The sequence below is a fragment of the Pseudomonas sp. No.117 genome, assembly GCF_054558395.1.
The window spans coordinates 506,678-618,996 of record NZ_BAAJNP010000002.1 but is presented as its reverse complement, the minus strand read 5'-3'; the positions used below and the strand labels follow the sequence as shown (position 1 = coordinate 618,996).

Annotated in this window: 99 protein-coding genes, 1 tRNA gene and 3 pseudogenes (2 of these 103 running past the window's edge); 47 read left to right on the top strand and 56 right to left on the bottom strand. The window is 67.6% G+C overall.

Translation table 11 applies throughout. The features are described from left to right. The 4 genes from ACYJP6_RS06295 to ACYJP6_RS06280 all read right to left on the bottom strand — a co-directional run. On the bottom strand, window positions 1–466 hold the beginning of the coding sequence (locus tag ACYJP6_RS06295) for a valine--tRNA ligase (protein WP_459474188.1). It extends 2,366 nt beyond the left edge of the window; the window shows 466 of its 2,832 coding nt (coding positions 1–466); the start codon lies at window positions 464–466; its stop codon lies beyond the left edge, outside the window. An 86-nt stretch (window positions 467–552) separates the two neighbouring features. Continuing rightward, window positions 553–915, bottom strand: a complete 363-nt coding sequence (locus ACYJP6_RS06290; protein WP_459474187.1) for a hypothetical protein — start codon at window positions 913–915, stop codon at window positions 553–555. Between the two features lie 5 nt (window positions 916–920). Further along, on the bottom strand, window positions 921–1,349 hold the full coding sequence (locus tag ACYJP6_RS06285; protein WP_459474186.1) for a DNA polymerase III subunit chi: 429 nt from the start codon (window positions 1,347–1,349) through the stop codon (window positions 921–923). Window positions 1,350–1,419: 70 nt separating this feature from the next. Beyond that, window positions 1,420–2,919 carry a leucyl aminopeptidase gene (locus ACYJP6_RS06280; RefSeq protein ID WP_459474185.1) on the bottom strand — a complete coding sequence of 500 codons (1,500 nt, stop codon included), beginning with the start codon at window positions 2,917–2,919 and terminating at the stop codon, window positions 1,420–1,422. Between the two features lie 171 nt (window positions 2,920–3,090). Here ACYJP6_RS06280 and lptF point away from each other — a divergent pair, with 171 nt between their 5' ends. Beyond that, window positions 3,091–4,203, top strand: a complete 1,113-nt coding sequence (gene lptF, locus ACYJP6_RS06275) for an LPS export ABC transporter permease LptF (protein ID WP_459474184.1) — start codon at window positions 3,091–3,093, stop codon at window positions 4,201–4,203. Continuing rightward, the gene (gene lptG / locus ACYJP6_RS06270) at window positions 4,200–5,261 is read left to right on the top strand and encodes an LPS export ABC transporter permease LptG (RefSeq protein ID WP_459474183.1); all 1,062 of its coding nucleotides are present in this window, start codon (window positions 4,200–4,202) and stop codon (window positions 5,259–5,261) included. Before lptF ends, lptG begins: the two co-directional genes overlap by 4 nt. A gap of 69 nt (window positions 5,262–5,330) precedes the next feature. On the opposite strand, the gene ACYJP6_RS06265 is transcribed toward lptG, so the two are convergent. The 3 genes from ACYJP6_RS06265 to ACYJP6_RS06255 all read right to left on the bottom strand — a co-directional run bounded on the left by ACYJP6_RS06265 (window position 5,331) and on the right by ACYJP6_RS06255 (window position 6,426). Then, window positions 5,331–5,651, bottom strand: a complete 321-nt coding sequence (locus ACYJP6_RS06265) for a hypothetical protein (RefSeq protein ID WP_459474182.1) — start codon at window positions 5,649–5,651, stop codon at window positions 5,331–5,333. A gap of 101 nt (window positions 5,652–5,752) precedes the next feature. After that, a complete protein-coding gene (locus ACYJP6_RS06260) occupies window positions 5,753–6,220 on the bottom strand; it encodes a hypothetical protein (protein WP_459474181.1) in 468 nt (155 codons plus the stop codon). A 35-nt stretch (window positions 6,221–6,255) separates the two neighbouring features. Beyond that, entirely contained in the window at window positions 6,256–6,426 is a 171-nt protein-coding gene (locus tag ACYJP6_RS06255; protein WP_459474180.1) for a hypothetical protein, read from the bottom strand. A gap of 261 nt (window positions 6,427–6,687) precedes the next feature. Between ACYJP6_RS06255 and ACYJP6_RS06250 the strand changes: the two genes are divergently transcribed. Continuing rightward, window positions 6,688–7,017 carry a DHCW motif cupin fold protein gene (locus ACYJP6_RS06250; protein WP_459474179.1) on the top strand — a complete coding sequence of 110 codons (330 nt, stop codon included), beginning with the start codon at window positions 6,688–6,690 and terminating at the stop codon, window positions 7,015–7,017. 139 nt (window positions 7,018–7,156) lie between these two features. On the opposite strand, the gene ACYJP6_RS06245 is transcribed toward ACYJP6_RS06250, so the two are convergent. Beyond that, window positions 7,157–7,486, bottom strand: a complete 330-nt coding sequence (locus tag ACYJP6_RS06245; protein ID WP_459474178.1) for a hypothetical protein — start codon at window positions 7,484–7,486, stop codon at window positions 7,157–7,159. Window positions 7,487–8,204: 718 nt separating this feature from the next. After that, window positions 8,205–8,289 (bottom strand) — tRNA-Leu (locus ACYJP6_RS06240). A gap of 106 nt (window positions 8,290–8,395) precedes the next feature. Between ACYJP6_RS06240 and queA the strand changes: the two genes are divergently transcribed. The 6 genes from queA (at window position 8,396) to ACYJP6_RS06210 (ending at window position 14,494) form a co-directional block, all read left to right on the top strand. Continuing rightward, window positions 8,396–9,439, top strand: a complete 1,044-nt coding sequence (queA, locus tag ACYJP6_RS06235) for a tRNA preQ1(34) S-adenosylmethionine ribosyltransferase-isomerase QueA (protein ID WP_459474177.1) — start codon at window positions 8,396–8,398, stop codon at window positions 9,437–9,439. Between the two features lie 10 nt (window positions 9,440–9,449). Then, window positions 9,450–10,568, top strand: a complete 1,119-nt coding sequence (tgt, locus tag ACYJP6_RS06230; protein ID WP_459474292.1) for a tRNA guanosine(34) transglycosylase Tgt — start codon at window positions 9,450–9,452, stop codon at window positions 10,566–10,568. Window positions 10,569–10,714: 146 nt separating this feature from the next. Then, window positions 10,715–11,059 (top strand): preprotein translocase subunit YajC, encoded by a 345-nt coding sequence (gene yajC, locus ACYJP6_RS06225; protein WP_058762149.1) that lies wholly within the window; start codon window positions 10,715–10,717, stop codon window positions 11,057–11,059. A gap of 64 nt (window positions 11,060–11,123) precedes the next feature. Beyond that, entirely contained in the window at window positions 11,124–12,992 is a 1,869-nt protein-coding gene (gene secD / locus ACYJP6_RS06220; RefSeq protein ID WP_459474176.1) for a protein translocase subunit SecD, read from the top strand. Between the two features lie 10 nt (window positions 12,993–13,002). Further along, window positions 13,003–13,908: a protein translocase subunit SecF gene (gene secF, locus ACYJP6_RS06215; protein ID WP_459474175.1), complete on the top strand. Its 906-nt coding sequence runs from the start codon at window positions 13,003–13,005 to the stop codon at window positions 13,906–13,908. Window positions 13,909–13,966: 58 nt separating this feature from the next. After that, window positions 13,967–14,494, top strand: a complete 528-nt coding sequence (locus ACYJP6_RS06210; RefSeq protein ID WP_459474174.1) for a glycine zipper 2TM domain-containing protein — start codon at window positions 13,967–13,969, stop codon at window positions 14,492–14,494. 145 nt (window positions 14,495–14,639) lie between these two features. Here ACYJP6_RS06210 and ACYJP6_RS06205 read toward each other — a convergent pair whose 3' ends face one another. From ACYJP6_RS06205 to ACYJP6_RS06190, 4 genes are all read right to left on the bottom strand, one after another. Then, on the bottom strand, window positions 14,640–15,680 hold the full coding sequence (locus ACYJP6_RS06205) for an acyltransferase family protein (protein ID WP_459474173.1): 1,041 nt from the start codon (window positions 15,678–15,680) through the stop codon (window positions 14,640–14,642). Between the two features lie 286 nt (window positions 15,681–15,966). Beyond that, window positions 15,967–16,512 carry a hypothetical protein gene (locus ACYJP6_RS06200; RefSeq protein ID WP_459474172.1) on the bottom strand — a complete coding sequence of 182 codons (546 nt, stop codon included), beginning with the start codon at window positions 16,510–16,512 and terminating at the stop codon, window positions 15,967–15,969. 120 nt (window positions 16,513–16,632) lie between these two features. Further along, the gene (locus tag ACYJP6_RS06195) at window positions 16,633–16,770 is read right to left on the bottom strand and encodes a hypothetical protein (protein ID WP_186309298.1); all 138 of its coding nucleotides are present in this window, start codon (window positions 16,768–16,770) and stop codon (window positions 16,633–16,635) included. A gap of 64 nt (window positions 16,771–16,834) precedes the next feature. Continuing rightward, window positions 16,835–18,187 carry an MATE family efflux transporter gene (locus ACYJP6_RS06190; protein WP_459474171.1) on the bottom strand — a complete coding sequence of 451 codons (1,353 nt, stop codon included), beginning with the start codon at window positions 18,185–18,187 and terminating at the stop codon, window positions 16,835–16,837. 185 nt (window positions 18,188–18,372) lie between these two features. Here ACYJP6_RS06190 and ACYJP6_RS06185 point away from each other — a divergent pair, with 185 nt between their 5' ends. The 5 genes from ACYJP6_RS06185 (at window position 18,373) to bfr (ending at window position 22,381) form a co-directional block, all read left to right on the top strand. Continuing rightward, window positions 18,373–19,119, top strand: coding sequence for a 5-oxoprolinase subunit PxpA (locus ACYJP6_RS06185; protein WP_459474170.1), 747 nt, complete (start codon window positions 18,373–18,375; stop codon window positions 19,117–19,119). Then, window positions 19,116–19,793: a 5-oxoprolinase subunit PxpB gene (pxpB, locus tag ACYJP6_RS06180; RefSeq protein ID WP_459474169.1), complete on the top strand. Its 678-nt coding sequence runs from the start codon at window positions 19,116–19,118 to the stop codon at window positions 19,791–19,793. Before ACYJP6_RS06185 ends, pxpB begins: the two co-directional genes overlap by 4 nt. After that, a complete protein-coding gene (locus ACYJP6_RS06175) occupies window positions 19,790–20,722 on the top strand; it encodes a 5-oxoprolinase subunit C family protein (protein ID WP_459474168.1) in 933 nt (310 codons plus the stop codon). Before pxpB ends, ACYJP6_RS06175 begins: the two co-directional genes overlap by 4 nt. A 150-nt stretch (window positions 20,723–20,872) precedes the next feature. Next, window positions 20,873–21,763, top strand: a complete 891-nt coding sequence (locus ACYJP6_RS06170) for a PA4780 family RIO1-like protein kinase (protein WP_459474167.1) — start codon at window positions 20,873–20,875, stop codon at window positions 21,761–21,763. A 120-nt stretch (window positions 21,764–21,883) separates the two neighbouring features. Continuing rightward, window positions 21,884–22,381, top strand: coding sequence for a bacterioferritin (gene bfr, locus ACYJP6_RS06165; RefSeq protein ID WP_145010649.1), 498 nt, complete (start codon window positions 21,884–21,886; stop codon window positions 22,379–22,381). A gap of 29 nt (window positions 22,382–22,410) precedes the next feature. Here the strand turns inward: bfr and ACYJP6_RS06160 are convergent, their stop codons facing one another. The 13 genes and pseudogenes from ACYJP6_RS06160 to ACYJP6_RS06100 form a co-directional block, all read right to left on the bottom strand. Further along, window positions 22,411–24,978, bottom strand: a complete 2,568-nt coding sequence (locus ACYJP6_RS06160) for an ATP-binding protein (protein ID WP_459474166.1) — start codon at window positions 24,976–24,978, stop codon at window positions 22,411–22,413. A 98-nt stretch (window positions 24,979–25,076) separates the two neighbouring features. Next, window positions 25,077–26,405: a bifunctional DedA family/phosphatase PAP2 family protein gene (locus tag ACYJP6_RS06155; protein WP_459474165.1), complete on the bottom strand. Its 1,329-nt coding sequence runs from the start codon at window positions 26,403–26,405 to the stop codon at window positions 25,077–25,079. Window positions 26,406–26,466: 61 nt separating this feature from the next. Further along, a complete protein-coding gene (locus ACYJP6_RS06150) occupies window positions 26,467–27,612 on the bottom strand; it encodes an alginate O-acetyltransferase AlgX-related protein (protein ID WP_459474164.1) in 1,146 nt (381 codons plus the stop codon). Window positions 27,613–27,622: 10 nt separating this feature from the next. Beyond that, window positions 27,623–29,038 carry an MBOAT family O-acyltransferase gene (locus ACYJP6_RS06145; RefSeq protein WP_459474163.1) on the bottom strand — a complete coding sequence of 472 codons (1,416 nt, stop codon included), beginning with the start codon at window positions 29,036–29,038 and terminating at the stop codon, window positions 27,623–27,625. 13 nt (window positions 29,039–29,051) lie between these two features. Further along, the gene (locus tag ACYJP6_RS06140) at window positions 29,052–29,708 is read right to left on the bottom strand and encodes an alginate O-acetyltransferase AlgF (RefSeq protein ID WP_459474162.1); all 657 of its coding nucleotides are present in this window, start codon (window positions 29,706–29,708) and stop codon (window positions 29,052–29,054) included. Further along, window positions 29,708–30,364 carry an SGNH/GDSL hydrolase family protein gene (locus tag ACYJP6_RS06135; protein WP_459474161.1) on the bottom strand — a complete coding sequence of 219 codons (657 nt, stop codon included), beginning with the start codon at window positions 30,362–30,364 and terminating at the stop codon, window positions 29,708–29,710. Before ACYJP6_RS06135 ends, ACYJP6_RS06140 begins: the two co-directional genes overlap by 1 nt. Before the next feature lie 15 nt (window positions 30,365–30,379). Further along, on the bottom strand, window positions 30,380–34,309 hold the full coding sequence (locus ACYJP6_RS06130) for a cellulose biosynthesis protein BcsC (protein ID WP_459474160.1): 3,930 nt from the start codon (window positions 34,307–34,309) through the stop codon (window positions 30,380–30,382). Continuing rightward, window positions 34,288–35,445 carry a cellulose synthase complex periplasmic endoglucanase BcsZ gene (gene bcsZ, locus ACYJP6_RS06125; RefSeq protein ID WP_459474159.1) on the bottom strand — a complete coding sequence of 386 codons (1,158 nt, stop codon included), beginning with the start codon at window positions 35,443–35,445 and terminating at the stop codon, window positions 34,288–34,290. Before bcsZ ends, ACYJP6_RS06130 begins: the two co-directional genes overlap by 22 nt. 9 nt (window positions 35,446–35,454) lie before the next feature. Next, complete coding sequence (gene bcsB, locus ACYJP6_RS06120; RefSeq protein WP_459474158.1) at window positions 35,455–37,731, bottom strand: cellulose biosynthesis cyclic di-GMP-binding regulatory protein BcsB; 2,277 nt, start codon at window positions 37,729–37,731, stop codon at window positions 35,455–35,457. Window positions 37,732–37,747: 16 nt separating this feature from the next. Continuing rightward, on the bottom strand, window positions 37,748–39,922 hold the full coding sequence (bcsA, locus tag ACYJP6_RS06115; RefSeq protein ID WP_459474157.1) for a UDP-forming cellulose synthase catalytic subunit: 2,175 nt from the start codon (window positions 39,920–39,922) through the stop codon (window positions 37,748–37,750). 2 nt (window positions 39,923–39,924) lie between these two features. Next, window positions 39,925–40,827 (bottom strand): cellulose synthase operon protein YhjQ/BcsQ, encoded by a 903-nt coding sequence (locus ACYJP6_RS06110; RefSeq protein ID WP_459474291.1) that lies wholly within the window; start codon window positions 40,825–40,827, stop codon window positions 39,925–39,927. Window positions 40,828–40,935: 108 nt separating this feature from the next. Next, window positions 40,936–41,007: pseudogene (bcsR, locus tag ACYJP6_RS06105) on the bottom strand (BcsR/BcsP family cellulose biosynthesis protein); the annotation flags it as partial. 387 nt (window positions 41,008–41,394) lie between these two features. Further along, entirely contained in the window at window positions 41,395–44,412 is a 3,018-nt protein-coding gene (locus ACYJP6_RS06100) for a cellulose biosynthesis protein BcsC (RefSeq protein WP_459474156.1), read from the bottom strand. Window positions 44,413–44,674: 262 nt separating this feature from the next. Here ACYJP6_RS06100 and ACYJP6_RS06095 point away from each other — a divergent pair, with 262 nt between their 5' ends. The 12 genes from ACYJP6_RS06095 to lipA all read left to right on the top strand — a co-directional run bounded on the left by ACYJP6_RS06095 (window position 44,675) and on the right by lipA (window position 55,822). Then, a complete protein-coding gene (locus tag ACYJP6_RS06095) occupies window positions 44,675–45,934 on the top strand; it encodes a glutamate-5-semialdehyde dehydrogenase (protein ID WP_459474155.1) in 1,260 nt (419 codons plus the stop codon). Next, on the top strand, window positions 45,934–46,587 hold the full coding sequence (gene nadD / locus ACYJP6_RS06090) for a nicotinate-nucleotide adenylyltransferase (RefSeq protein WP_459474154.1): 654 nt from the start codon (window positions 45,934–45,936) through the stop codon (window positions 46,585–46,587). The genes ACYJP6_RS06095 and nadD overlap by 1 nt, the downstream gene beginning before the upstream one ends. Window positions 46,588–46,607: 20 nt before the next feature. Next, window positions 46,608–46,958, top strand: coding sequence for a ribosome silencing factor (rsfS, locus tag ACYJP6_RS06085; RefSeq protein ID WP_145010693.1), 351 nt, complete (start codon window positions 46,608–46,610; stop codon window positions 46,956–46,958). A 4-nt stretch (window positions 46,959–46,962) separates the two neighbouring features. Then, the gene (gene rlmH, locus ACYJP6_RS06080; protein WP_459474153.1) at window positions 46,963–47,430 is read left to right on the top strand and encodes a 23S rRNA (pseudouridine(1915)-N(3))-methyltransferase RlmH; all 468 of its coding nucleotides are present in this window, start codon (window positions 46,963–46,965) and stop codon (window positions 47,428–47,430) included. Between the two features lie 12 nt (window positions 47,431–47,442). After that, entirely contained in the window at window positions 47,443–49,350 is a 1,908-nt protein-coding gene (gene mrdA / locus ACYJP6_RS06075; RefSeq protein WP_459474152.1) for a penicillin-binding protein 2, read from the top strand. Window positions 49,351–49,394: 44 nt separating this feature from the next. Then, window positions 49,395–50,498 (top strand): rod shape-determining protein RodA, encoded by a 1,104-nt coding sequence (rodA, locus tag ACYJP6_RS06070; RefSeq protein ID WP_145010761.1) that lies wholly within the window; start codon window positions 49,395–49,397, stop codon window positions 50,496–50,498. 21 nt (window positions 50,499–50,519) lie between these two features. After that, window positions 50,520–51,542 carry a lytic murein transglycosylase B gene (gene mltB, locus ACYJP6_RS06065; protein WP_145010700.1) on the top strand — a complete coding sequence of 341 codons (1,023 nt, stop codon included), beginning with the start codon at window positions 50,520–50,522 and terminating at the stop codon, window positions 51,540–51,542. Further along, complete coding sequence (locus tag ACYJP6_RS06060; protein WP_459474151.1) at window positions 51,542–52,531, top strand: septal ring lytic transglycosylase RlpA family protein; 990 nt, start codon at window positions 51,542–51,544, stop codon at window positions 52,529–52,531. The genes mltB and ACYJP6_RS06060 overlap by 1 nt, the downstream gene beginning before the upstream one ends. Before the next feature lie 126 nt (window positions 52,532–52,657). Continuing rightward, window positions 52,658–53,818, top strand: coding sequence for a D-alanyl-D-alanine carboxypeptidase family protein (locus ACYJP6_RS06055; RefSeq protein ID WP_145010703.1), 1,161 nt, complete (start codon window positions 52,658–52,660; stop codon window positions 53,816–53,818). A gap of 72 nt (window positions 53,819–53,890) precedes the next feature. After that, window positions 53,891–54,166 (top strand): DUF493 domain-containing protein, encoded by a 276-nt coding sequence (locus tag ACYJP6_RS06050; RefSeq protein ID WP_059313894.1) that lies wholly within the window; start codon window positions 53,891–53,893, stop codon window positions 54,164–54,166. Further along, window positions 54,166–54,822, top strand: a complete 657-nt coding sequence (lipB, locus tag ACYJP6_RS06045) for a lipoyl(octanoyl) transferase LipB (protein ID WP_459474150.1) — start codon at window positions 54,166–54,168, stop codon at window positions 54,820–54,822. The genes ACYJP6_RS06050 and lipB overlap by 1 nt, the downstream gene beginning before the upstream one ends. A 1-nt stretch (window position 54,823) precedes the next feature. Continuing rightward, window positions 54,824–55,822 carry a lipoyl synthase gene (gene lipA, locus ACYJP6_RS06040; RefSeq protein ID WP_017642509.1) on the top strand — a complete coding sequence of 333 codons (999 nt, stop codon included), beginning with the start codon at window positions 54,824–54,826 and terminating at the stop codon, window positions 55,820–55,822. A 125-nt stretch (window positions 55,823–55,947) separates the two neighbouring features. On the opposite strand, the gene pgm is transcribed toward lipA, so the two are convergent. The 6 genes from pgm to leuS all read right to left on the bottom strand — a co-directional run bounded on the left by pgm (window position 55,948) and on the right by leuS (window position 64,006). Beyond that, the gene (gene pgm, locus ACYJP6_RS06035; RefSeq protein WP_459474149.1) at window positions 55,948–57,612 is read right to left on the bottom strand and encodes a phosphoglucomutase (alpha-D-glucose-1,6-bisphosphate-dependent); all 1,665 of its coding nucleotides are present in this window, start codon (window positions 57,610–57,612) and stop codon (window positions 55,948–55,950) included. A 158-nt stretch (window positions 57,613–57,770) separates the two neighbouring features. After that, window positions 57,771–59,093: a lytic murein transglycosylase gene (locus ACYJP6_RS06030; RefSeq protein WP_459474148.1), complete on the bottom strand. Its 1,323-nt coding sequence runs from the start codon at window positions 59,091–59,093 to the stop codon at window positions 57,771–57,773. 272 nt (window positions 59,094–59,365) lie between these two features. Continuing rightward, complete coding sequence (arfA, locus tag ACYJP6_RS06025; RefSeq protein WP_145010719.1) at window positions 59,366–59,527, bottom strand: alternative ribosome rescue factor ArfA; 162 nt, start codon at window positions 59,525–59,527, stop codon at window positions 59,366–59,368. 83 nt (window positions 59,528–59,610) lie between these two features. Next, window positions 59,611–60,654 (bottom strand): DNA polymerase III subunit delta, encoded by a 1,044-nt coding sequence (gene holA, locus ACYJP6_RS06020; RefSeq protein WP_459474147.1) that lies wholly within the window; start codon window positions 60,652–60,654, stop codon window positions 59,611–59,613. Between the two features lie 48 nt (window positions 60,655–60,702). Beyond that, window positions 60,703–61,317, bottom strand: a complete 615-nt coding sequence (locus ACYJP6_RS06015) for an LPS-assembly lipoprotein LptE (protein WP_459474146.1) — start codon at window positions 61,315–61,317, stop codon at window positions 60,703–60,705. 25 nt (window positions 61,318–61,342) lie between these two features. Further along, window positions 61,343–64,006: a leucine--tRNA ligase gene (leuS, locus tag ACYJP6_RS06010; protein ID WP_459474145.1), complete on the bottom strand. Its 2,664-nt coding sequence runs from the start codon at window positions 64,004–64,006 to the stop codon at window positions 61,343–61,345. 177 nt (window positions 64,007–64,183) lie between these two features. On the opposite strand from leuS, the gene ACYJP6_RS06005 reads away from it, so the two are divergent. Beyond that, window positions 64,184–64,507 (top strand): hypothetical protein, encoded by a 324-nt coding sequence (locus ACYJP6_RS06005; RefSeq protein ID WP_459474144.1) that lies wholly within the window; start codon window positions 64,184–64,186, stop codon window positions 64,505–64,507. Window positions 64,508–64,547: 40 nt separating this feature from the next. Further along, entirely contained in the window at window positions 64,548–65,309 is a 762-nt protein-coding gene (locus ACYJP6_RS06000) for a YdcF family protein (RefSeq protein WP_459474143.1), read from the top strand. On the opposite strand, the gene lnt is transcribed toward ACYJP6_RS06000, so the two are convergent. The 6 genes from lnt to ACYJP6_RS05970 all read right to left on the bottom strand — a co-directional run bounded on the left by lnt (window position 65,300) and on the right by ACYJP6_RS05970 (window position 71,407). Further along, window positions 65,300–66,847 (bottom strand): apolipoprotein N-acyltransferase, encoded by a 1,548-nt coding sequence (gene lnt / locus ACYJP6_RS05995; RefSeq protein WP_459474142.1) that lies wholly within the window; start codon window positions 66,845–66,847, stop codon window positions 65,300–65,302. The two genes, ACYJP6_RS06000 and lnt, sit on opposite strands and share 10 nt — an antisense overlap. A 292-nt stretch (window positions 66,848–67,139) precedes the next feature. After that, window positions 67,140–67,976, bottom strand: a complete 837-nt coding sequence (locus tag ACYJP6_RS05990) for an HlyC/CorC family transporter (RefSeq protein WP_459474141.1) — start codon at window positions 67,974–67,976, stop codon at window positions 67,140–67,142. Between the two features lie 7 nt (window positions 67,977–67,983). Next, window positions 67,984–68,439 (bottom strand): rRNA maturation RNase YbeY, encoded by a 456-nt coding sequence (gene ybeY / locus ACYJP6_RS05985; RefSeq protein ID WP_459474140.1) that lies wholly within the window; start codon window positions 68,437–68,439, stop codon window positions 67,984–67,986. Beyond that, on the bottom strand, window positions 68,429–69,442 hold the full coding sequence (locus ACYJP6_RS05980; protein WP_459474139.1) for a PhoH family protein: 1,014 nt from the start codon (window positions 69,440–69,442) through the stop codon (window positions 68,429–68,431). Before ACYJP6_RS05980 ends, ybeY begins: the two co-directional genes overlap by 11 nt. A gap of 100 nt (window positions 69,443–69,542) precedes the next feature. Next, window positions 69,543–70,916 (bottom strand): tRNA (N6-isopentenyl adenosine(37)-C2)-methylthiotransferase MiaB, encoded by a 1,374-nt coding sequence (miaB, locus tag ACYJP6_RS05975; RefSeq protein WP_459474290.1) that lies wholly within the window; start codon window positions 70,914–70,916, stop codon window positions 69,543–69,545. A gap of 86 nt (window positions 70,917–71,002) precedes the next feature. Next, the gene (locus ACYJP6_RS05970; RefSeq protein ID WP_459474138.1) at window positions 71,003–71,407 is read right to left on the bottom strand and encodes a RidA family protein; all 405 of its coding nucleotides are present in this window, start codon (window positions 71,405–71,407) and stop codon (window positions 71,003–71,005) included. 121 nt (window positions 71,408–71,528) lie between these two features. Here ACYJP6_RS05970 and ACYJP6_RS05965 point away from each other — a divergent pair, with 121 nt between their 5' ends. Next, the gene (locus ACYJP6_RS05965) at window positions 71,529–72,452 is read left to right on the top strand and encodes a LysR family transcriptional regulator (RefSeq protein WP_459474137.1); all 924 of its coding nucleotides are present in this window, start codon (window positions 71,529–71,531) and stop codon (window positions 72,450–72,452) included. 63 nt (window positions 72,453–72,515) lie between these two features. Beyond that, window positions 72,516–72,851, top strand: coding sequence for a DUF1820 family protein (locus ACYJP6_RS05960; protein WP_007159644.1), 336 nt, complete (start codon window positions 72,516–72,518; stop codon window positions 72,849–72,851). A 12-nt stretch (window positions 72,852–72,863) separates the two neighbouring features. On the opposite strand, the gene ACYJP6_RS05955 is transcribed toward ACYJP6_RS05960, so the two are convergent. The 4 genes from ACYJP6_RS05955 to ACYJP6_RS05940 form a co-directional block, all read right to left on the bottom strand. Then, entirely contained in the window at window positions 72,864–73,409 is a 546-nt protein-coding gene (locus ACYJP6_RS05955) for a tetratricopeptide repeat protein (RefSeq protein ID WP_459474136.1), read from the bottom strand. Window positions 73,410–73,605: 196 nt separating this feature from the next. Continuing rightward, window positions 73,606–74,892, bottom strand: a complete 1,287-nt coding sequence (gene hemL / locus ACYJP6_RS05950; RefSeq protein ID WP_459474135.1) for a glutamate-1-semialdehyde 2,1-aminomutase — start codon at window positions 74,890–74,892, stop codon at window positions 73,606–73,608. Window positions 74,893–74,912: 20 nt separating this feature from the next. Continuing rightward, the gene (thiE, locus tag ACYJP6_RS05945) at window positions 74,913–75,542 is read right to left on the bottom strand and encodes a thiamine phosphate synthase (RefSeq protein ID WP_459474134.1); all 630 of its coding nucleotides are present in this window, start codon (window positions 75,540–75,542) and stop codon (window positions 74,913–74,915) included. Continuing rightward, window positions 75,539–76,336 carry a hydroxymethylpyrimidine/phosphomethylpyrimidine kinase gene (locus tag ACYJP6_RS05940; RefSeq protein ID WP_459474133.1) on the bottom strand — a complete coding sequence of 266 codons (798 nt, stop codon included), beginning with the start codon at window positions 76,334–76,336 and terminating at the stop codon, window positions 75,539–75,541. Before ACYJP6_RS05940 ends, thiE begins: the two co-directional genes overlap by 4 nt. 178 nt (window positions 76,337–76,514) lie before the next feature. On the opposite strand from ACYJP6_RS05940, the gene ACYJP6_RS05935 reads away from it, so the two are divergent. The 3 genes from ACYJP6_RS05935 to amn all read left to right on the top strand — a co-directional run bounded on the left by ACYJP6_RS05935 (window position 76,515) and on the right by amn (window position 81,535). Further along, window positions 76,515–78,248 (top strand): ABC transporter ATP-binding protein, encoded by a 1,734-nt coding sequence (locus tag ACYJP6_RS05935; protein WP_459474132.1) that lies wholly within the window; start codon window positions 76,515–76,517, stop codon window positions 78,246–78,248. Next, window positions 78,245–79,999, top strand: coding sequence for an ABC transporter ATP-binding protein (locus ACYJP6_RS05930; RefSeq protein ID WP_459474131.1), 1,755 nt, complete (start codon window positions 78,245–78,247; stop codon window positions 79,997–79,999). The genes ACYJP6_RS05935 and ACYJP6_RS05930 overlap by 4 nt, the downstream gene beginning before the upstream one ends. 63 nt (window positions 80,000–80,062) lie before the next feature. Next, window positions 80,063–81,535 (top strand): AMP nucleosidase, encoded by a 1,473-nt coding sequence (gene amn / locus ACYJP6_RS05925; protein WP_459474130.1) that lies wholly within the window; start codon window positions 80,063–80,065, stop codon window positions 81,533–81,535. Between the two features lie 324 nt (window positions 81,536–81,859). On the opposite strand, the gene ACYJP6_RS05920 is transcribed toward amn, so the two are convergent. Next, window positions 81,860–82,753 (bottom strand): DMT family transporter, encoded by an 894-nt coding sequence (locus ACYJP6_RS05920; protein ID WP_459474129.1) that lies wholly within the window; start codon window positions 82,751–82,753, stop codon window positions 81,860–81,862. Between the two features lie 459 nt (window positions 82,754–83,212). On the opposite strand from ACYJP6_RS05920, the gene ACYJP6_RS05915 reads away from it, so the two are divergent. From ACYJP6_RS05915 to ACYJP6_RS05900, 4 genes are all read left to right on the top strand, one after another. Beyond that, on the top strand, window positions 83,213–84,376 hold the full coding sequence (locus tag ACYJP6_RS05915) for a type III PLP-dependent enzyme (protein WP_145004277.1): 1,164 nt from the start codon (window positions 83,213–83,215) through the stop codon (window positions 84,374–84,376). A gap of 181 nt (window positions 84,377–84,557) precedes the next feature. Beyond that, the gene (locus tag ACYJP6_RS05910) at window positions 84,558–86,774 is read left to right on the top strand and encodes a TonB-dependent receptor (protein ID WP_459474128.1); all 2,217 of its coding nucleotides are present in this window, start codon (window positions 84,558–84,560) and stop codon (window positions 86,772–86,774) included. 64 nt (window positions 86,775–86,838) lie between these two features. Next, window positions 86,839–87,522 carry a Fe2+-dependent dioxygenase gene (locus ACYJP6_RS05905; RefSeq protein WP_459474127.1) on the top strand — a complete coding sequence of 228 codons (684 nt, stop codon included), beginning with the start codon at window positions 86,839–86,841 and terminating at the stop codon, window positions 87,520–87,522. Further along, entirely contained in the window at window positions 87,507–90,011 is a 2,505-nt protein-coding gene (locus ACYJP6_RS05900) for a PepSY domain-containing protein (protein ID WP_459474126.1), read from the top strand. Before ACYJP6_RS05905 ends, ACYJP6_RS05900 begins: the two co-directional genes overlap by 16 nt. Window position 90,012: 1 nt before the next feature. Here the strand turns inward: ACYJP6_RS05900 and ACYJP6_RS05895 are convergent, their stop codons facing one another. After that, the gene (locus tag ACYJP6_RS05895; RefSeq protein WP_459474289.1) at window positions 90,013–90,462 is read right to left on the bottom strand and encodes a DMT family transporter; all 450 of its coding nucleotides are present in this window, start codon (window positions 90,460–90,462) and stop codon (window positions 90,013–90,015) included. A 107-nt stretch (window positions 90,463–90,569) separates the two neighbouring features. Between ACYJP6_RS05895 and ACYJP6_RS05890 the strand changes: the two genes are divergently transcribed. Beyond that, complete coding sequence (locus ACYJP6_RS05890) at window positions 90,570–91,061, top strand: hypothetical protein (RefSeq protein ID WP_459474125.1); 492 nt, start codon at window positions 90,570–90,572, stop codon at window positions 91,059–91,061. Between the two features lie 9 nt (window positions 91,062–91,070). Further along, entirely contained in the window at window positions 91,071–91,517 is a 447-nt protein-coding gene (locus tag ACYJP6_RS05885) for a DUF421 domain-containing protein (protein WP_459474124.1), read from the top strand. Between the two features lie 94 nt (window positions 91,518–91,611). Here the strand turns inward: ACYJP6_RS05885 and ACYJP6_RS05880 are convergent, their stop codons facing one another. The 3 genes and pseudogenes from ACYJP6_RS05880 to ACYJP6_RS05870 all read right to left on the bottom strand — a co-directional run bounded on the left by ACYJP6_RS05880 (window position 91,612) and on the right by ACYJP6_RS05870 (window position 93,269). Beyond that, window positions 91,612–91,896 (bottom strand): con-10 family general stress protein, encoded by a 285-nt coding sequence (locus ACYJP6_RS05880; RefSeq protein WP_459474123.1) that lies wholly within the window; start codon window positions 91,894–91,896, stop codon window positions 91,612–91,614. Between the two features lie 75 nt (window positions 91,897–91,971). Then, a pseudogene (locus ACYJP6_RS05875) lies at window positions 91,972–92,103 on the bottom strand (con-10 family general stress protein); the annotation flags it as partial. Between the two features lie 302 nt (window positions 92,104–92,405). Next, on the bottom strand, window positions 92,406–93,269 hold the full coding sequence (locus ACYJP6_RS05870) for an MBL fold metallo-hydrolase (RefSeq protein WP_459474122.1): 864 nt from the start codon (window positions 93,267–93,269) through the stop codon (window positions 92,406–92,408). A gap of 198 nt (window positions 93,270–93,467) precedes the next feature. Here ACYJP6_RS05870 and ACYJP6_RS05865 point away from each other — a divergent pair, with 198 nt between their 5' ends. Further along, the gene (locus ACYJP6_RS05865; RefSeq protein WP_459474121.1) at window positions 93,468–93,848 is read left to right on the top strand and encodes a GtrA family protein; all 381 of its coding nucleotides are present in this window, start codon (window positions 93,468–93,470) and stop codon (window positions 93,846–93,848) included. Window positions 93,849–93,856: 8 nt separating this feature from the next. Further along, window positions 93,857–94,786: a glycosyltransferase family 2 protein gene (locus tag ACYJP6_RS05860; protein ID WP_459474288.1), complete on the top strand. Its 930-nt coding sequence runs from the start codon at window positions 93,857–93,859 to the stop codon at window positions 94,784–94,786. On the opposite strand, the gene zapE is transcribed toward ACYJP6_RS05860, so the two are convergent. Both zapE and ACYJP6_RS05850 read right to left on the bottom strand, forming a co-directional pair. Further along, window positions 94,783–95,883, bottom strand: a complete 1,101-nt coding sequence (gene zapE / locus ACYJP6_RS05855) for a cell division protein ZapE (RefSeq protein ID WP_459474120.1) — start codon at window positions 95,881–95,883, stop codon at window positions 94,783–94,785. The genes ACYJP6_RS05860 and zapE overlap by 4 nt on opposite strands. A gap of 169 nt (window positions 95,884–96,052) precedes the next feature. Beyond that, entirely contained in the window at window positions 96,053–96,775 is a 723-nt protein-coding gene (locus ACYJP6_RS05850; protein WP_459474119.1) for a GntR family transcriptional regulator, read from the bottom strand. A gap of 111 nt (window positions 96,776–96,886) precedes the next feature. Between ACYJP6_RS05850 and pcaB the strand changes: the two genes are divergently transcribed. The 3 genes from pcaB to ACYJP6_RS05835 all read left to right on the top strand — a co-directional run bounded on the left by pcaB (window position 96,887) and on the right by ACYJP6_RS05835 (window position 101,000). Beyond that, complete coding sequence (pcaB, locus tag ACYJP6_RS05845) at window positions 96,887–98,242, top strand: 3-carboxy-cis,cis-muconate cycloisomerase (RefSeq protein ID WP_459474118.1); 1,356 nt, start codon at window positions 96,887–96,889, stop codon at window positions 98,240–98,242. Between the two features lie 72 nt (window positions 98,243–98,314). Next, window positions 98,315–99,640, top strand: coding sequence for a cation:dicarboxylate symporter family transporter (locus ACYJP6_RS05840; protein WP_459474117.1), 1,326 nt, complete (start codon window positions 98,315–98,317; stop codon window positions 99,638–99,640). A 139-nt stretch (window positions 99,641–99,779) separates the two neighbouring features. Beyond that, window positions 99,780–101,000: a pyridoxal phosphate-dependent aminotransferase gene (locus tag ACYJP6_RS05835; protein WP_459474116.1), complete on the top strand. Its 1,221-nt coding sequence runs from the start codon at window positions 99,780–99,782 to the stop codon at window positions 100,998–101,000. Here ACYJP6_RS05835 and ACYJP6_RS05830 read toward each other — a convergent pair whose 3' ends face one another. The 6 genes from ACYJP6_RS05830 to ACYJP6_RS05805 form a co-directional block, all read right to left on the bottom strand. After that, entirely contained in the window at window positions 101,001–101,783 is a 783-nt protein-coding gene (locus ACYJP6_RS05830; protein WP_459474115.1) for a hypothetical protein, read from the bottom strand. Between the two features lie 153 nt (window positions 101,784–101,936). Beyond that, on the bottom strand, window positions 101,937–103,274 hold the full coding sequence (locus ACYJP6_RS05825; protein ID WP_459474114.1) for a sigma-54-dependent transcriptional regulator: 1,338 nt from the start codon (window positions 103,272–103,274) through the stop codon (window positions 101,937–101,939). Next, entirely contained in the window at window positions 103,259–104,704 is a 1,446-nt protein-coding gene (locus ACYJP6_RS05820; RefSeq protein WP_459474113.1) for a sensor histidine kinase, read from the bottom strand. The genes ACYJP6_RS05825 and ACYJP6_RS05820 overlap by 16 nt, the downstream gene beginning before the upstream one ends. Before the next feature lie 73 nt (window positions 104,705–104,777). After that, the gene (locus ACYJP6_RS05815; protein WP_459474112.1) at window positions 104,778–105,929 is read right to left on the bottom strand and encodes an L-talarate/galactarate dehydratase; all 1,152 of its coding nucleotides are present in this window, start codon (window positions 105,927–105,929) and stop codon (window positions 104,778–104,780) included. A gap of 24 nt (window positions 105,930–105,953) precedes the next feature. After that, window positions 105,954–107,312 (bottom strand): MFS transporter, encoded by a 1,359-nt coding sequence (locus tag ACYJP6_RS05810; protein WP_459474111.1) that lies wholly within the window; start codon window positions 107,310–107,312, stop codon window positions 105,954–105,956. Between the two features lie 87 nt (window positions 107,313–107,399). After that, window positions 107,400–108,434, bottom strand: a complete 1,035-nt coding sequence (locus ACYJP6_RS05805; RefSeq protein ID WP_459474110.1) for a LacI family DNA-binding transcriptional regulator — start codon at window positions 108,432–108,434, stop codon at window positions 107,400–107,402. 140 nt (window positions 108,435–108,574) lie between these two features. Between ACYJP6_RS05805 and ACYJP6_RS05800 the strand changes: the two genes are divergently transcribed. The 3 genes from ACYJP6_RS05800 to ACYJP6_RS05790 all read left to right on the top strand — a co-directional run bounded on the left by ACYJP6_RS05800 (window position 108,575) and on the right by ACYJP6_RS05790 (window position 112,148). After that, window positions 108,575–109,177: a LysE family translocator gene (locus ACYJP6_RS05800; RefSeq protein ID WP_459474109.1), complete on the top strand. Its 603-nt coding sequence runs from the start codon at window positions 108,575–108,577 to the stop codon at window positions 109,175–109,177. A gap of 18 nt (window positions 109,178–109,195) precedes the next feature. Next, window positions 109,196–110,053 (top strand): AraC family ligand binding domain-containing protein, encoded by an 858-nt coding sequence (locus tag ACYJP6_RS05795; protein ID WP_459474108.1) that lies wholly within the window; start codon window positions 109,196–109,198, stop codon window positions 110,051–110,053. A gap of 121 nt (window positions 110,054–110,174) precedes the next feature. Further along, window positions 110,175–112,148, top strand: coding sequence for a BCCT family transporter (locus ACYJP6_RS05790; RefSeq protein ID WP_459474107.1), 1,974 nt, complete (start codon window positions 110,175–110,177; stop codon window positions 112,146–112,148). A 50-nt stretch (window positions 112,149–112,198) separates the two neighbouring features. On the opposite strand, the pseudogene ACYJP6_RS05785 reads toward ACYJP6_RS05790, so the two are convergent. Then, window positions 112,199–112,319, bottom strand: a pseudogene (locus tag ACYJP6_RS05785) (methyl-accepting chemotaxis protein) (its annotated part continues 452 nt past the right edge of the window); the annotation flags it as partial.

The following is a 112,319-nucleotide window of genomic DNA, read 5'->3' as shown; positions in this document are numbered from 1 at the left end:
GCACGAAGGCTTCCTTGACCGCCTCGGAGAGGCCGTCGTCCATGGTGAAGCGCTCGCGCGACCAGTCCACCGAGGAGCCCAGGCGGCGGATCTGCCGGCTGATGTTGCCACCGGATTCGTTCTTCCATTCCCAGACCTTCTCCAGGAACTTCTCCCGGCCCAGGTCGTGGCGCGACAGGCCCTCGGCGCCGATGCGGCGCTCCACCAGCATCTGGGTGGCGATGCCGGCGTGGTCGGTGCCCGGCTGCCAGAGGGTGTTGCGGCCCTGCATGCGGCGGAAGCGGATCAGGGCGTCCATGATGGCGTTGTTGAAGCCATGGCCCATGTGCAGGCTGCCGGTCACGTTCGGCGGCGGGATCATGATGGTGTAGGGCTCGCCCGACCCCTGGGGCGCGAAGTAGCCCTGGCGTTCCCAGGTCTGGTACCAGGAGGTTTCGATGGCGTGCGGCTGGTAGGTCTTGTCCATGGAGGGGGCTTTTGTCGCTGGAAGAGGAAAGCCTCCGAGTATAGCGACTCCAGCCCGCCGACGGCAGGGCGCCTTGGCGCCCCGGGTCAGGGATGCTGCAGCAGCTCTTCCAGACGTTGCGCCAGCCGGCGCTGCAGCTCGGCTTCCAGCTGGGGCAGCTGCTCGTCGAGCAGCTCCTGGAGGATGGCCGGCGCTTCCTGGCGCAGGCGGACGTGGACCAGGTCTTCGTGGGGCGCGCTGGGCGTCACGTCCTCGATGGCGTCCGGCACGATCTGGTCGAGCAGCGGCGGGATGGCCTTGAGGCGTTCGGCGCTGGGGGCGATGACGTCGGAGAGGATGGGAATGCCATCGGCGCTGCTCGGCTGGACAGCGTTACGGCTCTTGTCGAGCACCTGGCGGATGGCTTCGAGGTCTTGCAGGACGTGGGCGGGAGGCTTGGCGCTGGTCATGGGTATCACACGCGTGACAACTGATGATCCTGTAGAGCATAGCCAAGCTTGCGGTAGAAACGAAAACTCTCGCGCATCGCCTGGCGTACCTCCGGGGCCTCGACGACCACTTCGGCGACCCGGGCGAAACCCGCATGGCAGGGCGGCGGGGCGAGGCTGAGATTGATCAGCAGCTCGCCGCGCTGGTCGGCGGGCGTGGTCAATCCCAGCACGACCGGGCTGTCGGTGGCGGTTTCCGCCAGGTCGTGGGGGATGAAGCTGTCGGGGCGGAAGGCCCACAGCTGCTCGTCCAGGCGTTGGCGCTGCTCGGCGTCGGCGCAGTGCACATAGACCGGCATGCCCTGCTTCCAGGCCTTGTCCACCAGCCGACAGGCGAACGCCAGCCGCGCCGCGGGATCGGTGGAGGGCAGGACATAGAAATCGACACGGGTCATGGCGGATCACGAAGAGGGGAGGGAAGCGGCAAGGCCGCGACGTGAGGGCGTCGCGGCCTTGGGTAGAGGCTTAGGCCTCGGTACTGCGGTCGAGCAGGTACTGCACCAGCAGCGGCACCGGACGACCAGTGGCGGCCTTGTCCTTGCCACCGCTGATCCAGGCGGTACCGGCCACGTCCAGGTGGACCCAGGGGTAGGCCTTGGCATAGCGCGACAGGAAGCAGCCGGCGGTGATGGTGCCCGCCTTGGGGCCGCCGATGTTGGCCATGTCGGCGAAGGGGCTGTCCAGTTGCTCCTGGTACTCGTCGTGCAGCGGCAGTTGCCAGACGCGGTCGTCGGCCCGGTCGCCGGCCTGCTTGACCTGGTCGATCAGGGCGTCGTCGTTGCCCATCAGGCCGGAGACCAGCGAACCCAGGGCGGTGATGCAGGCACCGGTGAGGGTGGCGATGTCGATCACCGCCTTGGGCTGGAAGCGCTCGGCGTAGGTGAGGGTGTCGCACAGCACCAGGCGGCCTTCGGCGTCGGTGTTGAGGATCTCGATGGTCTGGCCACTCATGCTGGTGACGATGTCACCCGGACGGGTGGCGGTGCCACTCGGCATGTTCTCGGCTAGGGCCAGCAGGCCGACCACGTTGATCGCCGGCTTGAGCTCTACCAGGGCGCGGAAGGTGCCCAGGACGCTGGCGGCGCCGCACATGTCGTACTTCATCTCGTCCATGCCGGCGGAGGGCTTGATGCTGATGCCGCCGGTGTCGAAGGTGATGCCCTTGCCCACCAGGGTATAGGGCTGGGCGTTCTTGGCGCCGCCCTTGTACTGCAGCACCACCAGGCGCGGCGGCTGGGCGCTGCCCTGGGCCACGGCAAGGAAGGAGCCCATGCCCAGTTCACGCATTTTCTTTTCGTCGAGCACCTCGACGGACAGACCGGCTTCCTTGAACTGCTTGCCCAGGGCCTTGGCCTGGTCGGCCACGTAGATCGGATTGCAGATGTTCGGCGGCAGGTTGCCGAAGTCCTTGGCGTAGGCGGTGCCATGGGTGATCGCCAGGGCATGGGCCAGGGCGCGCTCGGCGTCCGGTTGGGAGGCCTTGGTGGTGACCAGGGTCAGCTTCTTCAGCGGGCGCGGATCGGCCTTCTTGCTCTTGAAGCGGTCGAACACGTAGTCGCCATCGGCCAGGGTCTCGGCCAGCAGGCGCAGGCGGGCATAGCCGTCACGGTTCTTGATTGGTACATCGCCGAGGGCGATGGCGGCGTCGCTGCCGCCCAGGCTCTTGAGCACGCCCAGGGCGCCACTGGCCAGCTTGCGGTACTGGCGATCGGAGAGGCCTTCGGCGGCACCGCTACCCACCAGCAGCACGCGCTCGGCCTTGATGCCGGGCAGGTTGGTCAGCAGCAGGGTCTGCCCGGCCTTGCCGGCGATGTCGCCGCGCTTGACCGCCGCGCTCAGGGCGCCGGCGGTGGCGACGTCGACGGCGCCGGCCGCCGCGTCGAGCGCGCCGCCTTCACCGACGGCCACGACCAGGGTGGCGGTTTTCAGGGTTTCCGGACGAGCGTTTTTGACGACGAATTCCATTAGGAGAAGCTCCCCAAGACAAACACATGAGTTCGCAGGATATAATGCGGGGCTTTCGCCAGGGCCTTTCCCGGCGATCGGCCTTCAACGGGTGGGCCTTGCGACGCAAGCCATGCAGCCGAGCTAGTGTGAGCGTTCGCGCCAGAGCCTGACAACCCTGGAGAATCCTGTTTGATCGTCTTCCGCTATCTGTCTCGAGAAGTTCTCACCACCCTCGGCGCGGTCAGTGCCGTGCTGCTGGTGATCATCATGAGCGGCCGCTTCATCAAGTACCTGGCCCAGGCGGCCCAGGGCCTGCTGGATCCGGGCGTGCTGCTGCTGATCATGGCCTACCGGATTCCCGGCTTCCTGCAGCTGATCCTGCCGCTGGGCCTCTTCCTCGGTTTCCTGCTGGCCTACGGGCGCCTCTACCTGGACAGCGAGATGACCGTGCTCACCGCTACCGGCCTGAGCCCGCGCCGCCTGCTGGCCTACAGCATGGCGCCGGCGGCGGTGGTCGCCGTGGTGGTGGCCTGGCTGAGCCTGTCGCTGGCGCCCCTGGGCGTGCAGAAGGTCACCGCCATCCTCAACCAGCAGGACGCCATGACCGAATTCGACACCCTCGAACCCGGCCGCTTCCAGTCGCTGCGGGACAACTCGCGGGTCACCTACACCGAGCGCCTCTCGGCGGATCGCAGCCAGCTGGGCGGCGTCTTCATTTCCGAGCGCAACACCTCCACCGTGGGCGGCAAGGATCGCGGCGTGGGCGTGCTGGTGGCCGATACCGGGCGCCAGGAAATCCATCCCGATGGCAGTCGCTACCTGATCCTGCAGAACGGCTTCCGCTACGACGGCGTACCTGGGCAGGCCGACTACCGGGCCGTGCAGTACGACACCTACGGCGTCCTGCTGCCCAAGCCCGAGGTCAGCGAGGACATCAGCGAGCGTGATGCCGTGACCACCGGCGAGCTGATGCGCAGCAACGACCTGCAGTACCGCGGGGAGCTGCAGTGGCGGCTGTCGCTGCCAATCCTGGTCTTCATCGTCACCCTCATCGCCGTGCCCCTGGCCAAGGTCAATCCGCGCCAGGGCCGCTTCCTCAAGCTGCTGCCGGCGATCCTGCTGTACATGGCCTACCTGTCGCTGCTGATCGCCGCCCGGGGTGCCCTGGACAAGGGTCGCCTGCCGCCGGCCATCGGCCTCTGGGGCGTGCACCTGCTGTTCCTGGTGCTCGGCCTGCTGCTGGCCTTCTGGGAGCCGCTCAAGGCGCGTCTGCGCGGTCGCAAGCCGGAGGTGGCGGCATGAACAAGCTCGACTGGTATATAGGTCGCACCGTTTTCGTCAGCATCCTCGCGGTGCTGGGGGTGATCGTCGGCCTGGCCCTGCTGTTCGCCTTCATCGACCAGCTCGGCGATTTCGACGACAACTATGGCGTCGCCGAAGCGCTCAAGTTCGTCCTGCTCACCACCCCGCGCCGCGCCTACGAGATGCTGCCCATGGCCGCGCTCATCGGCTGCCTGATCGGCCTGGGCACCCTGGCCAGCAGCAGCGAACTGATCGTGATGCGTGCGGCCGGCGTCTCCCTCGGGCGCATCGTCTGGGCGGTGATGAAGCCGATGTTCGTGCTGCTCATCGCCGGCATCCTGGTCGGCGAATACGTCGCGCCCTGGTCGGAGAACCTGGCCCAGAGCGGGCGCGCCCTGGCGCAGAGCGCCGGCAAGGCGCAGAGCTCCCGCCATGGCCTCTGGCACCGCCAGGGGCATGAGTACACCCACGTCAACGCCGTGCAACCCAACGGCCTGCTGCTGGGCGTGACGCGCTACGAATTCGATGACCAGCGGCACCTGCTGCAATCCAGCTTCGCCCAGCGCGGCATCTATCGTGGCGACCACTGGGAGCTGGAGAACGTCAGCATCACCGACTTCGGCGATCGGCAGACCAGTGTCCGCCAGGAGCCCAAGGTGATCTGGAACGTCGAACTCACCCCGCAGGTGCTCGACACCGTGATCATGGAGCCGGATGCGCTTTCCATCTCCGGGCTGTGGTGGTACATCCACTACCTGGCCGACCAGGGGCTGAGCAACAAGAGCTACTGGCTGGCCTTCTGGTCGAAGATCTTCCAGCCGCTGGTGACCGCTGCCCTGGTGCTGATGGCGATCTCCTTCATCTTCGGGCCGCTGCGTTCGGTGACCCTGGGCCAGCGCATCTTCACCGGCGTGATCATCGGCTTCGCCCTGCGGATCTTCCAGGACCTGCTTGGCCCCTCCAGCCTGGTGTTCGGCTTCTCGCCGCTGCTGGCGGTGCTGGCACCGGCACTGCTCTGCGCCGTGGCAGGGGTGCTATTGCTGCGACGGGCCGGTTAGGGCCCGTCGGCGCCCACCGCTGGATGCTGTCCGGGAAGTCGCCGCACACCGGCGCTTCTCGTTCAGCCGCTAGGCGGCGCCCTTGCTCGCCGCCAGCGGCAGCTGCAACCAGTCGGCGTGCGCCTCGCAGAAGCTGAGGATCCGCTGCACCCGGCGGATCTGATCGCGATGACGGCATTCGCCCACCACCGTCCGCACCAGCAGGTCGACGTTCTGCATGTGGATCAGCCGTAGATCCGGACTCATGTCGGGACACTCCTCCATCTCGCCGATGCGCGTCTCGCATCGGGAGAGCAGGCGGTCGATGAAGTCGGGGGAAAAGCGAGCTGCGGTCTGGGCCGTTTCCAGGTCCTTGACCGCCACCTGGGAGAGGGGAGAGAGCGTTTCCATGCGCAAGGTCTCGCGTCCGTATCGGAGTCTTACTATTGCACGCTTTGCCCCAGGGATTCAGCTGCCGACTGTCAGCTGGCTGTGCGGTCGTGACCCAGGCCTCAAGGCCGACGCCCTGGCGCTCTGGTAGCCGTTTCCAGTAGTGCCGCGCGCGCCTCAAGGTAAGACTGCTTGCGCTGCAGGTCGGCGGGATGCTCGATGCTGAGGCTGCCGAGATAATCCCGCCAGGCCACGAGGTAAAGCTGCTGGGCATTGCGCAGATCAGCGTCTTGCCCGGCCGGTAGCTGCCCCGTGGCGCTGGCTGCCGTGGTCAGGGCCTGCGCCTGGCAGGCGTCCAGTTGCTGGTGGAACGCTGGCAGCCGCCCCTGTTCGCCGGCCAGCCGCGCGTTGTTGCCGTTGAGCACCAGCAGTTCGCAGCCATAGAGGGCGCTGTGCAACCGCGCCTGCAGCGTCCAGCTGGGCGAGCGGCCCCACTCGCCACCTTGATCGGCCAGGTCGACCGGTCGCTGCACGGCGCAGCCACCCAGGGTCAGCAGCAGTGCAATTAGCAGGCGAGGGCATAGGCGCATCTTTTGGTCTCGGCAAATCTCGGGCAGGCGCCAGCCTACTGGTAACGCTGCCATTCCCGATATTTATCCATCAGGTAGTTGCCGACCGGCTGACGCTTCTTGCAGTCCTCGCCGCTCAGCGGACTGGGCTCGCAGAGCGGGCCGGCATCGCTGTAATGGTTGCAGCCGGTCAGCAGCAGGGCGAGGCCCAGAAGTAGCGATTTCAACAGGCATTCCTCCTCGGGAGTGGAACGGGCGTGGCGATCAGGAGCCGGTACGAAAAAGAGGCCGGCGCGTTCCCGGGTACAACGACTGTATCGCAGAGCGATTTTGCCAGGCGAAGGGTGATGTCCAGGAGCCGGCAAGGACAACAGCGGATGGGCGACACGCTATTTCCGTGAGTATCGGAGAAATCCGTCCGATCTGTAGCTCTTTGTCGGCTTACGACCTGGGTAGCATGGCCTTCTCATGTCTGGTCGAGGCCAACCATGCAACTCAACGACATTCCATTCGGGACCACCGATTGGTCGAAGATCGAACCTGGGGTCCATCCTGGAGAAACCGGGTCAGCCCTTTGGCGTACCTGCCGGTTTGGCGCAGTACGCGTGCGCATGATCGAGTACAACGCGGGTTACCTCGCCGATCACTGGTGTAGCAAAGGCCATATTCTGCTTTGCGTGGACGGCCGACTGGACACCGAGCTGGCCGATGGTCGCCTCTTCACGCTGACTGCCGGCATGAGCTATCAGGTGGCCGACAATGCAGAGGCGCACCGATCCTCGACCGCTACGGGCGCAAAATTTTTCGTCGTGGATTGAGGCTCGTATCGGGGCTTCTAAGGGGCGTTAGGCACGTCTTTGAAAGACGTTTTTCAAGGGAGTCCTTAACGCTTAAGGGATACAGGAAGTGTGATGCTTGATGTCCTTGGGAAGACGCTAACTTCCGATCCTGCCAGGGCTACCACTGTTTGTCTCTTAGCCCCTCCATGCACTCCTTCACATCATCATCGATCACGCTACCTGGCTTGATGCACGCCTGCATGGAGCGACGAGGCCTGCGGTTATCGATAAGCTCCTGGCGCTCTACCTGGGCGAGCGCCCGTTTAGCGCCGTCTGCCAGCGGACCTTTGCCTGCGGCCCAAGTCTGGAGGATGGATTTCTGAGTGTGGCTCGTCGCCGCTTCAACAGCCGGGCGAATAGCATTGGCGGTCTGGGCGAGCGTGGTGTCTTCGGCCAAGACCGGAGCGCTCAAAAAGAGGGTGACCGAACTGGTCAGGAGGTGTCGCATACAGGCTTCCTTGCTCTGTGATCATCAGGGTATCGGCATTCGGCCGGCTGGCTTTAGTTGATCCGGAGTCGTTGATCTGGATTGCAGTCCCAGGCATTGGCCTCCTTGCGTTGCTGCTTATTGAGCCGGGCAAGACATTCTGACTTCCAGCGCTGGTCGTCTGCCTTCCTCGCTCGACAAGCTTTAAAGCCAGCGGTCCACCCGTTGAAATACTCGGCCTGTAAATGTGTTCGGGCAATGCCGTCCCGATCACTAATTTGGCCCGGGCCTTCACCAGCAGTACAACCTGCCCTGTAGCCTTCTCCATATGGGCCTTGCTGCCAGGCAGGGATAGCAAAGGTGCAAGCTGATAATGGCAAGCCCAAAAGTATGGTTAGCACAAGCTTGGCAGACTCTAAGGCGACATTAGATCTATCTGCAGATCGCCTCATAGGGCACTCCATGGCGGTCACCGTCCTATGGGGATAGGCACTACTGCAGTTGGAGTTTCGCCTCGGCACAGCTGCTTATCTGCTCGCATGAATTCAAAGTGTCGCAGCTGCAGGAGCCGGTAAAGCAGATATCGTCCTATCCAGCGAATTCACCGACTGAAGTCTAATGTTTCAGCGGCATTCGCAATAGATCGCAGGCGGAGAGGGGGCGCTAGACACAAAAAACCGCCCCTTGAGGCGGCTTTTTGGCTTCCGTGAAGCAGAGAAGATGCACGGAAAGTAATGCTTGGTGCCCCGGGGGAGACTCGAACTCCCACTCCTTTCGGAAACGGATTTTGAATCCGCCGCGTCTACCGGTTCCGCCACCGGGGCAATGGCGGCGGAGTATAGGGATGGTCGCAGGCCCGGTCAATCCAAAGTGCGTTGGTGAAAAAGGCCGCTTCCGGTAAGCTGTGCGGCCTTTCGAGATCTACCTGCCATGCACGTCGCCGACTTCCATTTCGACCTTCCCGAATCCCTCATCGCCCGTCATCCGCTGGCCGAGCGCCGCGGCAGTCGATTGCTGGTGCTCGACGGCCCCAGCGGTGAGTTGAGCCATCGCCACTTCGCCGATCTCCTGGGCTATCTGCAGCCGGGCGACCTGATGGTGTTCAACGACACCCGGGTGATCCCGGCGCGGCTGTTCGGCCAGAAGGCCAGCGGCGGCAAGCTGGAGATCCTGGTCGAGCGAGTGCTGGACGAGGAGCGGGTGCTGGCCCACGTGCGCTCCAGCAAGTCGCCCAAGCCGGGTAGTCGCCTCCTTATCGACGGTGGCGCCGAGGCCGAGATGGTGGCGCGGCATGATGCCCTGTTCGAGCTGAGATTCGCCGAACCCGTGCTGCCGCTGCTGGAGCGGGTTGGCCACATGCCGCTGCCGCCCTACATCGACCGGCCCGACGAGGCCGAGGATCGCGAGCGCTACCAGACCGTCTATGCGCGCAACGCCGGTGCCGTGGCGGCGCCCACCGCCGGGCTGCACTTCGATGAGCCGCTGCTCCAGGCCATCCGCGCCAAGGGCGTGGCGACCGCCTTCGTCACCCTGCACGTCGGCGCCGGCACCTTCCAGCCGGTGCGGGTGGAAAAGATCGAAGACCACCACATGCACCGCGAGTGGCTGCAGGTCGACCAGGCCGTGGTGGATGCCGTGGCCGCCTGCCGGGCGCGTGGCGGCCGGGTGATCGCGGTCGGCACCACCAGCGTGCGCTCGCTGGAGAGCGCGGCCCGTGACGGCGAGCTCAAGGCCTTCGCCGGGGAGACGGACATCTTTCTCTATCCCGGCCGGCCCTTCCACGTGGTCGATGCGCTGGTGACCAATTTCCATTTGCCCGAATCGACCCTGCTGATGCTGGTGTCGGCCTTCGCCGGCTACCGCGAGACCATGGCCGCCTACGCGACGGCCGTGGCCGAGGGCTATCGCTTCTTCAGTTATGGCGACGCCATGTTCATCACCCGCAATCCCGGGGCCCAGGGTCCGGAGAGCTGATATGAGTTTCATGAGTTTCGAGTTGCTGGCCACCGAGGGCAAGGCCCGTCGCGGTCGCCTGACCTTTCCCCGCGGCGTGGTCGAGACCCCGGCCTTCATGCCGGTCGGCACCTACGGCACGGTCAAGGGCATGCTGCCCGACAGCGTCGCCGACATCGGTGCGCAGATCATCCTCGGCAACACCTTCCACCTCTGGCTGCGGCCGGGGACCGAGGTGATCCAGCGCCATGGCGACCTGCACGACTTCATGCAGTGGCAGGGACCGATCCTCACCGACTCCGGCGGCTTCCAGGTGTTCAGCCTGGGCGCGCTGCGCAAGATCAAGGAGGAGGGGGTCTACTTCGCCTCGCCGGTGGACGGCGCCAAGGTGTTCATGGGGCCAGAGGAATCCATGGCGGTGCAACGCGCCCTGGGCTCGGACATCGTGATGATCTTCGACGAATGCACCCCCTATCCGGCCGATTTCGACACCGCGCGCCGCTCCATGGAGCTGTCGCTGCGCTGGGCCAAGCGCTCCCGCGAAGCCCATGGCGATAACCCCTCGGCGCTGTTCGGCATCGTCCAGGGCGGCATGCACGAGGAATTGCGCCTGAGGTCCCTGGAGGGCCTGGAAGGCATCGGCTTCGACGGTTACGCCATCGGCGGCCTGTCGGTGGGCGAGCCCAAGGAAGAGATGATCCGGGTGCTGGACTTCCTGCCGCCGCACCTGCCGGCCGACAAGCCGCGCTATCTGATGGGCGTCGGCAAGCCGGAAGACCTGGTGGAAGGGGTGCGCCGCGGCGTCGACATGTTCGACTGCGTGATGCCCACCCGCAACGCGCGCAACGGCCACCTGTTCATCGACACCGGGGTGCTCAAGCTGCGCAACGCCGTGCACCGTCACGACGAGACGCCGCTGGATCCGACCTGCGACTGTTACACCTGCAAACATTTCTCCCGCGCCTATCTGCACCATCTGGATAAATGCGGAGAAATGCTGGGGAGTATGCTGAATACGATCCACAACCTGCGGTATTACCAGCGTGTGATGGCCGGTTTGCGCCAGGCTATCCAAGAGGGTAAATTGGCCGACTTTGTGGACGCCTTCTATGCTCGGCGCGGCCTGCCTACGCCGCCGCTCGACCGCTGAAAGCCCCTGTCCGATCGTCCTGGCGAAACGGCGCTCGCGCGTCGTTCGTGAGGTGCGCGACCGGGGCCTGAGGCGGTCGAGCCGGCGCCAAGCGACCCCCGGCATCTCCGCTTTTTCCGTCATCCAACTCTGCAAGGAGTAGTGCAATGAGTTTTCTGATTTCCACGGCCCAGGCCCAGGAAGCTGCCGCGCCGGCCGCCAACGCCGCACCGGGGGGTGAATACATTCAGTTCATCTTCCTGATCGGCTTCGTGGTGATCTTCTATTTCCTGATCTGGCGTCCCCAGGCCAAGCGCACCAAGGATCACAAGAACCTGCTCGGCGGCCTGCAGAAGGGTGACGAAGTGGTGACCACCGGTGGCATCGCCGGGCGCATCAACAAGGTCACCGATGATTTCGTGGTGCTGGAAGTGTCCGACAACGTCGAACTGAAATTCCAGAAGGGCGCCATTGCCGCGACCCTGCCGAAGGGCACCCTGAAGGCACTCTGAGCCTTCCTCAATCTAGCTAACACCGGGGCGCGCAAGGCGCCCCGCCTTTATCTCGGGCGGTGTCATGCTCAATAAATATCCCCTGTGGAAGTACCTGCTGATCCTGGCCGTACTGGTCGTGGGCGCCATCTATTCGGTTCCTAATCTGTACCCCGACGATCCGGCCCTGCAAATCAGCGCTTCCAGCACCGAACGCGCGGTGACCCCTGCCGATGTGCAGCGGGTGAACGCGGCCCTGGCTCAGGCGCAGCTCGCCGTGAAGTCCAGCGACGTCAACGAAAGCGGCAGCCGGGTGCTGATCCGGCTGATGCGTGCCGACGACCAGCTGCCGGCCCAGGAAGTGGTCCGTCGCACCCTGGGCGACGACTTCGTCGTGGCGCTGAACCTGGCGCCCACCACCCCGCAGTGGTTGCGCAAGCTGGGCGCCAGCCCGATGAAGCTCGGCCTGGACCTCTCCGGCGGTGTGCACTTTCTGCTGGCGGTGGACATGGACAAGGCCGTGGAGGCGCGGCTGAAGGTCTATGACAACGAGGTCAAGACCCTGCTGCGTCGCGAGAAGGTGCGCTATCGCAGCATGCCCGACCAGAACGGCGCCCTGCAGCTCGGCTTCACCGATGCCGCCGACCTGCAGCAGGCCCAGAGCCTGATCCGCAAGAACTACGCCGACTTCGACCTGACCACCGACACCCGCGGTGACCTGCAGGTGCTGCGCCTGCAACTGACCGAAGCCAAGCTGCGCGAGATCCGCAACTACGCCGTCACCCAGAACCTGACCACGGTGCGCAACCGGGTCAACGAGCTCGGCGTGGCCGAGCCGCTGGTGCAGCGCCAGGGCGCCGACCGTATCGTGGTCGAGCTGCCGGGCGTGCAGGATACCGCCGAAGCCAAGCGGATCCTCGGCAAGACCGCCAACCTGGAATTCCGCCTGGCTGCCACCGCGGACACGCCGCGCGCCTCCACCGAGAGCTTCGAATTCCGCGAGCCGGGTCGTCCGGCGGTACCGCTGGAGCGTAACGTCATCATCACCGGTGACCAGGTCACCGATGCCTCGGCGAGCTTCGACGAGAACGGCCGCGCCCAGGTCAACATCCGCCTGGATGGCCATGGCGGCGATCTGATCAACCGCGCCACCCGCAGCAACGTCGGCCGCAGCATGGCCGTGGTGTTCATCGAGCAGCGTCCGGTCACCCGCTACACCACCCAGACCGTCGACGGCGTGCAGAAGGAAGTGGCGGTGCCCGGCTTCGAGGAAGAGCGGCGCATCATCAGCCTGGCGACCATCCAGTCGGCGCTGGGCAACAGCTTCCGCATCACCGGCCTGAACGGTTCGGGCGAGGCCTCGGAACTGGCGCTGCTGCTACGTGCCGGTGGCCTGGCCGCACCCATGTACTTCGCCGAGGAACGTACCCTCGGCCCGAGCCTGGGTGCCGACAACATCGAGAAGGGTATCGACGCCTCGCTGTGGGGCATGGTCTTCGTCTCGCTGTTCCTGATCGCCATCTACCGCTTCTTCGGCTTGCTGGCCACCATCGCCCTGGGCTTCAACATGGTGCTGCTGATGGCCCTGATGTCCATCCTGCATGCCACCCTGACGCTGCCGGGTATCGCCGGTATCGTGCTGACCATGGGCCAGGCGGTGGACGCCAACGTGCTGATCTTCTCGCGGATCCGCGAAGAGATCGCCAACGGCATGCCAATCCAGCGCGCCATCCACGAAGGCTTCAGTCGCGCCTTCACGGCGATTCTGGACTCCAACCTGACGACCCTGCTGGTGGGCGCCATCCTGTTCGCCATGGGCACCGGGCCGGTCAAGGGCTTCGCCGTGACCATGTCGCTGGGTATCTTCACCTCCCTGTTCACCGCCATCTTCGTGACCCGCGCCATGGTCAACCTGATTTATGGCGGCCGGAACGTCAAGAAGCTGTGGATTTGAGGACGCGGCGATGAAAAAGACCATCAACTTCATGGGCGTACGCAACATCGCGTTCGCCATCACCGCCCTCCTGACCGTCCTGGCGCTGTTCAGCTGGTTCTACAAGGGGCTTAACTTCGGCCTGGATTTCACCGGCGGTACCCTGATCGAGCTGCGCTACGAACAGCCGGCCGACCTCGGCAAGATCCGCCAGGAACTCCAGGGCGCCGGCTTCGAGGAGGCGGTGGTGCAGAGCTTCGGCGCCACCACCGACGTGCTGGTGCGGATGCCCGGCGACGATCCCCAGCTGGGCCAGAAGGTGACCGGCGCGCTGCAAAAGGCCAGCACCGAGCGCTTCTCCCTGACCCGCACCGAGTTCGTCGGTCCGCAGGTGGGGGAGGAGCTGCGTGACCAGGGCGGCCTGGGCATGCTGCTGGCCCTGGGTAGCGTCCTGGTCTACGTGGCCTTCCGCTTCCAGTGGAAGTTCGCCGTGGGCGCCATTATCTCGCTGGTGCACGACGTGGTCGTGACCCTCGGCCTGCTGTCGTTCTTCCAGATCACCTTCGACCTGACGGTGCTGGCGGCGGTACTGGCCATCATCGGCTATTCGCTCAACGACACCATCGTGGTGTTCGACCGGGTGCGGGAGAACTTCCGGGTGCTGCGCAAGGCCAGCCTGATCGAGAACATCAACGTCTCGACCACCCAGACCCTGCTGCGGACCCTGGCGACCTCGATCTCGACGCTGCTCGCCGTGGCGGCGCTGCTGTTCTTCGGCGGCGACAACCTGTTCGGCTTCTCCCTGGCGCTGTTCATCGGCGTGCTGGCCGGTACCTACTCGTCGATCTACATCGCCAACGTGGTGCTGATCTGGCTGGACCTGAAGAGCGAGGACCTGATCCCGCCGCAGGCCAAGGAACTCGACGACCGCCCCTGATGTCCTAGGCATGGCAATGGGCTTTGTGCCCGCTATGACAGGTAGTCAGGAGGTTGTAGTGAACAAGTCGATGCTCGTCGGAACGGTCCTGGGAGCCATCGTCGCCACCGCCGGTGGCGCCGTGGCGTACAGTTTCGTCGATCGCGGGCCTCAGTATGCCGAGGTCGTGGCCGTCCAGCCGGTCAAGGAAACGGTCAAGAATCCTCGCGAGGTCTGCAAGGAGGTCGCGGTGACCCACCGCCGGCCGGTGCAGGACCAGCACCAGATCGCCGGTACCGCCGTCGGCGCGGTCGTCGGCGGCCTGCTGGGCAACCAGGTAGGCAATGGCAGCGGCAAGACCCTGGCGACCATCGCCGGCGCCGTTGGCGGCGGTTACGCCGGCAACAAGGGTCAGGAATACATGCAGAACCGCGACACCTACACCACCACCCAAACCCGCTGCAGCACGGTCACCGATACCAGCGACAAGGTGGTCGGCTATGACGTCAAGTACCTGCTGGACGGCAAGATCGGCCAGGTCCGCATGGACCACGAGCCGGGCAAGCAACTGGAAGTGAAGAACGGCCAAGTGCTGGCCAGCCAGTGATTGACCTTCCCGGCTGAAGCCCGCGGGCCTCAGCCATGAAAAAACCCGCTACCAGGTGACTGGTAGCGGGTTTTTTCATGGAGCTTTACAGGCGGTCTGGCGGTTGGTCAGGCCAGGCACCTGGGGTACCTGGCCTGGTCCTCACTTAGACGGCGGGGCGGGGGGTTTCAGCTTTGGGCCGAAGCCACCGCCGGGCGGAGATCCACGCCGGCGCCTCGAACAGTCCGTTGATGCCGCGGGCTTCCAGCAGCTTGGCGATGGCGATCGGCACCAGCAGGCCGAAGGCGCAACCGGCGACGATGTGCAGCAGGCCATCGTTGATGTGCAGGCCCTTGCTGAGGATGATGCGGGCGCCGCTGCCGGAGAGCACGTGCATGACGTAGATGGGCATGGACAGCGCGCCCAGGGTCAGCACCCATTGCAGCGGCCGCTGCGCCAGCACCATGCAGGTGCTGCTGACGAAGATGATGCCGTTCAGCGCCAGTACCAGGGTGGCCAGGCCGCGATCGGTGTAGACCAGCCCCAGCAGGCCGTGGAACCAGTATTCGAGGATGACGAACAGCAGCCCCGAGCCGAGCATCACGCGGCTGGCCTGTTCCTCGATGGCCTGCTTGAAGTTGTTGAACCAGACGCCGAAGGCGAAGAAGACGAAGTTCTGCGCGGTGAAGGTGAAGAAGAAGTCTTCCGGGCCGGCGTTCTGGAACAGATAGACCAGGGCGCCGAAGGCGAACACGGCGAAGAAGGCCAGCGGCTTGGCCCAGCGGTAGGCGAGCATGGCCAGGCAGAAGACCAGGAACAGCGCATAGAGGAACCAGAATTGCTGGCGTGGCTCCCAGAACGTCAGCACCTCGGTGAAGCTCACGCCACCGTTGGTGTAGCGCGACATCAGCGCCTCCACCGAACCCTGCAGCAACGACCAGACCAGGAAGGGATAGACGATGGTGTCGATCTTGTTCACCAGCAGGCCGCCGGTGCCACGCTTGACGAAGGAGCTGTAGAAGAACAGGCCGGACAGGAAGAAGAACAGCGGCATGTGGAAGCTGTAGATGACGCTGTCCACCAGGCCATGGAATTCGGCGTCCTGGAGGATGCCGGCGTTGAGCAGGCCGCGGACCACGTGGCCGTAGACCACCAGCACGATGCCAATGGCCTTGGCATAGTCGACCCAGAGATTGCGAGTGTTCATTGAATGATCCTTTTCAAAAGAGAACCTGTGCAGCTGAAGCGGAACGCTGGGGACAAACGTAAGCGAGATCGCTGCGTCGCCAAGGCGCGCATCGCGACAGGTTCGATCATGGTAGGACTCCCGAGGGAACGACGTCCGTAAGTAGCCGGTTACAGGAAGGGGCTCCTTGCCCGCGTTCTGACCATGGCTATCTGCCATTGTTCATGGCTTGTTTCCGGCCATCCGTGAACGGGGCGACACTTTGGCCGCCCTGGAGGCAATTGTCCGACGAACTGTAAGCGAATGTTTAAAGGGACTCTTTAACGAACTGCAGCTGCTTCTCCTTGAGCAGCGGCTCGTAGCGGGGCGAGGTGTAGATCAGCAGGACCTGTTTCTTGCGGGCCGCCTGGGCGCTGAACTTGTACACCACGGTGTCGTGGTCGAAGGCCAGGTAGGCCTGGGCGTCATCGTCCTGGGTCAGTCGCTCGAAGGCCGCGGCCGAAGACTGGGAGGAGGGCTTGCCATACTTTTGCGTGAGTCCTTCGGCGATCAGGAAGGACTGGGCCAGGGGCGTGACGATGGACAGGCGCAGGAAGTGACCGTCGATGAAAAAGGCGCCGGCCTCGACTTTCTCGCCGGCGAAGGCCAGGTCGGTGCATTCGAAATATTCGACGCCGACCACGTCGATCTTGCGCGGCTGGAAGGTGCAGAGCTTTTTCGCCAGGAAGGCTTTCTGGTCAGTACCGAAGGCGATGCCGGCATAGCCGTCGACCGCCTTGGCGAGGGCCGGGGCGAGCGCCAGCAGCGCCACCAGGGGCGCAAGGAGGGGCGACAGGTAGGACCTGACGGTCATGGTGATCTGGATTCCCTTCACAAAGGCCCGGGGGCCCACTCAACCCGACGGATGCTAGAAGCTCCGCCGGGGCTTTGCCACCGCTGTCGGCGGCTTTTGTCGAGAGGTTCAGGATTGGCGTCAGGCGACCCCGGGCGGAATCTGGTCCTTGCCGTAATCCTTGAGCTTTTCCAGGTTCTCCGGCTTCTGGTGCGCGGGCACGTCGTCCTGGTCGTCGGGGGTGTCCAGGGGTTCCTGGTCGTGGGGGGCGTCGGTCATGGCAGCGCTCTCGGCAGGGGGTTTCCGACTTGGAGGGGAGCGCCGGCCCGCCGGTTCCACGGCATCAGCCAGTGCTTCCCGCGCTGAGCCAGCCTTCACGTCGGGCCAGGCGCCAGGCCAGCCCGGCGGAAATCAGCCCGCGCAGCGCCATGAAGGTCAGAAAGGCCAGCCACAGGCCATGGTTGCCGAAGCCGCGCAGCAGCCAGCCGAGCGGCAAGGCCAGCAGGAGTGCCAGGAGCATCGAGTTGCGCATCTCCCGGGCCCGGGTGGCGCCAATGAAGAGGCCGTCCAGTAGGTAGCTGATCATGGCGATCAGCGGCAGCAGGGCGAGGTAGGGCAGGTAGGCATGGGCCTCCTGGCGGACGGCGGCGATGTCGCTCTGCAGGGCGACGAAGAGATCGCCACCGAGGGCGAAGGCCACGGCGAAGCCGAGGCTGGCCAGCAGCGACCAGCCTCCGGCGATCACCAGTACCCGCCGCAGGGTCGCCCCCTCACGGGCGCCCAGGGCATGGCCGGCCAGGGCCTCCACCGCATGGGCGAGGCCATCCAGGGCGAAGGCGGTGACCAGCAGGCCGTTGAGCAGCAGGGCGTTGACCGCCACCGTGGTCTCGCCCAACTGGGCGCCCTGGGCGGCGAACAGCAGGAACACCGCCTGCAGGGCCAGGGAGCGGATGAAGATGTCGCGATTGACCGCCAGTAGCGGTCGCCAGCTGGCGAGTCGGCGCAGGGCCGGGCGGTCGATCCGGCCCGGCCACCGCCGCAGACGGCGGATCACCAGCCAGAGGCCGAGCAGCATGCCGCTCCATTCCGCCAGCACCGAGGCCAGGGCGATGCCCTTCACCCCGGCGCCGAGACCGAGCACGAACGCCGTGACCAGCAAGAGATTCACGGCATTGGTGGCGAGCAGCAGCACCAGCGGCGTGCGCGCATCCTGAGTGCCGAGCAGCCAGCCGATCACGGCGTAGCTGAGCAGGGCGGCGGGCAGGCCGAGCAGGCGCAGGTGCAGGAAGTGGCTGGCCAGTTCGGCGAAGCCGGGATCGAGGCCGAGCCAGGCGAGCAGGGGATCCAGCAGCAGGCTGGCGAGCAGCAGCAACAGCAGGGACAGCCCGGCGCCGAGCAGGCCGGCCTGCAGCAGGATCTGGCGCAGGCCGGCACCGTCGCGGCGTCCGCTGGCCTGGGCGGCGAAGCCGGTGGTACCCATGCGCAGGAAGGCGAGGATGCCAAGCAGCGCGGTATAGAAGGCACCGCCCATGGCCACCGCGGCGAGTTGGCGGGCTTCCGGCAGATGGCCGGCGATGGCGCTGTCGACCAGGGTCACCAGCGGCACGCTGAGGTTGGAGAGGATCATGGGGGCGGCCAGCGCCCAGACGCGGCGATGCAGGTCAGGGTGGTGCCAGTCGGCGAGCAGGGTCGGCATGGGGCAATCGCAGCGGTGGCGGAGGCGTCATTGTAGGGCAGCCCGTGCCGGCAATCCCGTTCCTGCTGCAGAGCGGCGCGCAGGAGGGTGACGCGGGGTCGCTCTGCCCCCGACTGGCAATCTTTTGTTGGACAAGATCGCCCCGGCTTTCCGACACTCAGGTCCTAGTCCCTGAGGAACCTGTCATGCCCGCTCGCCTGCTGCTCAATTGCGATTCCGGAGAAAGCTTCGGTGCCTGGACGATGGGCGACGATGCCCATGCCATTCCCCTGGTCGACCAGGCCAACCTGGCCTGCGGCTTTCACGCCGCCGATCCCCTGACCATGCAGCGCAGCGTCGCGCTGGCGGTCGCCAACGGGGTGCAGATCGGTGCCCATCCGGCCTATCCCGACCTGGTGGGCTTCGGTCGCCGGCAACTGGCCTGTACCCCGGCCGAGGTGGAAGCCATGATCCTCTACCAGATCGGCGCCCTGGACGCCTTCTGCCGGGCGGCGGGGGTGCAGGTCGAGTACGTGAAGCCCCATGGCGCGCTCTACAACGCCCTGGTCCAGGACGATGCCCTGCTGACCGCGGCGCTCTCCGCCTGCGCTCGTTATCGCCCGGGGCTGCCGCTGATGGTGCTGGCCAAGACCGACAATGGCCGCGAGCGCCGACTGGCGGAGGTCGCCGGGGTCCCCCTGCTGCTGGAGGCGTTCGCCGACCGGGCCTACCTGGCCGACGGCTCCCTGGCGCCGCGCGGCCAGGCGGGTGCCGTCCATCACGACCCCGAGCGCATCCTCGGCCAGGCCCTTGCCATCGCCCGCGGTGAGGAGTTCCCCGGTTTCGCCGGCCAGCCCATGCGCCTGCGGGCCGACAGCCTCTGCGTGCACGGTGACAACGCCGAATCCCTGGCGGTGCTGCGGCGCCTGCGCGCGGCGCTGGACGCCCTATGATCGCCCTCAAGCCGTTCGGTGTCGCGGCCTTGCTGATCGAGCTGGCGGAGCACCCGGATGCCCAGCTGCCCCAGCGGATCGCCGGTCTGGGCGCACGGATTCGCCAGGCCTTCGGCGTGGCGGTGACCGACCTGGTGGCAGGCTGGACCAGCCTGCTGGTGCACTACGATCCGCTGCAACTGACCCTGGCCGAGTTGCAGGCCGGCCTGGCGCCCCTGCTGGCCGACTGGCCGGGCGCGTCCGGTGGCCGACTGGAAGGCCGGCTGCACGAGGTGCCTACGCTCTATGCTGGTCCCGACCTGGCCGAGGTCGCCCAGCGCTGTGGGCTGAGCGAGGACGACGTCATCGCCCGGCACAGCGGGCGCGATTATCAGGTGGGCGCCATCGGCTTCATGCCCGGCTTCGCCTTTCTCGGCGAGCTGGACGAACGCCTCGCGCTGCCCCGGCGCAGCACGCCGCGCACCAGCGTTCCCGCGGGCAGCCTGGCCATCGCCGAACGCCAGACCGCCGTCTATCCCCAGGCCTCACCCGGTGGCTGGAATCTGATCGGTCGTTGCCTGTGGCGGGTCTTCGACGCCCGGGCCGAGCCGCCGTGCCTGTTGGCACCGGGCGACCGGGTGCGCTTCGTGCCGGTGGACGAGGCGGTCTTTCGCGCCCTGGGAGGTCAGCCATGAGTGGTCTGCAGGTGATCAAGCCCGGTCCCCTGAGCCTGCTGCAGGATCTGGGTCGCCAGGGCTGGCAGCACCTGGGCGTGGCCCCTGCCGGACCCATGGACGGCCATGCCGCGCGCTGGGCCAATCGCCTGGTGGGCAACCCCATGGCGGCGCCATTGCTGGAGATCGCCCTCGGCGGCGCCGAATTCGCGGTGGAGACCGACACCTGGCTGGCCCTGACCGGCGCCCCGCTGGAGGCACGGCTGGACGGTGAACCGTTGCCGTCCTGGTCGTGCTTCCCGGTGAAGGCCGGGGCGCGCCTGCAACTGGGCTTCGCCCAGGCCGGCCAACGCGCCTACCTGGCGGCAGCCGGCGGTGGCTTCCAGGTGCCGCCGACCCTGGGCAGCGTCGCCAGCAACCGTCGTGAGGGCCTGGGCGGTGCGGACGGTAGCGGCGCCGCACTGGTGGCGGGGCAGCGGCTGGACTGCGCCGCGGTGGGCGAACTGCATGCGCGCGGGTGCGGCCCGGCGGCGCGGTTCGTGCCGGACTATCGCGCGGTGCCGACCCTGCGGGTGATCTACGGCGGCGATGCCGAGGCCTTCGGCGCCGAGCAGCGGCAGCGACTCTGCGCGCAGCCCTGGCGGATCAGCCCGCAATCCGATCGCATGGGCATCCGTCTGGCCGGTGGTACGCCCCTGGTACCGCCCCGCCGCCAATGGTCGCTGGGCGTGGTGACCGGGGCCATCCAGGTGCCGCCCGATGGCCAGCCCATCGTGCTCATGGCCGATCGCCAGACCATGGGCGGCTATCCGCTGCTGGGCTTCATCCATCCGCTGGACCTGGCGCGCCTGGCCCAGTGCCCGGCCCATCACGAGGTGCGCTTCGCGCCGGTGGAGCTGGCGGTCGCCCAGGCCGAGTGGCGACGTTTCCTGGCCTTCTTCGGTGGGTGAGGGTGCAACCGGTCACGGCCGAGGAATCTTGTCCGCTTCGATGAGTCGCACGCTCAGGGACGACGCCGACTTCCCTTTCTCGGCGTCTGGCTTGAAACTTGCCTGACACGTCCCCCTGTGACGACCGACAAGAAGGAGCTGGAACCGGCGATGAAAACTCCCAAACGCATCGAGCCGCTGATCGAGGACGGCTTGGTCGATGAGGTGATACGGCCCCTGATGAGTGGCAAGGAGGCAGCGGTCTACGTGGTGCGCTGCGGTAGTCAGGTACGCTGTGCCAAGGTCTACAAGGAAGCCGACAAACGCAGCTTCCGCCAGGCCGCCGAGTACCAGGAGGGGCGCAAGGTCCGCGGTAGCCGGGAAAACCGCGCCATGGCCAAGGGCTCCAAGTTCGGTCGCCGTGAGCGCGAGGACAACTGGCAGAACGCCGAGGTGACGGCGCTCTATCGCCTGGCCGATGCCGGGGTGCGGGTGCCCAAGCCCCACGACTTCCTCGATGGCGTGCTGCTGATGGACCTGGTCACCGACGGCAACGGCGAGGCGGCACCGCGCCTGAACGACGTGACCCTCACCGCCGAAGAGGCGCTGCGCTACCATGAGCTGATGATCGGCCAGATCGTGCGCATGCTCTGCGCCGGCCTGGTCCATGGCGACCTGTCCGAATTCAACGTGCTGCTGGCCGAGGACGGCCCGGTGATCATCGACCTGCCCCAGGCGGTGGACGCCGCCGGCAACAACCACGCCTTTCGCCTGCTGGCCCGGGACGTGGAGAACATGGCGCTGTACTTCGGCCGGTTCGCCCCGGAACTACGCACGACGCGTTATGCGCCGGAAATGTGGGCCCTGTTCGAGAAGGGCGAGTTGTTCGCCAATACCCGCCTGACCGGCGAGTTCGTCGAGCGGGAGGGACAGGCCGACGTCAAGGCGGTGATGCGCGAGATCGAGGCGGCCCGGCGGGACGAGGAGCGCCGCCAGGCGGCGCGGCGCGAGCAGGACGAGCCGAGTGGGCGTGAAGAGCCGCCGCCGCCCTGGCTAAGCTGATCGTGAAGCAGAACGATTAGCGCTGCGATGAGACGAACGGCCCCAGTGGTCGGCCGATGAACGGCGCTGGTCGGGCAGGGGCGCGTTAAACTGGGCGCTAAATAGCCAAGGACTCTCTCCATGCAAGGCCATCCGGACGTCATCAACTACCTCAACCAGCTGCTGCGCGGCGAACTGGCGGCGCGCGATCAGTACTTCATCCACTCGCGGATGTACGAGGATTGGGGCCTGATGCGCCTGTACGAGCGGATCGGCCACGAGATGGAGGAGGAGACCCAGCACGCCGATGCCCTGCTGCGGCGCATTCTCTTCCTGGAAGGCACGCCGGACATGCGGCCGAACGCCATCACCGTCGGCCAGACCGTGCCGGAGATGCTGCGGGCCGACCTGGCGCTGGAGTACGAGGTGCGCGAGGCCCTGGCCCAGGGCGTGGCCCTGTGCAACCAGCACAAGGACTTCGTCACCCGCGAGATTCTGGTGGTCCAGCTCGAAGACACCGAGGAAGACCATGCCTACTGGCTGGAGCAGCAGCTCGGGCTGATCGACAAGATCGGCCTGCAGAACTACCTGCAGTCGCAGATGAAGGGCGGCTCCACGCCCCACGGCACCGGGCTGTAAGACGCTCGCCCGGTGCGCATGGGCGCCGGTCAGTCGTCGCGGGTGTCGTCCGCGGCGGCGCGTGGTAGATAGAGCGAGATGCAGGTACCGACGCCCGTCTCGGTGTCGACCCGGATCTGGCCACCGGATTGGTGCACGAAGCCGTGCACCATGGACAGTCCCAGGCCGGTGCCCTGGCCCGGTGGCTTGGTGGTGAAGAAGGGATCGAAGATCCGCTCCCTGATGTCCGCGGGGATGCCGGTCCCGGTATCGCTCACCTGAACCCTGATGTAGTCGCCGGTAGGCAGGCCCTCCGGCCGGTCGGCGGCCGTCTGCGGCAGATTGGCGGTGGACAGCAGCAGCTGGCCGCCCTGGGGCATGGCATCGCGGGCGTTGATCGCCAGGTTGAGCAGGGCGCTTTCCAGTTGCACCGCATCGATCACCGAGGGCCAGAGCGCCGCCGCCGGTCGCGCCTGGACCTCGATCGCCGGTCCGACGCTGCGCCGGATCAGCTCTTCCATGGCCAGCATCAGTTCGTTCACGTCGGTGGGCTTGGGTTCCAGGGTCTGGCGGCGGGAAAAGGCCAGCAGGCGCTGGGTCAGGGAGGCGGCGCGCGCCGCGTAGGCCTGAGCGCCGCCGAGTAGCCGGTCGAGCTGATCGGTGCGTTGCTGTTGCAGGCGGCGCTCGATCAGTTCCAGGCTGCCGATGATACCGGCCAGCAGGTTGTTGAAGTCGTGGGCGATGCCGCCGGTCAGCTGGCCGATGGCTTCCATCTTCTGCGCCTGGTGCAGCGCCTGCTGCGCCTGGGTCAGTTCGGCGGTGCGCTCGGCGACGCGCTGTTCGAGCGTCTCGTTGGCGGTACGCACGGCCTGGAACAGCTGGGCCTGCTCGATGGCGAGCGCGGCGCGAGCGGCCAGGGCGGCCATCAGGCGTTCGTGGCGGGCATTGAATCGGCCCGGCTCGGGATGGCCGAAGAAGAGCCCGCCCAGTACGGCGCCGCTGCGGGCGACCACGGACACGGCCAGGTAGCTGCGCACGGGCAGGTGTCCCGCGGTGAGCCCTTGGTGCTGGGAAGAACAGCCATAACGAGGGTCGGCGGCCACATCGTCGGTGCGCAGTACGTTCGCGCTGTTCAGGGTCGGCGCGAACAGGGCGCTGGCGCTCGGCCCGTCGAGGTGTTCGAGGGCTGCGCGATCGGCGCCGGACAGGGTCAGGAGTTGCAGCGTGCCGCCGTGCTCGGCGCGGCGCTGGTCGAAGTAGGCGCCGAAGCGGGCACCGGTCAGCTCGACCCCGGCATCGGTCACGGTTTGCACCAGGTGCACCAGATCCAGCTGGCTGGCCAGCTCCGTATCGATGCGTTTGAGCGCTTCCAGGGTGCGGGTTTCTTCGCGCAGCTCGGCTTCGGCCTGCTTGCGGTCGCTGATGTCGACGATGAATTCGAAGGTGCTGCCGTCGGGCAGGCGCTTGGCTGCCACCAGGGCCCAGCCGACCGAGCCATCGCGGCGCCGGTAGCGGCGTTCGTCGGGCGGCAGCTGGTCGTCGGCGCAACGCAGGGCCGGTGCCGGCCAGGCGATGCGGTCCTGCTCCAGGTCCTGGTGGTCGTGCCCGCTCATGCGCAGGAAGGCGTCGTTGGCATCGATCAGGCGACCCTCGGGGTCGAAGCAGAGGGCGCCCACTGTTTCGATCTCGAGGGCGGTGCGGAAGCGTCTTTCGCTGGCTTCGAGGGCGGCGCGGGCCAGGTGGGCCTCGGTGACGTCCTGGCCCTGGCAGAAGATGCCGATCACCTGGCCTTCTTCGTCGGTCAGGGGTTCGTAGATGAAATCCAGGTAGAGGGTGCGTGCCGGCTCGCCTTCGACCTCAAGGCGAAATGGCTGGTGCTCGGCGACGAAGCGTCGACCGCTCTGGTAGACCTGATCGAGCCACTCCAAGTAACCCTGGCCCTCCAGTTCGGGAAAGACCGCGCGGACCGCATGCCCCTCGAAGTCGCGCTCCCCGAACAACCGGCGATAGGCGACGTTGACGAAGTCGAAGACGTGCTCCGGGCCACGCACGATGGCGACGAAACCCGGCGCCTGCTCGAACATCCGCCGCTGGCGGGCGGCGTCGGCGGCGCGGCGGCGTTCGTCGAGGATGCGCTGGGTGGTTTCGTGACCCTGGTTGAAGATGCCGGCGATCTCGCCGCCTTCACCGCGGATCGCCGTGAAGCTGTAGTTCCAGTAGGTCTCGCGGACCACGCCCTGGCGGACCATGGGCAGTAGCTGGTCGAAGGCGGAGAATCCCTGGCCGCTGCTCATGACCGCGGCGAATTGCGGCCCGACCACCGGCCAGATATCCTGCCAGACCTCCTGGGCGGGCCGGCCGAGCGCCCAGGGATGGCGCTCGGCGGGTATCGGCGCCCAGGCGTCGTTGTACAGCAGCAGGAGTTCCGGCCCCCAGTAGATGGCGGTGGGAAAGCTCGAATTCAAGCAGATGCTGAGGGCGGATTTCAGCGATTGCGGCCAGTGCGCGGGGTCCCCGAGCGCTGATCCCGACCAATCGTGGACGCGCAGGCGCGCGCCCATCTCGCCACCCCCGGCGAGAAAGTCCAGTTCGTTCCAGTCGGCAAGCTCCGCTGCCATCACCCGCCTCTCCAGCCACCTCTGCCGTTTCAGGCGTTCAGACCACAATCGAAGCAGAACTGCAGGACCGCCGCGATATATTTCGTTTCGCTGACCGCTTATAGCCGTGGGGCGTAGCGTTCGATGGCTTCCGGCAGCGCCCAGCCGGCGGCGAAGGCCAGGACCAGCACCACCAGCGGCAGCAGTACCCACCAGGTCCGGGTCGGGATCGGCTCCAGGCGATTGCCGCCGGTCTTCTGCAGCAGCGCCAGGCTCAGGCCGCAGAAGCCGCCGGCGAGCAGGGCGCCGGCGAGGACGTCGGTGGGCCAGTGCACGCCCAGGTAGACGCGGCTGAGGGCAATGAGCACCGCCGGCAGGGTGGCGATCACCAGCCAGGCGAGCCGCCCACGCGGGCCGTGGCGACGCCCCGCGAGGATGCCCAGGGTCAGGAAGAAGGCGAAGGAGGCCGAGCTGTGGCCGCTGGGCAGGCTGTAGGTGGTCAGCGGCTCGGCGAGCACGTCCGGGCGCGCGCGGGCCAGGAGATTCTTCAACTGGCCGTTGGCGAGGGCGGTGCCCAGGGTGGTCCCCAGGGCGAACAGCAGCGGACGCCATTGGCGGAAGGCGGCGAGGACCAGGATCAGTACCGCCGCCACGATCAACTGGGTCCGAAAATCGCCCATGCGGGTGACGATCACGGCGATCAGGTTGAGCCAGGCCTCACGATGCTCCTGGACCAGCGCCATCAGGCCTTCGTCGAAGGCGCGCAGGTGATGCCAGCCGAACAGCAGGGCCAGCAGGCCGGCCAGGCAGAGGGCACCGCTGAGCAGGGTGGTGCCGGCCCGTTCGCGCCAGGCACCGTGGGCGATCACCGCCACCAGCACCGCGGCCCCGCCGAGGACGATACCCGCCTGCTGCCAGAAGCCTTCCGGCAGCGGCAGGCGGAAGGCGGCGCCGGTCACCCAGCCCGGGCCGAGGTAGGCGATGGACCAGCCGGCGGCCGCCACCAGGCTGACGCTGACGAATTTCACCAGGGGCATGTCGAGCATGCCGGCGATCAAGGGCAGCAGTGGGCGCAGCGGGCCGATGAAGCGACCCACCAGCAGGCTGGCCACCCCGTATCTGTGGATGAAGCCCTCGGCCGAGCCGATCCATTCCGGATGGGTACGCAGGCCGGGCAGGCGCCGGATGCCCTCGTGGAAGCGGCGGCCGATGAAGTAGGACACCGCATCGCCCAGGATGCCGCCGAGGAAGCCCAGCAGCAGGGTGTCGAAGAGGTCGAGGGCGCCGTTGCCGGCGGCGATGGCCACGGCGAAGAGCACCACCGTCCCGGGCACCACCAGGCCGGCCAGGGCCAGGCATTCGAGAAAGGAAATGATGAAGATGGCCGTGCCCAACCACTGGTGGTGCTGGTTGATCCACTGGGTCAGGCCGTCGAGCAGTTCCGTCATCTAGAGGCTTCCTGGGGTCCGGGGTTGCGTCCTCAGACCCATGGGAAAAGCCTTGGTTGCCTCAAGGACGCGGATCGAGACGTAACGCCTCGGGGCTGGGCGATTGTAAGTCGCGCTCGGGAATTTCCCAGACCAATAACTGTGGCGGGGTTTGTCGGAAGGCCTGGCTCTGGAAGTAGTCGCGCGCGGCGCCGGCGAAGTGTCCACCGTCCTTGGCGAAGCGGCCGACGCTGGCCCCCAGCGCCTGTTCGAGGAAGGGCAGGAAATTGGAGTTGCGTGAGAAGGAGGTGCCGATCACCGCGAGGTTGGGCAGGTCGCCGTCGCCGAACAGGTCATCGCTGGCAGTGGCCGCCGCGCGGCTGTCGACCTGGGTGAGCCTAAGCACCTCGGGCGCGGGTTGCAGCCGCGGCGGCAGCCAATCCAGTCCGGCCAGGCGCACCAGGTCTCCCGGACGCGGTGCCGGCGGCAGGAGGGTACGGGTGAATTCGCGGGCGGGGGTGGCCTGGAAGGGCAGGGCCTTGACCTCCGCGGCCAGGGCCGCCGCGGCCGCCGCGGCGCCGGCTTCGTTCCAGTGGGTATCGGTACGCAGGAAGGCGGCGCTACCCAGGGGCGTGAGCGGGGCGGTGAGGTCCACTACCGGGACCTGGGCGGCGGCGAGTAGCCGGGTCCAGTCGGCGATGCGGCTGGCGAAGGCGGCGGGACGGCGCAGGCCGCACAGCTGGTCGGCGGCGATGCGACTCTTGTCCGGCACCACGGCCACCAGCAGGCGGATGTGCCGGGCGGCCAGCGCGCGCTGCAGCGCCATCACCGTCTGGGCCCGGGCCTGGGCATTGGCGGCCGCCTGGCGATGTACCTCGAGTTCCTCGGCCAGGAACAGCCAGCCGGGACAGCCCTGGCGTACGCGCGGTCCGGTGTCGCCGAGCAGCAACCAGCTGGCACCTCGCTCCAGGCGTGCCGCGGCCTCGGGTAGGGGCGCCTTGGCCAGTTCCTTGGCGATGTGGTGGGTGAGCTCGCCTTCGAGCAGGGCGTGGCGGTTCAGCCGCTCCGGCCATAGCGAGAGGCGGTCGCTCAGCAGGGCCCAGCCGCAGGAGCCCAGGCCGACGGCCAGGAACAGGGCGAAGACCAGGCCGGCCAGGGGCGCCAGGCGCACCTGGGTGGCGCTGGGTGGCTGGGGGGCGGGCGAGGGCGGCAGGGCGGGTGCGCTCATGACGGCGGCCTCAGAACTGGAAATAGAGGAAGGGCACGGCTTCGCGGCTGGCGATCAGCGCGAAGCAGAGCAGGAAGCCGGCCACCGGCCACAGGGTCCCCAGGCCGCGCAGCAGGGCGCTGCCGGGCAGGCGTGCCTCGACGCCTGGCTGCCACAGCGGGGCCAGGACGCAGGCCACGCCGAGCAGGGCGGCCAGGCCATGGGCGGGTCTCAGGGTGACGGCCAGGGCATCGCCGAGGGCGAAGCCGTGCAGGCCGAACTGGCCGGCGTACAGCGACAACGCCGTGGCGAAATCCGGCGCGCGGAACAGCGTCCAGGCCAGGGCCACGAACAGCAGGGTCAGGCCGTGGGCCAGGGGCCGCGGCAGCGGGCGGCCGCCCAGTTCGTCCCAGAGCCGGTCCAGGCACAGCGCCAGGCCATGCAGCATGCCCCAGAGCAGGTAGTTCCAGCTGTCGCCGCCGTGCCAGAGACCGGCGATGGCCATGGTCAGGAAGAGGTTGCGGTAGGTGCGCCAGCGGCCGCCGCGGTTGCCGCCCAGGGCGATGTAGAGGTAGTCGCGCAGCCAGCTGGACAGCGACAGGTGCCAGCGCCGCCAGAAGTCCTGGATGCTGCGGGCGAGATAGGGTCGATTGAAGTTTTCCGGGAAGTGGAAGCCCAGCATCAGGCCCAGGCCGATGGCCATGGCGCTGTAGCCGGCGAAGTCGAAGAACAGCTGCAGCGAATAGGCCAGGCAGCCGATCCAGGCATCGACGAAGGAGGGCTGCTCCAGGTGGAAGGCCACGTCCACCAGAGGGGACAGGGTATCGGCCACCAGTACCTTCATGCACAGGCCGATCATGAAGCGACGGGCGCCGAGGGCGAAGTTCTCGCGGTTGAACCAGCGCTGGTTGAGTTCGCGGCGCACCCAGTCGTAGCGGATGATCGGCCCGGCGATGGAGTGGCCGAACATGGAGATGTAGGTGGCGTAGTTGACGAAGCTGCGCTCCACCGGCACCACGTGGCGATGGACGTCCACCAAGTAGGAGATGGCCTGCAGCACGATAAAGGACAGCCCGGCCGGCAGGGCCACCTTCTGCCAGTCCAGCGGCAGGGCGCCGGCGGTCACCAGCACCTGGCTCCAGGTGGCGGCGACGATGTTGGCGTACTTGTACCAGCAGAGCACCGCCAGGTTGAGCACGATCAGCCCGGCGAGCAGGCGCAGACGGGTCTTCGAGCCTTCCGCCGCGCGGTCCACCAGCAGGCCGCCGACCCAGGCCAGCAAGGCCAGGGCCATGTGCAGCAGCAGGAACAGCGGACTCAGCCAGCCATAGAACAGCCAGCTGCCCACCAGCAATACCCCATTGCGCCCGCCGGGCCGCGCCAGGGCGTAGACCAGCAGGAACAGTGGCAGGAAGAGGGTGAGAAATTCCAGCGAGGCGAAGACCATCGAGAAGCGATCCTTAGTGGGCGACGCTGTCCTGGGTGGCGAGCAGGCGCGGACCGCTGGCACCTGGCAACAGCAGGACGCTGTAGCGCTCGCCGGCCTTGAGTTCACCCAGGTCCAGCGGCTCGCCTGCGGCCTTGCCGGCGCAGGTCAGCTGCACCTTGAGCGCCACGGCGTTCAGGCTGCGGCGCTGCAGGGTGCCGTCGGCGACGTCCTTGAAGATCTCGGCATTGCGGCCGGCGGCCTGCAGACCCGCGGCCGCGCACTGCGGATCCAGGCTGTAGAAGGCCAGCGAGGCCTTGAGCGCGTTGAAATCATCCGGCTGCTCGCGCACCACACGCTGCACCATCGGCGTCCCGGGCAGGACTACCAGGGTGGCGAATTCCCCGGCGGCCACGGTCAGCTCCAGCGGAGCCTTGGCCGTGCCCTGGACCAGTTCGCCCTGGATCGCCTTGGTCGCCGGCACGGTCAGGTAGCTGGAGACCGGCTGGGCGGCCTCCAGCTGCAGCCGCGCGGCGGAGCCGGAGGCCTGGAGCGCCAGGGGCTGGCTGCCGGCGTTGACGAAGCGGAGGAAGGCCGAATCCTCGCTGGGGCCGGTGGGGTAGAGCGGGATCTCGGCGGCCTGGGCCAGGACCGCGGCGCCCAGGCCCGCCAGCAGCAACAGGGCATTCATCACTTGGCTCCCAGCTTGTCGGCGGGCAGCTTGGCCAGGGCGCCGGCGATGGCGGTGCCCCAGGCCTTGTAGCCGGCCACGGTGAAGTGCTGGCCGTCGGTGGTGATCCATTCGCCGGGCTTGGAGAAGGTCAGGGAGTCGACATAGCTACAGGGAGCCACGTTGCTGGCGAGAAACTTGGACATCAGCTCGGTGCGCTGATCGTTCTTGCCGTACTGGCCGCCCGCCTTGCCCCAGGCCGGCCCCACCCAGACGCATTGGGTGCCGGTAGCGGCGATTTCCTTGGTCAGGGCGGTGACGCTCTGCCAGGCCCAGGCCTTGGGGAAGGACGGCTTGTCGTAGGAGGCCATGGTATCGCCGATCACCAGGACCACCAGGTTGGGTTTGTCGGCGGCGATCAGTTCCTTGATCGGCGTGGTGGTGGCGTCGCGACCCTTGATCACCAGCTTGTCGTTGTTGCGCTGTTCGGCGCCGCAGTCGACCTTCTTGGTGGTCAGCCAGTCGGCGGCGCTGGCGCCGCAGGCGCCGATGGAGTGCACCTTGGCACCCTGCTGCACCAGGGCGGCGTTGAGGGGCTCGACCAGGTGGTCGGCCAGGCTCATGTGGCTTTCGCCGAGAACGAGAAGGGACAGGCCGGCAAGGGCGGAAGCGGGCATGGAGATGACCTCGGATCAGTTGGAATAAGGCGAGCGATAGGGACTGACCGGCAGTGCCAGCGGTCGGTCCTGGGGTTCGAAGTAATAGCGCAGGTAGAGATTGCCGTTCATCTGGCGGTAGTCGCGGGCATTGTCCAGGCCCAGTTCGCCACCCAGGTGGAAGCCCTGGCCCAGGCGGTATTCACCGGCGGCGGCCAGGCTGTAGCCGAGGCCGGTCTTGCTCTGGCCGGCGTAGCGCGCCGCGCTGCCTTGTGCCTGGCTGGCGGCGGCCTGGGCGGCGGCGTCGGTCGGATAGTAGTCGGCCGCGTCCTGCTGGAAGTGCTGCACCCCGAGGGTGCCGCGCAACTGGTAGGTCCAGCGGTCGCCGCGCTGGGCCCAGGTCAGGGGCACGCCCAGGGCGAAGAAGCGCTGCGGGCTGAAGTAGCCGCCATGGCCATAGGTGAAGAAGTTCTGGTTATTGGCGTAGCCCAGGGCGGTGAACGACAGACCCAGGGTCAGCTGGGCATCGCTGGCATTGACCAGGTAGCGATAGGTGCCGCCGCCGAACTCGGCGCGGTCGTTGTCCTCGACGTGGTTGCCCAGCAGGCGGAACCAGGAGGCGTAGGCATAGGCGCCCACATTGCCGTCGTCATAGCTGAGTTGGCCGCGTACGCCGTTGGCGGTGACGCCGCCCCATTCCTGGCCCGTGCGGGCGTCGCGGGTGCCGGCGAAGGACGTCAGGCTGTCGATCACCGCGCGCCGCGAGGCGGACAGGTTGTAGCGGGCATGCTCGCTGTCGCCCAGCGGCTGCTCCAGGCTGACCCCACCCACCGCGGTTGCTTCGCGGAAGCCCAGCGGCGTGGTGCCGAGGTCCGCCTTGAGCCCGACGCTGGGCTTGCTGTAGGCCACCGCGAGGCCGGTACCGCTGGCCTTCTGGCTACCGGGGTCGCCGCCTGCGGCGCTGGCGACCGGGCCGCCGCCGAAGCGATCGGCGGCGCTGCCGCCGACGCTACCAGCAGCGAGACTCACGGGCGTCACGCGCACGGCCAGGCGGTCGTCGCCGACCGGTACCGCGATCTCCAGGGGCGCCTCGACGGTGGTGAGCTTGCCCAGTCCGGCTTCGCTGTTGTTGCTGCGTACCGTGAGCCCCTGCGTGATGGTCGCGCTGCGACTCTGCTGGATGGCGGCCAGGGCGCGCTCGGCGTCGCTGAGGCCGGCGTCGGACGCTGGCGCCGGCGGGGTCGGGGCGCTGGCGAACGGATTGTCCGGCAGGGCGCGCGCCGCCGGGGCCGAAGAGGGCAGGGGTGCCGCCAGGGCTGCCGGGAGACCGGCGTGATCGCTGGCAAGCGGGACCGGCAGGGCGGCGTCGAGGGGGCTGGACCCGCTCGCGGTACCCGCCACCGGTGGCGGCAGGGGCGCATCGGCGCTGGCCTGGGCGCCGTGGGCACGCCCCTGGGGCGCGAAGGGATTGGCCGGGGTGGCGCTGGCAGCCAGGGCGCGGTCACGCCGCTCGGCAGCGACGACCTTGGCCAGTAGCTCGGCCGCGGTTCCCTCCCGGCCCAGACGACGGTAGAGGTTGGCGGCTCGGGTCAGTACCTGGGGATCCTCCGGTGCGAGACTCACCGCCCGGGCGGTGGCGCGCTCGGCGAAGGCGCGCTCCTGGGCCGCCACCGCGGCCTCGGCGGCGCCCAGTTGCAAGTTGACGTCATCGGGCCAGCGACCGACCAGGGGGCGATAGAGTTCGAGGGCCTTGCCGGCCTCGCCATGGGCGAGGTACAGCCGCGCCAGGGCGGCCTTGACCTGCGGATCATTGGGGCGCTGGGCGAGAGCCGGCGCGAGCACGTCGTAGGCCGCCTCGAACTGACCCCGCTCGCGCAGGGCATCGGCCTGGCGGATGCGGTAGCGCCGGGAGAGGTCGTCGTAGCGCTCGCGCTGCTGGCGGTCCAGCCGGGCCTTGCCGAGTTCTTCCAGCAGGGCGTAGGCCTCGCGGTCATCGCCGTGCTGCAGCAGCACGCCGCCGTACTGCAGGCGCAGGTCGAACGCGTCCGCTGGTGCAGCGGCCATCAGCGGCCGTAGCAGTTCCAGGGCCTGGGCACTGTCGTCCAACTCGGCGTAACCCCCGGCCAAGGCACGCAGCAGGGCGGGTTGGCCATCGGCCTGGGCCTCCAGGGCCTGTAGCCGGGCGCGGGCGGTAGCCCGCTGGCCGCGCTTGGCCAGTGCCAGGGCTTCGGCCAGCTGGTCGTTCACCGCCAGGCGGTGGGCCAGGGCCTGCATCTCGGGGCTCTGGCCCTCGCCGGGTATCCGCGCCAGCAAGGCCTGGGCCTGGCGGTCGTCGCCTTGCTCACTGGCGTACAGGGCGCCGACGAAGAGGGCATCGGCTTGCGCCGGATGGCGTTGCAGCAGGTCGTCCAGCCGGTTCTGACCCTGTCGGGCCTGACCCTGGGCCGCGTCGAGGCGTGCCAGTTCCAGGGTGATCCAGGGATCGTCCGGCGTCTCGCGCAGGGCGTCCTGCAGCGCTGCCCGCGCGCCGGCCAGATCGCCACGGGCGCGCAGGATGCCCGCCCGCTCGCGTGCCACGCCGGCGCGTACCTGGGCCAGGCCCGGCAGCTTCGCCTGATCGCCGGTCGGCAGGCCGTCGGCCAGGCGCAGGGCCTCGTCGGCGCGACCGCTCTGGCCGAGCAGCTCGATCAGGCCGCGGCGCGCGCCGAGATCCTTGGGGTTGCGCGCGAGCAGTTGGCGATACCCGGCCTCGGCCGCTGCGGGATTGCCGCTGCGCGCCTGGAGATCGGCCAAGGCCAGCTGCCCGGCTGGGGCCTTGGGATCCCGCCGCAGAGCCTGGTCGAGCAGCCGCCGCGCGCTGGTCAGGTCGCCCTCGGTCTGGGCCCTGCGGGCCTGGGCCAGCAGGCTTTCGTACTGGACACTCTCCAGCGCCTGCTGCCAGGCGCGGCCCTTGGGCTGGGCCACCGCCTGTTTCAGCAACCGTTCGGCATCGTCCAGGCGTTGCTGCTGCTGGCGCAGCACGCCCAGGCCGCCTAGGGCATCGGGGTCCTTGGGCGCCTGCTTGAGCCGGGTCTGGAAGGCCTGCTCGGCGGCGCCTTGGTCGCCCTTGCGTAGGGCCGCGAGGCCACGCTCCACCAGGGGGTCCGCCTGCCAGGCGGCAGCGCCCTTGCCGCCCTGGGCCCGTCCCTTGGCCAGCAGCGCCCGGATCTGCTCGTCGCCGGGGTGGGTCTTGAGAAAGGCTTCGAACAACTCGACCTTGGCCGGGGTGTCCGGTGCGCCCAGCCAGGTCAGGGCCAGGCGCCAGCTCTCGTCGGCGTCGCCGGCGATGTCCTGGCGCTGGGTGAGGGCGGCGAGGCGGCGAATGCCCTCGGGGCGACTGTCCTCGCGACGGACCAGCTGCTTGGCGTAGAACAGCGCCAGGATGGCGTCGTTCGGGTATTCCCGCAGCAGGCGCTGGAAGCCGGCCTGGGCCTCCGGCCAGCCGCCGTCGACGAAGGCCAGGGTGTTGTAGTACTCGCGGGCCAGCAGCCCCTGGGGTGGCTGGTCGGCGAACAGTTGGCGATAGAGGGTCACCGCCTTGGGCCGGTCGCCGCCGTCGGCCTGGCGCCGGGCTTCCTCGCGCAGCTCGGGATAGGTACCGCTGGCGACGCGGATGTCCTGCGCGAGCAGCGGCGCCTGCAGCGGGCGCGGACTGAGCGCCTGCAACTGCGCCAGGTAGCGCTGCGCCTCCGCGGGCCGCTTGGCCGCCAGTTCCAGGCTACCCAGGCCATATAGCGCCTCGGGACTGTGGGCGTCGAGTTCCAGCAGTTTCTGCCAGACCTCGCGGGCGCGCTCGGGCTTGTCGCGCTGCTGCCAGAACTGACCCTGCTCGATGAGCAGCTGGGCCGCGCTGGGATCGGCGGCGAAGGCGGGCGGTTGGGCGAGCGCGGCCAGCAGGCCGAGCGTCAGGGGGAGGTACTTGTGCATGGGCTCTTCCATGAGGGTTGCAAGCGGCCGTCAGCGGCGAAGCGGTAGTGGCCGGCACTCCAGCCCAGACCGAACAATCCGAGCACCTGGTCGTAGTAGCGCGGCGGCTGGTCGGCGCCGAGGCCGGCCTCGGCGCGGCGCTGCTGGGCATCGGCCAGCCAGGTATGGCCCTGCTGGCGCAGGAAGGGTACCAGGGCGGCGGAAAAGCCGACCGGACCGTGGCCCTCGGTCAGGGCGCTGCGCAGCTCGACCCGCTCTGGCGGGGTGCCCAGGGTGGCAGTGGCCTGGGTCATGCCGTCGAGGGCTGCCAGCAGCGGTTTGGCGAGGGCGTCGCCCGGATCGGTGAGTCCCGCCCAGAGGTAGACGCGGATGGCGTCGTAGCTGCCCTGAGGCGGTCCCAGCGGATCGTTCACCACCAGCCCGTGTTGCGGTGCCGTGGCGCGATAGCCGAGCCAGTCGGCGGCCAGGTGTTGGTCGCTGGCGCCTTGCAGCAGGGCTGGCAATTGCCTGGCCATGGCGGTCCAGGGGCCCTTGGGTTCCTCCAGCGCCAGGCGACGCAGCAGAAAAGGGGGCAGGTAGCTGGGGTTCAGCCGCCAGAGGTGCTCGGGCAGGGCGAAGCCCTGGGGGCCAGGCAGCAGCATGGGTCCGAGGCCGGGAAGCTCCACGACCTCGTCGGCGCGAATGCGGGCGAGCAGCGCACGCGCGTCCTCGGCATAGGCTGGGCGCTGCCAGAGGCGCGCCGCCTCCAGCAGGCTGTAGGCGAACCAGAGATCGGCGTCGCTCGCCGCATTGGCATCCTGGATCATCCAGCGGCCGTCGTTGCCCTGGCCCCACAGCCAGGCGGGCAGGTGCTGGCCGAGGTCGCCCTGGGCCAGATTGCTCTTGCTCCACTGCCATAGGCGCTCGAAGGTGTCCGGCTCGTTGGCGACCAGGGCGAAGAACAGCGCGTAGGCCTGACCCTCGGAGGTGCTGTGATTGGCCTTGAGGCTGGATTCCAGCACCCGGCCGTCGGCCTGGACGCTCGTCGCCGCGAAGCGCTGCCATTGCGGCCAGTCCAGGCGTTCGCAGCGCGCAGCCAGGGCGCCCTCGGCGAGCGCGAGGGTCAGCAGGGCGACCTGGGCGAGGCGTCCTAGCATGGCGCGGCCCTACGCCTGCAGCCGCCGCCGCGCGCGGGCACGCAGCGTCAGGTAGGTCAGGGTGGCGAGCAGGCCCACGCCCAGGGCGGTGGCCAGCAGCATCAGCGCGGGGTGGCCGGCGAGTAGCCAGCGCAGGTAGCGGATCGGGCCCAGGTGGCCGACGTGGTAGGACTGCTCGGCCACCAGGGACTCGACCTGCGTGTCCTTGATCAGCGCGAGGCTGCCCTGCAGGTCCTGGGTGTAGGCCGCGCTCTGCGCCAGATCGGCGGTGGCCTTTTCCAGGGGCGCCGCACCGGTGGCGGCGAACAGCACCACGCTGCGCCCGCGCGCCAGGGGCGATTCGAAGCCGGCGACGTAGGTACTGCTGCCGCCGCCGGTAAAGCCCAGGGCGGTGCGCGCCTGGCGTAGATTGTCGCGCGGGTCCGGGCTCAGCCATTGCCGCAGGCGCAGGGTCAGGTCGGAGGTCTCGAAGCGCTGGCTGCTGCCGTCCAGGGCTGCTGGCAGGCTGGTGGCCCACTGCTGCAGCAACGGCGAGCCGCCGGTGGTCAGCACCAGCAGGTCGCGCTGGGCCACGCTGTCCAGCTGGCCGGCACGCACCACGGCCACCCCGGTGGCCGGATAGCCGGTCGCCTCGCCGAAGCGGCCCAGCAGGTTGAGATAGGCGCCCAGCTCGCCGGCCGCGGGTTGTTCGTCGAGCACCACGGCGGTCTCGGACAGATCGGCCAGGCGGGTGAAGGGGAAGCCGCTGTCCTTGAACACCCCCAGGTTGGGCATGGCGATGAAATGATCGTAGCCGCTGAGGTCCAGGGTGGATTCCGGCTCGATGGTGCCCCTCATGTTGTCGATGATGACGTCGCGGCAGTCGCCCTGCTTGATGTAGTCGTACATGAAGCGGAACTGCAGCGACGCCTGGGCCGCCACGCCGTCCAGGGGGACGCGGACCTGGGTCTCGCGGGGCAGGCTGTCATCGTCGCCCTTGAGGGTGGCCAGCAGGCCGCTGTCCAGGTGTTCGCGCGAGGGCAGCGGCAGCGACTTGAGGAAGCGGTCGTTGACGGCCACCAGCAGCGAAGAGTTGGTGGACACCGGCTGCGGGGTGTAGCGGTACTTGAGCGCGAGCAGTGCGCCCTGATCCTGCCAGAGGAAGAGGTCCGGCGGCAGGCGCAGCGGTACCGTCAGGTTGCCCGGGTTGTAGCCTGAGGAGCCCAGGTTCTTCAGCTCGGTCAGCTCGCCCAGCTTTACCGGGCGATCACTGGGCAGCCAGTTCGGTGCATCGTAGGGCTGGCGCGGGACCAGGGTCGCCAGGCGGTCGAGGGTCACCCGCGGACCGGAGAGCGTCTCGCTGCCCAGGGTCAGCCCCTGGGCGGCGCGCTTGAGTTCGGCGCCATCGCGGCCGGCCAAGACCAGCAGCTTGCCGCCCGGATCGCGGGGATTGGTGACGATGGCCAGGGTTGCCCCGGTCGCCGCGGGCAGCTTCAGGCCCAGGCGCTCGGCGCTCGCCGGACCGTCCAGCAGGACCACGGCATTGCCCTTCTCGGGCAGGGCCTCGGTGGATGCGGGAAAGCGCGCGCCCCGGTAACCGGCCAGGGCGCCGAACCAGGCGGCGACGTTGCCGGCGGCTTCCAGGGCGGCGTTGCCGGCGCCGGGAATGACGAAGGGCAGCACCAGCGGGCGGGCATCGCGCCGGTCGAAGAAGGGGCGTGGCAGCGTGGCCAGGTCATCGTCGAGCACGATGCGGGTCACCCGGATCTGCAACTCGCTGCCGTTGCCGATCTTGGCCCAGAGACTCGAGTGCAGGGGGTCTTCGCACTGCATGGTGTAGTGGCCGACCAGTTGCAGGGTCAGGCGGTTGAAGTCGGTGATCAGGCGCGGCGGCAGGTCGAGGGTGGCCTGCTGCGGCTTGCCGGCGCCGTCCTTGGGCACCGGCAGGCTGGCGGCCACTTCGTCGTTGACCAGCACGTTGATCTGCGACAGGTCCGGCAAGAGTGCCGGCGAATAGCTGTAGTCCAGGGTCAGGCGGGCAGCGGTCACCACTTCGTCGCTGCGGATGCCGAAGCTGACGCTGTCGCTGCCTTCTACGCCTCTCAGGTTCATGGGGTAGCGGGCGCCCAGCTGCTTGAGCGTGTAGCTGTAGGCCTCGCCCGCCGTGGTGGCCGGCGCCACGCTCGGCGAGGCCGGGAGGGGGGCGGGCGCCGCTCGACTCGCCAGCGGGGCGCCGACGGCCAGGGCCAGGGCCAGCAGCGAGGCCGTCCAGGCGTGACGAGGGTAAGAGGCGAGGGAATGGCGCACGCTCAGGACATCCTTGCTAGGAAGACGGGGAGGCCGGGCGGCGGTTGACCACCGCGCGCCAGGCATTGCGATTGAGGTCGGCGACGCCGCGCAGGCCGATCAGGCCGACCTCGCGCAACGAGCCGAGCAGCGAGTCCGGCCGGTGATTGCCCCAGGCGTTCGCCCAGAGGTCGGCCCGGGAAAAGGTCATCCGTACCAGTTCGCGCTGTTCGGTCACGCTGAGATCACTGAACTGGGTACCGACGACACCGTTGCGACTGAAGGCCACGCTGGCCGGAAATTGCCGGGCCTGGCCGTTGCGCTGGAGTTCGATGTGGACCGAGCTGCCCTGGGGCAGGTCGACGCCCTCCGGCAGGCGCAGGCCCAGCCCGCTCTGGGAGAAGTCCAGGGTGGTGCAGGACAGCCGCGTACCGTCGGCCAGGAGCAGGTCGGCTGGCAGGGTCGCCGCCACCCGCGGTTCGGCGCGCACCTGGCGCGTCTCGCTCGCCACGGCCACCGCGGCGCTGGCGATGACCAGGTTGTAGAGCGTCCAGGCCAGGTTAATGACCACCGTGGTCACGGCTTCCGGATCGCCGAACAGCAGCCGGCCGATGCCCACCACCAGGCCGAGCAGATTGAGCGCCAGCAGCACGATATAGGGACGTGCCAGCTCCCAGTCGAAATAGTCACGGGCGATGATGCCGCCCTTGTCGGTGACGTTGAACTTGCCCAGCTTGGGGTTGATCAGCGCCAGCAGGGTCGGGCGCAGGATGTACCAGGCGAGGACCGTCTCGTAGACCTCGTTCCAGAAGGAATGGCGGAACTGGCCTTGGATCCGCGAGTTGGTCAGGTTGGAATGCAGTACGTGGGGTAGCACGTAGCAGGTGATGAGCAGCGCCGAGGCGTGGAAGATCTGCGCGCTGAACAGCAGGTAGGCCAGGGGCGCTGTGAGGAACACCAGTCGCGGCAGGCCATAGAAGAAGTGCAGCATGGCGTTCAGGTAGCAGAGCCGCTGGCCGAAGGCGAGCCCCTTGCCCAGCAGCGGATTGTCCACCCGGAAGATCTGCGCCATGCCCCGGGCCCAGCGGATGCGCTGGGCGATGTGGCGCGACAGGTTCTCGGTGGCGAGGCCGGCGGCCTGGGGGATGCCCAGGTAGGCGGTGTTGTAGCCTAACCGATTGAGCTTGAGCGCCGTGTGGGCATCCTCGGTCACCGTCTCGGTGGCCACCCCGCCCACCTCCAGCAGCATCGAGCGACGCATCACCGCGCAGGAGCCGCAGAAGAAGGTGGCGTTCCACAGGTCGTTGCCGTCCTGCACCAGGCCGTAGAACAGCTCGCCTTCGTTGGGCACGGTGCGGAAGGTGTTGAGATTCTTCTCGAAGGGATCGGGCGAGAAGAAGAAGTGGGGCGTCTGCAGCATGGCGAGCTTGGGATCCTTGAGGAACCAGCCCAGGCATACCTGCAGGAAGGAGCGTGTCGGTACGTGGTCGGCGTCGAAGATGGCGATGTACTCGCCGTCGGTCACCTTGAGCGCCGCATTGAGATTGCCGGCCTTGGCATGCTCGTTGTTCTCGCGCACCAGATAGGAGACGCCGGCGGTGGCGCAGAAGTGGCGGAAGTCTTCGCGGCGACCGTCGTCGAGCACGTGCACCCGCAACTTGTCGCGTGGCCAGTCGATGGCCTGGGCGGCGAGGATCGACAGCTTCACGATGCTCAGGGCTTCGTTGTAGGTGGGAATGAAGACGTCCACCGTGGGCCAGCTCGCCGGGTCGTCGGGCAGCGGGACGGGGGTGCGGCGCAGCGGCCAGACCGTTTGCAGGTAGCCGAACAGCAGTACCGAGAGCGCATAGAGTTCGGCGGCCACCAGTCCATAGCCGAGCAGCATTTCCAGGGGCGTCTCGAAGCCCAGGGTCGACGTCAGGCGCCAATAGATGTAGCGCAGCGAGGCCAGTAGCGACAGGGCGATCAGCAGCATCACCGGCAGCCGTCCGGGAAGACGCCGCAGCAGCAAGGCGGCGGCGAAACAGCCGAGGGCGAACAGCGCCTGCTCCTCCAAGGCCATGGGCACGCTCACCAGCAGCGCCGCCAGGAGCGCCGCGGCGGTCCAGCCGAGCACCCGCAGCCAGAGCGGCGCGGGCGTCAAGGGTGCGGCAGGCGGGCGCTGCGCCTGACGCCGCTGGCGAACCTGCTCCAGGCGGTCGAGGACGCTCATGGCTAGCCCTGGGCGCGCAGCGACGGCTGCGACGGCCCGTCGTTGGCGAGCGCCTGTGCCAGCTGCATGACAGCGGTGCTCCAGGCGTCGTCCAGGCTATACAGACCCTGGCCGAGCGCCAGCGCCTGCTCCAGCGCAGTGCTTTCCGGCAGGACGCCCAGCAAGCGGTCGGCGCGGGTACGGCCCACGATGGTGGCGATGTCCAAGGTCAGGGGGCGCAGCGGGTCGACGCGATTGAGCAGGTGGGCATGACTCGCCGCCGGAGCACAGGCCTGCCACTGGCGTTCGAGGCGGGCCAGGCTGGCATAGCCCGCCGCATCGGCCGTAGTCACGCCCATTACCTGGCTGGCGAGTGCCAGGGCCTGACGACCCAGGGGGGTCGAACCCGTAGGGCAGTCCAGGATCACCAGGGTATCGGCCGGCAGATCCAAGGCCGTCAGACGTCGAGCCAGCCACTGGGGCTCAGTCAGCAACCGCTGCTCGAAGCGGCACAGGGCCTCCTCCTCGAGCGAGCCGAACGGCAGCAGCCGGAAACCTGCGTCTATGGGCAGGCAGGCGGCCACCGGCTCGTTGGCCAGGCCCACGGCTGGCGGCGCCTTGGGCATCAGCAGGGCGGACAGCACATGCTGCGCGTCCAGTTCCACCAGCAGCACCGGCTGGTCCAGCCGGCTCAGGGCCAGTGCCAGGCCGGCCGCCACCACCGTCTTGCCGGTCCCGCCCTTGGCCGAGGCGATGGCCAGCACCCTGGCTGGCAGCGGTGGTACCGCCGCGCTCAGTGCCCGGTCGAGCGCGGCCACCGCGTCCTGCTCGTGACGGCGGGCCTGCAGCTGGGCGAGTTCTTCCGACAGCGGCGGCAGATCCGCGCTGGTCGTCTCCTTCGCTACCTCCAAGGCCGCCAGGGGCAATGCGAGCTCGGTTTGGAGGAGTAGGGAGGGGGAAGCTGTCGGGGCCGCTGGCTCGCTGGCGATCAGCGCAGCGGCTGGCGGAGCGGGTGTGCCAGCTTCCGCGGTCTCGAATTCCCGGTATTGCTGGGGATCACCGCCAAAGGCACGAAACAGATTGGCAATATCGAGCGAGCGGCCCATGACAAAGTCCCATTGGGTCGGAGGTAGCGGCAGTGTTTTTGGCGTCGAGATAATGGCGCTTTGAGATCATTCGCCAATTTTGCGAATACTGTCACGTATGGTGCGTGATCCACTAGCGAAATTTCTCGGGCCGAGCGTGGCGGCTGCAGCGGCATCGGCTGCCTGCGGTGCCGTTCGGCTTTCTTGACGCGGATAGTTGGTCGGCGGCGGAAAGACGTCAATCGTCCCCGGCGTAGCGGGGGGATGAAAGGTGCAGGAAGGGGAAGAAGCGGTCGCTCGGGTGACGAACGTAAGGATGAATGGCAGGTCGGGTTAGTGGGAACGAGAGCAGGCCTGGAGGGCGTTGCCAGGGGAAAAGACAAGGCCCGCGGGTGCGGGCCTGTTTCCTTACTCTTCGTTGCGTGACCGGTAGGGTTGCGGACGCGAGAGTTGCGGCCGGCCCTCCTGTTCCTCGAAGAAGTAGCGCAGGTAGAGATTGCCGTTGACGTCGCGCTCGTCCTGCGCGTTGTCCATGCCCAGGCGGCCGCCCAGGGCGAACTGGCCGTTGAGGCGGTATTCGCCGCTGGCCGAGAGGCCGTAGGCCACGCCGGTCTTGCTCTTGCTGCCGTACTGGCCTTCGCCGGCGGCTTCCGCGGCCGCTTGCAGGGCGGCATCGTCGGGGTAGCGATCCGCGGCGTCCTGGCGGATGGTCTGGACACCCAGCATGCCCTGGACCTGGTAGGCCCAGAGATCGCCGCGCTGCGACCACACCAGGGGTACGCCGATGGCGAAGTAGCGCTGCGGGCTGAAGTAGCCGCCATGGCCGTAGGTCAGGTGGTTCTGGTTGTTGTCGTAGCCGATCGCTGTGGCCGAGAGACCCACGGTGAAGAGGCTGTCCGGGCCGTTGCGCAGGTAGTAGTAGACGCCGGTACCGATCTCGAAGCGATCGTTGTCCTTGACGTCGTGGCCGGTCAGGCGATGGGCCGCGCCGTAGATGTAGGAGCCATAGCGGCCGTCGTCGTATCTCAGCCGCGCCAGGCCGCCGTTGGCGGTGACGCCGCCCCATTCCTGGCCGGTGCGCGGATCGCGGATGCCGCCGTAGGAGGCCAGGGAGTCGGTCACCGAACGACGCGAGACGCTCAGGGCATAGAGCAGGTTCTCGCTCAGGCTGCTGAGCGGTCGTTCCAGGGTCGCGCCGCCGACCACGGTGCTGTACCTCAGGCCGACCGGCGAGACGCCGATGTCGCCCTTGAGGCCGCGCCCGGCATCTTCCACGGCGATGGACGCCGCCACGCCGTTTTCCTTCTGGCTGCCGTCGCTGCTGCTGTCGTTGATCCGCGTCGGGGTGACGCGCACGGCCAGGCGCTGGTCGCCGGCCGGGAAGGAGATTTCCAGCGGCGCGCTGACAGTGGTCTGGCGCGAGCTGCCACTGGGATCGTAGCTGCGCACGCTCAGGCCCTGGGTGATGCGAATGCTGCGCTCGCGTTGCAGCTGGCCGAGGATCTGCTCGGTGGCCAGGCTGCTCGTCAGGCTGCTGGTGGGCACCACGGACAGGTCGTTGAAGGGATTGTTGGCCGCCTTCTGCGCCTGCAACGGATCGCTCCAGGCGTAGTCGGCGCTGCCGGCGGTGCCGCCCGCGGCGGCCGGGACGGCGGCCAGGGCGTCAGCGCTGCGGGTCTGCCCGGGCAGGGCGGCGAAGGGGTTGTCGCTGGCGCCGGCGGCGCGGGCCGCGGATTCGCGATCCTGGCGTTCCACCTGGACCACCTGCTCCAGCAGGCTGGTGGCGGTACCGGCCATGCCAATGTCGCGGTAGAGCAGGGCGGCGCGGCGTAGTACCAGGGGGTCGCTCTGGCCCAGCTTGACCGCCTGGTCCAGATACTGGCGGGCGGTGACGCTGTCCTGGGACTTGGCGGCGATTTCGGCGGCGCCCAGGTAGAGCTCGGCATCCTTGGGCTGGTCGCTGAGGACGTCGCGATAGAGCTGGCGGGCCTTCTGGGTGTCGCCACTGGCCAGGTACATGCGCGCCAGGGCGGCCTGGGCGGCCTTGTCGTCGGGCCGGGCCTTGAGCGCCGGCGCCAGGGTGTCGTAGGCGGCGGCCAGCTTGCCCTGGTCGGTGAGGCGATCGGCCTGGCGGATGCGATAGCGGGCCAGGAGGTCGTCGTACTGCTGCTTCTCGCCGCTGTCGAGCACCACGCCCTGCAGGTCACGCAGGACGTTGCCCACGGTCTGGTCCTGATTCATCTGCAGCTGGATGCTGGCGTAGTGCAGCTGCATGCCAGGCGCGGGCCGGGTATCCCCGGAGATCATCGGCTTGAGCAGTTCCAGGCCGTGCTCGGGATCGCCGGCGGTGGCGAAGGCTTCGGCCAGGTCGCCGATCAGGTCGGGATTGCGCCCGGCGCGGGTCTCCAGGCGCTGCATCAGGCTGCGCGCCTCCTCGCGCCGGCCCTGCTTGGCCAGGGCGACGGTTTCCGCCAGTTGCTCGTTGAAGGTGATGCGCGCCGCTAGGGCGTTCATGTCCGGCGAGCGCTGCGCCTGGGGGATGCGCATCAGGGTCTGCATGGCGCGCGGGTATTCGCCCAGTTCGTTGGATAGCAGTGCGCTGGCATAGAGCACCTCGGGGCGCTGGGCACCGTCCTTGACCAGGCTGTCGACCAGGTCGCGGGCAGCGCGCGGGCGACCCTGGCGCACTTCGAGACGGGCCTGGGCGAGGCGCAGCCAAGGGTCGTCCGGCGACTCCTGGCGTGCCTGTTCGAGCAGGCGCGAGGCGCCCTGCAGATCGCCGCGGGCCTCGGCCGCTTCGGCTTCCTGCATGGCCTGGCCGGCGCGCAGGCGATCCAGGCCCTTGACCTGGCTCTTGGCGCTCGGCTGCAGGTTCTTGGTGAGCTGCAGGGCTTCTTCGGTACGGCCCAGTTCGTTGAGCGCGGCGATCCGCCCGTAGTAGGCGTCGACGTTGGCTGGTTCGCGCATCAGCACCTGGCGGTAGGTGGCCTCGGCCAGCTCCCATTGCCGCTTCTGGCTCTGGATGCCGGCGAGGAACAGCTGCGCCTCGACCGCTTCCGGCTTGAGGCGAATGGCCTCCACACTGAAATCCCGCGCCTGGTCCAGGTCGCGCTTGTTCTCGGCCGCATGGGCGCGTTCCAGCAGGTGGTGATAGCGCGCCTCGTCCAGGGCCGGCTGCCAGGTCTTGCCGCCTTTCTGCACGGCCTGGGTCAGCAGCTGCTCGGCATCGGTGTAGCGTTTCTGCGCCAGGCGAGCGCTACCCAGCTTGCCCAGGGCATCCGGGTCCTGGGGCGTCTTCTTCAGCTGGGCTTCCAGCGCCGAAACGGCGGCCGCGGTCGGGGCGACGTCGGCAGCGGCTGCCCAGGTCGCGTCGGCATGGATCAGCAGGGCGAGCAGGCCGAGGGGCAAGGTAAGGTGCTTGGGCATGGTTCTTTCCGTGAAGGCTGGGAGGCGTCGCTGCAGCACCCGGTCGGCGGCTGGCGCAGAGCTGGAGCGGCTTCGGCTATTAGGGAATAGCTGAACGCAAGCTGAACGGCAAATACAGCGGCGGATGATTCCCGACAGGCCGTGGCGAGTCAACCAAATCGCGCGTTTGAATGCCATCGCCAGGCCCCTCGGCGCTGGCCGCGCCAGGGCTGGCGACGCTATACTCTGCGGCTTTCCCATCGTCTTTCGCAGGCCGTCGACCATGACCGAGTCCGTCTCCGCCTACATGACCCGTCTTGGCCAGGCCGCCCGTGCCGCGTCGCGGGTCCTCGCGCGTACCTCCACCTCGCAGAAGAACCTGGCCCTGAACGCGATTGCCGAGGCCCTGGACGCCGATCGTGAAGCCTTGGTCGCCGCCAACGCCGAGGATGTTGCCGCGGCCACCGCAGCGGGACTCGAGTCCGCGCTGCTGGATCGCCTCACGCTGACCCCGGCGCGCATCGAGGCAATGATCACCGGACTCAAGCAGGTTGCCGCCTTGCCGGACCCGGTGGGCGCCATTCGCGATCTGAGTGCCCGTCCTTCCGGCATTCAGATCGGCAAGATGCGGGTGCCCCTGGGGGTCATCGGCATCATCTACGAGTCGCGGCCCAACGTGACCATCGACGCGGCGAGCCTCTGCCTGAAATCGGGTAACGCGACCATTCTGCGCGGCGGTTCCGAAGCCATTCGCTCCAACCGCGCCATTGCCGGCTGCATTGAGCGGGGGCTGGCCAAGGTCGGGCTGCCTGCCGCTGCGGTGCAGGTGGTGGAGACCACCGATCGGGCCGCCGTGGGCGAACTGATCACCATGCCCGAGTTCGTCGACGTCATCGTGCCGCGCGGTGGCAAGAATCTGATCGAGCGCATAAGCAAAGACGCCCGCGTACCCGTGATCAAACACCTGGACGGCATTTGCCACGTCTATGTCGACGAGGCGGCCGATCTGGCCAAGGCCGAGTCCATCGCCTTCAATGCCAAGTGCTATCGCTACGGCATCTGTGGTGCCATGGAGACCCTGCTGGTCGATGCCCGCGTGGCTGAAGCCTTCCTGCCCGCCATGGCACAGCGCTTTGCGGAAAAAGGCGTGGAGCTGCGCGGGTGCGAGCGGACGCGGGATCTGATCGAGGCCGTGCCGGCCACCGAGGCCGACTGGTCCACCGAGTACCTGGCGCCGATCCTGTCCATCCGCATCGTTGACGGCCTGGACGAGGCGATCGAGCACATCAACCGCTATGGCTCTCATCACACGGATGCGATCGTGACCGAGAACCTTGGCCGTTCCCGGCGTTTCCTGGCCGAGGTCGATTCCAGCTCGGTCATGGTCAATGCCCCGACCTGCTTCGCCGATGGCTTCGAATACGGCCTCGGCGCCGAGATCGGCATCTCCACCGACAAGCTGCACGCCCGCGGGCCGGTGGGTCTGGAGGGCCTGACCAGCGAGAAGTACGTGGTCTTCGGCGACGGTCACGTCCGTAGCTGATGAGCAGCCTGCCCACCCGCATCGGCTTGTTCGGCGGTACCTTCGATCCGGTGCACATCGGTCACCTGCGCGCGGCGCTGGAGGTGGCCGAGGCCTTGGCGCTGGACGAGCTGCGGCTGATTCCCAGTGCCCGGCCGCCGCACCGCGAGGCGCCCAGTGTCTCCGCCGAGGATCGCCTGGCGATGGTGCGGCTGGCGGTGGCCGATGTCGCGACGCTGGTGGTCGATGACCGGGAACTGCGCCGGACGCGTCACTCCTATACCATAGAGACCCTGGAAAGCCTGCGCGCCGAACTCGGCGATGAGGTGCAGCTGTTGCTCATGCTCGGGTGGGACGCCTTTTGCGGCCTGCCCGGCTGGCACCGCTGGCGCGAGTTGCTGGAGCTGTGCCACATCCTGGTCCTGCAACGACCTGACGCCGACAGCGAGCCCTGCCAGGAATTGCGCGATTTCCTGGCGGCGCGCAGTCAGCCCGATCCCCAGGCCCTCAAGGGGCCGGGCGGGCAGATCACCTTTATCTGGCAGAACCCGCTCGCGGTGTCCGCCACCCAGATCCGCGGCCTCTTGGCCACCGGGAAGTCCATCCGCTTCCTGGTGCCCGATGCCGTGCTTGACTACATCCGGACGCACGGCCTCTATCCGGCGTCCTCCTGAACCGAGGTAAGAGCTACACCATGCAAAGCGAACAACTCGTCCAGGTGGCCATCGCCGCCCTGGAAGACATGAAGGCCCAGGACATCATCTCCCTGGACGTCCGCGAGAAGACCAGCGTGACCGACGTCATGGTCATCGCCAGCGGCACCTCCAGTCGCCACGTCAAGTCGCTGGCCGACAACGTGCTGGAAAAGGTCAAGCAGCAGGGCGTGCGCCCGCTGGGCAGCGAAGGCCTGGAAGGCGGCGAATGGGCGCTGCTCGACCTGGGCGACGTGGTCGTCCACGTGATGCTGCCGACCACCCGCGAGTTCTACGACCTCGAGCGCCTCTGGCGCGGTGCCGAGCAGAGCCGCGCCGCCCACGGCGAATAAGCCGGTGCGCCTGCGTCTCATCGCCGTCGGCTCGCGCATGCCGCGCTGGGTCGAGGAGGGCTGGCACGAGTACGTCAAGCGCCTGCCACCGGAACTGCCGCTGGAACTCGTCGAGATCCCGTTGCAGACCCGTGGCAAGAACGCCGACGTCGCCCGGCTGATCCGTCAGGAGGGTGAGGCCATGCTGGCCAAGGTGCAGCCGGGCGAGCGGGTGGTGACCCTGGAAGTCACCGGCAAGCCCTGGAGCACCGAGCAACTGGCTAAAACACTCCAGCAGTGGCGCCTGGAAGCGCGCACCGTCAACCTCATGGTCGGCGGTCCCGAGGGCCTCGCCCCCGAGGTGCAGGCGCGCAGCGAGCAGCGCTGGTCGCTCTCGCCGCTGACCCTGCCGCATCCGCTGGTGCGCATCCTGGTCGGTGAACAGCTCTATCGCGCCTGGACCGTACTGGCCGGCCATCCGTATCACAAGTAGTCCAGACCTGCGATGTCGCAACCCATACGCCTCAAGGACCACGAGAAAGACGCCCAGCTCGTCCGCGCCCGCGTGACGGTCGGCGGGGCGCTATTTCTCGTGCTCGCCTGCGTACTGGTGGCACGCATGTACTACCTGCAGGTCATCCAGCACGACTACCACTCGACCCTGTCGGAAAACAACCGGGTCCATGTCCAGCCGATCCCGCCCACCCGCGGGCTGATCTACGACCGCAACGGCATCATCGTCGCCGACAACCGGCCGAGCTTCAGCCTGACCATCACCCGCGAGCGCGCCGACAACTGGCGCCAGACCCTCGATACCCTGGTCCAGGTACTGGGCCTGACAGAAGAGGACCGCGAGCTCTTCGAGAAGCGCATGAAGCAGGGCCGGCGTCCCTTCGAGCCGGTGCCGGTGCTGTTCGAGCTGACCGAGGAGCAGATCGCCAAGATCGCCGTCAACCAGTTCCGCCTGCCCGGGGTGGAGGTGACGGCGCAACTGGTGCGGCACTACCCCATGGGCGAGCACTTCGCCCACTCGGTGGGTTACGTCGGCCGGATCAACGAGCAGGAGCTCAAGCGCCTGGATCCGGTGAACTACAGCGGCACCCACCATATCGGCAAGACCGGCGTGGAGCGCTTCTACGAGCCCGAGCTGCACGGCGAGGTAGGCTACGAGGAAGTGGAGACCAACGCCCGCGGCCGCGTCCTGCGGGTGCTCAACCGGACCGATCCCAAGCCGGGCAAGGACATCGTCCTGACCATCGACTCCCGGCTGCAGGCGGCCGCGGAAGCCGCCCTGGGCGGCCGGCGCGGCGCCATCGTCGCCATCCAGCCCAAGACCGGCGAGGTGCTGGCCATGGTCAGCCAGCCCAGCTACGACCCCAATCCCTTCGTCACCGGGATCAGCTTCAAGGAATACTCCGAGCTGCGCGACTCCATTGATCGCCCGCTCTACAACCGGGTCCTGCGCGGCCTCTATCCGCCTGGCTCGACCATCAAGCCGGCGGTGGCCATCACCGGCCTCGACACCGGCGCCACCACGCCCCAGGCCAAGGTGTTCGACCCGGGTTACTACGAGCTACCCAACTACGACCACAAGTACCGCAACTGGAACCACGGTGGCGACGGCTACGTGGACATGGACACGGCGCTGATGAGGTCCAACGACACCTACTTCTACGATCTCGCCCACAAGATCGGCATCGATCGGCTCTCGGAATACATGGGCAAGTTCGGCCTGGGGCAGAAGGTCGCCCTCGACATGTTCGAGGAGGCGCCCGGGCTGATGCCCTCGCGCCAGTGGAAGCGCGCCACTCGTCGGCAGACCTGGTTCCCCGGCGAGACCCTGATCCTCGGCATCGGCCAGGGCTACATGCAGGTCACGCCCCTGCAGCTGGCCCAGGTCACGGCGCTGCTCGCCAACCATGGCCAATGGATCCGCCCGCACCTGGCCAAGACCCTGGACGGCCAGCCGCCGGTGGATCCCAACCCCATGCCCGACATCGATCTCAAGGACCCGACCTACTGGGACCGGGCCATCCACGGCATGGAGATGGTGGTGCAGAATCCGCGCGGCACCGCCCACCGGCTCAATGTCGGGGCCCAGTACCGCATCGCCGGCAAGAGCGGTACCGCCCAGGTGGTCGCCATCCGTCAGAACGAGAAGTACAACTCGGCGGCGCTCAAGGAGCGGCACCGCGACCACGCCCTGTTCGTCGCCTTCGCCCCGGTCGACAATCCGCAGATTGCCGTGGCGGTGATGGTCGAGAACGGCGAGTCGGGTGGCGCCGTGGCCGGACCGGTGGCGCGCCAGGTGCTCGACGCCTGGCTGCTGGACGAGCAGGGTCACCTCAAGGCCGAATACGCCAGGCCCGGGACGGCCGCCGCTACCGCCTCCGCGACCAAGGTGCAGCCATGAGCCTCGCCCCTAATTTCGACCGCACCATCCCCGAAGGGGACGTGATGAAGCGGCGCGCCACCCTGTTGCAGCGCCTGCACATCGACGGTCCGCTGTTGATCCTGCTGCTGATGCTGGGGGCGGCCGGGCTGTTCGTGCTCTATTCCGCCGGTGGCCGCAATCTCGACCTGCTGTTCAAGCAGGCCAGTTCCTTCGGCCTCGGGCTGGTGGCCATGGCCATCGTCGCCCAGCTCGAACCGCGCTTCATGGCGCGCTGGGTGCCGCTCGGTTACGTCATCGGCGTGGCCCTGCTGGTGGTGGTGGACGTCATGGGCCACAACGCCATGGGCGCTACCCGCTGGATCAACATTCCCGGGGTCATCCGCTTCCAGCCGTCGGAATTCATGAAGCTCTTGATGCCCATGATGATGGCCTGGTACCTGTCCAAGCGCAGCCTGCCGCCCAATTTCAAGCACAGCCTGATCAGCCTGTCGCTGGTGGTGGTGCCCTTCGTGCTGATCCTCGACCAGCCCGACCTCGGCACCGCCATGCTGGTGCTGGCCTCGGGCGGCTTCGTGCTGTTCGTCGGCGGCCTGCAGTGGCGCTGGCTGATCGGTGCGGTGAGCGCCGCGGTGCCCATGGCGGTGGCCATGTGGTTCTTCGTGCTGCACGACTACCAGAAGCGCCGGATCCTGACCTTCCTCGATCCGGAGATGGATCCGCTGGGCGCCGGCTGGAACATCATCCAGTCGAAGGCGGCGATCGGCTCGGGCGGGGTGTTCGGCAAGGGCTGGCTGCTGGGTACCCAGTCTCATCTGGATTTTTTGCCGGAAAGTCACACGGACTTTATCATTGCCGTCCTCGGCGAAGAGTTCGGCATGGTCGGCGTCTGCCTGCTGCTGGTGCTCTATCTGCTGCTCATCGGGCGCGGGCTGACCATCACCGTGCAGGCCCAGACGCTGTTCGGCAAGTTGCTCGCCGGCGGCGTGACCATGACCTTCTTCGTCTACGTCTTCGTCAACATCGGCATGGTCAGCGGCCTGCTGCCCGTGGTGGGCGTACCGCTGCCGTTCATCAGCTACGGCGGCACCTCGGTGGTCACCTTGTTCACCGGGTTCGGAGTTTTGATGTCGATCCACACGCACCGCAAGTGGATCGCCCAGGTTTAACACGCAACAAAGAAGGGTTAGATGCCGATAATGGGATGGATGCGTCGCTGCCTGCAGGGCCTGGGGCTCGCGGGTGCGATGGGCGTGACGACCGGGGTCGTCGCGGGAGACTACGACGCGGCACCGCAGGCGCGCGACTTCATCGCCGAGATGAGTCAGAGCTACGGCTTCGCGCCGGAACAGCTGCAGGCGCTGTTCGGTGAGGTCGAGCGCAAACAAGCCATCCTCGATGCCATCTCGCGGCCAGCCGAGCGAGTCAAGCCGTGGAGCGAATACCGTCCCATCTTCATCACCGACCGGCGCATCGCCCAGGGCGTCGAGTTCTGGAAGGCCCATGAAGAGGCCCTGGCCCGCGCCGAGCGCGAATACGACGTACCGGCCCAGTTCATCGTCGCCATCATCGGCGTGGAAACCTTCTACGGGCGCAACACCGGCAACTACCGGGTGCTGGATGCGCTCTCCACCCTGGCGTTCGACTACCCGCCGCGCGCGCCCTTCTTCCGCAGCCAGTTGCGCGAATTCCTGCTGCTGGCCCGCGAGCAGCAGGTCGATCCGCTCAGCCTCACCGGCTCCTATGCCGGGGCCATGGGCCTGCCACAGTTCATGCCGGGCAGCTTCCGCGCCTATGCGGTGGATTTCGACGGCGACGGCCATATCAACATCTGGTCCGATCCCACCGACGCCATCGGCAGCGTGGCCAACTACTTCAAGCGCCATGGCTGGTCCGGCCGCGGTCCCACCGCCATCCGTGCCCAGGTCAGCGGCGACCGGGTGGAGGAGGGCGTGGTGGCCGGCATCGAGCCGGTCAAGAGCGTGGCCGAGCTGCGCGCCCTCGGCTGGAACGCCCAGGACCCTGCCCTGCGCGACGATTTGCGTGTAACCTCGTTCCGCCTCGACGGAGACAAGGGACCGGAGTACTGGATGGGCCTGCCCAATTTCTACGCCATTACCCGTTACAACCGCAGCGTCATGTACGCCATGGCGGTGACCGATCTGGCGAACGCCATCGCCCAGCGCCATGCGGCCGAGGGCCAGAAGCCGTGATGCGCCTGGCTGCCATGGCGCGCCTGGCCGGCTGCCTGGGCCTCGGCCTGTTGCTGGTGAGCTGCTCCAGCCAGGCGCCCAAGTCGACCAGCAAGGGCGTCGCCGGTCCCGGTGGTTACCTGCGGCCGCATCGCGACGGCGCGCCCTGGTGGGACGTGGACGTCAGCCGGATTCCCGATGCCGTGCCCATGCCCTACAACGGGCCGCTGAAGAACAACCCCTATACCGTCCTGGGCAAGACCTATTTTCCGCTGACCGACGCGCGCAACTACCGGGTGACCGGCACGGCGTCCTGGTATGGCACCAAGTTCCACGGCCAGGCCACCGCCAACGGCGAGACCTACGATCTCTACGGCATGACCGCGGCGCACAAGACGCTGCCGTTGCCCAGCTACGTGCGGGTCACCAACCTGGACAACGGCCGCAGCGTCATCCTGCGGGTCAACGACCGCGGACCCTTCTATTCCGACCGGGTCATCGACCTGTCCTTCGCCGCCGCCAAGAAACTCGGCTATGCCGAGATCGGCACGGCGCGCGTCAGCGTCGAAGGCATCGACCCGCAGCAGTACTGGGCGCAGCGTGGTCAGGCGGTGCCCATGGTACTGGCGCAGCCCCGCCAGGCACCGGTGGCCCAGAAGACCACCGAGACCCAGACCTTCGGCGCCATCGAGACCTACACGCCGCCGGTCAACCAGCACGCCGAACCGGTGACGCCGGCCGCCGTCGACGCAAAAAAAAACGTTTCTGTCCCAGCCGCTGGGCTCTATCTGCAGGTGGCGGCCTTCGCCAATCCGGACGCTGCGGAATTGCTCAAGGACAAGCTCAGCGACCTGACCGGTGCCCCGGTCTTCATCAGCTCGACGGTGCGCAACCAACAGACCTTGCATCGGGTCCGCCTCGGTCCGGTGCAGCCGGCTGAAGTCGCCCAGCTCCAGAACAGCGTACGCGTGGCCCGCTTGGGCCAGGCGTCTCTCGTGCAACCGGATTGAAGCAGGGATGCTTCATGACGCCCAGTCGCCGGCCGCCGGCGCCGTGATCCGCCTCGTGCGGTGCGGCGCCGGTCGGGCGTCCTGGGTCCGCTGCTCCTGCCATACCCCAACCTTTCAGAGATTCGGATGACAATCGCAAAACTCGCTCGACGCCTGCTCTTCCTAGTAACGATCGCCTGTGTCCCGGCCGTCTGGGCGGCCGAGACTATGGTTCCGGCGGCACCTCAACTGGCGGCCAAGGCCTGGATTCTCATGGATGCCAACAGTGGCGCCGTGCTCACCGAATCCAATTCCGACCAGCGCCTGCCGCCGGCCAGCCTGACCAAGCTGATGACCGCCTACATCGCCACCCTGGAAATCAACCGGGGCCGGATCAAGGAATCCGACATGGTCACCGTCAGCGAGCACGCCTGGCGTACCGGCGGTTCGCGGATGTTCATCAAGGTCGGCACCCAGGTGTCGGTCGGTGACCTGCTGCACGGCATCATCATCCAGTCCGGCAACGACGCCAGCGTCGCCCTGGCCGAGCACATCGCCGGCAGCGAAGACGCCTTCGCCGACATGATGAACACCACCGCGCAGAAGCTGGGCATGCAGAACACCCACTTCATGGACGCCACCGGCCTGCCGGATCCGAATCACTATTCCTCGGCCCATGACATGGCCATCCTGGCGCGCGCCATCATCAACGCCGATGCCCAGCACTACGCCATCTACTCCCAGAAGGAATTCTTCTGGAACAACATCAAGCAGCCCAACCGCAACCTGCTGCTGTGGCGCGACAAGACCGTCGACGGCCTGAAGACCGGCCACACCGACGAAGCCGGCTACTGCCTGGTGGCCTCGGCCGTGCGCGACGGCATGCGCCTGGTCGCCGTGGTGTTCGGCACCAACAGCGAACAGGCCCGCGCCGCCGAGACCCAGAAGCTGCTGACCTACGGTTTCCGCTTCTTCGAGACCCAGTCCTTCTACAAGAAGGGCACCGAACTGGCCAAGGCGCCGGTGTGGAAGGGCGACGCCCGTGAGGTCCAGGCCGGTCTGGCCAACGACCTGACCATGACCCTGCCGCGTGGCCAGGCCAAGAAGCTGCACGCCGAGATGGTGCTCAACCCGCAGCTGATCGCGCCCATCGCCCAGGGCCAGGTGATCGGCAAGGTCGAGGTGAAGCTGGATGACAAGGTGGTGCACACCGCCGACCTGGTCGCCCTGCAGCCGGTCGAGGAGGGTGGCCTCTTCCGTCGCCTGTGGGATAGCATTCGCCTGTTCTTCTACGGATTGTTCAACTGATCCGTCACCCTGGAAAGGCCCGCATCTGCGGGCCTTTCACCCCTGCCGACAAGGGTCGGCCTGGAAGTCCGCATGACCGAAGACGTTCAACCCCCCAAGATCGAATTTCCCTGCCCGCGCTATCCGATCAAAGTGATCGGCGATGCCGCTGCCGATTTCGCCGAACTGGTGCTCGATACCGTCCAGCGCCACGCCCCGGACCTGGATCGTGGCACCCTGGTGACCCGTGACAGCCGCAACGGGCGCTTCCTGTCGGTCCAGGTGCTGATCACCGCCACCGGCGTGGACCAGCTGCAGGCCATCCACCAGGACCTGCGCGCCACCGGCCGCGTGCACATGGTGATCTGATGACCATCCCCGCCCCGGCCAGCCTGGGCGTGCGTCGCTGGGGCCTGCGGCCCTACGAGGCGACCTGGCAAGCCATGCGCCGCTTCACCGACGAGCGCGGTCCCGCGACGCCCGACGAACTCTGGCTGCTGCAACACCCGGCGGTCTTCACCCAGGGCCAGGCCGGCAAGCCCGAGCACCTGCTCGCCGCCGGCGACATTCCCGTGGTGCAGGTCGATCGTGGCGGCCAGGTCACCTACCATGGCCCGGGTCAGCTCATCGCCTATGTGCTGCTGGACGTTCGCCGTAAGGGCCTGGGCGTGCGAGAATTGGTCAGTGCCATGGAAGACAGCCTGATCGCGCTGCTCGCCGATTGGGGTGTGACTGCCGCCGCCCGGGCCGATGCCCCGGGTGTCTACGTGGAAGGCGCCAAGATCGCCTCCCTCGGGCTGCGCATCCGCAATGGCCGCTCCTTCCACGGACTGGCCCTCAACGTTGACATGGATCTGGCGCCGTTCCGCCGGATCAACCCCTGCGGTTATGCCGGCCTGGCCATGACCCAGCTGCGCGATCTGGTGACCGGGCCATTAGCTTTCGACGAGGTCCGCGAGGCTCTGCTCCGTCACCTGAGCCAGCGCCTGGGCTACCCCGAACCGATCACCCTGGAATCGGATTGACATGACCACTACAGTACAAGACAGCGTCCAGACCCTTACCCCGCCCGCCCGCCCCAACAAGGTGGAAGCCGGCGTCAAGCTGCGCGGCGCCGAGAAGGTCGCGCGCATCCCGGTAAAGATCATTCCCACCGAGGAGCTGCCGCGCAAGCCGGACTGGATCCGCGTGCGCATCCCGGTCACCCCCGAGGTCGAGCGCATCAAGCAGCTGCTGCGCAAGCACAAGCTGCACAGTGTCTGCGAAGAGGCCTCCTGCCCCAACCTGGGCGAATGCTTCTCCGGCGGCACCGCCACCTTCATGATCATGGGTGACATCTGCACCCGTCGCTGCCCCTTCTGCGACGTCGGTCATGGCCGGCCGAAGCCGCTGGACGTGGACGAGCCGAAGAACCTGGCGGTGGCCATCGCCGACCTGGGGCTCAAGTACGTGGTGATCACCTCGGTGGATCGCGACGACCTGCGCGACGGCGGTGCCCAGCACTTCGTCGATTGCCTGCGCGAGATCCGCAAGCTGACCCCCGGCATCCAGCTGGAGACCCTGGTGCCGGACTACCGCGGTCGCATGGACGTCGCCCTGGCCATCACCGAGCAGGAGCCGCCGGATGTCTTCAACCACAACCTGGAGACCGTCCCGCGCCTGTACAAGGCCGCGCGCCCGGGTTCGGACTTCGAGTGGTCGCTGGACCTGCTGCAGAATTTCAAAAAGCGCGTACCCCACGTGCCGACCAAGTCCGGCCTGATGCTCGGCCTGGGCGAGACCGACGAGGAAGTCATCGAGGTCATGCAGCGCATGCGCGAGCACGAGATCGACATGCTGACCCTCGGCCAGTACCTGCAGCCCTCGCGCAACCACCTGCCGGTGCAGCGCTTCGTCCACCCGGATACCTTCGCCTGGTATGCCGAGGAAGGCGCCAAGATGGGCTTCAAGAACGTCGCCTCTGGTCCCCTGGTGCGTTCGTCCTACCACGCCGACCAGCAGGCCCACGGTACCAAGATCAACTGATCCTGGCGTCGTCATGGAAAAGGGCAGCCCAGTGGCTGCCCTTTTCTATTGCGGATATGAACTTCTCACCGCTTCTGGCTCCCTCTCCCGCGTGCGGGAGAGGGTTGGGGTGAGGGTGCGCGCTATTAGCCGCGCAGCACGCCATCCACCAGCGCCTTGGCCTCTTCCTGGATGCGGCCCAGGTGGGCCTCGCCCTCGAAGCTCTCGGCGTAGATCTTGTAGACATCCTCGGTACCCGAGGGACGGGCGGCGAACCAGCCGTTCTCGGTGACTACCTTGAGGCCACCGATGGCGGCGCCGTTGCCGGGGGCTTCGGTGAGGATGGCGGTGATCGGCTGGCCGGCCAGCTCCTTGGCGGTGACCTGGGCGGCGGAGAGCTTGCTCAGGCGGGCCTTCTGCTCGCGGTCGGCGGCGGCGTCGATACGCTGGTAGACTGGGGCGCCGAAGCGCTCGGTCAGCGCCTGGTAGCGCTCGCCCGGGTCCTTGCCGGTTACGGCGGTAATCTCAGCGGCGAGCAGGCCGAGGATGAGGCCGTCCTTATCGGTAGACCAGGCGCCGCCGGCCTTGCGCAGGAAGGAGGCGCCGGCGGATTCCTCGCCGCCGAAGCCCAGGCTGCCGTCCAGCAGGCCGTCGACGAACCACTTGAAGCCTACCGGCACTTCCACCACCTGGCGGCCGATGCCCTGGGCCACGCGGTCGATCATCGAGGACGACACCAGGGTCTTGCCGATGCCGGCCTGCTGGCTCCACTGCGGACGGTGGGTGAAGAGGTACTCGATGGCCACCGCCAGGTAATGGTTGGGATTGAGCAAGCCTACCGAGCGGGCGACGATGCCGTGGCGGTCATGGTCGGTGTCGCAGGCGAAGGAGACGTCGAATCTGTCCTTGTTCTCGATCAGGCCGGCCATGGCGTGGGGCGAGCTGCAGTCCATGCGGATCTTGCCGTCCCAGTCCAGGCGCATGAAGCGGAAGGTCTGGTCGACGCGGGTCGACAGCACCTGCAGCGGCAGCCCATAGCGCTCGGCGATGCGCGGCCAGTAGTGCACCCCGGCGCCGCCGAGGGGATCGACGCCGAAGGTCAGGCCGGAGCCGCGGATGGCGTCCAGGTCGATGACCTGGCCCAGGCCGCCGACATAGCTGTCGAGGAAATCGAATTTATGGGTGGTCGGCGCCTTGAGCGCCTGACGGTAATCCATCCGCTTGACGCCTTCCAGGCCGGCCACCAGCAGGGCATTGGCGCGATCCTGAATACTTTTGGTGACGTTGGTGTCGGCCGGGCCGCCATTGGTGGGGTTGTACTTGAAGCCACCATCGGCCGGGGGGTTGTGCGACGGGGTGATGACGATGCCGTCGGCCAAGCCCGAGCTGCGGCCGGCATTGTATTCGAGGATGGCGTTGGACAGTGCCGGGGTGGGCGTATAGCCCGGCTCGCCGTTGGTCTCGGCGCAGCCGGCGTCGATGCGCACTTCCACGCCGTTGGCGGCGAGCACTTCCAGGGCGGAGATGAAGGCCGGCTCGGACAGCGCGTGGGTGTCCATGCCCATGAACAGCGGGCCGTCGACGCCCTGTGCCTGGCGGTATTCGCAGATGGCCTGGGTGATGGCGAGGATGTGCCACTCGTTGAAGCTACCCTTGAGCGAGGAACCGCGGTGACCGGAGGTACCGAAGGCCACCTGCTGGCCCGGATCGCTGGGATCGGGACGATCGCTGTAGTAGCGCGCCACCAGGCGCGGCAGGTGGGTCAGGGTGTTCTCGTCGGGGAGGCGTCCTGCGTTGGCGGCAATACTCATATCGGGTTCCTTGGCTTGAATAGCGCCCGGGCGGTTCGAGCGCACCGGACGACGCGACTCGCGTTCGACCTTGGCGGTCGTGGTTTGCTCACCACGCCTGCGGGGCGATCCTCAGAATGCCGACTTGTGCACGTTGAGGTCGCCCGTCAGGACGGAGATCAGCCGCGCAACCGCTCCAGCAACTGATGATTGGGATAGCCGTCGGCGGGCCAGCCCTGGGATTGCTGGTAGGTGCGGATGGCCTTGCGGGTGTTGGCGCCGATGATGCCGTCGGCGCTGCCCGGGTCGAGGCCCAGGGCGGCGAGGCGTTGTTGCAGCTCTACACGCTCGCTGCGGCTCAGCGGCAGGTCGTCGGTGGGCCAGCTGGCGGCGATCTGGCCGGCGTCGCGGTAGCGCTCCGATAGCAGGGCCACGCCCAGGGCGTAGGAGGTGGAGTTGTTGTACTTGAGGATGGTGCGGAAGTTGTTGAACACCAGGAAGGCCGGACCCCGGTGGCCGGCGGGCAGCAGCAGCGAGGCGCTGTTGCTGGCCTGGGCGGCCGGCTGTGGCAGGCCGAGGCCCTGGATGCCCAGCGCCGTCCATTCGGCCAGGCTCTTGCGCACGCCCATGTCGGCCAGGCTGTAGTCGAAGTTGGCCGGCACCCGGACCTCGTAGCCCCAGGGCTTGCCATCCTGCCAGCCGGAGGCCTTCAGGTAATTGGCGGTAGAGGCGAGGGCGTCGGCGGTGGAGCCCCAGATGTCGCGGCGACCATCGCCGTCGAAATCCACCGCGTACTGGTCGTAGGTGGTGGGGATGAACTGGGTCTGGCCCATGGCGCCGGCCCAGGAGCCGATCATGCGGTCGGCGGTGACGTCGCCGTGCTGGAGGATGCCGAGGGCGGCGATCAATTGGTCCTGGGCGAAGTCCGGACGGCGTCCCTCGTAGGCGAGGGTGGCCAGGGAGCGGATGACGCCCTTGTTGCCCATGTTGTTGCCGTAGTTGCTTTCCATGCCCCAGAAGGCCACCAGGCGCGCCGGCTCGATGCCGTAGCGGGCTTCCAGGGCGGCCAGCAGGCCGGCCTGCTGGATGATCAGGCTCTTGCCATTGCGCACCCGCAACGGCGACACGGCGGTGTCCAGGTATTCCCAGACCGGCTTGGTGAATTCCGGCTGGCTGCGATCGGCGGCGATCACCGCCGGATCAGGTTGGACGCCGGCGAAGGCCTGGTCGAAGGTGGTGGCGGAGATGCCTCGGCCCAGCGCCAGGGCGCGAAAGCGACTGCGCCATTGCTCGAAGCTTTCATCCGGTTGCGGCATGGCCTCGGCCGCCGAGGCGGGGGCGCTGGCCGCAGGCGCGGGCTTGGATGAGGAGGGCGAGGAGGGCGCCGTGGTGGGCGTCGTCTGGGTCTGGGCGCAGGCGGCCAGGGCGGCGGTCAGCAGGGTGACCAGGGTCCCGGCGAGGAGGCCGCCGGTCTTGAATCCGCGGGATTTCCCGAATTGCATCTGTCTCCACCGGACGTCTAGGCAGGAACAGTCACCTTAGCATGCCCCGGGTCACGGCGTCTGGTAGGCCTAGGCTTTGTCTGGAAAGTGCCTGCGCTCGGTCATGCGGCGTTAAAAATCCGCTGGTTCGCCAGCTCGCCTAGGCGGCCCCGTCGCAATGCTCATTTACCACTCGTAAACTCGAACGCGAGCCCGATCCGCTTCCTCATGGATTTTCGCCTTGCCTGACCTTCGCTCGGCGACGTTTCAGACAAGCCGTATCCGCTCGTCTTTCAGGCGGCCAGAAAGACCGAAGCCTTCTCGTCGTGCAACGAGAAGGCTTCGCGGCGGTAGCTGCCTTTGCCCTTGGCGGGTCGCTCCTGGTGCGAGCGAAAACGAGGATCACTGACGAGGGCCTTGGCCTTGTTGGGGCCGCGGCTGTATTTCTTGGCCATGCTGCGTACTCCGCTGGGATGGATGCCTTCCCCAAGATGGGGGCACGCCAGTCTATTGCAAGTAGCGGCCCTGGCAAGGGTGGCTAGGGTAGCGGCTTGCCCAACGCCAGGCGCTTGCCGGCCAGCACCAGGGCGAGGCTGGCGAGGGTCAGCCAGACCTCTCCGGGCGCCTGGCCCTTGATCTGTTCGTCGGCCAACTGGGCATCGCGCAGCAGGGTTTCCAGGCGGCGGGCGCCATGCCGCTGCAGGGCGCGGGTCAGCAAGGGGCGGCGCTTGTCCCACACCGGCGGTTTCACCTGGGTGAAGGCACGCTCCAGGGGCGTACCGCTCTCCTGCAACTGGGCCAGGTTGGCCAGCAGGCGCAGCTCCCGGGCCAGCGCCCAGAGCACCACCGGTGCTTCCACGCCCTCGCCACGCAGGCCGTCGAGGATGCGCAGGGCGTGGGCGGCGTCGCCGGCGAGGGCGGCGTCGAGCAGGCCGAAGACGTCGTAGCGGGCGCTATCGGCCACCGAGGCCCGCACGGCGTCGGCATCCACCTGGGAACCCTCGGTGAGCAGGCGGAGCTTCTCGATCTCCTGGGCGGCGGCCAGCAGGTTGCCTTCCACCCGTTCGGCGATCAGCTCGACCGCTTCGGGAGTGCCGGCCAGGCCCAGGCGCGACAGGCGCTGGTTGATCCACTGCGGCAGCTGTGCCAGTTCCACCGGCCAGATCTGCACGAATTGCGCCTGCTCGTGCTCCAGCAGGGCCTTGGCCCATTTGGTCTTCTGGGCGGCGGCATCCAGGCGGGGCAGGCTGACCAGTAGCAGGGTGTCCTCGGCGGGTCGCGCCAGGTAGTCGAGCAGGGCGGCGGAGCCCTTGTCGCCCGGCTTGCCGGTGGGCAGGCGCAGTTCGAGAATGCGTTTCTGGGCGAACAGCGACAGGCTGGCGCCGGCTTCATAGAGGCGGCCCCAATCGAAGCTGGCATCGACGTCGAAGACTTCGCGCTCGTCGAAGCCCTGGGCGCGGGCGGCGCCGCGAATGGCGTCGCTGGCTTCCTGGCAGAGCAGGGGCTCATCGCCACTGACGGCATAGACGGCGGCCAGCGCACCCTGGAGCTGCTTGCCGAGCTGGTTGGCGTTGAGTTTCATGAGGGGCCGTGACGGCAGCCCGGAGCCTGGCGGCTCCGGGTGCGGCGCTTAGCGCGCGGGGGTGGGGATGTCGATGGGCGACTGCTGCGGCGGGGCGGATTCGCGGGCGCGGCGCTCGGCTTCGGCCTGGGCGGCGGCGCGGGCGTCGGCGTCGCGCTGCAGCTTGTCCAGGCGCTCCGGCGTCAGGGCCTGCAGGCGAGCCGCCAGCTGCTGCACCAGTTCGCGGCGCATCTCGCGGCGCAACTGGTCCTTCTGCTGCTCGGAACCGACGATGTTGTTCTGGTCGGTCACGTAGTAGCGCTGGGTTTCCAGGTAGTCGCTGACCAGCACCGCCTGGTTCTTGCCGACGATGGTGTAGGGCTGGCGGGTGGTCAGCTCGACCTCGGCGCTGCGGGCGCCGCTGGTGTAGCTGGCGGTGCGCTCGCTCTGGCCTTCGCCACCCAGGTCCAGGGTATAGGGCGCACCCGAGGTCACCCGGACGTGGGCGTCTTCGAGCATGTCCCGCACTTCCTTGACGGTCTGGCCGTAGGCGTCGCGCGCCGTCACGTTCAGCTCGGTGATCTGCAGGCGGGTTTCGCCGGTGCCACGCAGCTGGAAGCCGCAGGCGGTCAGCAGGGTCGCCAGGCCGACTACCGCAAGGCCAGGGAGAATCCGTTTCTTCATCTGTTGTCTGCTCCGTTCGCGTGTCTTAGTTGGCGACGATGTTGACCAGTTTACCCGGGACCACGACGACCTTGCGGATGGTCAGGCCTTCGGTGAAGCGAGCCACGTTCTCGTTGGCGCGGGCAGCGGCCTCGATGGCCTCGCGGCTGGCATCGGCCGGTACTTCGATCTGGCCACGTAGCTTGCCGTTCACCTGGATGACGATCTGCAGGCTGTCCTGCACCAGGGCGCTCTCGTCCACCTGCGGCCAGCGGGCGTCGATGACCGCCTCGCCGTGGCCCAGTTGCTGCCAGAGGCCATGGGCGATGTGCGGGGTGATGGGGGCCAGCACCAGGGTGACGGTCTCCAGGCCTTCCTGCAGCAGGCGGCGATCGGTATCGCTGTCCTGGGCGGCCTTCTCCAGCACGTTCATCAGGGTCATGACCGCGGCGATGGCGGTGTTGAACTTGTGGTGCTGGCCGATATCCTGGCTGGCCTGGCGGATGGCCAGGTGGATGGCGCGGCGCACCTCCTTCTGGGCCGGCGACAGCTCGCCAAGGGCGCCGGCGCTCGGCAGGCCCTGGGCGACGTGGGCCTGGGCCAGGCGCCAGACGCGGCGCAGGAAGCGGCTGGCACCCTCGACCCCGGAGTCGGACCATTCCAGGCTCATGTCCGGCGGCGAGGCGAACATCATGAACAGCCGGCAGGTGTCGGCGCCGTACTGGTCGATCATCGCCTGGGGATCGACGCCGTTGTTCTTCGACTTGGACATCTTCTCGACGCCACCGATTTCCACCGGCTGGCCATCGCTCTTCAGGCGTGCGCCTATGACCTTGGCCTTAGCATCGCGCTCCACCTCGACATCGGCCGGGTTGAACCAGTCCTTGCTGCCGTTGGGGTTGGTGCGGTAGTAGGTCTCGGCCACCACCATGCCCTGGGTGAGCAGGTTCTCGAAGGGTTCGTCGGAGTCGATCAGACCCTGGTCGCGCATCAGCTTGTGGAAGAAGCGCGAGTAGAGCAGGTGCAGGATGGCGTGTTCGATGCCGCCGATGTACTGGTCGACCGGCAGCCAGTAGTTGGCTTCTTCCTTGTCCAGCATGCCGCCGGTGAAGTTCGGCGAGGCGTAGCGGGCGAAGTACCAGGAGCTTTCGACGAAGGTGTCCATGGTATCGGTCTCGCGACGGGCCGGTTGGCCATTGCGCGGATCGACGGTCTCGTAGAACTCCGGCATGCGCGCCAGCGGCGAGCCGGCGCCGTCCGGGACCACGTCCTCGGGCAGCACTACCGGCAGCAGGTCGGCCGGTACCGGGATGTCGATGCCGTCGTCGCCATGGATGATCGGGATCGGGCAGCCCCAGTAGCGCTGGCGGCTGATGCCCCAGTCGCGCAGGCGGAACTGGGTGCGCGGCTGGCCCAGGCCCTTGGCCTGCAGGGCCGCGCCGATGGCGTCGAAGGCGGCATCGTAGGTCAGGCCGTCATAGGTGCCGGAATTGATCAGGAAGCCGTCCTTGCTGCCGTACCAGTCCTTCCACTGCACCGGGTCGAACTGGAAGCGCTCGTATTCCTCGGGGCTGAAGTCGTCCGGGTTGGCCAGCACGCGGGTGGCTTCCTCGGTATCCACCACCTGGACGATGGGCAACTGGTACTTGTTGGCGAATTCGAAGTCGCGCTCGTCGTGCCCGGGCACGGCCATGACCGCGCCGTCGCCGTAGTGCATCAGCACGTAGTTGGCGACCCAGACCGGCAGGCGCGCGTCGGTCAGCGGATGGCGGACGAACAGGCCGGTGTCCAGGCCCTTCTTCTCCTGGGTGGCGATGTCGGCTTCGGCGACGCCGCCGCGCTTGCACTCGTCGATGAAGGCCTGCAGCTCGGTATTGCCCTGGGCGGCCTGGGTGGCCAGCGGGTGTTCGGCGGCCACGGCGACATAGGTGGCGCCGAGCAGGGTGTCGGGGCGGGTGGTGAAGACCTTGAGGGTACCGGCGGCGCCGATGCTCTCCTGGTCATAGGGGAACTGCACCTCCATGCCGCGGGACTTGCCGATCCAGTTGCGCTGCATGGTCTTGACCTGCTCGGGCCAGCCGGGCAGCTGGTCGAGGGAATTCAGCAGCTCTTCCGCATAGTCGGTGATGCGGAAGTAGTACATGGGGATCTCGCGCTTCTCGATCAGCGCGCCACTGCGCCAGCCGCGGCCGTCGATGACCTGCTCGTTGGCCAGTACGGTCTGGTCCACCGGGTCCCAGTTCACGGTGCCGTTCTTGCGGTAGATGATGCCCTTCTCGAACAGCTGGGTGAACAGCCACTGCTCCCAGCGATAGTAGTCCGGCTTGCAGGTGGTGACCTCGCGGGACCAGTCGATCGCCAGGCCCAGGCTCTGCAGCTGGGACTTCATGTAGGCGATGTTCTCGTAGGTCCACTTGGCCGGGGCCACGCCGTTCTTCATGGCGGCGTTCTCGGCGGGCATGCCGAAGGCGTCCCAGCCCATGGGCTGCAGGACGTTCTTGCCCAGCATCCGCTGATAGCGGGCGATGACGTCGCCGATGGTGTAGTTGCGCACGTGCCCCATGTGCAGCTTGCCGCTGGGGTAGGGGAACATCGACAGGCAGTAGAACTTCTCCTGGCCCGGGCGCATGACGGCCTTGAAGGACAGATTCTGGTCCCAGAAGGACTGGGCGGCGGCTTCTATTTCGCGGGGCTGGTAGTGTTCGTGCATGGGCGTGTCGAGGGCTGCAGAGGCGTTTGATCAAGCCGCCAAGCATACATGACCCCCAGAGCGCGGGGAAATGTCCCGCGCCGCCGCTTGTTTCGCACTCTGGAGGAGGCAAGGTCGGAAGGGCCGTACTAGGCTGTCTGAACCTCTGTTCAACCCTTCGGGAGGATGATCGCCATCATGGGAAAGTTTCGACGCGAGTCCGAACGCCTGCCAGCCGATGTGCGCCTGCAGCGGCGACTGGCGCTGGCCCTGGATGAGGCCGCGACCCAGGAGCGTCTCTATGACAGCGCCTACGGCGAAATCGAGCTGCAGGGGCTGAGCGCGGCCGAGTATGCCCTGGTCAGGCGCTGGCTGGAGCGCCATCAGGCCACGGAGGCGGCCCTGGCCTGTTGCCTGGGTTGTGGCCGGGTGCAGCCAGCCGGCTCCTTCTGCAGCCAGTGCCACGGTCGGCAGGTGCTGGTCGAGAGTCCTTCTGCCCGGGTCCGCGCTCCCCTACACTGAGCGCCGATGCGGCCCGGAGGTCGCCCCGCCCGGAGGGATCATGGGTCTGCGCTATTTCTTCAAGCAACTGCTGCTGCCGCCCGGCGGCCTGCTCTTGCTGCTGCTCTGCGGCTGGTGGCTGCGGCGCCGGTATCCCCGGCTGGGCCTGGCCTGCTTCTGTTGCGGTCTGCTCGGCCTCTGGGCCAGTACCCTGCCGGTCGTGGTGGAAGTCGGCGGGCGGCTGCTGGAGCGCGATGCCGCCCTGCCGGAGGCGAGCTGGCCAGGCCTGGCGGAGCAGGCGGACGCCATCGTCGTGCTGGGCGCCGGGCGCGAAGTGGACGACCCCGGCTGGGCCGGCGATGCCGCCAGTCACCTGGCGGTGGAGCGCCTGCGCTACGCGGCGCGGCTGGCCAAGGACAGCGGCCTGCCGGTGCTGATCACCGGTGGCTCGCCCCATGGTCGTCCGCTCAGCGAAGCGGCGCTGATGACCGAGGTGATGGAGCGCGACCTGGGCGTGCCGGTCCGCTGGCAGGAAGGCGCCAGCCGCACCACCTGGGAGAACGCGACGCTCAGCGCGCCGCTGTTGCGCAAGGCCGGGGTCAAGCGGGTGGTACTGGTCACCCAGGCCTACCACATGGCCCGCTCGCGCTGGTGCTTCGAGCGCCAGGGCTTCGCGGTGGTGGCCGCGCCCATGGGCTTCATCGGCGTGCCCAACCAGCGCCCCTTCGGCGGCTGGCTGCCGGAAGCCAAGGCGGTCGAGCAGACCGCCCAGTTGCTCAACGAAGCCGCCGGGCTGTTGCTCTATCCGCTGGCCTACCGCTGAGTCACGACCAGCGGCGCTTCCTCCTGACGATCCTGCCGACGCAGTAGCAGCCCCCACAGCAGCACCAGCGCGGAAAAGATCGCCAGCGGCCAGAGGCGGTAGTGCAGGTAGGGCGTCAGGCCGTCCATGGGCACCACGGTGCCCTGCAGCACCCCGACCTCGAAGGCCGGGATCTGCCGACTGATGCGGCCGAAGGGATCAACCAGAGCGGTGATGCCGTCGTTGGTGACCCGTACCAGCCAGCGACCGCTTTCCAGGGCACGCATCTGCGCCATCTGCAGGTGCTGCTGCGGACCGATGGACTTGCCGAACCAGGTGTCGTTGCTGATGGTGAGCAGCAGCTGGCTCTGGGCGGCCAGGTCGGCGACGAATTCCGGATAGACCACTTCGTAGCAGATATAGGGCGCCACCCGGTAACCCTTCACCAGCAGGGGCTCCTGATGCTCGGGGCCGCGGACGAAGTCGGACATGGGCAGATCGAAGAAGCCGATCAGGCCACGCAGGTATTCCTGTAGCGGCACGTATTCGCCGAAGGGCACCAGCTTCTGCTTGTAGTAGGTCCCCGAGCCGTTGCCGACCGCGGTGATGCTGTTGAAGTAACGCGAATCGCCATTGGCATCGCGTTCCCGCGCCGGCAGGCCGGTCACCAGGGCGCCACCATGGGCGGCCACCTGGGCGCCCTCGGCGGCGAGGAAGTCGCTGACGTACTCACGCAGTACGGGAATGGCGTTTTCCGGCCAGACCACCAGGTCGGCGTCCGTCTGCTCAGCGGTGCGGTCACGATAGAGCGCCAGGGTGGCACGGGCGTGGTCCGGGTTCCACTTGAGTTCCTGGGCGATGTTGCCCTGGACCCCGGCGACCTTGAGCGGGGCGCCGGCCGGTTGCGTCCATACCTGCCCCTTGAAGACATCCCCGGCCACCCAGGGCACTGCCACCAGCACCAGGGCCGCGACCAGGGCCGCCGGCCGCAGGAGCAGCCGCGGGGCGTTGACCAGCAGGGCGGCCGTGAGCGCCAGTACCGCCGAGATCAGCCAGACGCCGCCCAGCGGCGCCAGGCCTTGCAGCGGACCGCTGAGCTGGCTGTAGCCGAGGAACAGCCAGGGGAAGCCGGTCAACGCCCAGCTGCGGAACAGCTCCAGGGCGAACCAGAGGCCGGCGAAGGTGAGAGCATCGCCCAGCGGCGCCTGGTTGCGTCTCAGGCACAGCGCCCAGAGCCAGGCGGGGAGGGCGAAGAACAGCGCGATGCCGGCGCAGAAGCCCACGGTGAGGAACAGCGCCAGGGGCGTGGAGGCGGCGCCGTAGTCGTGGATGCTGACGTAAATCCAGCTGGTCCCGGCGAGAAAGGCGCCGAAGCCGTAGCACCAGCCACGCAGGAAGGCGCGCCAGGCGGTGAGGCCCTTGAGCCCCAGGTAGAAGAGTCCGGCGGACAGCAGGGCCAGCGGCCAGAGGTTGAAGGGAGCCAGCGCCAGGGGCGTGAGGGCTCCGGCGAAGAGCGCCAGAAGGTTGCCCTTCCAGCCGGGTTGGGTGGTCCAGCGCATCGAAAATCCTTGGTCCGATCGAGGCTGCGCAAGCTTACTCGTCAGCGCGGGGGAGCGCCAAAGGTGCGTGCAGGGGAGCGCGAGGCAGGTCGCAGTTGAGCAGGGGAAGCCATGGCGGCCGTGGCGATCCGTAGGTTGGGCTGAGACAGCTCCATCGTCGAAGCCCAACGGTGGCGACCTCGAGGCAAGGCCTGTTGGGCTTCGCTGCGCTCAACCCAACCTACGGGGGCCGTAGGATGAGACCGACCCTCACCCCAGCCCTCTCCCCGAGGGAGAGGGGGTAAGAGCGGCGCTAGCGATTGACCGGGGTCACCCGCAGCAGGTGGATGCGGCGGCCATCGGCGTTGAGCACGCGGAAGCGGAAGTCGTCGATCACCGTTTCCTCGTTGCGCTTGGGCAGGTGGCCCAGGCGATTCATCACCAGGCCGCCGGCCGTGTCGGCCTCGGCGTCGGCGAAGCGGGTTTCCAGGGTCTCGTTGAGGGTCTCGATGGGGGTGAGCGCCTTGACCACGAAGTCGCCGTTGGGCAGCGACTTGATGAAGCTCTCTTCCTCCACGTCGTGCTCGTCCTCGATCTCGCCGACGATCTGTTCCAGCACGTCCTCGATGGTTACCAGGCCGGCGACGCCGCCGTATTCGTCCACCACGATGGCCATGTGGCTGTGGGTGGAACGGAATTCACGCAGTAGCACGTTGAGGCGCTTGGACTCGGGGACGAAGGTCGCCGGACGCAGCACCGTCTTGAGGTCGAAGGTGCGCTCGTGGTCGAGCAGCAGCGGCAGCAGGTCCTTGGCCAGCAGCAGGCCGAGGACGTCGTCGGGGCCGTCGCCGATCACCGGGTAGCGGGAGTGGGCGGCTTCGATCACCGCCGGCAGGAATTCCGCCGGGGTCTGGTGGGCACGGATGCTGATGATCTGGGAGCGCGGCACCATGATGTCGCGCACCTGGAGGTCGGCCACCGAGATGGCGCCCTCGACGATGGACAGCGCCTCGCTGTCGAGCACCTTGTTCTCGTGCGCCTCGCGCAGCAGTTCCAGCAGTTCCTGGCGGCTCTTGGGTTCATGGGCAAAGGCCTGGACGATACGTTCCAGCCAGGAACGATGCCCATTGCCTGATCGATCTTCGTTCATGTGTCTGTCATTCACCGTAGGGATCGGGGTAGCCCAGTTCTGCGAGCAATTGGCGTTCCAGGTCTTCCATCTCCTCGGCTTCGTCATCGTCCAGATGATCGTAGCCGAGCAGGTGCAGGCAGCCGTGGATGACCAGGTGCGCCCAGTGCGCCTTGGCGGGCTTGCCTTGCTCGGCGGCCTCGCGGGCCACCACGGGGGCGCAGATCACCAGGTCGCCGAGCAGGGGGATATCGAGGAATTCGTCCGGCACGTCGGCCGGAAAGGACAGCACGTTGGTGGCGTAGTCCTTGTGCCGCCAGGTGCGATTCAGCTCGCGGCCTTCGGCTTCGTCCACCAGGCGGATGGTGAGTTCCGAGTCACCCTGGCGGGCGCGCAGGGCCAGTTCGCACCAGCGGCGTAAGTCCGGTTCCTCGGGGAGGTCGGCCGCCTCGCTGGCGACCTGGACGTCCAGTTCAATCGCCATGGCGATCGTCCCCGTTGGCCCGCGGCTTGTCCTGCAGCGCCTCGAAGCGGTCATAGGCCTCGACGATGCGCTGCACCAGCGGATGGCGCACCACGTCCTTGGATTCGAAGTGGGTGAAGCCGATGCCGGGCACGTCGCGCAGGACTTCGATGACGTGCTTGAGGCCCGACTTGGTGCCGCGCGGCAGGTCGACCTGGGTGACGTCACCGGTGATCACCGCGGTGGAGCCGAAACCGATCCGGGTCAGGAACATCTTCATCTGCTCGAGGGTGGTGTTCTGACTTTCGTCGAGAATGATGAAGCTATTGTTGAGGGTCCGCCCACGCATGTAGGCCAGCGGCGCGACCTCGATGACCTGCCGCTCGATGAGCTTGGCCACCTGCTCGAAACCGAGCATCTCGTAGAGGGCGTCGTAGAGCGGGCGCAGGTAGGGGTCGATCTTCTGCGCCAGGTCACCGGGCAGGAAGCCGAGCTTCTCGCCGGCTTCCACCGCCGGGCGCACCAGCAGGATGCGGCGGATCTGCTCGCGCTCCAGGGCGTCCACGGCGCAGGCCACGGCCAGGTAGGTCTTGCCGGTACCGGCCGGGCCTATGCCGAAGTTGATGTCGTGGTCGAGGATCGACTTGACGTAGCGCTGCTGGTTGGCGCCGCGCGGACGGATCATGCCCTTCTTGGTGCGCAGGGCCACGCTGGTGTCGCCGCCGCGGTGTTCCTGCTGCAGGGCTTCCAGGCCGGATTCCTGCAGATAGAGGTGCACCAGTTCCGGCGCCACCGGCGTGCCGCTGGCGGTCTCGCGATAGAGGCGCTGCAGGAGATTCTGGGCCGCGCGGGTGCGCTCGGGATCGCCGACCAGTTCGAACTGGTTGCCGCGGTTGCGGATCTCGATGCCGAGACGGCCTTCGATCTGGCGCAGATTTTCATCGAGCTGGCCGCACAGGTTGGCGAAGCGGTCGGCGTCGAAGGGTTCGAGGGTGAAATGCTGGAGCGTCTGGGGGGTATTCAAGGTGTGCAGAGAGACCCTTTGGATTGGCTTTACGAAAACTTGACGTAGCTTGAGAGTAACCTGGGTCGCGCCCTTGGCAAAGGGCGCGTACGACCATCCATCAGGCCAGCGCGACGGCGACGGGCGGGCGCGCACCACTGGCGACGGGGCTTAGCAGGGTGCCGCGCAGGGAGTGCGGCAGGGCCTCGTCGATGTGCACCTGGACGAACTGGCCGATCAGGCTGGCATCGCCGCAGCGGAAGTTGACGATGCGGTTGTTCTCGGTGCGGCCCTGCAGCATGCCCGGGTCGCGCTTGGAGAAATCGCTGACCAGGATGGTCTGGACGCTGCCGGCCATGCGCCGGCTGATCTCGAAGCCCTGCTGGTGGATGCGCGTCTGCAGGATCTGCAGGCGCTGCTTCTTGACCTCGTCAGGGGTGTCGTCGACCAGGTCCGCCGCCGGGGTGCCGGGACGGGCGCTGTAGACGAAGGAGAAGGAAAAGTCGAAGCCGACGTCCTCGATCAGCTTCATGGTCTGCGCGAAGTCCTTCTCGGTCTCGCCGGGGAAGCCGACGATGAAGTCCGAGCTGATGCAGATGTCGGGTACCGCCGCCTTGAGCTTGCGGATGCGCGACTTGTATTCCAGCGCCGTGTGGTTGCGCTTCATGGCGGCCAGGATGCGATCCGAACCGGCCTGCACCGGCAGGTGCACGAACTTCACCAGCTCCGGGATCTCGGCATGGGCCTGGATCAGGGCGTCGGAGAATTCCAGCGGATGCGAGGTGGTGTAGCGAATGCGGTCGATGCCGTCCACTGCCGCCACCACATAGAGCAGCTCGGCGAAGTCGGCGATACGGCCGTCGCCGGTGGCGCCGCGATAGCCGTTGACGTTCTGGCCCAGCAGGGTCACCTCACGCACGCCGTGCTCGGCGAGGTGGATGATCTCGGCGAGGACATCGTCCAGCGGCCGGCTGACCTCTTCACCACGGGTGTAGGGCACCACGCAGAAGGTGCAGTACTTGCTGCAGCCTTCCATGATGGAGACGAACGCGCTGGGGCCGTCGATGCGCGGCTCGGGCAGGCGGTCGAACTTCTCGATCTCGGGGAAGGAGATGTCCACCTGGGGCGCCCGGGTGGTGCGCGCGGCGTCGATCATCTCCGGCAGGCGGTGCAGGGTCTGGGGGCCGAAGACCACGTCGACATAGGGCGCGCGATCACGGATGGCGGCGCCTTCCTGGCTGGCCACGCAGCCACCGACGCCGATCACCAGATCGGGATTCTCCAGCTTGAGTTCGCGCCAGCGACCGAGCTGGGAGAACACCTTCTCCTGCGCCTTCTCGCGGATCGAGCAGGTGTTGAGCAGGATGACGTCGGCCTCGGCCGGATTCTGGGTGACTTCCAGGGGCTCACGCTCGCCGAGCAGGTCGACCATGCGCGACGAATCGTATTCGTTCATCTGGCAGCCATGGGTTTCGATATAGAGCTTCTTGGACATGCGCGGCAGGGAGTCGGTGGCGAGTGGACCGCGCATTATAGTGATGGCCCTCGGCACGGGGAAGAGCCGCCCGGAAGGCACTCGGCCTATGGCCCAGCGCTGCCTTCTGGTAGCCGGGCGATGACCTTGATCTCGAAGCGGAAGCCGGCCAGCCAGGTGACGCCGACCGCGGTCACCGTGGGGTAGGGCGCCGTGCCCCAGTGCTCCAGCAGTACCGGCCAGATCCGTTCGAAGCTGGCCTCGGCATCGATCATGAACAGGGTGACGTCCACCACGTCGGCGAAGGTGGTGCCCGCGGCGACGAGGATGGCATCGAGGTTGGCGAAGGCCAGGCGGATCTGCTCTTCCAGCTCCGCTTCCGGCGCACCGTCGAGGCGGCTGCCGACCTGGCCGGAGACGAACAGAAAGCCATTGGAGCGGATGGCCGGTGAATAGCGGTGCTGCTCGTAGAGGGCATGGCGGTTGGCGGGAAAGACGACGTCGCGGGTCATGGCAGGGCTCCGTGAGGGGGATCGAGGAAGCCACCTTAGGCGTCGTCCACCAGTGGATAAACCCGGCCAGGCGGCCAGCATTGTTTGTACAATCCAAACAATCCCCTGTTCAGGAGGCGGCATGGATCTGTTCGGCGCGATGCAGACCTTCGTGCGGGTGGTGGAAGCCGGCAGCTTCACCCGCGCGGCCGAGACCCTCGGCAGCAGCCGCACCCGCGTCACCCAGCAGGTGCAGCAGCTGGAAGCGCACCTGCAGGTGCGCCTGCTCAATCGCACCACCCGGCAGGTGCAGGTCACCGCCGACGGCGCCGCCTACTACGAATGCTGCCTGGGCGTGCTGGCGGCGGTGGACGATGCCGAGACGGGGCTTTCGGCGGCCACTCGCACGCCCCGTGGCCGCCTGCGGGTGGACGTGCCCAGTCCGCTGGCGCGGCTGATCCTGATCCCGGCCCTGCCGGACTTCTTCCAGCGCTATCCGGATATCCAGCTCGAGCTGGGCGTCAGCGATCGCCAGGTGGACCTGATCGGCGACAACGTCGATTGCGTGATCCGCGGCGGGCGCATCCGCGAGCAGTACCTGGTGGCCCGGCCGCTGGGGGCGCTGCAACTGGGGTGCTATGCCGCGCCGGCCTATCTCGCCACCCAAGGTGTGCCGCTGCATCCTGCCGCGCTGGCCGAAGCGCCGCATCGGGTGGTGCGCTTTCTCTGGGGTACGGGCAAGGGCTTTCCCTATGCCCTGCAGCGCGGCGCCGAGCGCCTAGAGTTGCAGAGCCGGCACAGTCTGGAAGTGGACGACGGCAATGCCTGCCTGGCCGCAGGGCAGGCCGGGCTCGGAGTGGTCTGCCTGCCGCACTATCTGGCAGCGGAGGCGGTCGCTCGCGGCGAGCTGGTCAGGCTGTTCGCGGACTGGCGGATGGTCCCCATGCCGCTGTATCTGGCCTTCGCGCCCAACCGTCACGTCAGCGCCAAATTGCGGGTCTTCATCGACTGGGTGAGCGCCGTGGTGGCACAGCGGGCGTGCCTGGATGCCGCGGCGGACGGCTGACTGGGCCCAGGCCCGGCGTGCTATGCTCGCCGCCCTTTTCATCAGTGAATCTTGCGCCCATCCATGAGCTCATCCCCCAGCAAGCCGGCCATCTACAAGGTGATCTTCGTCAACCAGGGTCAGGTCTTCGAGATCTACGCCAAGCAGATCTTCCAAAGCGATCTCTGGGGCTTCCTGGAAATCGAGGAACTGGTGTTCGGCGAGCGCACCCAGGTGGTGGTCGATCCGAGCGAGGAGAAGCTCAAGGCGCAATTCGAAGGCGTGGTGCGCAGCTTCGTGCCGATGCATTCGATCATCCGTATCGACGAGGTGGAGCGCCTGGGCCAGCCCAAGATCAGCGAGGCCAAGGGTGGCACCAACGTCATGCCGTTCCCGATGCCCATGCCCGACAAGCCCTGACCGGGCTCGCGGTCAGTTCTGCGGCGGCTGGAAGGGATTGAGGTTGCCCGCGGTCTGCATGTCCTGCAGATAGTCGCGGAAGATCTGGCCCAGCACCTGGGTGGCCATCTCCAGCTCGTCCCGGCGCATCTGGGCGCTGACCAGGTCGGCGGTGTCCATGGCTTCGTCGTTGCCATTGATGGCGGCCATCTTCAGCACGATGTAGGCCTGGATGTTGTTGGGCGGGACGCCCTCGCCGCGAAAGAACATGTTGCCGAGGCGATTCTGCGCATCGGCATTGCCCTTTAGCGAGGCCTGTTCGAACCACTGGCGCGCCTGGTTGAGATCCTTGGGCGTCTGCTTGCCTTCGTAGTAGAAGTCGCCGAGTTCGTACTGTGCCTGGGAGTCGCCGTCGTGGGCGATCTGCTGGCAGCGGGCGATGGCCTGCGCCAGGGCGTCGTTGGCCAGATTCAGGTTGCAACGGCTGGTGCTGGGGACGAGCAGCGAGTTACCACCGGCCAGGGCGGCCAGGGGCATCAGGAATAGGGCTGCGCACAGGATGTGACCAGCGCGGTGCATGAAGCGCCTCCACGAGCGAGGCAGGTTCGGAGAACCCGGTCGGCGAAACGCGCCGACATCTCATTATGGGTCAAGCCGGCGCACGCTTTCAAAACCTTTACGCACAATGGCGGAACTTTTTTGCCCGTTACGCCAGCCTCTCAACTAGGTGTGAGGCTGGCGGGGCAGAGAGGTTCCTGAAGCGAGACGGACGGTATTAGTCCTTGAAGGTCGCGAAGGCGCGCTCGGCGGCATCCAGGGTGATGCGCAGCTCCTCGTCGCCATGGGCGATGGAGGTGAAACCGGCCTCGAAGGCACTGGGTGCCAGGTAGACGCCGCCGTCCAGCATCAGGTGGAAGAAGCGCTTGAACCTCTCGCTGTCGCTGCCCATGACGTCGCTGAAGGTGACGATGTCTTCGGCGCCACTGAAGTAGAGGCCGAACATGCCGCCCGCCTGGGTGGTGACGAAGGGCACGCCTGCAGCATCGGCGCGATCCTGAAGGCCCTGCAGCATCCGCGTGGTGTAGTCGGTCAGCTCGGCGTGGAAGCCGGGGCGACGGATCAGCTGCAGGGTGGTCAGGCCGGCGGCCATGGCCAGCGGATTGCCCGAGAGGGTGCCGGCCTGGTAGACCGGGCCGAGCGGGGCGATCTTTTCCATGATCTCGCGCTTGCCGCCGAAGCAGCCCACCGGCATGCCGCCGCCGACGATCTTGCCGAAGGTGGAGAGGTCCGGACGGATGCCGTAGTACTCCTGGGCACCGCCCAGGGCGACGCGGAAACCGGTCATGACCTCGTCGAAGATCAGCACCACGCCATAGCGATCGCAGAGGCTGCGCAGGCCTTCGAGGAAGCCGGGGGCGGGCGGTACGCAATTCATGTTGCCGGCCACCGGCTCGACGATGATGCAGGCGATCTGGTCGCCGGTTTTCGCCAGGGTCTCTTCCACCTCGGTCAGGTCGTTGTAGGCCAGGGTCAGGGTGTGCTGGGCGAAGGCCGCCGGCACGCCGGGCGAGCTGGGCACGCCCAGGGTCAGGGCGCCAGAGCCGGCCTTGACCAGCAGGCTGTCGGAGTGGCCGTGGTAGCAGCCCTCGAACTTGATGATGGTGTCGCGCCCGGTATAGCCGCGTGCCAGGCGGATGGCGCTCATGGTGGCCTCGGTGCCGGAGCTGACCATGCGCACCATCTCCATGGACGGCACCAGCTCGCAGATGAGGTCGGCCATGGTGGTTTCCAGGGCGGTCGGGGCGCCGTAGGAGAGGCCGTGTTCCAGCTGGCGGCGCACGGCATCGAGCACGTCCGGATGGCTATGGCCGAGGATCATCGGACCCCAGGAGCCGACGTAGTCGACGTAGCGCTTGTCGTCTTCATCGACCACATAGGCGCCCTGAGCGTGCTTGAAGAACAGCGGCGTGCCGCCGACGCTCTTGAAGGCACGCACCGGCGAGTTGACGCCGCCGGGGATGTGGCGTTGGGCTTGGTCGAAGAGTTGGGCGGAACGGGACATGGGAGTCTCCTTGAATAGGATCAGGCCGCGAACAGCCGGGCGAAGGCGCGCGCGCGGCGCTCCACCTCGCCCGCGCTGGCGGCGGAAAACAGGGTGTGGACGACGGCGAGCAGATCGGCGCCGTGTTCGAGCAGGCGCGGAGCGTTGTCCAGAGTGACGCCACCGATGGCGCACAGCGGCTGGTTGAAGCGACTGCGGGCCTGGTCGAGCAACTCCAGAGGCGCCGGCGGGGCATCCGGCTTGGTGCTGGAGGCGAAGAAGCGGCCGAAGGCCAGGTAGCTGGCGCCGGCCTGGGCGGCGGCCTCGGCCAGCTCCAGGCTGGCGTGGCAGGTGCCGCCGAGCACGGCATCCGCGCCCAGTTCGGCACGGGCGCTGGCCAGGGAACCGTCTTCCTGGCCCAGGTGCAGGCCGACGCCCAGGGCGCGGGCCAGGGCCAGGTCGTCATTGATGATCAGCTGGGCACCGTGCTGGCGGCATAGGTTGGCCAGGGCAGCGGCTTCGTCGTGGCGGCGATTGGCGTCGCTTGACTTGTCGCGGTATTGCACCAGGCGGGCACCGCCCTGCAGGGCGGCTTCGACGTAGGGCAGCAGGCGACCGTCGGCGAGCAGGGCGCTGTCGGTGATGGCGTAGAGTCCGCGCAGATCGCTCATGAGCAGAAGTCCAGCGGCAGGCGGCGCGGCACGTACTGGCCACGGCCGGGGCGTTCGGCGTCCCTCAGGGTACGCCAGGTGTAGTCGAGGGCGCTGCGCACCGCGCTGGGCAGGGCTTCGCCCAGGGCCAGGCGTCCGGCCAGGGTGCTGGCCAGGGTACAGCCGGAGCCGTGGTAGCTGCCGGGCAGGCGCTGGCAGACGTGGGTCTCGCAGCGGCCTTCGCGGTCATAGAGGCGGTTATGCACCTCGTGCTCCTCGCCATGGCCGCCGGTGATCAGCAGGTGGGCGCAAAAGGGCAGCAGGCGCTCGGCGCATTGCTCCGGCGTGCCCTCGGGCAGCTCGGCGAGGATGCGCGCCTCGGGCAGATTGGGGGTGGCGATGGTGGCGCGCGGCAAAAGGCGCTCGCGGATGGCGTAGCCGACCTCGTCCTTGCCCAGGGCGCCGCCGCCACCGGCGCGCAGCACCGGATCGCATACCAGCGGCACGCCGGGCAGGGCTTCCATGATTTCCAGCACCGTCTCGACCATCTCCACCGAGCCGAGCATGCCCAGCTTGACCGCTGCCACCGGCAGGTCGGCGATGATCGCCCGGGCCTGGGCCAGCACCCACGCGCGATCCAGCACGCGGAAATCCTGGACGTCGACGGTGTCCTGCACGGTCAGCGCGGTGACCGCCGGGGCGGCGTGGCAACCCTGGGCGAGCAGGGCTTCGATGTCGGCCTGCAGGCCGGCACCGCCACTCGGATCGTGACCGGACAGACAGAGGACGACGGGACGTTGGGGTTCGAGGGTCATGGACGTCAGCCTAGCAAAGAGAAGGGGGCGCAGCGGCCGGGCGCGGCAGGGAGTGGCACCCTACAACGACCTCGCGCCCCGCGCTACCCGTTGACATGGGACCCAGATCGGGACGATGGAACTCCGTTGCCCCCAAGGGAGCCGATATACTGCACCTTTGGTTGCCTAAGGCGGGTTTATGGCGTTGTGGCGGTTGTTGCGTGATTTCTTCTTCCGCCAACGGCGTGCCTACGGGACGGCCATCCTCTGCCTGCTGGGGGTCGGATTGCTCAACCTGACCCTGCCCTGGTGGATCGGCAAGGCCATCGACGCCCTGCGCGCGGGCGAGCTGGATCAGGCCGGTCTGCTCTGGCGCGTGGCCCTGATCGTGGCGGTCGGCTGCGGCCTCTATGTGCTCCGCTATCAGTGGCGGGTGCGGCTGTTCGGCACCTCCTACCAGGTCGGCGTGGAGCTGCGCGATGCCTTCTTCGCCAAGCTGGCGCGCCTCGATCCCGGCTTCTTCCAGTCCAGCCGTACCGGTGACCTGCTGGCCCGTGCCACCCAGGACATCGACGCCGTGGAAACCGCCGCGGGCGAAGGGGTGCTGGCCAGTTTCGACGGCATGCTGACCCTGCTGCTGGTGCTGCTGGCCATGTTCATCGGTATCGACGCACCCCTGGCGGCCCTGGCCCTGTTGCCCTTTCCCTTCATGGCCTGGGGCTTCTACCGCGTGGCGCGGCGGGTGCAGCAGCGTTTTGGCCTGGCGCTGGCAGGCTTTTCCGCCCTCAACGACCGTACCCAGGAAGCCCTGAGCGGCCTGCGCATGTTGCGCCAGCATGCCCTGGTCGAAGCCGAGCTGGACGACTTCGACGAACGCGCCCGCCGCGTGGCCAAGGCCGACTACCAGGTGCAGCGTACCGAGGCGCGCTACGAGCCGATCATCTTCGTCGCCCTGAGCTGCGCCACCCTGCTGACCCTGGTGATGGGCAGCTGGCGCTATCTCGACGGCCATATCACCCTGGGCCAGCTGACCAGTTTCAGCCTCTACCTGGTGCAACTGATCTGGCCGATGTTCGCCATCGGCTGGTGCTTCAACCTGCTGCAGCGCGGCGAAGCCGGCGCGCGCCGCCTGGAAGAGGTGTTCGTGGTCACCGAGCGCATCCGTGACGAGGGCACCCAGACGCCACCGGACCAGGCCGACCTGTCGGTCTACATCCCGGCCTTCACCTATCCCCAGGCGCGTCAGCCGGCCTTGCAGGACGTGGTCATCGACCTGCCCGCCGGCGATACCCTGGGCATCGTCGGCGCCACCGGCAGCGGCAAGAGCACCCTGCTGCGCCTGCTCCTGCGCCAGTTCCCGCTGGAGCAGGGTTGCATCCGCCTGGGCGGGGTACCGCTGGAGGAGTATCGGCTTGGCGACCTGCGCGCCCAATTCGCCTATGTGCCCCAGGACCCCTTCCTGTTCGCCCGGACCCTGGGCGAGAACGTCGCCCTCAGCCGGCCGGATGCCACCGCCGGGGAGATCCGCGAAGCCCTGGACGCCGCCGCCTTCGGTACTGATCTGGCAGCGTTGCCGCAAGGGCTGGACACCCCGGTGGGCGAGCGCGGCCTGACCCTTTCCGGTGGCCAGCGCCAGCGGGTGGCCCTGGCCCGGGCGCTGCTCTCGCCGGCGACCATCCTGCTACTCGACGACACCCTCTCGGCGGTGGATACCGCCACCGAGGCCCAGCTGTTGCGCACCCTGGCGGGACTGCAGGGGCGTACCACCCTGATCGTCAGCCACCGCCTCTCGGCGGTGCAGCAGGCCGACGAGATCATCGTCCTCGACCAGGGCAGCCTGGTGGAGCGCGGCCGCCATGCCGAGCTGCTCGCCGCGGGCGGCCTCTATGCCCGGCTCTGGGCCCTGCAGCAGGCTGAGGAGGCCCGCCAATGACCAGGACGCGCGTACTCTCACTACTGCTCAAGCCGGTGCTGGCCAAGCCGCGCAAGCTGGCCGCCACCCTGGCCATCCTGGTGCTGGCCACCCTGTTCGACGTGCTCGGCCCCTGGCTGACCAAGCACTATCTCGACAATTACCTGGTGCCCCACGACCTGCGTCTCTGGCCGCTGGTGGGGCTGGTGGCCGCCTATGTGGTCTCCCAGGGGCTGGCCGCCTATGGCCGCTATCTGCAATCGCTGAGATTCGCCGAGATCGCCATGGACGTGGTGCTCCTGCAGCGGCGGCGGCTGTTCCGCCACGTGCTGAGCCTGCCGCAGAGTTTCCACGACCGCACCGCCACCGGCGAACTGGTGGCGCGGGTCACCAACGACACCGATGCCCTGCGCGAACTCTATGTGGCCTTCCTCGGCAACATGGTCGGCAACATCGTGCTGCTGATCGGCATTCTGGTGGCCATGGCCCTGCTCGACGTGCGGCTGATGGCCATCGCCGTGCTGCTGATCCCGGCGGCCGTGCTGATCGTCTGGGCCTATCAGAGATACAGCGGGGCGGCGGCCATGGAGGTGCGGATGTTGCGCGCCGAGCAGAGCGCCCGGTTGGGCGAGGCCATCGGCGGCATGGGCCTGTTGCAGGCGTTCAACCAGACCGAACGCTTCCGCGCGGATTTCCAGCGCCTGAACCAGGCCCAGTACGGCGCGCGCATGCGCGCCATCCGCGTGTCCGGCCTGCTGCTGCGCTCGGCGCTGGACTTGGTCAGCGTGGCGGTGCTGGCGGTGTTGCTGCTGGTCTACGGCCTGGGCCATCTGCAGGGCGGCGCCGAGATCGGCGTGCTCTATGCCTTCGTTACCTACCTGGGCCGGGTGACCGAGCCGCTGATGGACATCACCCAGAGATTCAACCTGTTCCAGCAGGCCACGGTGGCCGGTACCCGCCTGCTGCACCTGCTGGAAGAGAAGCCGGCGCTGAGCGGCGAAGACGACCGGCCCATCGCGACCGCGCATTTCCACCTCGACGCGGTGCGCTTCCGCCATGCCGGCGCCGGGCACGACACCCTGCACGGCATCGACCTGGACATAGCACCGGGTACCTTTCTCGGCATCGTCGGGCCGACGGGCAGCGGCAAGTCGACCCTGCTCGACCTGCTCGCCGGGTTGCAGCCCATCAGCGGCGGCAGCCTCTGCCTGGACGGCCGCGAGCTGGGCAGCCTGACCCCGGAGGTGCTGGGTACGGCCCTGGCCAGCGTGCCCCAGGAGCCCTTCATCCGTTCCAGCAGCCTCAGGGACAACCTCTTGCTGGGCAGCCAGGTCCCGGATGCGCGTTTGCGCCAGGCCCTGGCCGCCGCCCACCTGGACGACCTGGTGGCGCGGCTGCCCGAGGGGCTGGATACGCTGCTGGGCGAGCGTGGCTTCACCCTGTCCACCGGCGAGCGGCAACTGCTGGCCCTGGCCCGGGCGTTGCTGCGCGAGCCCAAGGTGCTGCTCCTCGACGAGGCCACCGCCAGCATCGACAGCGCCACCGAAGCGCGGCTGCAAGGAGCGCTGGACGAGTTGCGCGGCCAGGTCACCCTGATCGTGGTGGCGCATCGGCTGTCCACCATCCGCCACGCCGATCGCATCCTGGTGCTGCGCGATGGCCGCAAGGTGGAGGAGGGCAGTCACGAGGCCTTGCTGCAGCGCCCCGAGGGCCATTATCGGCGGCTGTGGGAGCAGCATGCCCAGGGTGAAAAAAGCGTGGGGCCGAGGTAAGTCGTTGTCATCCGGGGGTGTTAGGGTGTCAGCTATAGCCAGTGCCCCAACAAGGAAACCCGCATGACCTCCGTACACGAGGATTTCACCTCCGTTGCCACGGCCAGCGAGGCGGTCGACCGTCTCGCCGCGCTGCACCAGGAAGCCACCCAGGCCCTGGGCGCGGCGCTCAAGCGCTACCTGAAGGATCGCGTTGAGCCGAGCGCGGCCGAGCGCGAGCTGTTCCGCTATCCCGAGATCCGCATCCGCTATCGCGCCCCCGGTGTGCCGCCGGCCACCACCCGCGCCTACGCCAAGATCCAGTTGCCGGGCACCTACGTCGCCACCGTGACCCATCCGGCGGCTTTCCGCGGCTATCTGCTGGAACAGCTCGAACCCCTGATGCGCGACTACGATGTCCAGGTCGAGGTCGGTCGCAGCCGCCAGGACATCCCCTATCCCTATGTGGTGGAGCAGGGCGACGAATTGGCCGGCAGTGGCGTGACCGCCGCCGAGCTGGCGCGGGTCTTCCCCAGCACCGATCTCTCCGCCGCCCACGACGACATCGCCGACGGCCACTACGACTGGGAGCGCATCGATCCGCTGCCACTGGCGCTGTTCGATGCCGCCCGTACCGATTTCTCGCTGAGACGCATCGTCCACTACACCGGCAGCGACTGGCGCCATGTGCAGCCCTGGATCCTGCTGACCAACTACCATCGCTACGTCGACCAGTTCATCCAGCACGGCCTGGAGCAACTGCGCAGCGATCCGCGCTTCGTGCGCCTGGTGTTGCCGGGCAACGTCATCATCGAGCGCGACATGGAGCCGACCGAGGCCCAGGCGGTCATCGCCGCCATTGCCTGGCACCGCTTCCAAATGCCGGCCTATCACCTGATCGCCAGCGATGGCCATGGCGTCACCCTGGTCAACATCGGCGTGGGGCCGTCCAACGCCAAGAACATCACCGACCACCTGGCGGTATTGCGCCCCCACTGCTGGCTGATGATCGGCCACTGCGGCGGCCTGCGGCAGTCGCAGACCATCGGCGACTACGTGCTGGCCCACGCCTACATGAGACGCGACGGCATCCTCGACCGCGTGGTGCCGCCGCACATCCCCATCCCGGCGCTGGCCGAGGTGCAGGTAGCGCTGCAGGACGCTGCTGCGAGCGTCACCGGCGAACGCGGCGAGGCGCTCAAGCGCCGTCTGCGCACCGGTACCGTGCTGACCTACGACGACCGCAACTGGGAGCTGCGCTGGGCCCAGGAACGCCCGCTGATCAACCTGGCCCGCGCCGTGGCGGTGGACATGGAAAGCGGCACCATCGCCGCCCAGGGCTATCGCCTGCGGGTGCCCTACGGCACCCTGCTGTGCGTCTCCGACAAGCCGCTGCACAGCGAGATCAAGCTGCCGGGCTCGGCGAACGCCTTCTATGCCCGGGCGGTGAGCCAGCACCTGGCCATCGGCATCGCCGCCCTCGACCAGTTGCGCACCCAGCTCGACTCCCTGCACTCGCGCAAGCTGCGCAGCTTCGACGAGCCGCCGTTCCGGTAAGGCGTTGGGGTTGGGCCTGTTGGGCTTCGCTGCGCTCAACCCAACCTACGGCGAGGAGTCAGGATCGAAGGTGGCCTAGCATTGCGCGCGGATGGCCCCCTCTCCCTCTTGGAGAGGGTTGGGGTGAGGGTGCCCCCGGCAACGATGCCCAGTGGAAAAGGCTGCGCCGTTTTCCACGCTACGGTGCCAGGGGACTAATCGCGGTCATGGCGGTCCGCCGATGCGGCCGCTCCTACGGTTGCTTCCGTGCCTGTAGGAGCGGCCCATGGCCGCGATCGGCAAAACACTACAACTCCATAAGAGCGGTCGCGATAGCCAGCAGGCCTAGGCCCGCGTCGTCTCCTCACGGCTCACTACCAGCCAAACCGCCATACCTATCACCAGCGCGCCCAGCAAGGCATTGGTTGCCAGGGTTTCACCCAGGACCAGATAGCCCCAGAGCACCCCGAACGGCGGGACCAGAAAGGTCACGCTGAGGGTACGTAGCGGCCCTATATCGGCCAGTAAGCGGAAATACAGGATGTAGGCCAAGGCGGTACATAGCAGGCCGACCGCTAGAACACTGGACCAGGCACTCGCGGGTGGCGGGGCGGGCAGCGGATTCATGGCGAGGGTCGCAAGGCTGAACGGTAGCAGGAACAGTGTTGCACCCAGCTGGCTACCGAAGGCGACCAGAGTGGCATCCAGGCCGCCGCGTTCGCTGATCCAACGGCGCGTCAGGTAGCCGGCGGTGCCATAGCAGGCCGTTGCCAGCAGGCAGGCGAGGATGCCGGTCAGCATGCTCGCGCCCGCTTCCGGACTGCTTTGTGGAACGATCAAGGCCACTCCAGCAAAGCCAATGGCCACGCCGAGCCATTTGCGCCGGCTCAAGACTTCGCCAAAGCAGGCGAAGCCGATCAAGGCGCCCATCAGCGGCGTGAGGGCGTTGAGCAGTGCCGAATAGCCCGCAGGTAGATAGCGCGCGGCCAGGCAGTACAGCAGGAAAGGCAGTCCGGAATTGACGACTCCAAGCAGGGCGGTCGACCAGAACTTGCCCGTGAAATGCCAGGATTTCCGCAAGAGGAGCAATAGGACGGCGAGTCCCAACGCACCGAGCGCGACCCGCAGAAAGGCAGTATTCACGGTGCCGAAGGCCGGTACCGCGATGCGCATGAAGAGAAAGCTCGCGCCCCAGATTGCCGCCAGCAGTAAGAGCCTCAGTCCATCGGCCTGACCCATCTCGTCACTCCTGATCGGTGGTACATCACGCTGCCCTATTAGTGGGGCGAGTATCCACGCAGGCGTTGGGCGGGGCCGGCCGTTTTCGGTCGGGGTGGTCAAAAGGACGGGACCTACGAGGGAGGCCTGTCATCGCCCACCCGGAACATCTCGTCGCCCGTTCCGGTCGGTTACCGGAGAGGGGTGGGTCTGCTCGCGTCACCGTTCGGTAAAGATCACGGATTTAACATTGATCTCTGGGACGTCTGGCCCTAAAGTTCGCGCCCGAACGTCCATGCTGGAAACGATCCATCCGGCTCAAGTACCGACGACGAGACAGCGAGGTCAACGCCAGTACGCGTTGACCTTTTTGCTTTCGGCGATGTGCCTTGGGAAGTAGGCGAACCAAAGTGGGGAAACGGATTAGGCGTTCAGAACACCCCCTCCTTCAATTTGTTCTGCCCATCGGGAGTCCGACGCATGTCCATCAAGGTCGAAGATTACTATTCTCGCGAAACCTTCCAGAAGATGAAGGCCTTCGCCGACCAGCAGGAAACCCCCTTCGTCGTCATCGACACCGCCACCATTGCGCGGGCCTATGACGATCTCGTTGGCAACTTCCCCTTCGCCAAGATCTATTACGCGGTCAAGGCCAATCCGGCCATCGAGATCACCGAGTTGCTGCGCGACAAGGGCTCGAACTTCGACATCGCCTCGATCTACGAGCTGGACAAGGTGCTGTCCACCGGTGTCGAACCGGAGCGCATCAGCTACGGCAACACCATCAAGAAGTCCAAGGACATCCGCTACTTCTACGAGAAGGGCGTGCGCATGTTCGCCACCGACTCCGAGGCCGACCTGCGCAACATCGCCAAGGCCGCCCCGGGCTCGCGCATCTACGTGCGGATCCTCACCGAAGGCTCCAACTCGGCCGACTGGCCGCTGTCGCGCAAGTTCGGCTGCCAGCCCGACATGGCCCTGGACCTGCTGATCCTGGCCCGCCAGCTGGGCCTGGAGCCCTATGGCATCTCCTTCCACGTGGGTAGCCAGCAGCGCGACATCGACGTCTGGGACGCCGCCATCGCCAAGGTCAAGGTGATCTTCGAGCGCCTCAAGGAAGAAGACGGCATCACCCTCAAGATGATCAACATGGGCGGTGGCTTCCCAGCCAACTACATCCAGCGCACCAACAGCCTGGAGACCTATGCCGACGAGATCATCCGCTTCCTCAAGGAAGACTTCGGCGACGAGCTGCCGGAAATCATCCTGGAGCCGGGTCGCTCGCTGATTTCCAACGCCGGCATCCTGGTCAGCGAAGTGGTGCTGGTGGCGCGCAAGTCGCGGACCGCCGTGGAGCGCTGGGTCTACACCGACGTCGGCAAGTTCTCCGGCCTGATCGAAACCATGGACGAGTCCATCAAGTTCCCGATCTGGACCGAGAAGAAGGGCGAGATGGAAGAGGTGGTGATCGCCGGTCCGACCTGCGACAGCGCCGACATCATGTACGAGCACTACAAGTACGGCCTGCCGCTGAATCTGGCCAGCGGTGACCGCCTGTACTGGCTGTCCACCGGCGCCTACACCACCAGCTACAGCGCGGTGGAATTCAACGGCTTCCCGCCGCTGAAGGCCTTCTACGTCTAAGGCGTTGCCGCCTTGACCGAGCCCGCGTCCCGTCAGGGACGCGGGCTTTTTCATGCGCGTCGGGAGGGGATTTGTCAGCCTCTGTACCGGATTGTTAAGAATACTTTACATTCGCTATGGATTTGATAATCGTTTGCAAATAGAATCGCGCCGCATTCACAGAGGGAGGCGGCTCGCCATCATGTCCAAGGAAATATCTGCGCTGTCCCAGCGCCGTCTGCTGGTTTCTACCTTCAGTGTCGCCGTTGCCTCGCTGTCCCTGGGGGCCCAGGCCCAGGACGCCAAGGAGCCGGTGACCCGGCTGGAAAGTCTGACCATCGAGGGTCAGGCGCAGCAGGAAGGCTTCAAGGCCGAGCAGTCCGCCTCGCGCAAGTACACCGCCCCTTTGCTGGACACCCCGCAGACCGTCACCGTGGTGCCGGCGCAGGTCATCCAGGACCAGCAGGCGCTGAGCCTGAGGTCGGTGCTGGCCAACGTGTCCGGCATCACCTTCAACGCCGGCGAGGGCGGTGGCGGCTCCGGCGACAGCATCAACATCCGCGGCTTCAGTGCCAACTCGAACATCCAGATCGACGGCCTGCGCGACAGCGCCCAGACCAACCGCACCGACACCTTCAACCTGGAGTCGGTCGAGGTCATCAAGGGCCCCAACTCGGTGTTCGGCGGCGCAGGCACCACCGGTGGCTCCATCAACCTGATCAGCAAGAAGCCCCAGGAGCGCCAATTCACCCGCATCGGCGCAAGCCTGGGCACCGACAGCTATCGCCGCCTGACCCTGGACACCAACCAGCCGTTGCAGGGCGTGGGTACCGACAGCGCCTTCCGCCTGAATCTGATGGCTCACGAGAACGACGTGCCCGGCCGCGACCAGATCGATCGCGAGCGCTGGGGCATCGCGCCGTCGCTGGCCCTGGGCCTGTCGGACGACACCCGCCTGACCCTGAGCTACTTCCATCAGACCGACAACAACCAGCCCGACTACGGGGTGCCGGCCTTCAACGGCAAGAAACTGGCCGGCGTGGATCGCGAGGCCTACTTCGGCTTCAAGAACATCGACAAGGAAGACATCGACAATAATGTCTTCACGGTGGAGCTGGAGCACCGCTTCAACGACAACCTGAGCCTGCAGAACCTGACGCGTTACAGTCGCCTCGAGCGCGACGTGGTGATCTCGGCGTCCAACGTCAACCTCTCCGGCGTCGCCACGGGTCGCTACCGCCCGGCCGGTCCGCAGGGCTACGGTCGCGACGTGACCGCGGAGATGTGGACCAACCAGACCAACCTGACCGGTAACGTCGACACCTTCGGCCTGGGCCATTCCTTCGTGCTGGGCGCGGAGTTCTCCCGCGAGGACTATGATCGCGATACCTACAGCTACAACCTGACCTTCCCCGCTGCCGGCTATGCCCTGGCCGCGCCGCCGGAGCGCTACGACGGTGCGACCAACAAGCAGACCTCGGCCATCGCCGACAACGTGCTGATCGACAAGGCCGTCTATGCCTTCGACACTATCGCCCTTAATGACTATTGGGATGTGAACCTGGGCCTGCGCTACGACTGGTTCGACGGCGACAGCGACACCACCCCGGTCACCAACGGCGTGCGCGGCAGCAAGGCGCACCTGAGTTCCGACGATGCCAAGCTGAGCGGGCGTGCCGGCCTGGTGTTCAAACCGGCGCCGAACGGCCGTGTCTACGTGGCCTATGGCACCTCCTTCAACCCCTCGGCGGAAAGTCTGACCTCCACCGGCGCGGGCCTGAGCACGGCCAACCAGGACCTGGAGCCGGAAAAGAACAAGACCTGGGAACTGGGTACCAAGTGGGAATTCCTCGACCGGCGCCTGGAGCTGGATGGCGCCCTGTTCCGCGTGGAGAAGACCAACGCCCGGGAGACCCTGGCGGACGGCAGCACGGCCCTGGCCGGCAAGCAGCGCGTGCAGGGCATAGAGCTGGGCGCCACCGGGCGCCTCACCCAGGCGTGGAACGTCTACGCCAACTTCACCTTCCTCGACAGCGAGACGCTCGAGGCCGCTGATACCCTGGACGGGCGCAATCGCGAAGGCCAGGCGCTGGCCAATACGCCACCGCGCTCGCTCAACCTCTGGACCACCTACGAGCTGCCGGCCGGCTGGCGGGTAGGCTATGGCGCCCGCTATGTCAGCGAGCGTAACGTCACCTCCAGCAACGATGGCGCCAAGCTCGACGCCTACTGGCTGCACAACGCCATGGTCGGCTATCGCGTCAATCGCAACGTCGACCTGCAACTCAACGTCAACAACGTCTTCGACGAGGACTATGTGGAGCGGGTGCGCTCGCAACTGGGGGCGACCACCAGATCGTCGGCCATCGAGTACGGCGATGCCCGCTCCGCCATCCTGACCGCGACCTACAGCTTCTAGGGTCGCGTGGAGCAGCCGAAGCCCCGCCGCGACGGGGCTTTCGGCCTTGAGGAGGAAAGCGCCGATGATGATCAGGGTTCCGGGCGTGCTTACGCCCGAGCAGGTAGGGGAGTGCCGCCAACGACTGGAGGCAGCGGCCTGGGCCGATGGCAAGCACACGGCCGGTTTTCAATCGGCGATGGCCAAGGACAATCTGCAACTGCCGGCGGAGGAACCGGCGGCACGTGCGGTGGGCGAGCTGATTCAGCAGGCCCTGGCGCGACATCCGCTGTTCGTCGCCGCGGCGCTGCCGGCGCGGGTGTTTCCGCCGCTGTTCAATCTCTACCGGGGCGGCCAGTCCTTCGGGCTGCACGTGGACAATGCCCTGCGTCCGCTGCCGGATGGCAGCGGCTATCTGCGCACCGATCTCTCGGCAACGCTGTTCTTCTGCGAGCCGGAAGAATACGACGGCGGCGAGCTGGTGGTGGAGGACACCTATGGCGCCCACAGCGTCAAGCTGGCCGCCGGCGATCTGATCCTCTATCCGGCCAGCAGCCTGCACCGGGTGCTGCCGGTCACCCGGGGCGCGCGGCTCTGCTCCTTCTTCTGGATCCAGAGCCTGGTGCGCGACACGGCGCAGCGCACCCAGCTGTTCGAACTCGACCAGGGCATCCAGCGTGCCGCCGCCGACCTGGGGCAGGGCCACGAGGCCTGCCTGCAGCTGACCGGTGTCTATCACAATCTCCTGCGGCTATGGGCCCAGCCCTGATTCGTCGCGGCCTGTTCCAGCTGCACAGCCTGCTCGGGCTGGCGGCGGGCCTGGTGCTGGTGGTGCTGGGCGTGACGGGTGCGCTCTACAGCGTGCAGCTGGAAGTCATGCAGTGGCTCAATCCGGTACCCGTCACCGCCACCGCGGGGCGGCAACTGCTCACGCCCGCGGAGGTGCGCCAGCGGCTGGTACCCCCGGGCCAGGAGTTGAGCTTCGTCTCCACCATGGCCGGGGAGGGCTACGGCATGCTCGGCCTGGCGCCGGCGGGCGGCCAGGGGCGCGGCGAGGTCCGGCTGTTCGACCGTTATTCCGGCGAGGTGCTGACCTCGCCTCGCGGTCAAGCCTTCTTTCGCGTCGTCCTCGACCTGCACCGTTCCCTGGCCTTGGGACCACTGGGCAAGGCCCTGACCGGTGCCGCCACCCTGATCCTGCTGGTGCTCTGCGTTTCCGGGCTGTATCTGCGCTGGCCGCGCCAGGTGCGGCGCTGGCGCGCCTGGCTGACGCTGGACTGGGCGCGCCGTGGCCGCAGCTTCCACTGGGACCTGCACGCCGTGGTCGGTACCTGGTGCCTGCTGCTCTACCTGCTGGCGGCGCTGACTGGACTCTACTGGTCCTACGGCTGGTACCGCGTGGCCAGCGAGCGCCTGCTGGGCGCCGCGCCCGAACCGCGCCAAAGCGCCGTGGTGGCCCGCCGCGACGTGGATCTGGACGCTCTCTGGCAGAGCTTTCGCCGGGAGACCGGGGGGCGCATCGAGGGCTATGGCCTGCTGCTGCCCAATCCGGCACGCAAGGTCGGCCAGCCGACCCTCTGGTACCTGCCCGAGGATGCCGAGCATATCCGTGCCCTCAACCGCATCGTCTTCGATGGCCAGGGCCGGGTGCTCGATCACAGGCGCTACCGTGAGCAGCCCCTGGGCGCACGGCTGCTGCTCAGCGTCTATGCCCTGCACTCGGGCGAATACTTCGGCCTGGCGGGACGGCTGCTGATGTTGCTCGCCAGCCTGGCCATGCCGCTGTTCCTGGTGACCGGGCTGTGGCTCTACCTGGATCGCCGCCGCAAACGCCGGCAGGCACGCCAGGCCCGTGCCGGCCTGGTGCCCCGTGCCGACGGCGCCGCCGACTGGCTGATCGGCTACGCCAGCCAGAGCGGCCAGGGCGAGGCGCTGGCCTGGCAGGCGGCCGGTCAGTTGCAGGCGGCCGGGCTGGCCGCCGAAGTCGTCCCGCTCGGCCGCCTCGACGTCGAACGGCTGCGGCGGGCGGCGCGGGCGCTGTTCGTCGTCGCCACCCATGGCGATGGCGAGGCACCGGACACCGCCCGAGGCTTCGAGCGGCGGATGCAGGCGCAGGGCCAAGCCTTGGCCAGCCTGAACTATGGCGTGCTGGCGCTGGGCGACCGGCGTTACCAGGGCTATTGCGCCTTCGCCCGCCGGCTCGATGCCTGGCTCGCTGCCCAGGGCGCCCGACCGCTGTTCACCACCGTGGAGGTGGACAACGGCGACCCGGGTGCCCTGACGCTCTGGCAACGCCAGCTGCAGACCCTGGGCGCCGCCTGCGCCGAGGTGCCGGTGGAGCAGCCGCTGCAGCCCTGGCGACTGGCGTCGCGGCAGCTGCTCAATGCCGGCAGTCCGGGCTGGCCGGCCTACGAGTTGCGCCTGGTACCGCCGACGGGGAGTGAGTGGGCTCCGGGCGACATCCTGGAAATCGCGCCGCGGCAAGGCGCGGAGACGGTCAGCGCCTGGCTGCAACCCTTGGGCCTGGCCGCGGCTAGCGAAGTACGGGGCGAAGACGGGCCTCAGCGCCTGGCGGATGCCCTGCAAGGCCGGTTGCTGCCGGACGATCGCTCCGCCCTGTACGGGCTGACCGCCCAGGCGCTGCTCGATGCCCTGCTGCCCCTCGCGGTGCGCCAGTACTCCATCGCCTCGCTGCCTGGCGAAGGGCCGCTGCGGCTGCTGGTGCGCCAGGAGCGCAAGGCCGCTGGGCGCCTGGGGATCGCTTCCGGCTGGCTGACCACGGCGCTGGCTCCGGGCGCTCTGCTGCAGGCGCGGCTGCGAGCCCATCCCGGCTTTCGTCCACCGCTGGATCCGCGCCCACTGATCCTGATCGCCGCCGGTACCGGCCTGGCCGGGGTACGCCCGCTGCTGGCCGCCCGTATCGCCGGCGGGTACCGGCGCAACTGGCTGCTGTTCGGCGAGCGTACGGCGGCGCACGACAGCTTCTATGGCGTGGAACTGGACGACTGGCTGGCGAAGGGCGAGCTGGCGCGGCTGGACCGGGTGTTCTCGCGGGACGGCGATGGCTACGTGCAAGAGCGGCTGCAGGCGCAGCAGGACGGACTGCGCGCCTGGCTGGCGGCGGATGCGGTGATCATGGTCTGCGGCAGCCTGCAGGGGCTGGGGCGCGGCGTGCATGCCACCCTGCAGGCATTGCTCGGCGAGAATGAAGTCCAGCGCTTGCTGGAGTCCGACCGCTACCGTCGCGATCTGTACTGACTCACGCCCGGGCGATGCACCAGACGCCGGCACCGATCAGCACCACGCCGGCCAGCTTGCCGAGGGTGACCGGGTCCTGACGAAAGCCGGCCCAGCCGAAGTGATCCAGGCTCAGCGACATGGCCAGCTGACCGGCGATGACCAGCGCCATGAACAGGGTGGCGCCGATGCGCGGTCCGGCGAAGGCGGCCATGGCGATGAAGAACATGCCGAGCAGGCCGCCACACCAGTGCCACCAGTGCAGCTCGCGGAGCGCGCCGAGGCTGGGCACGCCGCGTTGCCAGAGCGTCAGCCCGAGCAGGGCGATCAGGCCGACCAGGAAGGAGATCGACGCGGCGGCGAAGACGCTGGACAGCTGGCGGGCGAGCTGCCCATTGATGCCGGCCTGCAACGGCAGGCAGGCTCCGGCGATGAAGGGCAGGACGAGTAGCCACCAGGCGGGCATCGGCAGGACTCCAGAGCGACAAGGGGGCGCAGTATGCCCCAGGGTGGGGCGAAGCGGTCGAACCGGCGACTCCCGGTCGGGCTCCAAGCCCTATCAGCAAGGGAGAATCCGCCATGGCGCCACCGCTGCAAGAAGGCCGTCCGATCCAAGAGGACATGCGCCTGCAACGCTGGATCTGGCGCTGCGAGCGTCTGGGCTGGGTACTGCTGGGCCTGTTTGTCGTCCTGGCCCTGGCCGGCCTCTTCGCCAGCGGCGGCCCCTGGACCACGGCGAGCCGCGTCAGCGACGACGGGCAGCTCCGGGTGGAGTACGAGCGCTTCCAGCGTCGCGGTGCGCCCGCGACCCTGACCCTGGAGCTGGCGCCCGGGCTCTCCAAGGTCGGGCTGGACGAACGCCTGGTGGCCGACTGGACGGTGGAAGCCCTCTATCCGCAGCCGGTGCGCATGACCAGCGAGGACGGGGTGCTCTGGCTCGAGCTGGCCACCGGCAGCGGCCCCAGCCGGCTGCACCTGGCGCTGCGTCCGGATGCCCTGGGCAGGGTCGACTGGCGCATCCTGCGACCCGGCCAGCCAGCGCTGGCACTCTCCGCCTTCATCTATCCCTGAGGACCCGCCATGGAATCCGTGCTCCGCGCCGCGGCCATCTACGCCTTCCTGCTGGTGCTCTTCCGCCTGACCGGGCGCCGGGCGTTGTCGGAGATCACCACCTTCGATTTCGTCCTGCTGCTGGTGATCGGCGAGGCGACCCAGCAGGCCCTGCTGGGCGACGACTTCTCGGTGATCAACGCCTTCGTGGTGATAGCGACCCTGGTGCTGATCGACATCCTGCTGTCGCTGTTCAAGCAGCGTTCGCCACAGGTGGGACGCTTTCTCGATGGCATGCCCCTGATCGTGGTGGAGTACGGCAAGCCCCTGACGCAGCGGCTGCGCAAGGCACGGATCACCGAGGAGGACATCCTCGAAGCGGCGCGGCAGAGCCAGGGGCTGGAGCGCATGGAGCAGATCCGTTTCGCGGTGCTGGAGAAGAATGGACAGATCTCGGTGATTCCCGAGTCCGAGTAAAGCTAGCCGGGCTGGAAACGCAAGAAGGGCAGGATGATCCTGCCCTTCGATTGACGCGGGGATAGCCTAGTGGCTAGTGGCTAGTGGCTAGTGGCTAGTGGCTGCCGCCCTTGCGGCCGGCTTCGGCGGCCTTCTCGCGATCATTGGCGAAGTTGCCACCGCTGTTCTGGCCCCCCTTGCGGCCGGCCTCGGCGGCGCGTTCGGGATCGTTGGCGAAGTTGCCGCCGCTGTTCTCACCGCCCTTGCGCCCGGCTTCGGCGGCGCGCTCGGGATCGTTGGCGAAGTTGCCACCGCTGTTCTCGCCGCCCTTGCGGCCGGCCTCGGAGGCCTTCTCGCGGTCGTTGGCGAAGTTGCCGGGGTTCGAATTGTCGGTACTCATGGTGATTTCCTCTTGCTCGTGGACGCAAGGAGCCAGGTCCACCCGGACGTGGCTCCGCTACCAGGGGGGAAGCGCCTAGCGGCTACCGCCCTTGCGCCCGGCTTCGGAGGCCTTCTCGCGATCGTTGGCAAAATTGCCACCACTGTTCTGGCCGCCCTTGCGCCCGGCCTCGGAGGCCTTCTCGCGGTCGTTGGCGAAGTTGCCGGGATTGGAGTTCGAATTCTTGGTGGTCATGGTCGCTCTACCTCTTGTGGGAATGTAGTGCAGAACTCATTGCCTGCCCTGGTATGGAGGGGCAGACGCGGCAAGGTTTCCCGGCGACGGGATAGGTGGTCGCTGGCCATCGGCCACTACCAGGGCTGTATCTAGGTTTGTCCGATCGGCTGTCCAACCTGGCCGCTGGGTTGGCCGGGGCGAGGTGCCTGGACCACGCGGCAAAGGCTGGACGCAGCGGCGCCGCTGCGTCCAACTCCTGTGGCCTTTGCCTTGTACGACGGGCGGCGGTGCCGCTAGAAGCCGTCGATGGGGATTTTCAGGTAGCGCCGGCCATTGGCTTCGACCGGCGGCAGGGTACCGGCGCGGATGTTCACCTGGATCGCCGGCAGGATCAGCGTGGGCATGGCCAGGGTGGCATCACGGCGGGTGCGCAGGGCGACGAAGGCGTCCTCGTCCACACCATCGCGGACATGGACGTTGAGGGCGCGTTCTTCGCCGACGGTGGTCTGGTGGCGCGCCTCGCGGCCCGCGGGTGGATAGTCGTGGCACAGGTAGAGACGCGTCGCCTCCGGTAGCGCCAGCAGCTGTCGGATCGAGCGATAGAGGTCGCGGGCGCTGCCGCCGGGGAAATCGCAGCGCGCCGAACCGACATCGGGCATGAACAGGGTGTCGCCGACGAAGACATGCGCCTCTTCCACCTGGTAGGCCATGTCGGCCGGGGTATGGCCAGGCACGTGCAGGGCGCGGGCGACGAGGTTGCCGATGTGGAACAGTTCGTCGGGCTGGAACAGGTGGTCGAACTGGGAGCCGTCGAGGCGGAATTCCGGCTCCAGGTTGAAGACGTCCTTGAAGGCGCCCTGGACGCGGCGGATGCCTTCGCCGATGGCAATGCGCCCGCCCAGCTGCCGACGCAGGTAGGGCGCGGCGGAAAGATGGTCGGCATGGGCATGGGTCTCCAGTAGCCATTGCACGCTCAGGCCCTGGTCGCGCACGAAGCGGGCGACGCGATCCGCCGAGAGGGTGGCGGTCCTTCCGGAATGCGGGTCGTAGTCCAGCACCGAGTCGACGATGGCGCAGTGGCTGCCGGGCGCCTCGTAGATCACGTAGGTGAAGGTGGACGTGGTGGCGTCGAAGAAGGGTTCGATGCGCGGAGTCATGACCGGGCCTCGTGACAGAAGAGAGGTTTCACCTTACCACGGGGTCCGCCTACCCGCGGCGTAGCCGGTCGCCGCACCCGGTGCCAGGCGCGCTGGACCGTTCGTCGCCGGATGACGGAATTGCAACGGATGCAACAGGATGTTTCGATACCCGCAGGGTAACGTGCGCCGTCCATTGCCGCTGCGCCGAGGTCGAACGTGTCTTCATCCGGATCCCTGGCCAAATCCGCCGCCAGGCCCCTGAGGTTCGCCCTGGTCGGGGCGGTCGCTACGCTGGTGCACATGGCGGTCGCCGCGCTGCTGCTGAAGCTCTGGGGCTGGCCGGCCTATGGCGCCAACCTGGGCGCCTTCCTGGTCGCCTTCGCCGTCTCCTACCTGGGGCATAGACACATCACCTTCGCCCGGGCCGGCTCGCCCTGGCGCTTCCTGCTGGTGGCGCTGGCCGGCTTCGGCCTCAACAACCTGCTGTTGACCGGTCTGCTCGCCTGCGGCGTGCCGACCCTCTATGCGCTGCTCGTCGCCACCGCCCTGGTGCCGGTGTTCAGCTATCTCTTGTCGTCCGGATGGGTGTTCCGATGAGCGAGGCCGTGAAGCTGTCCCTGGTGGTGCCGGTATTCAACGAAGAATTGGCCATCGCGCTGTTCTACCAGGCGGTCTGCGCCCACCCGGAGCTGGCTGCCCACGACCTGGAGCTGCTGTTCGTCGACGATGGCAGTCGGGACGGCAGCGCCCGGGTGCTGGAGCGGCTGCGCCGGGAGGATCCACGGGTGGCGGTCCTGCAGCTGTCGCGCAACTTCGGCAAGGAGGCGGCGCTGTTCGCCGGCATCGAACACGCCAGTGGCGAGGTGGTGGTGCCCCTGGACGTCGACCTGCAGGACCCGCTGGATGTCATCCCGCGGCTGCTCGAACAGTGGCGGCAGGGCGCCGACGTGGTGCTCGCCAAGCGCGTCAACCGCAGCAGCGACAGTCCGCTCAAGCGGCTGACCGCCGAGGGCTTCTATCGCCTGCACAACCGCATCGCCCAGACGCCCATCGAGGAGAACGTCGGCGATTTCCGGCTGATGAGTCGCGAGGTGGTGGACGCCATCCGCGAATTGCCGGAGCGCAATCTGTTCATGAAGGGCATCCTCTCCTGGGTCGGCTTCGATACCCGGGTGGTGGAGTACGAACGCGCCCCGCGCAGCGCCGGCAGCAGCAAGTTCAACGGCTGGAAGCTGTGGAACCTGGCACTGGAGGGCTTCACCTCCTTCAGCACCGTGCCGCTGCGGCTCTGGACCTACCTGGGCGGCTTCGTCGCCTTGGTGTCCCTGGCCTATGCCGGCTACCTGATCTTCGAGAAGCTGGCCTTCGGCAACCGCGTACCCGGTTATCCCTCGCTGATGACCGCCATCCTCTTCTTCGGCGGGGTGCAACTCATCGGTATCGGGGTACTGGGCGAATACATCGGCCGCATCTACATCGAGACCAAGCGCCGGCCGCGCTATGTGCTCAAGCGTTCGACCCGGCGCGCGCCCTAGTACCGCGCCTGCTGCATCTCCCGCAGCCGACTCAGGGTGCGGCGAAAGGGGAAGTCCAGGCAGCCGCGGGTATAGAGCTGCTCCAGGGGCACGGCGGCGTCGAGGTAGAGCGGGCGGCGGCGATCGTAGGCCTCATCGACCAGGGCGATGAAGCGGCGCACGGCATCGTCCTGGGGCGCCAGGCGCGGCAATTCACGGTCACCGGCGACCACCCGTTCCACGCCGTCTTCGGTGCCCCGGGCGATGCGACCGTCGCGCGGGTCGCCGGAGAGGCAGGGCACGCCGCCCAGCAGCAAGGCGGGGAAGCGGGTGCAGAGGTCGATGTAGTCCAAGGTCGCCCAGGCGCCCTGGCAGAGGGTGGCGAAATCGAACCAGACCGCACCGGGGGCACGCCTAATCACGTGTAAGGTGCGACCGCCCAGCAGCAGGGGCGCTTCCGTCACGGTCTGGCCGGCGGTCAGGCGGGCGAAGCATGCGGCGAGGGCTGCGGGGTCCTTCACCCAATAGCGCGGCGCGGCTTCGCCGACGTGCAGCCGATGGTCCTGGCCACCATCCACCTCCCGTACGTCCAGCCGCTCTTGCAGCGCGGCGATGGCCGGCAGCAGCCGCTCGCGGTTGAAGCCGCCGGCATAGAGCTGCTCTGGCGGCTGGTTGGAGGTGACCACCAGTACCAGGCCCTGGTCCAGCAGGGCGCGCAGCAGGCCTCCGACCAGGATGGCGTCACCGATGTCGCTGACGAAGAGTTCGTCGAAGCACAGTACCCGCACCTCGGCGGCCAACTCGCGGGCCAGCACCTGCAGGGGATCGCGGGTGCCGCTGAGCAGGAACTGCCGCTGGTGCACCCAGCGCATGAAGTGATGGAAATGCTGGCGGCGCGCGGGCACCGGCAGGCTGGCGTGGAACAGGTCCAGCAGCCAGGTCTTGCCGCGCCCGACCGGCCCCCAGAGGTAAAGGCCACGGGCCGGACGGCCCGCCAGCAGGTCGGCGTGGCAGGTTTCCAGCTGACGCACAGCGGCTTCCTGGGCGGCATCGGGCAGCCGCGTGCCCAGGGCCACGGCCTGGCGGTAGGCGGCGAGGGGGGAGAGGGCGTTCGACATGGTCGCCGTTCCAGTATGGTGATCGAAGCTCAAAGGCACAGCGCGATAGCGCTTTGTCGACCGCGGCGGTAGACCATCCGAACGGCGTCATGCTGCGCCTTGGTCTCGCTTTGACAGGTCTGGTCGAGGCGCTTAATCGCCCTCAGTCCGCGCGAACTGCAGAAGCATCCTAGGTGCGGCGTACCTTGAGGGTAAGGGTGAATCTATCGTCTGGATGGGTAGTCACCGAGGTCACCAGCAGCTCGCTACGATGCCCCCGATAGTGACGAAGGATGCGCAATGCCGGGCTACCGGTAGGCGCTTCCAGGCGCTCGCCCAGTTCAGATGTCAGAAGTACGGCCCGTACCTCCTGGTCCACTTCCTCTACACGCTGGCCATAGTGGCGTTCGATAAGACTGGCGATCAGCTGGCCCGGATTGGCCTCGGCCAAGGCGTGGATCCGGTCATAGCGCTCGTCGTAGTAGACATCGGTCCAGCAGAGCGGGGCGCCACGCTGCTGGTTGTCGATGCGCACGCTGGAAATCCGCCAGTAGCGTCCACCAGGCTCTAGACCGAGGCGTCTGGCCAGGTCGCGGTCAGCCACCAGTCGCTCGGTCTCGCGGATTTCCCGGGTTTGGGTTTCCGCCAGATGGGCCAGGTCTTCCATGGATTGCAAGGCGTGAGTGTAGCCGCTGACGGGAGGAGCCTCGACACGAGTGCCGACCCTTTTGCGCCGTGATACCAGACCCTGATGCTGCAGCTGGGTGATGGCGGCCCGCACCGTGTGGCGGCTAACTGCGAACTGCTCGCACAGCTCCAGTTCGGTCGGCAGCAGGCTGCCCACGGGATAGCGCCCGGAGGCGATGCCCTCCAGCAGGTCGTTGGCAACCACGTTGTACAGCGCCTGGTTCATCGCGGCGAAATCTCGAAACGGACGGGTTGACAGTCTAGCACTACGCGTGTTTTGAATATGTCCGTACATATTCAAATGTACGCCATATAAGACGACAACGAGGCTCGTAGCATGTCCACCACCGTTTATGACTCCGTGCTCTTCCGCGACATGTTCGGCACCGCCGAGATGCGTAGCGTTTTCTCCGATCAGGCGCTGATCGAGCGCTATATCGAGGTCGAGGTCGCCCTGGCTCGAGCCCAGGCTCGCTGTGGGGTCATTCCCGCTGCCGCTGCTGAAGAGATCGCTGCCAAGTCACGCTTCGAAGCGCTGGATCTGGCGCTCATGCAGCACGAAACGGAAATCGTCGGCTATCCGATTCTGCCGCTGGTGGAGCAGCTTTCGAAGATCTGCGGTGAAGCGGGGCGCTACGTGCATTGGGGGGCCACCACCCAGGACATCATGGATACCGCTGTCGTACTCCAGGTTCGGGCGGCGTTGGCCTTGGTGGAGCGGGATGTTCAGGCTGTCCGGGGTCTGCTGGCTGGACTCGCCGAGCGCTACCGCGACACCCCCATGGCCGGTCGTACCCACCTGCAACACGCGTTGCCCATCACCTTTGGCTACAAGTGTGCGGTCTGGTTGAGCATGTTCGATCGCCACGCAGAGCGGCTTGTGGAAATGCGTCAGCGAGTTCTCGTAGGACAGTTCGCCGGTGCCGCCGGGACCCTGGCCTCGCTGGGCGACAAGGGCCTGGAGGTCCAGGAAGCGCTGATGGAAGAGCTGGACCTGCATGTGCCTCAGGCTACCTGGCACGTGGCTCGTGACGGTCTGGCCGAGGCGCTCAACGTGCTGGCGCTGATCACTGGCTCGCTGGGAAAGGTTGCGCTGGACGTGATGATGATGATGACCAGCGAGCTGGGCGAAGCCTATGAGCCCTTCGTCAAGGGCCGTGGTGCCAGCAGCACCATGCCGCAGAAACGCAACCCCATCTCCTGTGAGCTGATGTATGCCGCTGCGAAGGGCGTGCGTCAGCAGGCTGGCCTGATGCTCGACGCCATGATCCAGGACTTCGAGCGTTCCACCGGCCCCTGGCAGGCAGAGTGGGTGGCCATTCCCGAAGCCTTTGCGCTTACCGGGGCCTCTCTGTACCAGGCGAAATTCATGCTTGGCGGGTTGGATGTTCGTACCGAACGCATGCGCCAGAACCTGGACATGACCAGAGGCCTGATCGTCGCCGAGGCGGTGATGATGGGGCTGGCGCCCGAATTGGGTCGTCAGGTTGCGCATGATGTGGTTTACGAGGCCTGTCGAGTGGCGAATGACGAAAACGTCAGCCTCCTCGACGCGCTGCTGCGGCGCAGCGACATCAGCGATCGCCTGGGTCGTGCCGAGCTGGAGCGCCTGACCGATCCCGCTAATTACCTGGGCCTGGCGCCCGAGATGGTTGATCGCGCTCTGGCTCGACCGGGCTCGGTACGGCGCTAAATCCCGCTCGCGCCGGAACAGCGCCGGCGCGTCTCGCTTCGATTCGATAATGACAACAACGAGATCGATACCATGTCAGCAGCTACCGACACGGCTCCTGCCGTTAGCAAAAAGCCCTTCTACAAGGACCTGACCTTCCAAGTCGTCGCCGCGATGATGCTGGGCATCGTCTGCGGGCTGGTGTTCCCTGACTTCGCAGCTTCCCTGAAGATTCTAGGCGACATCTTCCTGAAATTGATCAAGACCGCCGTGGCGCCCTTGGTGTTCTTCACCGTGGTGCACGGTATTGCGTCCGCAGGAGACATCAAGCGCGTGGGCAAGGTGGGTTGGCGCGCACTGGTCTACTTCGAGGTGGTGTCTACCCTGGCGCTGGCGCTGGGCCTGATCTGGGGCAATCTGCTCAGCATTGGCTCCAACATGTACGGCAGCCACCCCAGCAGCAGTACTGCAGCTGCTGCGAGTGCTGCCATCGCCAAGGGTGCCCAGGGACCCATGTCCACCAAGGACTTCATCTACGGCATCTTTCCGGACAACTTCGTCGGCGCCTTCGCCGGTGGCCAGCTGCTACAGGTACTGGTCATAGCCGTGCTGTTTGGCTTCGCTCTGCTGGCGCTCAAGCAAGAGCGCCGCGAAGTAGTAGAAGACGGCCTGAACCGGGTGTCGGAGTGTTTCTTCGAGTTCATCAACCTGATCATGAAGTTCGCTCCCATCGGCGCCTTCGGATCGGTGGCCTATGCCGTTGGCAGCAACGGCACCGCAGTGCTGTTGTCGCTGGCTAATCTGGTGCTGATGTTCTACGTCGCAGTGGCCTTGTTCATCTTCGTCATCCTGGGCGCCGTGTGTCGGCTGGCCGGTTTCAGCCTCTGGCGCTTCCTCAAGTACATCAAGGACGAGGTCTTCATCGTCATAGGGACAGCTTCCTCGGAAAGCGCCTTGCCGCGACTGCTGCAAAAGCTGGAAAAGTTCGGCTGCTCCAAGCAGAGCGTCGGCTTAGTACTTCCCACCGGTTATGCCTTCAATCTCGACGGCACCTCTATCTACATGTCCTTGGGCGTGCTGTTTATCGCCAACGCCTATGGTGTGCCCCTGACCTGGGAGCAGCAGCTGGGCATCGTCGCCCTGATGCTGGTGACGTCCAAGGGCGCAGCGGCGGTGTCAGGTGGCAGTTTCGTGGTGTTCGCCGCCACGGTGACCGCGATTGGCGTGCTACCGGTAGAAGGCCTGGCGCTGCTGTTTGGCGTCTATCGCTTCATGTCCATGGCCATCGCGACCTGTAACACCATCGGCAATAGCGTTGCTACCGTGGTCGTGGCCAAGTGGTCCGGCGAATTCGTCGAAACTCAGGCGCGCCAGGAATACGTGCGGGTGTTAGGCCGCCAGCCGAGCCAGGCCCTGTGAGGCGAAGGCCTCACATGCCCCGGCGGAATGATGTGAGTCCTTTATAGCGTTTGAAGGCCGGCCGCCGCGGTTCGATAGTGCAGGACGACGCTGCCGGACGCCTCCGGCACCTTCCTTCGCTATCGCCTGGAGCCCTGTCATGGCCGCCGCTTCCACCCTGCACACCGCCCACTGCCTCGCCTCCGTAGGCGTCTCCGAGATCCTCAAGATCACCGAGCGCGCCAATGCCTTGCGGCGCGAGGGTGCCGATCTGCTGGTGCTGGGCGCAGGCGAGCCGGACTTCGATACCCCGGAGCACATCAAGGAAGCGGCGATCCAGGCCATTCGTGACGGCCAGACCAAGTACACCGCGCTCGACGGCAGCCCGGCGCTCAAGGAGGCCATCCGCCGCAAGTTCGTGCGGGAGAACGACCTGGTCTTCGCCCAGGACGAGGTGACGGCCTCGGCGGGTGCCAAGCAGGTGATCTTCAACGCCATGATGGCGACCCTCGATCCGGGCGACGAGGTGATCATTCCCGCGCCCTTTTGGGTGACCTACGCCGATATCGTCGCCATCCTCGGTGGCAAGCCGGTGGTGCTGCCGTGCCGCGAGGCAGATGGTTTTCGCCTCACCGCGCCAGCCCTTGAGGCGGCGATCACGCCGCGCACGCGGTGGGTGATGCTCAACTCGCCGTCCAATCCCTCGGGGGCGGCCTATGGCGAAGAACATTATCGACCGCTTATGGAGGTGCTGCTGCGCCATCCGCAGGTGTGGCTGATGGTGGACGACATGTACGAGCACATCCTCTACGACGGCTTCCGCTTCGTCACCCCGGCGGCGCTGGAGCCGCGGCTGCGCGAGCGGACCCTGACCATCAATGGGGTTTCCAAGGCCTATGCCATGACCGGTTGGCGACTGGGCTATGCCGGTGGGCCGCGGGCGCTGATCCAGGCCATGGCCAGCGTGCAGAGCCAGGTGACCTCCTGCCCCTGTTCGGTGAGCCAGGCGGCGGCCATCGCGGCCCTTGATGGGGCCCAGGACGTCGTGCGCGAGCGCTGCGAGCTGTTCCGCGAGCGACGTGATCTGGTGGTGGATGCCTTGAACGCGGTGCCGGGATTGTCAGCGCGGCGGCCCGAAGGGGCCTTCTATGTCTACGCCAACTGTGCGGGGGTGCTGGGCCGGCGGACGCCGGGCGGGGAATTGATCGACAGCGATACCGCCTTCGCCCGTTACCTGATGGACGAAGGCGGGGTGGCGGTGGTGCCAGGCTCGGCGTTCGGCCTGGCACCGTATTTCCGGGTGTCCTATGCCACCTCCCGCGCGGTGCTGGAGGAGGCCTGCCACCGGATCGCCCAGGCGACCCGGCGGCTGTTGGCCTGATCAGCCGGCCGGCGGAGCGGGCGGGGCCGGCGGCTGTACGCCCGGAGCGACCGGCTGGACGCCGGGGGGCGGGGGCGGCGGCAGGCGACCGGGGCCGGGCGGGGGCGGCGGAATATCCAGGGCCTGCAGCGAGTTGGTGTCGGCGCCCAGGGCACTGACCCGGAAGGCCCGGCCCTGGGCATTGGCGATCAGCTCGCCGCGGGCAGCCACGCTGGCGCCGGGCTTGAGCAGTGCTTGCAGGCGCAGCGCCTCGTGGGGCGGCAGGCGCAGGGCGGTGCCGTCCTGCAGCAGGGCGCCGTTCACGTCGCCGCGGGGGCCGTGCAGCAGCTGGACGATCTGCCCCTGGAGGCTATCACCGTTGCGCTCGGCGCCAGGTACCGGAGGAGCTGGCGGACGCGGGCCACCGACCCGGTCGGGGCCCTGGTCGACGACGGTCTTGCCGCTCTGGACGTTGGTCAGGGACACGGCCTGGACCAGCGGCAGGCTGGCGGCGCGCAGGCCGGCGACGTTGATGGTGTCGCCTGGCTTGAAGGTGGCGGCCAGTTGCTCGGACAGGTGCGGCGGAGTGTTGACCTCGGTGCCGTCGGCCAGGATCAGGCCGTCGATATCGCCGCGGGGATTGATCAGGAATTGCTTGAGCTGGCCCTGCTGGGTGGGAATCTGGGCGCTGGCAGCGGTGGTGGTGGCCGTGCTGCCGACGGGTGCGGTCTGTGCCAGGACGAGGCCGCTGACGGACAGCAGGGCGAAGGTCCCGATCACGAGGGTTTGGGTCTTGGTAGGCATGGATGACTCCTGCGGTGGTTGACGATCAGGATATTGCAGGGCCTGTGCCAACTTTTATTTTCGTTATCAATCAATGGCTTGAGATTTAAAGCGACCTTCTGGCCCAGGTATGGCGTCCGGCTTGCGGACAGTCCTGTCGGCAAAGCGGACAGCCTAGCCCCCGTTGTCTTCTTCGCCGACACCCAGGCCCAGGCGGCTCAGCTTGGTGTAGAGCAACTGGCGATGAATCCCCAGCCGCCGGGCCGCCTCGGCGCGGTTGCCGCCACTGCGTTGCAGCGCCCGCTCGATCAGCAGCCGCTCCAGGCGTGCGGTGGCTTCGGCCAGGGTTTCCTCGGGCCAGCTGGCGTCGATGACCAGGGCCTCCGGGGCGTCGGCCTGGAGAAAGGCCAGGTCGGCCGCGACGATGCGTTCGCCCTGGGCCAGGGTGGCGGCGCGTTGCATGGCGTTGCGCAACTCGCGGACGTTGCCCGGCCAGGCGTGGCGCAGCAACAGGGCGGCGGCATCATCGGCCAGCACCCGGCCGCTGGGGGTGAGGAAATGCTCGGCCAGGGGCAGGATGTCGGCACGCCGCTCGCGCAGGGCCGGCAGGTGGATGGGCACCACGTGCAGGCGATAGAAGAGGTCTTCGCGGAAGTCGCCGCTGGCGACGCGCTGGGCCAGGTCGCGGTGGGTGGCGGCTACCAGCCGCACGTCCAGCCGCACCGGGGCGCCACCTACCGGGGTCACCTCGCGTTCCTGCAGGGCGCGCAGGATCTTGGCCTGCATGGGCAGCGGCATGTCGCCGATCTCGTCGAGGAAAAGGGTGCCGCCCTGGGCCTCGCGGAAGGCGCCGAGGCGATTGGCGGTCGCCCCGCTGAAGGCGCCGCGCACGTGGCCGAAGAGCTCGCTTTCCAGCAGGTCTGGCGGAATGGCCGCGCAGTTGACCGCGACGAAGGGCGCCCCGCGTCGCTTGCCATGTTCGTGGATGGCGCGGGCCACCAGTTCCTTGCCGGTGCCGGTCTCGCCGGTGACCAGCACCGTCGCCTCGCTGTCCACCAGGCGGCCGATGGTCTTCTGCACCTGGCGCAGGGCATCGCTGCCACCCACCAGGGTATGGCCCTCCTGGGTGGCGGGCGGCGCCGGGGCGGGGCCGCGCTGGGCGGTCATGCCGGCCAGCACCCGGATCAGCTCGGCGCGGCCGATGGGCTTGGTAAGGTGATCGAAGGCGCCCAGGCGCATGGCTTCGATGGTGTTGCCGGCGCTGGCGAAGGCGGTGAGTACCGTGACCGCCGGCGGCGCCGGGAGCGCGCGGATGCGCGCCAGCACCTCCAGCCCGTCGAGCCCCGGCATGCGCAGGTCGAGCAGCACGGCATCCACCGTCTGCCGTTGCAGCAGCGCCAGTCCGGCCTCGCCCTGGTCCGCCTGCAAGACCTGGTAGCCCTGGTCCGCCGCGGTTTCCGCGAGGGCGTCGCGCAGGCCGGCGTCGTCGTCGATGATCAGCAGGGTTGGCATGGCAGCAGGATCTCGAAGCGGGTAGGGGCGGGTTGTTCGGCCAGGCGTGCCTCGCCGCCGTGGGCGCGGGCGGTCTCGCGGACCAGGGCCAGGCCGAGGCCGGTGCCCTCGGGGCGGCCGGTGACGAAGGGTTCGAAGAGCTGGCCGCGTAACTCGGCAGGCGGACCCTGGCCCTCGTCTTCCACGGCCAGTACCAGCCAGTCGCCGCGGCCCATGGCCTCGAGGCGGATCTCGCTGCCGGCCGGCGCCGCCTGCAGGGCATTGAGCAGCAGGTTGTCCAGGGCACGGGCCAGGGCGTCGCGGTCGAACAGGCCCTGGTCGACCGCGACCCGGGCGCTCAGGCGAATGCCGCGCTGCCCGGCCTGGTCTTCGTGGGCGGCCAGCACCTCTTGGCAGAAGGCGGAAAGGGCGACGCGGGTCGGCTGCAGCTGGGGTGGCTGGGTGAGGTCGAGCAGGCGGCGCAGCAGGCTGTCCAGGCGGGTGATCTGCAGCAGGATGGCATCCAGCGCCCGTTGCTGGCGCCCGGCATCGCCGGCCAGGGCGTTCTCTGCCTTCAGCCGCATGGCGGCGAGGGGATTGCGGATCTCGTGGGCGACGCCGGCGGCCACCCGGCCGAGGGCCGCCAGGCGTTCGCTGGCATGTACCTGGGTGGTCAGCCGCTGGGCTTCGCCGCGGGCCTGGGCCAGGCGCTGGCCGGCCTGGTTGAGCGCGGCCAGCACCCGGTCCAGCTCCCGCTCGCCGGTGAGGGCGAGGGTCGGCAGGTCGTGACTGGCGGTCGCCCCGAGGTCGCGCTCGACCCGGGCGACATGCCGCGACCACTGCCAGGTGAGCCGGCCGAGCAGCAGGGTGGTGGCGAGCAGGGCCAGCAACAGCAGGCCCAGGCCCAGCTTGAGCTGGCGCTGGCCACTACCGTCGGCGAAGGTGAGGCGGGTCAGGGTCCAGGCGGCGAGATTGGCGATGGGCCCGGACAGTGGACAGGCGGCGACCAGTACGGTGGTGCCGTCGACACTGAAGGATTCGCTCAGGCCACGCACCTCGGCCAGACTGGCGGCGGCGAGCTCCGCCAGGTGCTGGCGCTCGGCGTCGGCGAGGGTGAAGGGACTGGCGTCGGCCAGCAGCCCGGCCTGTTCCTGCCACAACCCACCGGCCATGCCGCGATAGCGCAGCAGGGCGACGCTGGCCACGCCGGTCAGGCCCTGGCGCAACGCCGGATCGGCCAGGCCGGCGCTGGGCCCGGACCAGCCGTTGCTGTAGAAGCGGTAGCTGCTGGCGATGGTCTGACAGGCCTGCTCGGCTTCGACCTTGGCCTGGCCGAGCTGGGCGCTTTCCGATTGGCGCAGCAGCAGGATCATCAGCCAGCCGACCCCGATGGCCATGCCGCCGAGCAACAGCAACACGGCCAGCAGGCGACTGCGCAGCGATCCGAACATAGGGCTCTCTCTTCCAGGCCTTGGCCTGGATAGAGTGCCACACCCCGGCGGAGTTCGCGGGCCAGAGCGGACGTCAGCCGCGTTGGCCGAATTCCGCCTCCTGCGCCGTCCAGCCGGGCACCCGCTCGCTTAGGGACAGCCCGAGACCCGGACGGGTCGGCACCTGCATCCGCCCGTCACGGGTTTCCAGGCGTTCGTTGAACAGCGGCTCCAGCCATTCGAAGTGTTCCACCCAGGGCTCGGTGGGATAGGTGGCGGCCAGGTGCACGTGCAATTCCATGGCGAAGTGCGGTGCCAGCATCACGCCGGCCTGGTCGGCCAGGGCGGCCACCTTGAGGAAGGGGGTGATGCCGCCGACCCGGGGCGCATCCGGCATGAGGAAGTCGGCGCCGCGCAGGCGGATGAATTCCTGATGCTCGGCGATGCTGGTGAGCATTTCGCCGGTGGCAATGGGGGTGTCGAAGGCGGCGGCCAGGGCGGCGTGGCCCTCGGCGTCGTAGCAGTCCAGCGGCTCCTCGATCCAGATCAGGTTGAATTCCTCGAAGCGCCGGCACATGCGCTGGGCGGTGGGGCGGTCCCACTGCTGGTTGGCGTCGACCATCAGCGGGAAGCTGTCGCCCAGGTGGCGGCGCACGCGGGCGACACGCTCAAGGTCCAGGGCGCAATCGGGCTGGCCGACCTTGAGCTTGATGCCGCCGATGCCCTTCTCGCGGGAGAGGTCGGTATTTACCAGGAGTTGCTCCAGCGGCGTGTGCAGGAAGCCGCCGGAGGTGTTGTAGCAGCGCACCGAGTCGCGCTGGGCGCCGAGCAGGCGCGCCAGGGAAAGGTTGGCGCGGCGAGCCTTGAGGTCCCAGAGGGCCACGTCGAAGGCGCCGATGGCCTGGGTGGCGAGGCCGCTGCGCCCCACCGAAGCGCCGGCCCAGCAGAGCTTGGTCCAGAGTTTCTGGATGTCGCTGGGGTTCTCGTCCAGCAGCACCGGGGCGATCTCCCTGGCGTGGGCGAACTGGCCGGGTCCACCGGCGCGCTTGGAATAGCTGAAGCCCAGGCCGCGCTGGCCATCACGAGTCTCGATCTCGACGAAGAGGATGGCGATCTCGGTCATTGGCTTCTGGCGGCCGGTGAGCACCTTAGCGTCGCTGATGGGGGTGGCCAGCGGCAGGAACACGGAAGCCAGGCGGATCCAGGCGATGCGGTCCTGGTCGGCGCTGTAGGAGGTATCGGTCATGGTGGGAAGCTCCAGGGTGGGGAATCAGGGACGGGTGACAGGCAGAGCGGCATCGCCGGAGGCGGATGGCTCGTCGTTGAGTTCGCCGAGGTCCAGGCGCTTGAGCGGGCCGACGATGACCAGGTAGGAGAAGGCGCCGAGCAGCCCCATGGCGGCGACATAGGTGAGGGCCACGTCGAAGGAGCCGAGCTGGTTGATCATCAGGCCGATGGCCAGCGGGGTGACGATGCTGGCGATGTTGCCGCAGAAGTTGAAGATCGCCCCACTCACGCCCATGGCGCGCTTGGGCGAGACGTCGCCGACGATGCACCAGCCCAGGTTGCCCACGCCCTTGGCGAAGAAGGCGATGGACATCACCAGGGTCACCAGGGCGATGGACTGGGTGTAGTTGGCCACCACGATGGTGCTGGAGAGCAGCAGGCCGGCGATGATCGGCGTCTTGCGCGCGGCGGTGAGGCTGTAGCCGCGGCGCAGCATGCTGTCCGACCAGAGCCCGCCGATGACGCCGCCCAGGCAGCCGGCTACCGGCGGGATGGCGGCGATCAGGCCGACCTTGAGCATCGTCAGGCCCTTGGCCTCGACCAGGTAGGTGGGGAACCAGGTGAGGAAGAACCAGGTGATGGTGGTCAGGCAGAACTGCCCCAGGTAGATGCCGAGCATCATGCGATTGCCGCTGATGGCCTTGAAGGTGCGCCAGCTGAAAGGTGCCCGGGTGTCGCCCAGGTCGGGCAGGCCGCCGCCGGCCTCGATGTGGTCCAGCTCGCTCTGGCTGACGCGCCGGTCGTGCCGCGGCTCCTGCACGGTGGCGAACCACAGCAGGCCGATGAGGATGCCGGCGCCGCCGGTCCAGAAGAACACGTGCTCCCAGCCGAACTGGTTGAGCAGGATCACCATCAGCGGCGTGAACACCGCCAGGGCGAAATACTGCGCCGACTGGAAGATGGCAGTGGCCAGACCGCGCTCCTGGCGCGGGAACCACATCACCGTGAGGCGGTTATTGGCCGGAAAGGCCGGCGACTCGGCGACGCCCATCAGAAAGCGCAGCACGAACAGCGCCAGCAGGGCCGAGGAGAAGAGGCCGACGTAGCCTTGCAGGAAGGTCAGCGCCGACCAGATGATGAGGCTGGCGCCCAGCACCAGCCGCGAACCGAAACGGTCGAGCACAATGCCACCGGGAATCTGCATGGCGGTGTAGGCCCAGCCGAAGGCGGAGAAGGCCAGGCCCATGGCCACGGCGTCGAAGCCGAGGTCGTGGCGCATGGCCGGTGCGGCGATGGAGAGGGTGGCGCGGTCGACGTAGTTGAATACCGTGACCAGGAAAATCATCGCCAGGACGAGATAGCGGACGTGGGTACGCCGCGAAGGAGCAGTGGGGTTGCGCATTGTTATTGTCCTTTTCAGCGGGCAAGACCGGCGGCGAGGCCGGCACCTGCTGAGGGACGCTAAGCTGATTACGCAATCATTCAAGCGTCAGCGCGTGCTCTCGCGCATGACCAGTTCGAAGCCGGTATCCCGTTGCTGCGGTGCGTCCGTGCCCGCCAGCCGGGACAGCAGCGCCTCGGCAGCATGGGTGCCCATCGCGGCGCCGCGCACATCTACGGTGCTCAGCGCCGGGATCAAGTGGGCGGCGCTGGCGAGGTTGCCGAAGCCCATCACTGCCAGATCCCCTGGTACCCGTAGGCCGCGGGCATGAGCTTCGGCCAGCACGCCGTGGGCGAGGGTGTCGGAGCTGCAGACCACTACCTCGGGGCGGGTATCGGCCTCGAGCAGCCGCGCCAGACCCTGGCGACCCAAGGCCGGGGTGGCCGGTGGCGGCAGGCTGACATCAGGCGGCGCGGCCAGTCCGTGGTAGGCCAGTTCGGCGGTAAAGGCATCACGGCGCAGGCGCCCGCGAGGATCGTTCAGGGTCAGGCTGGCGAAGCGGCGATAACCGCGCGTCAGTAGCTCCCGGGCGACGGCCTGGCCCACCGCGACATGGGAAAAGCCCACCAGCATGTCCAGCGGGCGCTCACCCTGGTCCCAGCACTCCACCAGCGGAATGCCGGCCTGGGATAGCCGCAGCCGGCTGGCCGCGGTATGCAGGGTGCCGGTCAGTACCATGGCGTCGGGGCGCCGCCGCAGCAGGGCTTCAAGCAACCGTTCCTCGCGCTCGGCGGAGTAGTCGGTCAGGCCCAGCAGGGTCTGGTGGCCGGCCTCGGTCAGCCGCTGCATGAGCGCCTGCACGGTATCGGCGAAGATGGAGTTGACGATGGTAGGTACCAGCACGGCGATCAGCCGGCTCTCCTGGGGCGTACCGCCGGTGGTGAGCATGGCCGGCTGGTAGCCGCTCTCGCGTACCGCCCGGAAGACCTTTTCACGCAGTGCCGGGCGGACGATCTCCGGCTGGTTGAGGGTGCGCGAGACGGTGATCGGCGAGACCCCGGCCAGGCGGGCCACGTCCTTCAGCGTCGGCGGCTTGCCGTCGGCCCGGCTGCGCCAAGGCTGGGCGTTGCGATCACTGGACAAGGACGGGCTCCGTGGCAGGGGAGCCCAGATATTGCCGAGTTGTAGGATGACTCTCAAGGTGCTCAGCCACAGACGTACAAGCCAGACCCCAGGCGCGCTGGCTAGCCTGGGTCTCCTTCTCGAAGCCTGGCAGGTGCCCCTTGGAAATCGTCCTCTATGCCTTCAGCGTCATCTACAGCCCCGGTCCGGTCAACGCTCTGGGGCTGAACGCCGGTCTGCGCGGCCAGGCCCGCCGGGCGCTGGGGTTCTATGCCGGGGTGGGCTGCGCCATGCTGCTGATGTTCCTGGCGCTGGGTTATGCCGGTGCGGCCGTCGTCGCGGGGGCGTGGCTACCCTGGCTGGCGCTGGTCGGCGCGGGCTACAGCCTCTATCTGGGCTATCGCATCGCCACCGCCGCACCGCCGGCTGCGGAGGGGCAGGGCGCGCCGGCGGAACGCTTGACCTTCACCCGTGGCCTGCTGATCCAGGGCCTCAACCCCAAGGGCTGGCTGGCAGTGCTGCCCATCGCCACGGTAATGTTTCCCGCTGCCCAGATAACCGGGGCGAAGATTGCCCTCTGCACCTTACCCCTGGCGCTGGCGGCGGGCGGCGCACCGGCTGGTTATGCCCTGCTCGGCGCCGGACTGGGGCGCTACCTGGTGCGCGGGCGCGGGCTGCACTGGGTGAATCGGCTGCTGGGGCTGAGTCTGGTCGGCTGCGCCCTGCTGTTGCTCCACGATGCCTGGCGCGGTCTGCTAGGCTGACCTCGACAGGGAGATGCCATGAGCACCACGACCGAGTTACCCGGCGCCACGGACTGGGTGCGCCACACCCCGATCCATGACGAGCTGGAGTCCATCGAGGCCTTCTTCAGTGGCCATGCCTTCGATCCGCATCGCCACGCCACCTATGCCATCGGCCGCACCCTGGCCGGGGTGCAGAGCTTTTCCTATCGCGGCGCCAAGGCCAGCAGCCTGCCCGGCGAGACGATGATCTTCCATCCGGACGAGGTCCACGACGGCCGCGCCGGGGCCGCCTGCGGCTTTCGCTATCGCATGCTCTATGTGCCGCCGGCGCTGGTGCAGGACATCCTCGGCGGGCGGCCGCTGCCGTTCCACCGCGAGGGCGTTTCCCTCGATCCGCGTCTGGCTCGCGCCACCGACGCGGTGTTCGCCGCCCTCGACGAACGCCCCGATGCCCTGGGGCGCGACGATGCGCTGTTCGGGCTGGTCGCCACCCTGGCCGAGGTCTGCCAGGCCTGGCCCAGTCGTGGTCGGGTCGACTTCGGCGCCGCCCTGCGTGCCCGTGAATACCTGGAGGACCATCTCGACCAGGCCGTTACCCTCGACGACCTGGCGCGCTGCGCCGGTCGGGATCGCTGGAGTCTGACCCGGGATTTCCGCGCCTACTTCGGCACCAGTCCGCACCGCTACCTGACCCTGCGGCGGCTGGATCGGGTACGGCTGCAGGTGCGCCTGGGGATGGGCCTGGCCCAGGCGGCGGTGGAGGCGGGCTTCTTCGACCAGAGTCATATGTCCAGACATTTCCGCCAGGCCTTCGGGATAGCGCCCGCGCGCTGGTTCCGCGGACTGGCCGGAGCCCCCGTGGGCGCTGGGCTGGACGCGGCGCCAGGCGGCTAGCCCGGCGGCGCTCGACGGCCGCCGCCGCGCCGCAGAGGCCCCGGCCAGCGGCGGCGCCAGCGAAACGATCAGAGGCGAGGGCAGTCAACCTGTGCGCACTTCATACACAGGAGCCCTCTTCATGACCGGCCAGGGAGAATCCGCCGCTCGCCCCACCTTCAGTCCACCGGTCTTCTGGACCTCGACCCTGCTGCTGCTGGCGCTGGTGCTCTACGCCAGCCTGTTCCAGGCCAATGCCCAGTGGCTGTTCGCCGCCATCCAGGGCTGGATCATCACCAACCTCAGCTGGTTCTACATCCTCGCCGTGGCCATCATCCTCGGCACCGTGGTGTTCCTCGGCCTCAGTCGCTACGGCGACATCAAGCTCGGCCCCGACCACAGCGAGCCGGACTACGCCAATACCACCTGGTTCGCCATGCTGTTCTCCGCCGGCATGGGCATCGGCCTGATGTTCTTCGGCGTCGCCGAACCGGTGATGCACTTCCTCAATCCGCCCTATGCCGAAGGCCAGACGGTGGAGGCCGCACGCCAGGCGATGCGCATCACCTTCTTCCATTGGGGCCTGCACGCCTGGTCGATCTACGCCATCGTCGCCCTGATCCTGGCTTACTTCAGCTACCGCCACGGCCTGCCGCTGACCCTTAGATCGGCGCTCTATCCGCTGATCGGCGAGCGCATTTATGGTCCCATCGGCCATGCGGTGGACATCTTCGCCATCATCGGCACGGTGCTCGGCGTCGCCACCTCCCTGGGCTTCGGTGTCTCCCAGATCAATACCGGACTCAACGTGCTGTTCGGCGTGCCGGTGTCCACGCCCGTGCAGATCGGCCTGATCGTCATCACCACGGCGCTGGCCACCCTCTCGGTGGTCTCGGGGCTGGACAAGGGCGTGCGGCGGCTGTCGGAGCTCAACCTCGGGCTGGCGGTGCTGCTGATGCTCACCGTGGTCATCCTCGGCCCGACGGTGCTGATCCTGCAGACCTTCGTCGAGAACACCGGCGGCTATCTCAGCGAGATCGTCAGCCGCACCCTCAACCTCAACGCCTATCGACCCACCGACTGGATCGGCGGCTGGACGCTGTTCTACTGGGGCTGGTGGCTGGCCTGGTCGCCCTTCGTCGGGCTGTTCATCGCGCGGATTTCCCGTGGCCGCACCATCCGCGAATTCGTCTCCGGGGTGCTGCTGGTGCCGGCCGGTTTCACCCTGCTGTGGATGACGGTGTTCGGCAACACGGCCATCCACATGATCCTCACCGAGGGCCTCACCGACCTGGCCGACGCCGTGTCCCAGGACAGCTCCCTGGCGCTGTTCGCCTTTCTCGAGCACTTCCCCTTCGCCAGCGTGATCTCGCTGATCGCCATCGTCATGGTGGTGGTGTTCTTTGTCACCTCCGCTGATTCCGGCGCCATGGTGGTGGACATGCTGGCCTCCGGCGGCCAGGACCAGACGCCGGTCTGGCAGCGGGTGTTCTGGGGCGCCAGCATGGGGCTGGTGGCCATCGCGCTGCTGCTGGCCGATGGTCTCAAGGCCCTGCAGACCGCCACCATCGCCAGTGCCCTGCCGTTCACCCTCGCCCTGCTGTTCAGCATGCATGGCCTGCTCAAGGCGCTGAAGCTGGACGCCACCAAGCGTGGCCTGCGCCATCAGTCGCTGAGTCTCACCCCGCCCACCACCCGTACGCCGGGCGGCTGGCAGCGCCGCCTGCGCGGCATGGCGATGTTTCCGCGGCGCAATCACGTGGTGCGCTTCATCGGCGAGGTGGCCAAGCCGGCTTGCCTGGCGGTGGCCGAGGAATGGCGCAAGCAGGGCTATGTCTGTGGCGTGGAAGACCGCGAGGATGGCGGGGTGCGGCTGTATGTCGGTCCGGCCGAGCAGCCCGAGTTCGTCTACCAGGTCAGACCCCATGCCTACGCCATGCCCAGTTTCGTCATGGGCAGCGAGCCCGGCGAGGAGCGCAAGTACTTCCGCGCCCAGGTCTACCTACGCGAAGGCGGCCAGGACCACGACGTCATGGGCTGGTCGCGCGAAGACGTCATCGGCGACATCCTCGACCAGTACGAGCGCCATATGCACTTCCTGCATCTGGTGGGCTAGACGAAAAAGCCGGGCGCAGTGCCCGGTTTTTTCATGTTGCGGCGCTCGGGTCACCTCACCCGGAAGCGCCGGACCACCGCGATCAGCTGCTCGTTGGACGATTGCACCGCCGCGGTACTCTCGGCGGTGCGCTGACCGCTGGTGACCAGGTCGTCGACGATATGGCGCACG

Bases quoted from the DNA above. Each gene is read 5' to 3' on its own strand.
- bcsZ (WP_459474159.1), bottom strand. From the start codon at position 35,445: ATGCTAGGACGCCTCGCCCAGGTCGCCCTGCTGACCCTCGCGCTCGCC.
- ACYJP6_RS05940 (WP_459474133.1), bottom strand. From the start codon at position 76,336: ATGACCCTCGAACCCCAACGTCCCGTCGTCCTCTGTCTGTCCGGTCAC.
- ACYJP6_RS05870 (WP_459474122.1), bottom strand. From the start codon at position 93,269: ATGACTCCGCGCATCGAACCCTTCTTCGACGCCACCACGTCCACCTTC.
- ACYJP6_RS05905 (WP_459474127.1), top strand. From the start codon at position 86,839: ATGATGATCAGGGTTCCGGGCGTGCTTACGCCCGAGCAGGTAGGGGAG.
- ACYJP6_RS06280 (WP_459474185.1), bottom strand. From the start codon at position 2,919: ATGGAATTCGTCGTCAAAAACGCTCGTCCGGAAACCCTGAAAACCGCC.
- queA (WP_459474177.1), top strand. From the start codon at position 8,396: ATGCACGTCGCCGACTTCCATTTCGACCTTCCCGAATCCCTCATCGCC.
- ACYJP6_RS06175 (WP_459474168.1), top strand. From the start codon at position 19,790: ATGAGTGGTCTGCAGGTGATCAAGCCCGGTCCCCTGAGCCTGCTGCAG.
- zapE (WP_459474120.1), bottom strand. From the start codon at position 95,883: ATGTCGAACGCCCTCTCCCCCCTCGCCGCCTACCGCCAGGCCGTGGCC.
- ACYJP6_RS06170 (WP_459474167.1), top strand. From the start codon at position 20,873: ATGAAAACTCCCAAACGCATCGAGCCGCTGATCGAGGACGGCTTGGTC.
- ACYJP6_RS06290 (WP_459474187.1), bottom strand. From the start codon at position 915: ATGACCAGCGCCAAGCCTCCCGCCCACGTCCTGCAAGACCTCGAAGCC.
- arfA (WP_145010719.1), bottom strand. From the start codon at position 59,527: ATGGCCAAGAAATACAGCCGCGGCCCCAACAAGGCCAAGGCCCTCGTC.
- ACYJP6_RS06015 (WP_459474146.1), bottom strand. From the start codon at position 61,317: ATGAAGAAACGGATTCTCCCTGGCCTTGCGGTAGTCGGCCTGGCGACC.
- ACYJP6_RS06055 (WP_145010703.1), top strand. From the start codon at position 52,658: ATGACAATCGCAAAACTCGCTCGACGCCTGCTCTTCCTAGTAACGATC.
- ACYJP6_RS05790 (WP_459474107.1), top strand. From the start codon at position 110,175: ATGACCGGCCAGGGAGAATCCGCCGCTCGCCCCACCTTCAGTCCACCG.
- ACYJP6_RS05850 (WP_459474119.1), bottom strand. From the start codon at position 96,775: ATGAACCAGGCGCTGTACAACGTGGTTGCCAACGACCTGCTGGAGGGC.
- ACYJP6_RS06265 (WP_459474182.1), bottom strand. From the start codon at position 5,651: ATGGAAACGCTCTCTCCCCTCTCCCAGGTGGCGGTCAAGGACCTGGAA.
- thiE (WP_459474134.1), bottom strand. From the start codon at position 75,542: ATGAGCGATCTGCGCGGACTCTACGCCATCACCGACAGCGCCCTGCTC.
- ACYJP6_RS06005 (WP_459474144.1), top strand. From the start codon at position 64,184: ATGGGAAAGTTTCGACGCGAGTCCGAACGCCTGCCAGCCGATGTGCGC.
- lipB (WP_459474150.1), top strand. From the start codon at position 54,166: ATGACCATCCCCGCCCCGGCCAGCCTGGGCGTGCGTCGCTGGGGCCTG.
- ybeY (WP_459474140.1), bottom strand. From the start codon at position 68,439: ATGGCGATTGAACTGGACGTCCAGGTCGCCAGCGAGGCGGCCGACCTC.
- ACYJP6_RS06195 (WP_186309298.1), bottom strand. From the start codon at position 16,770: ATGACCGACGCCCCCCACGACCAGGAACCCCTGGACACCCCCGACGAC.
- ACYJP6_RS05920 (WP_459474129.1), bottom strand. From the start codon at position 82,753: ATGGGTCAGGCCGATGGACTGAGGCTCTTACTGCTGGCGGCAATCTGG.
- hemL (WP_459474135.1), bottom strand. From the start codon at position 74,892: ATGTCCCGTTCCGCCCAACTCTTCGACCAAGCCCAACGCCACATCCCC.
- ACYJP6_RS06140 (WP_459474162.1), bottom strand. From the start codon at position 29,708: ATGAATGCCCTGTTGCTGCTGGCGGGCCTGGGCGCCGCGGTCCTGGCC.
- ACYJP6_RS06260 (WP_459474181.1), bottom strand. From the start codon at position 6,220: ATGCGCCTATGCCCTCGCCTGCTAATTGCACTGCTGCTGACCCTGGGT.
- ACYJP6_RS05890 (WP_459474125.1), top strand. From the start codon at position 90,570: ATGGCGCCACCGCTGCAAGAAGGCCGTCCGATCCAAGAGGACATGCGC.
- ACYJP6_RS06050 (WP_059313894.1), top strand. From the start codon at position 53,891: ATGACCGAAGACGTTCAACCCCCCAAGATCGAATTTCCCTGCCCGCGC.
- pxpB (WP_459474169.1), top strand. From the start codon at position 19,116: ATGATCGCCCTCAAGCCGTTCGGTGTCGCGGCCTTGCTGATCGAGCTG.
- ACYJP6_RS05840 (WP_459474117.1), top strand. From the start codon at position 98,315: ATGTCAGCAGCTACCGACACGGCTCCTGCCGTTAGCAAAAAGCCCTTC.
- ACYJP6_RS05955 (WP_459474136.1), bottom strand. From the start codon at position 73,409: ATGCACCGCGCTGGTCACATCCTGTGCGCAGCCCTATTCCTGATGCCC.
- holA (WP_459474147.1), bottom strand. From the start codon at position 60,654: ATGAAACTCAACGCCAACCAGCTCGGCAAGCAGCTCCAGGGTGCGCTG.
- miaB (WP_459474290.1), bottom strand. From the start codon at position 70,916: ATGTCCAAGAAGCTCTATATCGAAACCCATGGCTGCCAGATGAACGAA.
- ACYJP6_RS06095 (WP_459474155.1), top strand. From the start codon at position 44,675: ATGACCGAGTCCGTCTCCGCCTACATGACCCGTCTTGGCCAGGCCGCC.
- ACYJP6_RS05930 (WP_459474131.1), top strand. From the start codon at position 78,245: ATGACCAGGACGCGCGTACTCTCACTACTGCTCAAGCCGGTGCTGGCC.
- rsfS (WP_145010693.1), top strand. From the start codon at position 46,608: ATGCAAAGCGAACAACTCGTCCAGGTGGCCATCGCCGCCCTGGAAGAC.
- mltB (WP_145010700.1), top strand. From the start codon at position 50,520: ATGCCGATAATGGGATGGATGCGTCGCTGCCTGCAGGGCCTGGGGCTC.
- ACYJP6_RS05910 (WP_459474128.1), top strand. From the start codon at position 84,558: ATGTCCAAGGAAATATCTGCGCTGTCCCAGCGCCGTCTGCTGGTTTCT.
- ACYJP6_RS06000 (WP_459474143.1), top strand. From the start codon at position 64,548: ATGGGTCTGCGCTATTTCTTCAAGCAACTGCTGCTGCCGCCCGGCGGC.
- lipA (WP_017642509.1), top strand. From the start codon at position 54,824: ATGACCACTACAGTACAAGACAGCGTCCAGACCCTTACCCCGCCCGCC.
- ACYJP6_RS05880 (WP_459474123.1), bottom strand. From the start codon at position 91,896: ATGAGTACCGACAATTCGAACCCCGGCAACTTCGCCAACGACCGCGAG.
- secF (WP_459474175.1), top strand. From the start codon at position 13,003: ATGAAAAAGACCATCAACTTCATGGGCGTACGCAACATCGCGTTCGCC.
- bcsA (WP_459474157.1), bottom strand. From the start codon at position 39,922: ATGAGCGTCCTCGACCGCCTGGAGCAGGTTCGCCAGCGGCGTCAGGCG.
- ACYJP6_RS05815 (WP_459474112.1), bottom strand. From the start codon at position 105,929: ATGACCGATACCTCCTACAGCGCCGACCAGGACCGCATCGCCTGGATC.
- ACYJP6_RS05900 (WP_459474126.1), top strand. From the start codon at position 87,507: ATGGGCCCAGCCCTGATTCGTCGCGGCCTGTTCCAGCTGCACAGCCTG.
- ACYJP6_RS06285 (WP_459474186.1), bottom strand. From the start codon at position 1,349: ATGACCCGTGTCGATTTCTATGTCCTGCCCTCCACCGATCCCGCGGCG.
- pcaB (WP_459474118.1), top strand. From the start codon at position 96,887: ATGTCCACCACCGTTTATGACTCCGTGCTCTTCCGCGACATGTTCGGC.
- tgt (WP_459474292.1), top strand. From the start codon at position 9,450: ATGAGTTTCGAGTTGCTGGCCACCGAGGGCAAGGCCCGTCGCGGTCGC.
- ACYJP6_RS05835 (WP_459474116.1), top strand. From the start codon at position 99,780: ATGGCCGCCGCTTCCACCCTGCACACCGCCCACTGCCTCGCCTCCGTA.
- secD (WP_459474176.1), top strand. From the start codon at position 11,124: ATGCTCAATAAATATCCCCTGTGGAAGTACCTGCTGATCCTGGCCGTA.
- ACYJP6_RS05915 (WP_145004277.1), top strand. From the start codon at position 83,213: ATGTCCATCAAGGTCGAAGATTACTATTCTCGCGAAACCTTCCAGAAG.
- ACYJP6_RS05825 (WP_459474114.1), bottom strand. From the start codon at position 103,274: ATGCCAACCCTGCTGATCATCGACGACGACGCCGGCCTGCGCGACGCC.
- ACYJP6_RS06030 (WP_459474148.1), bottom strand. From the start codon at position 59,093: ATGCAATTCGGGAAATCCCGCGGATTCAAGACCGGCGGCCTCCTCGCC.
- ACYJP6_RS06190 (WP_459474171.1), bottom strand. From the start codon at position 18,187: ATGCCGACCCTGCTCGCCGACTGGCACCACCCTGACCTGCATCGCCGC.
- ACYJP6_RS06155 (WP_459474165.1), bottom strand. From the start codon at position 26,405: ATGACGGAACTGCTCGACGGCCTGACCCAGTGGATCAACCAGCACCAC.
- ACYJP6_RS05810 (WP_459474111.1), bottom strand. From the start codon at position 107,312: ATGCGCAACCCCACTGCTCCTTCGCGGCGTACCCACGTCCGCTATCTC.
- ACYJP6_RS06205 (WP_459474173.1), bottom strand. From the start codon at position 15,680: ATGAACACTCGCAATCTCTGGGTCGACTATGCCAAGGCCATTGGCATC.
- ACYJP6_RS05990 (WP_459474141.1), bottom strand. From the start codon at position 67,976: ATGAACGAAGATCGATCAGGCAATGGGCATCGTTCCTGGCTGGAACGT.
- ACYJP6_RS06200 (WP_459474172.1), bottom strand. From the start codon at position 16,512: ATGACCGTCAGGTCCTACCTGTCGCCCCTCCTTGCGCCCCTGGTGGCG.
- rodA (WP_145010761.1), top strand. From the start codon at position 49,395: ATGAAGCGGCGCGCCACCCTGTTGCAGCGCCTGCACATCGACGGTCCG.
- lptG (WP_459474183.1), top strand. From the start codon at position 4,200: ATGAACAAGCTCGACTGGTATATAGGTCGCACCGTTTTCGTCAGCATC.
- pgm (WP_459474149.1), bottom strand. From the start codon at position 57,612: ATGAGTATTGCCGCCAACGCAGGACGCCTCCCCGACGAGAACACCCTG.
- ACYJP6_RS06250 (WP_459474179.1), top strand. From the start codon at position 6,688: ATGCAACTCAACGACATTCCATTCGGGACCACCGATTGGTCGAAGATC.
- leuS (WP_459474145.1), bottom strand. From the start codon at position 64,006: ATGCACGAACACTACCAGCCCCGCGAAATAGAAGCCGCCGCCCAGTCC.
- ACYJP6_RS05820 (WP_459474113.1), bottom strand. From the start codon at position 104,704: ATGTTCGGATCGCTGCGCAGTCGCCTGCTGGCCGTGTTGCTGTTGCTC.
- ACYJP6_RS05795 (WP_459474108.1), top strand. From the start codon at position 109,196: ATGAGCACCACGACCGAGTTACCCGGCGCCACGGACTGGGTGCGCCAC.
- ACYJP6_RS06130 (WP_459474160.1), bottom strand. From the start codon at position 34,309: ATGCACAAGTACCTCCCCCTGACGCTCGGCCTGCTGGCCGCGCTCGCC.
- ACYJP6_RS05830 (WP_459474115.1), bottom strand. From the start codon at position 101,783: ATGCCTACCAAGACCCAAACCCTCGTGATCGGGACCTTCGCCCTGCTG.
- ACYJP6_RS06100 (WP_459474156.1), bottom strand. From the start codon at position 44,412: ATGCCCAAGCACCTTACCTTGCCCCTCGGCCTGCTCGCCCTGCTGATC.
- lnt (WP_459474142.1), bottom strand. From the start codon at position 66,847: ATGCGCTGGACCACCCAACCCGGCTGGAAGGGCAACCTTCTGGCGCTC.
- bfr (WP_145010649.1), top strand. From the start codon at position 21,884: ATGCAAGGCCATCCGGACGTCATCAACTACCTCAACCAGCTGCTGCGC.
- yajC (WP_058762149.1), top strand. From the start codon at position 10,715: ATGAGTTTTCTGATTTCCACGGCCCAGGCCCAGGAAGCTGCCGCGCCG.
- ACYJP6_RS05885 (WP_459474124.1), top strand. From the start codon at position 91,071: ATGGAATCCGTGCTCCGCGCCGCGGCCATCTACGCCTTCCTGCTGGTG.
- ACYJP6_RS06245 (WP_459474178.1), bottom strand. From the start codon at position 7,486: ATGCGACACCTCCTGACCAGTTCGGTCACCCTCTTTTTGAGCGCTCCG.
- mrdA (WP_459474152.1), top strand. From the start codon at position 47,443: ATGTCGCAACCCATACGCCTCAAGGACCACGAGAAAGACGCCCAGCTC.
- nadD (WP_459474154.1), top strand. From the start codon at position 45,934: ATGAGCAGCCTGCCCACCCGCATCGGCTTGTTCGGCGGTACCTTCGAT.
- amn (WP_459474130.1), top strand. From the start codon at position 80,063: ATGACCTCCGTACACGAGGATTTCACCTCCGTTGCCACGGCCAGCGAG.
- ACYJP6_RS05965 (WP_459474137.1), top strand. From the start codon at position 71,529: ATGGATCTGTTCGGCGCGATGCAGACCTTCGTGCGGGTGGTGGAAGCC.
- ACYJP6_RS06150 (WP_459474164.1), bottom strand. From the start codon at position 27,612: ATGAGCGCACCCGCCCTGCCGCCCTCGCCCGCCCCCCAGCCACCCAGC.
- ACYJP6_RS06145 (WP_459474163.1), bottom strand. From the start codon at position 29,038: ATGGTCTTCGCCTCGCTGGAATTTCTCACCCTCTTCCTGCCACTGTTC.
- ACYJP6_RS05970 (WP_459474138.1), bottom strand. From the start codon at position 71,407: ATGACCCGCGACGTCGTCTTTCCCGCCAACCGCCATGCCCTCTACGAG.
- ACYJP6_RS06185 (WP_459474170.1), top strand. From the start codon at position 18,373: ATGCCCGCTCGCCTGCTGCTCAATTGCGATTCCGGAGAAAGCTTCGGT.
- ACYJP6_RS05960 (WP_007159644.1), top strand. From the start codon at position 72,516: ATGAGCTCATCCCCCAGCAAGCCGGCCATCTACAAGGTGATCTTCGTC.
- ACYJP6_RS06060 (WP_459474151.1), top strand. From the start codon at position 51,542: ATGCGCCTGGCTGCCATGGCGCGCCTGGCCGGCTGCCTGGGCCTCGGC.
- ACYJP6_RS06160 (WP_459474166.1), bottom strand. From the start codon at position 24,978: ATGGCAGCGGAGCTTGCCGACTGGAACGAACTGGACTTTCTCGCCGGG.
- ACYJP6_RS05935 (WP_459474132.1), top strand. From the start codon at position 76,515: ATGGCGTTGTGGCGGTTGTTGCGTGATTTCTTCTTCCGCCAACGGCGT.
- ACYJP6_RS06135 (WP_459474161.1), bottom strand. From the start codon at position 30,364: ATGCCCGCTTCCGCCCTTGCCGGCCTGTCCCTTCTCGTTCTCGGCGAA.